General features: G+C 64.7%; 112 protein-coding genes, 1 tRNA gene and 1 pseudogene (2 of these 114 cut by a window edge). 53 read left to right on the plus strand and 61 right to left on the minus strand.

The window, feature by feature from the left end; genetic code table 11:
• The 7 genes in view from EGM87_RS12255 to EGM87_RS12285 are tightly spaced (at most 13 nt apart) and all read right to left on the minus strand, a layout consistent with a single transcriptional unit that may run on beyond the window.
• Positions 1–44: the 5' portion of a hypothetical protein gene (locus EGM87_RS12255; RefSeq protein ID WP_025548561.1), read on the minus strand. The gene continues 382 nt to the left of window position 1, outside the view; only the first 44 of its 426 coding nucleotides appear in the window; it begins with the start codon at positions 42–44; its stop codon lies off the left edge, out of view.
• The gene (locus tag EGM87_RS12260) at positions 41–1,369 is read right to left on the minus strand and encodes a FliI/YscN family ATPase (RefSeq protein WP_025548563.1); all 1,329 of its coding nucleotides are present in this window, start codon (positions 1,367–1,369) and stop codon (positions 41–43) included. The genes EGM87_RS12255 and EGM87_RS12260 overlap by 4 nt, the downstream gene beginning before the upstream one ends.
• The gene (locus tag EGM87_RS12265; protein WP_037482187.1) at positions 1,369–2,001 is read right to left on the minus strand and encodes a FliH/SctL family protein; all 633 of its coding nucleotides are present in this window, start codon (positions 1,999–2,001) and stop codon (positions 1,369–1,371) included. The genes EGM87_RS12260 and EGM87_RS12265 overlap by 1 nt, the downstream gene beginning before the upstream one ends.
• A complete protein-coding gene (fliG, locus tag EGM87_RS12270) occupies positions 1,988–3,001 on the minus strand; it encodes a flagellar motor switch protein FliG (RefSeq protein WP_025548566.1) in 1,014 nt (337 codons plus the stop codon). The genes EGM87_RS12265 and fliG overlap by 14 nt, the downstream gene beginning before the upstream one ends.
• The gene (gene fliF, locus EGM87_RS12275; protein WP_044660317.1) at positions 2,994–4,745 is read right to left on the minus strand and encodes a flagellar basal-body MS-ring/collar protein FliF; all 1,752 of its coding nucleotides are present in this window, start codon (positions 4,743–4,745) and stop codon (positions 2,994–2,996) included. Before fliF ends, fliG begins: the two co-directional genes overlap by 8 nt.
• Before the next feature lies 1 nt (position 4,746).
• Entirely contained in the window at positions 4,747–5,106 is a 360-nt protein-coding gene (fliE, locus tag EGM87_RS12280) for a flagellar hook-basal body complex protein FliE (RefSeq protein ID WP_025548568.1), read from the minus strand.
• Positions 5,107–5,119: 13 nt separating this feature from the next.
• Complete coding sequence (locus EGM87_RS12285; RefSeq protein ID WP_044660318.1) at positions 5,120–6,364, minus strand: sigma-54-dependent Fis family transcriptional regulator; 1,245 nt, start codon at positions 6,362–6,364, stop codon at positions 5,120–5,122.
• Between the two features lie 335 nt (positions 6,365–6,699).
• Here EGM87_RS12285 and EGM87_RS12290 point away from each other — a divergent pair, with 335 nt between their 5' ends.
• The 3 genes from EGM87_RS12290 to mdoH all read left to right on the plus strand — a co-directional run bounded on the left by EGM87_RS12290 (position 6,700) and on the right by mdoH (position 11,234).
• Entirely contained in the window at positions 6,700–7,518 is an 819-nt protein-coding gene (locus tag EGM87_RS12290; RefSeq protein WP_025548572.1) for a flagellin N-terminal helical domain-containing protein, read from the plus strand.
• A gap of 224 nt (positions 7,519–7,742) precedes the next feature.
• Entirely contained in the window at positions 7,743–9,254 is a 1,512-nt protein-coding gene (locus EGM87_RS12295) for an OpgD/OpgG family glucan biosynthesis protein (protein ID WP_137710249.1), read from the plus strand.
• A gap of 87 nt (positions 9,255–9,341) precedes the next feature.
• Positions 9,342–11,234 carry a glucans biosynthesis glucosyltransferase MdoH gene (mdoH, locus tag EGM87_RS12300; protein WP_137710248.1) on the plus strand — a complete coding sequence of 631 codons (1,893 nt, stop codon included), beginning with the start codon at positions 9,342–9,344 and terminating at the stop codon, positions 11,232–11,234.
• Between the two features lie 63 nt (positions 11,235–11,297).
• Here the strand turns inward: mdoH and EGM87_RS12305 are convergent, their stop codons facing one another.
• The 8 genes from EGM87_RS12305 to EGM87_RS12340 form a co-directional block, all read right to left on the minus strand.
• Complete coding sequence (locus tag EGM87_RS12305; RefSeq protein ID WP_025548576.1) at positions 11,298–12,035, minus strand: sigma-70 family RNA polymerase sigma factor; 738 nt, start codon at positions 12,033–12,035, stop codon at positions 11,298–11,300.
• 12 nt (positions 12,036–12,047) lie between these two features.
• A complete protein-coding gene (gene flhA / locus EGM87_RS12310) occupies positions 12,048–14,168 on the minus strand; it encodes a flagellar biosynthesis protein FlhA (protein WP_048576698.1) in 2,121 nt (706 codons plus the stop codon).
• Positions 14,169–14,177: 9 nt separating this feature from the next.
• Positions 14,178–15,011, minus strand: coding sequence for a lysozyme family protein (locus tag EGM87_RS12315; RefSeq protein ID WP_137710247.1), 834 nt, complete (start codon positions 15,009–15,011; stop codon positions 14,178–14,180).
• A 226-nt stretch (positions 15,012–15,237) separates the two neighbouring features.
• Entirely contained in the window at positions 15,238–15,546 is a 309-nt protein-coding gene (locus EGM87_RS12320) for a hypothetical protein (RefSeq protein WP_137710246.1), read from the minus strand.
• 4 nt (positions 15,547–15,550) lie between these two features.
• The gene (gene flgM / locus EGM87_RS12325) at positions 15,551–15,832 is read right to left on the minus strand and encodes a flagellar biosynthesis anti-sigma factor FlgM (protein WP_025548582.1); all 282 of its coding nucleotides are present in this window, start codon (positions 15,830–15,832) and stop codon (positions 15,551–15,553) included.
• A gap of 46 nt (positions 15,833–15,878) precedes the next feature.
• The gene (locus EGM87_RS12330; RefSeq protein ID WP_137710245.1) at positions 15,879–16,427 is read right to left on the minus strand and encodes a flagella basal body P-ring formation protein FlgA; all 549 of its coding nucleotides are present in this window, start codon (positions 16,425–16,427) and stop codon (positions 15,879–15,881) included.
• Between the two features lie 128 nt (positions 16,428–16,555).
• Positions 16,556–17,038, minus strand: coding sequence for a flagellar motor protein MotB (locus EGM87_RS12335; protein WP_048576702.1), 483 nt, complete (start codon positions 17,036–17,038; stop codon positions 16,556–16,558).
• The gene (locus EGM87_RS12340; RefSeq protein WP_137710470.1) at positions 17,035–17,703 is read right to left on the minus strand and encodes a MotA/TolQ/ExbB proton channel family protein; all 669 of its coding nucleotides are present in this window, start codon (positions 17,701–17,703) and stop codon (positions 17,035–17,037) included. Before EGM87_RS12340 ends, EGM87_RS12335 begins: the two co-directional genes overlap by 4 nt.
• 264 nt (positions 17,704–17,967) lie before the next feature.
• Here EGM87_RS12340 and flgB point away from each other — a divergent pair, with 264 nt between their 5' ends.
• The 16 genes from flgB (at position 17,968) to polA (ending at position 32,472) form a co-directional block, all read left to right on the plus strand.
• The gene (flgB, locus tag EGM87_RS12345; RefSeq protein WP_025548588.1) at positions 17,968–18,336 is read left to right on the plus strand and encodes a flagellar basal body rod protein FlgB; all 369 of its coding nucleotides are present in this window, start codon (positions 17,968–17,970) and stop codon (positions 18,334–18,336) included.
• A gap of 2 nt (positions 18,337–18,338) precedes the next feature.
• Positions 18,339–18,749: a flagellar basal body rod protein FlgC gene (flgC, locus tag EGM87_RS12350; RefSeq protein WP_025548590.1), complete on the plus strand. Its 411-nt coding sequence runs from the start codon at positions 18,339–18,341 to the stop codon at positions 18,747–18,749.
• Positions 18,746–19,402 (plus strand): flagellar hook assembly protein FlgD, encoded by a 657-nt coding sequence (locus EGM87_RS12355; protein ID WP_137710244.1) that lies wholly within the window; start codon positions 18,746–18,748, stop codon positions 19,400–19,402. The genes flgC and EGM87_RS12355 overlap by 4 nt, the downstream gene beginning before the upstream one ends.
• 51 nt (positions 19,403–19,453) lie before the next feature.
• Positions 19,454–20,296 carry a flagellar hook-basal body complex protein gene (locus tag EGM87_RS12360; protein WP_025548594.1) on the plus strand — a complete coding sequence of 281 codons (843 nt, stop codon included), beginning with the start codon at positions 19,454–19,456 and terminating at the stop codon, positions 20,294–20,296.
• A 131-nt stretch (positions 20,297–20,427) separates the two neighbouring features.
• A complete protein-coding gene (locus EGM87_RS12365; RefSeq protein WP_048576705.1) occupies positions 20,428–21,168 on the plus strand; it encodes a flagellar basal body rod protein FlgF in 741 nt (246 codons plus the stop codon).
• A 67-nt stretch (positions 21,169–21,235) separates the two neighbouring features.
• Positions 21,236–22,024 (plus strand): flagellar basal-body rod protein FlgG, encoded by a 789-nt coding sequence (gene flgG, locus EGM87_RS12370; RefSeq protein WP_025548597.1) that lies wholly within the window; start codon positions 21,236–21,238, stop codon positions 22,022–22,024.
• A 5-nt stretch (positions 22,025–22,029) separates the two neighbouring features.
• Positions 22,030–22,704, plus strand: a complete 675-nt coding sequence (locus EGM87_RS12375) for a flagellar basal body L-ring protein FlgH (RefSeq protein WP_371873048.1) — start codon at positions 22,030–22,032, stop codon at positions 22,702–22,704.
• Positions 22,705–22,718: 14 nt separating this feature from the next.
• Positions 22,719–23,948 carry a flagellar basal body P-ring protein FlgI gene (locus tag EGM87_RS12380; protein WP_253719075.1) on the plus strand — a complete coding sequence of 410 codons (1,230 nt, stop codon included), beginning with the start codon at positions 22,719–22,721 and terminating at the stop codon, positions 23,946–23,948.
• Positions 23,948–24,262 (plus strand): rod-binding protein, encoded by a 315-nt coding sequence (locus tag EGM87_RS12385; RefSeq protein WP_137710243.1) that lies wholly within the window; start codon positions 23,948–23,950, stop codon positions 24,260–24,262. Before EGM87_RS12380 ends, EGM87_RS12385 begins: the two co-directional genes overlap by 1 nt.
• The gene (gene flgK / locus EGM87_RS12390) at positions 24,259–25,599 is read left to right on the plus strand and encodes a flagellar hook-associated protein FlgK (protein ID WP_137710242.1); all 1,341 of its coding nucleotides are present in this window, start codon (positions 24,259–24,261) and stop codon (positions 25,597–25,599) included. The genes EGM87_RS12385 and flgK overlap by 4 nt, the downstream gene beginning before the upstream one ends.
• Positions 25,600–25,616: 17 nt before the next feature.
• Positions 25,617–26,462, plus strand: a complete 846-nt coding sequence (locus EGM87_RS12395; protein WP_025548605.1) for a flagellin — start codon at positions 25,617–25,619, stop codon at positions 26,460–26,462.
• A gap of 17 nt (positions 26,463–26,479) precedes the next feature.
• Positions 26,480–26,620 (plus strand): hypothetical protein, encoded by a 141-nt coding sequence (locus tag EGM87_RS12400; RefSeq protein WP_171010067.1) that lies wholly within the window; start codon positions 26,480–26,482, stop codon positions 26,618–26,620.
• A 71-nt stretch (positions 26,621–26,691) separates the two neighbouring features.
• Positions 26,692–27,555: a flagellar motor stator protein MotA gene (gene motA / locus EGM87_RS12405; protein ID WP_007682571.1), complete on the plus strand. Its 864-nt coding sequence runs from the start codon at positions 26,692–26,694 to the stop codon at positions 27,553–27,555.
• A gap of 3 nt (positions 27,556–27,558) precedes the next feature.
• Entirely contained in the window at positions 27,559–28,614 is a 1,056-nt protein-coding gene (locus EGM87_RS12410; RefSeq protein WP_044660330.1) for a flagellar motor protein MotB, read from the plus strand.
• A gap of 117 nt (positions 28,615–28,731) precedes the next feature.
• Positions 28,732–29,256: a hypothetical protein gene (locus EGM87_RS12415; protein WP_137710241.1), complete on the plus strand. Its 525-nt coding sequence runs from the start codon at positions 28,732–28,734 to the stop codon at positions 29,254–29,256.
• 429 nt (positions 29,257–29,685) lie between these two features.
• Positions 29,686–32,472 carry a DNA polymerase I gene (gene polA / locus EGM87_RS12420; protein WP_137710240.1) on the plus strand — a complete coding sequence of 929 codons (2,787 nt, stop codon included), beginning with the start codon at positions 29,686–29,688 and terminating at the stop codon, positions 32,470–32,472.
• Between the two features lie 182 nt (positions 32,473–32,654).
• On the opposite strand, the gene EGM87_RS12425 is transcribed toward polA, so the two are convergent.
• The 5 genes from EGM87_RS12425 to EGM87_RS12445 all read right to left on the minus strand — a co-directional run bounded on the left by EGM87_RS12425 (position 32,655) and on the right by EGM87_RS12445 (position 36,510).
• A protein-coding gene (locus EGM87_RS12425; RefSeq protein ID WP_171407196.1) for an IS5 family transposase occupies positions 32,655–33,415 on the minus strand; the annotation gives its coding sequence in 2 pieces (ribosomal slippage) (positions 32,655–33,091 and positions 33,091–33,415; 762 coding nt in all).
• 101 nt (positions 33,416–33,516) lie between these two features.
• A complete protein-coding gene (locus EGM87_RS12430; protein WP_137710239.1) occupies positions 33,517–34,977 on the minus strand; it encodes a mannose-1-phosphate guanylyltransferase/mannose-6-phosphate isomerase in 1,461 nt (486 codons plus the stop codon).
• Positions 34,978–35,099: 122 nt separating this feature from the next.
• Positions 35,100–35,372: a TFIIB-type zinc ribbon-containing protein gene (locus EGM87_RS12435; protein WP_025552169.1), complete on the minus strand. Its 273-nt coding sequence runs from the start codon at positions 35,370–35,372 to the stop codon at positions 35,100–35,102.
• A 5-nt stretch (positions 35,373–35,377) separates the two neighbouring features.
• Positions 35,378–36,070, minus strand: a complete 693-nt coding sequence (locus tag EGM87_RS12440; protein ID WP_044660334.1) for a Bax inhibitor-1/YccA family protein — start codon at positions 36,068–36,070, stop codon at positions 35,378–35,380.
• A 260-nt stretch (positions 36,071–36,330) separates the two neighbouring features.
• On the minus strand, positions 36,331–36,510 hold the full coding sequence (locus tag EGM87_RS12445; protein ID WP_044660335.1) for a hypothetical protein: 180 nt from the start codon (positions 36,508–36,510) through the stop codon (positions 36,331–36,333).
• Positions 36,511–36,633: 123 nt separating this feature from the next.
• Here EGM87_RS12445 and cysS point away from each other — a divergent pair, with 123 nt between their 5' ends.
• The 4 genes from cysS to EGM87_RS12465 all read left to right on the plus strand — a co-directional run bounded on the left by cysS (position 36,634) and on the right by EGM87_RS12465 (position 41,187).
• Positions 36,634–38,169 carry a cysteine--tRNA ligase gene (gene cysS / locus EGM87_RS12450; RefSeq protein WP_137710238.1) on the plus strand — a complete coding sequence of 512 codons (1,536 nt, stop codon included), beginning with the start codon at positions 36,634–36,636 and terminating at the stop codon, positions 38,167–38,169.
• A gap of 124 nt (positions 38,170–38,293) precedes the next feature.
• On the plus strand, positions 38,294–38,611 hold the full coding sequence (locus tag EGM87_RS12455; RefSeq protein ID WP_044662810.1) for a Rap1a/Tai family immunity protein: 318 nt from the start codon (positions 38,294–38,296) through the stop codon (positions 38,609–38,611).
• A gap of 90 nt (positions 38,612–38,701) precedes the next feature.
• Positions 38,702–40,072, plus strand: coding sequence for a class II 3-deoxy-7-phosphoheptulonate synthase (locus tag EGM87_RS12460; RefSeq protein ID WP_099185235.1), 1,371 nt, complete (start codon positions 38,702–38,704; stop codon positions 40,070–40,072).
• A 365-nt stretch (positions 40,073–40,437) separates the two neighbouring features.
• Positions 40,438–41,187: a ParA family protein gene (locus tag EGM87_RS12465; protein WP_044660338.1), complete on the plus strand. Its 750-nt coding sequence runs from the start codon at positions 40,438–40,440 to the stop codon at positions 41,185–41,187.
• A gap of 46 nt (positions 41,188–41,233) precedes the next feature.
• Here the strand turns inward: EGM87_RS12465 and EGM87_RS12470 are convergent, their stop codons facing one another.
• The 3 genes from EGM87_RS12470 to dnaN all read right to left on the minus strand — a co-directional run bounded on the left by EGM87_RS12470 (position 41,234) and on the right by dnaN (position 46,518).
• Positions 41,234–42,454 carry an MBL fold metallo-hydrolase gene (locus EGM87_RS12470; RefSeq protein ID WP_137710237.1) on the minus strand — a complete coding sequence of 407 codons (1,221 nt, stop codon included), beginning with the start codon at positions 42,452–42,454 and terminating at the stop codon, positions 41,234–41,236.
• A 208-nt stretch (positions 42,455–42,662) separates the two neighbouring features.
• Complete coding sequence (locus EGM87_RS12475) at positions 42,663–45,272, minus strand: EAL domain-containing protein (protein ID WP_137710236.1); 2,610 nt, start codon at positions 45,270–45,272, stop codon at positions 42,663–42,665.
• 133 nt (positions 45,273–45,405) lie between these two features.
• Positions 45,406–46,518, minus strand: coding sequence for a DNA polymerase III subunit beta (dnaN, locus tag EGM87_RS12480; RefSeq protein WP_025549668.1), 1,113 nt, complete (start codon positions 46,516–46,518; stop codon positions 45,406–45,408).
• Positions 46,519–46,669: 151 nt separating this feature from the next.
• Between dnaN and EGM87_RS12485 the strand changes: the two genes are divergently transcribed.
• The 3 genes from EGM87_RS12485 to EGM87_RS12495 all read left to right on the plus strand — a co-directional run bounded on the left by EGM87_RS12485 (position 46,670) and on the right by EGM87_RS12495 (position 49,034).
• Complete coding sequence (locus EGM87_RS12485) at positions 46,670–47,182, plus strand: hypothetical protein (protein WP_044660342.1); 513 nt, start codon at positions 46,670–46,672, stop codon at positions 47,180–47,182.
• Positions 47,183–47,241: 59 nt separating this feature from the next.
• Positions 47,242–48,501 carry a dual-specificity RNA methyltransferase RlmN gene (gene rlmN, locus EGM87_RS12490; RefSeq protein ID WP_025549670.1) on the plus strand — a complete coding sequence of 420 codons (1,260 nt, stop codon included), beginning with the start codon at positions 47,242–47,244 and terminating at the stop codon, positions 48,499–48,501.
• A 107-nt stretch (positions 48,502–48,608) separates the two neighbouring features.
• Positions 48,609–49,034: a hypothetical protein gene (locus EGM87_RS12495; RefSeq protein ID WP_025549671.1), complete on the plus strand. Its 426-nt coding sequence runs from the start codon at positions 48,609–48,611 to the stop codon at positions 49,032–49,034.
• A gap of 136 nt (positions 49,035–49,170) precedes the next feature.
• Here the strand turns inward: EGM87_RS12495 and EGM87_RS12500 are convergent, their stop codons facing one another.
• Complete coding sequence (locus EGM87_RS12500) at positions 49,171–49,686, minus strand: outer membrane protein (RefSeq protein ID WP_137710235.1); 516 nt, start codon at positions 49,684–49,686, stop codon at positions 49,171–49,173.
• A 308-nt stretch (positions 49,687–49,994) separates the two neighbouring features.
• Complete coding sequence (locus tag EGM87_RS12505; RefSeq protein WP_137710234.1) at positions 49,995–50,501, minus strand: porin family protein; 507 nt, start codon at positions 50,499–50,501, stop codon at positions 49,995–49,997.
• Positions 50,502–50,792: 291 nt separating this feature from the next.
• Between EGM87_RS12505 and EGM87_RS12510 the strand changes: the two genes are divergently transcribed.
• From EGM87_RS12510 to EGM87_RS12540, 7 genes are all read left to right on the plus strand, one after another.
• Complete coding sequence (locus EGM87_RS12510) at positions 50,793–51,524, plus strand: cytochrome b/b6 domain-containing protein (protein ID WP_137710233.1); 732 nt, start codon at positions 50,793–50,795, stop codon at positions 51,522–51,524.
• On the plus strand, positions 51,521–52,273 hold the full coding sequence (locus EGM87_RS12515) for a molybdopterin-dependent oxidoreductase (protein WP_137710232.1): 753 nt from the start codon (positions 51,521–51,523) through the stop codon (positions 52,271–52,273). Before EGM87_RS12510 ends, EGM87_RS12515 begins: the two co-directional genes overlap by 4 nt.
• Positions 52,274–52,304: 31 nt before the next feature.
• Positions 52,305–53,546: an SAM-dependent methyltransferase gene (locus EGM87_RS12520; RefSeq protein ID WP_137710231.1), complete on the plus strand. Its 1,242-nt coding sequence runs from the start codon at positions 52,305–52,307 to the stop codon at positions 53,544–53,546.
• 110 nt (positions 53,547–53,656) lie between these two features.
• Positions 53,657–53,968, plus strand: coding sequence for a hypothetical protein (locus tag EGM87_RS12525; RefSeq protein ID WP_048575847.1), 312 nt, complete (start codon positions 53,657–53,659; stop codon positions 53,966–53,968).
• Positions 53,969–54,171: 203 nt separating this feature from the next.
• A complete protein-coding gene (locus EGM87_RS12530; RefSeq protein ID WP_025549678.1) occupies positions 54,172–54,594 on the plus strand; it encodes a DUF350 domain-containing protein in 423 nt (140 codons plus the stop codon).
• 3 nt (positions 54,595–54,597) lie between these two features.
• On the plus strand, positions 54,598–55,455 hold the full coding sequence (locus tag EGM87_RS12535; RefSeq protein ID WP_025549679.1) for a S1 family peptidase: 858 nt from the start codon (positions 54,598–54,600) through the stop codon (positions 55,453–55,455).
• Between the two features lie 31 nt (positions 55,456–55,486).
• On the plus strand, positions 55,487–55,762 hold the full coding sequence (locus EGM87_RS12540; protein ID WP_025549680.1) for a DUF3297 family protein: 276 nt from the start codon (positions 55,487–55,489) through the stop codon (positions 55,760–55,762).
• Positions 55,763–55,929: 167 nt separating this feature from the next.
• On the opposite strand, the gene EGM87_RS12545 is transcribed toward EGM87_RS12540, so the two are convergent.
• From EGM87_RS12545 to EGM87_RS12560, 4 genes are all read right to left on the minus strand, one after another.
• Entirely contained in the window at positions 55,930–56,598 is a 669-nt protein-coding gene (locus EGM87_RS12545; RefSeq protein WP_137710468.1) for a CHAP domain-containing protein, read from the minus strand.
• An 86-nt stretch (positions 56,599–56,684) separates the two neighbouring features.
• A complete protein-coding gene (locus tag EGM87_RS12550) occupies positions 56,685–57,215 on the minus strand; it encodes a CHAP domain-containing protein (protein ID WP_137710230.1) in 531 nt (176 codons plus the stop codon).
• Between the two features lie 107 nt (positions 57,216–57,322).
• A complete protein-coding gene (gene recF / locus EGM87_RS12555; RefSeq protein ID WP_025549683.1) occupies positions 57,323–58,393 on the minus strand; it encodes a DNA replication/repair protein RecF in 1,071 nt (356 codons plus the stop codon).
• A gap of 127 nt (positions 58,394–58,520) precedes the next feature.
• Positions 58,521–59,063 (minus strand): hypothetical protein, encoded by a 543-nt coding sequence (locus EGM87_RS12560; RefSeq protein ID WP_025549684.1) that lies wholly within the window; start codon positions 59,061–59,063, stop codon positions 58,521–58,523.
• 194 nt (positions 59,064–59,257) lie between these two features.
• On the opposite strand from EGM87_RS12560, the gene EGM87_RS12565 reads away from it, so the two are divergent.
• Entirely contained in the window at positions 59,258–59,794 is a 537-nt protein-coding gene (locus EGM87_RS12565) for a peroxiredoxin (protein WP_410483097.1), read from the plus strand.
• 110 nt (positions 59,795–59,904) lie between these two features.
• On the opposite strand, the gene EGM87_RS12570 is transcribed toward EGM87_RS12565, so the two are convergent.
• Positions 59,905–60,804: a dienelactone hydrolase family protein gene (locus tag EGM87_RS12570; protein ID WP_137710229.1), complete on the minus strand. Its 900-nt coding sequence runs from the start codon at positions 60,802–60,804 to the stop codon at positions 59,905–59,907.
• A gap of 174 nt (positions 60,805–60,978) precedes the next feature.
• Positions 60,979–61,365: a gamma-glutamylcyclotransferase family protein gene (locus EGM87_RS12575; protein WP_103001242.1), complete on the minus strand. Its 387-nt coding sequence runs from the start codon at positions 61,363–61,365 to the stop codon at positions 60,979–60,981.
• 325 nt (positions 61,366–61,690) lie between these two features.
• Between EGM87_RS12575 and EGM87_RS12580 the strand changes: the two genes are divergently transcribed.
• Positions 61,691–61,876, plus strand: coding sequence for a PspC domain-containing protein (locus tag EGM87_RS12580; RefSeq protein ID WP_048575843.1), 186 nt, complete (start codon positions 61,691–61,693; stop codon positions 61,874–61,876).
• A 305-nt stretch (positions 61,877–62,181) separates the two neighbouring features.
• On the opposite strand, the gene EGM87_RS12585 is transcribed toward EGM87_RS12580, so the two are convergent.
• The gene (locus EGM87_RS12585; RefSeq protein ID WP_137710228.1) at positions 62,182–62,922 is read right to left on the minus strand and encodes a DUF72 domain-containing protein; all 741 of its coding nucleotides are present in this window, start codon (positions 62,920–62,922) and stop codon (positions 62,182–62,184) included.
• Between the two features lie 116 nt (positions 62,923–63,038).
• Between EGM87_RS12585 and EGM87_RS12590 the strand changes: the two genes are divergently transcribed.
• The gene (locus tag EGM87_RS12590; RefSeq protein ID WP_025549688.1) at positions 63,039–63,275 is read left to right on the plus strand and encodes a DUF2061 domain-containing protein; all 237 of its coding nucleotides are present in this window, start codon (positions 63,039–63,041) and stop codon (positions 63,273–63,275) included.
• Between the two features lie 61 nt (positions 63,276–63,336).
• On the opposite strand, the gene EGM87_RS12595 is transcribed toward EGM87_RS12590, so the two are convergent.
• The 7 genes from EGM87_RS12595 to EGM87_RS12625 form a co-directional block, all read right to left on the minus strand.
• The gene (locus EGM87_RS12595) at positions 63,337–63,708 is read right to left on the minus strand and encodes a nuclear transport factor 2 family protein (RefSeq protein WP_061937901.1); all 372 of its coding nucleotides are present in this window, start codon (positions 63,706–63,708) and stop codon (positions 63,337–63,339) included.
• 41 nt (positions 63,709–63,749) lie between these two features.
• Positions 63,750–64,235, minus strand: a complete 486-nt coding sequence (locus tag EGM87_RS12600) for a RidA family protein (protein WP_244309606.1) — start codon at positions 64,233–64,235, stop codon at positions 63,750–63,752.
• A 394-nt stretch (positions 64,236–64,629) separates the two neighbouring features.
• Complete coding sequence (locus tag EGM87_RS12605) at positions 64,630–65,442, minus strand: DODA-type extradiol aromatic ring-opening family dioxygenase (RefSeq protein ID WP_037482920.1); 813 nt, start codon at positions 65,440–65,442, stop codon at positions 64,630–64,632.
• A 27-nt stretch (positions 65,443–65,469) separates the two neighbouring features.
• Positions 65,470–66,354, minus strand: a complete 885-nt coding sequence (locus EGM87_RS12610) for a DODA-type extradiol aromatic ring-opening family dioxygenase (protein WP_037482922.1) — start codon at positions 66,352–66,354, stop codon at positions 65,470–65,472.
• Between the two features lie 131 nt (positions 66,355–66,485).
• Entirely contained in the window at positions 66,486–67,532 is a 1,047-nt protein-coding gene (locus EGM87_RS12615) for a peptidyl-alpha-hydroxyglycine alpha-amidating lyase family protein (protein ID WP_171010066.1), read from the minus strand.
• A 68-nt stretch (positions 67,533–67,600) separates the two neighbouring features.
• The gene (locus EGM87_RS12620; RefSeq protein ID WP_216614557.1) at positions 67,601–68,605 is read right to left on the minus strand and encodes an MBL fold metallo-hydrolase; all 1,005 of its coding nucleotides are present in this window, start codon (positions 68,603–68,605) and stop codon (positions 67,601–67,603) included.
• 296 nt (positions 68,606–68,901) lie between these two features.
• Entirely contained in the window at positions 68,902–70,059 is a 1,158-nt protein-coding gene (locus EGM87_RS12625; protein WP_137710225.1) for an IclR family transcriptional regulator domain-containing protein, read from the minus strand.
• Positions 70,060–70,403: 344 nt separating this feature from the next.
• On the opposite strand from EGM87_RS12625, the gene EGM87_RS12630 reads away from it, so the two are divergent.
• The 3 genes from EGM87_RS12630 to EGM87_RS12640 all read left to right on the plus strand — a co-directional run bounded on the left by EGM87_RS12630 (position 70,404) and on the right by EGM87_RS12640 (position 74,513).
• On the plus strand, positions 70,404–71,498 hold the full coding sequence (locus EGM87_RS12630; RefSeq protein WP_216614558.1) for an NHL repeat-containing protein: 1,095 nt from the start codon (positions 70,404–70,406) through the stop codon (positions 71,496–71,498).
• 307 nt (positions 71,499–71,805) lie between these two features.
• On the plus strand, positions 71,806–72,900 hold the full coding sequence (locus EGM87_RS12635) for a LacI family DNA-binding transcriptional regulator (protein ID WP_216614559.1): 1,095 nt from the start codon (positions 71,806–71,808) through the stop codon (positions 72,898–72,900).
• 380 nt (positions 72,901–73,280) lie between these two features.
• Positions 73,281–74,513, plus strand: coding sequence for a tyrosine-type recombinase/integrase (locus tag EGM87_RS12640; RefSeq protein ID WP_171010065.1), 1,233 nt, complete (start codon positions 73,281–73,283; stop codon positions 74,511–74,513).
• Here EGM87_RS12640 and EGM87_RS12645 read toward each other — a convergent pair.
• Together EGM87_RS12645 and EGM87_RS12650 are read right to left on the minus strand one after the other, a co-directional pair.
• Entirely contained in the window at positions 74,491–74,682 is a 192-nt protein-coding gene (locus tag EGM87_RS12645; protein ID WP_137710223.1) for a helix-turn-helix domain-containing protein, read from the minus strand. The two genes, EGM87_RS12640 and EGM87_RS12645, sit on opposite strands and share 23 nt — an antisense overlap.
• Positions 74,679–74,894: a helix-turn-helix transcriptional regulator gene (locus EGM87_RS12650; protein ID WP_137710222.1), complete on the minus strand. Its 216-nt coding sequence runs from the start codon at positions 74,892–74,894 to the stop codon at positions 74,679–74,681. Before EGM87_RS12650 ends, EGM87_RS12645 begins: the two co-directional genes overlap by 4 nt.
• A gap of 493 nt (positions 74,895–75,387) precedes the next feature.
• On the opposite strand from EGM87_RS12650, the gene EGM87_RS12655 reads away from it, so the two are divergent.
• The 4 genes from EGM87_RS12655 to istB all read left to right on the plus strand — a co-directional run bounded on the left by EGM87_RS12655 (position 75,388) and on the right by istB (position 78,900).
• Positions 75,388–75,768 carry a type II toxin-antitoxin system RelE/ParE family toxin gene (locus EGM87_RS12655; protein WP_262857415.1) on the plus strand — a complete coding sequence of 127 codons (381 nt, stop codon included), beginning with the start codon at positions 75,388–75,390 and terminating at the stop codon, positions 75,766–75,768.
• Positions 75,746–76,078 carry a helix-turn-helix domain-containing protein gene (locus EGM87_RS12660; protein WP_171010064.1) on the plus strand — a complete coding sequence of 111 codons (333 nt, stop codon included), beginning with the start codon at positions 75,746–75,748 and terminating at the stop codon, positions 76,076–76,078. Before EGM87_RS12655 ends, EGM87_RS12660 begins: the two co-directional genes overlap by 23 nt.
• Before the next feature lie 564 nt (positions 76,079–76,642).
• The gene (istA, locus tag EGM87_RS12665) at positions 76,643–78,136 is read left to right on the plus strand and encodes an IS21 family transposase (RefSeq protein ID WP_011950768.1); all 1,494 of its coding nucleotides are present in this window, start codon (positions 76,643–76,645) and stop codon (positions 78,134–78,136) included.
• Positions 78,133–78,900, plus strand: coding sequence for an IS21-like element ISSsp5 family helper ATPase IstB (istB, locus tag EGM87_RS12670; protein ID WP_063142326.1), 768 nt, complete (start codon positions 78,133–78,135; stop codon positions 78,898–78,900). The genes istA and istB overlap by 4 nt, the downstream gene beginning before the upstream one ends.
• A gap of 43 nt (positions 78,901–78,943) precedes the next feature.
• On the opposite strand, the gene EGM87_RS12675 is transcribed toward istB, so the two are convergent.
• The 5 genes and pseudogenes from EGM87_RS12675 to EGM87_RS12695 all read right to left on the minus strand — a co-directional run bounded on the left by EGM87_RS12675 (position 78,944) and on the right by EGM87_RS12695 (position 82,156).
• Positions 78,944–79,147, minus strand: a complete 204-nt coding sequence (locus EGM87_RS12675; RefSeq protein WP_137710220.1) for a hypothetical protein — start codon at positions 79,145–79,147, stop codon at positions 78,944–78,946.
• 83 nt (positions 79,148–79,230) lie between these two features.
• Positions 79,231–79,917: pseudogene (locus EGM87_RS12680) on the minus strand (nitroreductase).
• A 134-nt stretch (positions 79,918–80,051) separates the two neighbouring features.
• Positions 80,052–80,264, minus strand: coding sequence for a DUF1330 domain-containing protein (locus EGM87_RS12685; protein WP_216614560.1), 213 nt, complete (start codon positions 80,262–80,264; stop codon positions 80,052–80,054).
• Positions 80,249–80,419: a DUF1330 domain-containing protein gene (locus EGM87_RS12690; RefSeq protein WP_216614561.1), complete on the minus strand. Its 171-nt coding sequence runs from the start codon at positions 80,417–80,419 to the stop codon at positions 80,249–80,251. Before EGM87_RS12690 ends, EGM87_RS12685 begins: the two co-directional genes overlap by 16 nt.
• Positions 80,420–80,479: 60 nt before the next feature.
• Positions 80,480–82,156: an acyl-CoA synthetase gene (locus EGM87_RS12695; RefSeq protein ID WP_137710218.1), complete on the minus strand. Its 1,677-nt coding sequence runs from the start codon at positions 82,154–82,156 to the stop codon at positions 80,480–80,482.
• 69 nt (positions 82,157–82,225) lie between these two features.
• On the opposite strand from EGM87_RS12695, the gene EGM87_RS12700 reads away from it, so the two are divergent.
• Positions 82,226–82,549 carry a hypothetical protein gene (locus EGM87_RS12700; protein WP_137710217.1) on the plus strand — a complete coding sequence of 108 codons (324 nt, stop codon included), beginning with the start codon at positions 82,226–82,228 and terminating at the stop codon, positions 82,547–82,549.
• A gap of 463 nt (positions 82,550–83,012) precedes the next feature.
• On the opposite strand, the gene EGM87_RS12705 is transcribed toward EGM87_RS12700, so the two are convergent.
• Entirely contained in the window at positions 83,013–83,210 is a 198-nt protein-coding gene (locus tag EGM87_RS12705) for a hypothetical protein (RefSeq protein WP_037444843.1), read from the minus strand.
• Positions 83,211–83,340: 130 nt separating this feature from the next.
• On the opposite strand from EGM87_RS12705, the gene EGM87_RS12710 reads away from it, so the two are divergent.
• The 3 genes from EGM87_RS12710 to EGM87_RS12720 are packed head-to-tail and all read left to right on the plus strand — an operon-like array spanning position 83,341 to position 85,479.
• Positions 83,341–83,979, plus strand: a complete 639-nt coding sequence (locus EGM87_RS12710) for a hypothetical protein (RefSeq protein WP_137710216.1) — start codon at positions 83,341–83,343, stop codon at positions 83,977–83,979.
• Complete coding sequence (locus tag EGM87_RS12715) at positions 83,976–84,908, plus strand: HEPN domain-containing protein (protein ID WP_137710215.1); 933 nt, start codon at positions 83,976–83,978, stop codon at positions 84,906–84,908. The genes EGM87_RS12710 and EGM87_RS12715 overlap by 4 nt, the downstream gene beginning before the upstream one ends.
• A complete protein-coding gene (locus EGM87_RS12720; protein ID WP_137710214.1) occupies positions 84,892–85,479 on the plus strand; it encodes a sigma factor-like helix-turn-helix DNA-binding protein in 588 nt (195 codons plus the stop codon). Before EGM87_RS12715 ends, EGM87_RS12720 begins: the two co-directional genes overlap by 17 nt.
• Here the strand turns inward: EGM87_RS12720 and EGM87_RS12725 are convergent.
• Both EGM87_RS12725 and EGM87_RS12730 read right to left on the minus strand, forming a co-directional pair.
• Entirely contained in the window at positions 85,472–85,705 is a 234-nt protein-coding gene (locus EGM87_RS12725; protein WP_137710213.1) for a conjugal transfer protein TraD, read from the minus strand. The two genes, EGM87_RS12720 and EGM87_RS12725, sit on opposite strands and share 8 nt — an antisense overlap.
• Positions 85,706–85,727: 22 nt before the next feature.
• Entirely contained in the window at positions 85,728–86,033 is a 306-nt protein-coding gene (locus EGM87_RS12730) for a conjugal transfer protein TraD (RefSeq protein WP_137710212.1), read from the minus strand.
• 172 nt (positions 86,034–86,205) lie between these two features.
• Between EGM87_RS12730 and traA the strand changes: the two genes are divergently transcribed.
• Entirely contained in the window at positions 86,206–89,139 is a 2,934-nt protein-coding gene (gene traA / locus EGM87_RS12735; protein ID WP_137710211.1) for a Ti-type conjugative transfer relaxase TraA, read from the plus strand.
• A gap of 17 nt (positions 89,140–89,156) precedes the next feature.
• Positions 89,157–89,909: a DUF6118 family protein gene (locus tag EGM87_RS12740; RefSeq protein ID WP_137710210.1), complete on the plus strand. Its 753-nt coding sequence runs from the start codon at positions 89,157–89,159 to the stop codon at positions 89,907–89,909.
• A gap of 28 nt (positions 89,910–89,937) precedes the next feature.
• Here EGM87_RS12740 and EGM87_RS12745 read toward each other — a convergent pair whose 3' ends face one another.
• From EGM87_RS12745 to recJ, 3 genes are all read right to left on the minus strand, one after another.
• Complete coding sequence (locus EGM87_RS12745) at positions 89,938–91,149, minus strand: IS256 family transposase (protein ID WP_011950834.1); 1,212 nt, start codon at positions 91,147–91,149, stop codon at positions 89,938–89,940.
• Between the two features lie 806 nt (positions 91,150–91,955).
• Positions 91,956–92,031, minus strand: a tRNA-Glu gene (locus tag EGM87_RS12750).
• A 121-nt stretch (positions 92,032–92,152) separates the two neighbouring features.
• Complete coding sequence (gene recJ / locus EGM87_RS12755; RefSeq protein WP_137710209.1) at positions 92,153–93,919, minus strand: single-stranded-DNA-specific exonuclease RecJ; 1,767 nt, start codon at positions 93,917–93,919, stop codon at positions 92,153–92,155.
• 138 nt (positions 93,920–94,057) lie between these two features.
• On the opposite strand from recJ, the gene EGM87_RS12760 reads away from it, so the two are divergent.
• Positions 94,058–96,148 (plus strand): autotransporter assembly complex protein TamA, encoded by a 2,091-nt coding sequence (locus EGM87_RS12760; RefSeq protein WP_137710208.1) that lies wholly within the window; start codon positions 94,058–94,060, stop codon positions 96,146–96,148.
• Positions 96,148–100,335, plus strand: a complete 4,188-nt coding sequence (locus tag EGM87_RS12765; RefSeq protein WP_137710207.1) for a translocation/assembly module TamB domain-containing protein — start codon at positions 96,148–96,150, stop codon at positions 100,333–100,335. Before EGM87_RS12760 ends, EGM87_RS12765 begins: the two co-directional genes overlap by 1 nt.
• Before the next feature lie 433 nt (positions 100,336–100,768).
• Here EGM87_RS12765 and recA read toward each other — a convergent pair whose 3' ends face one another.
• The 6 genes from recA to dapA form a co-directional block, all read right to left on the minus strand.
• Entirely contained in the window at positions 100,769–101,842 is a 1,074-nt protein-coding gene (gene recA / locus EGM87_RS12770; protein WP_025547442.1) for a recombinase RecA, read from the minus strand.
• 99 nt (positions 101,843–101,941) lie between these two features.
• Positions 101,942–102,301, minus strand: a complete 360-nt coding sequence (locus EGM87_RS12775; RefSeq protein ID WP_025547444.1) for a response regulator — start codon at positions 102,299–102,301, stop codon at positions 101,942–101,944.
• Between the two features lie 90 nt (positions 102,302–102,391).
• Positions 102,392–104,743 (minus strand): hybrid sensor histidine kinase/response regulator, encoded by a 2,352-nt coding sequence (locus EGM87_RS12780; protein ID WP_137710206.1) that lies wholly within the window; start codon positions 104,741–104,743, stop codon positions 102,392–102,394.
• A 48-nt stretch (positions 104,744–104,791) separates the two neighbouring features.
• Positions 104,792–105,385 (minus strand): DUF2062 domain-containing protein, encoded by a 594-nt coding sequence (locus tag EGM87_RS12785; RefSeq protein WP_025547448.1) that lies wholly within the window; start codon positions 105,383–105,385, stop codon positions 104,792–104,794.
• Entirely contained in the window at positions 105,385–105,867 is a 483-nt protein-coding gene (smpB, locus tag EGM87_RS12790) for an SsrA-binding protein SmpB (RefSeq protein ID WP_007683053.1), read from the minus strand. Before smpB ends, EGM87_RS12785 begins: the two co-directional genes overlap by 1 nt.
• 44 nt (positions 105,868–105,911) lie before the next feature.
• Entirely contained in the window at positions 105,912–106,790 is an 879-nt protein-coding gene (gene dapA, locus EGM87_RS12795) for a 4-hydroxy-tetrahydrodipicolinate synthase (protein ID WP_061937872.1), read from the minus strand.
• A gap of 169 nt (positions 106,791–106,959) precedes the next feature.
• Here dapA and EGM87_RS12800 point away from each other — a divergent pair, with 169 nt between their 5' ends.
• Both EGM87_RS12800 and greB read left to right on the plus strand, forming a co-directional pair.
• Complete coding sequence (locus tag EGM87_RS12800) at positions 106,960–108,996, plus strand: lytic transglycosylase domain-containing protein (protein ID WP_137710205.1); 2,037 nt, start codon at positions 106,960–106,962, stop codon at positions 108,994–108,996.
• A 20-nt stretch (positions 108,997–109,016) separates the two neighbouring features.
• Positions 109,017–109,502: a transcription elongation factor GreB gene (gene greB, locus EGM87_RS12805; protein WP_025547457.1), complete on the plus strand. Its 486-nt coding sequence runs from the start codon at positions 109,017–109,019 to the stop codon at positions 109,500–109,502.
• A gap of 38 nt (positions 109,503–109,540) precedes the next feature.
• Here the strand turns inward: greB and EGM87_RS12810 are convergent, their stop codons facing one another.
• From EGM87_RS12810 to EGM87_RS12820, 3 genes are all read right to left on the minus strand, one after another.
• Positions 109,541–109,726, minus strand: coding sequence for a hypothetical protein (locus EGM87_RS12810; protein ID WP_025547459.1), 186 nt, complete (start codon positions 109,724–109,726; stop codon positions 109,541–109,543).
• Positions 109,727–109,793: 67 nt separating this feature from the next.
• Positions 109,794–111,092, minus strand: a complete 1,299-nt coding sequence (locus EGM87_RS12815; RefSeq protein WP_253719076.1) for a methyl-accepting chemotaxis protein — start codon at positions 111,090–111,092, stop codon at positions 109,794–109,796.
• 101 nt (positions 111,093–111,193) lie between these two features.
• Positions 111,194–111,906 carry the 3' portion of a polyphosphate kinase 2 family protein gene (locus EGM87_RS12820; RefSeq protein ID WP_025547463.1) on the minus strand. 70 nt of this gene lie beyond the right edge of the window, so 713 of the gene's 783 nt are visible here — the last part of the coding sequence; the start codon falls outside the window, past its right edge; its stop codon occupies positions 111,194–111,196.

Here is a 111,906-nt window from a genome sequence, read left to right on the forward strand (position 1 = left end):
CGGACGCGCAGCACGCGCTGGCGGCGGGCGACTTCGCCCTTCACGCGCCGAACTCGGCGATCAGGGCATGGGCGCTGGTGTCGAGGTCGATGAAGCTCTTCTGATCCTGACGAATGAAGTCGAGGACTTCCTGTCGCCGCTGCACGGCTTCATCGATCACCGGATCGTTGCCGGGGCGGTAGGCGCCCATCAGGATGAGGTCGCGATTTTCCTCATAGGCGGCCCAGAGGCGGCGATAGGCGGCGGCGGCAAGGCGATGCTCGTCCGGCACGACATCCGCCATGACGCGGGACAGCGACTTGCCGACATCGATCGCCGGGAAGATCGCCTGTTCCGACAGATGGCGCGACAGCACGAAATGCCCGTCGACAATGGCGCGGGCGGCGTCGACGATCGGATCGTCCGTATCGTCGCCATCGGCCAGCACGGTGTAGAGCGCGGTGATCGACCCGCCAGTCCGGGCGTCGACGCCGGCGCGCTCGACCAGACGCGGGATCAGCGCCAGCGCGGAGGGCGGATAGCCCTTCATCGCGGGCGGTTCGCCCAATGCCAGCCCGATCTCGCGCTGGGCATGGGCGCAGCGGGTCAGGCTGTCGATCAGCAGCAGCACCTTCTTGCCCCGCGCCCGGAAATATTCGGCAATGGCGGTGGCGCGGGCCGCGGCGCGCAGGCGCAGCACCGGCGGATGGTCGGCGGGCACGGCGACGACGATGCTCTTGTGCATCGCGCCCTTCAATTTGGTCTCCAGGAAATCGCTGACCTCGCGTCCGCGCTCCCCGATCAGGCCCGCGACGACGATGTCGGCTTCGGCGCCCTGGATCATCTGGCCCATCAGCACCGATTTGCCGACGCCGGACCCCGCGATGATCGCGATGCGCTGGCCGCGTCCGGCGGTCAGCAGCGCATTCACCGCACGCACGCCCAGGTCGAACGGCTCGGTGACGCGGCCCCGGTCGAGCACATTGCCCTTGACGCCGTTCAATGGCCACGACCCGCCCGCGATGATCGGCCCCTTGCGGTCCAGCGGCTGACCCATGGCGTCGATGACGCGGCCGATAAGGCCTTCGCCCACCTGCACCATGGTCGCCTGGGAATCCGGTTCGACCCGCGCCCCATTTTCCAGCGGCGCGTCGCTGTCGAGCGGCACCAGCAGCGTCCTGTCGCCGCGAAAGCCCACAACCTCGGCGCGGCAGACCGTCCCGTCCGAAGCGATCACCCGCGCGCCCGCACCGATGGGACGGCGAAAGCCGGTGACTTCCAGCATGCCCGCATCATGGCTGACCAGCCGGCCGACATGGCGCGGCTGCCGGTTCTGCACCTGCATATGGTCGAACAGCGTTTCCGCCTGGGCCAGCGAGGCGCGAATCATCAGGCCTTGCCCTCCATATCGTCCAGCAGGGCGCGCAGGCGCGACAGACGCACATCCGGGCCGTCCTCGACCCAGCCGTCGGCGGTTTCAAGGCGCACGCAGCCGCGCTGCATCGCGCCGTCGGGCACCAGCTTCACGCCGATGCTCTCGCCTTCCAACAGTTCGATGTCGTCGGGATGCAGGTGCAGCGCGCCCTTTTCGTCATTGTCCTCGATGAAGGCGGCCACGCTGTCGCAGCGCTGGAGCAGCCGTTCGATGTCGATCTCGACCTCGCCCACGATCTGCTCCACCAGCCGGACCACGGTCGCGGAAAGCATGGTGGACAGCATGCCGCTGGGCGCCGGCGCCAGCAGTTCCAGCGCTTGGGCAAGCTGCTGGCGGGCCTGCGTCTCGGCCGCATGGGCTTCCGCCGTCACGCGGCTGCCTTCGTCGAAGCCCATGGCGAAGGCTTCGATCCGCGCCTGTTCCAGCACATCCTCTTCGCTTTCCGGAATGCTGTCATGCACCGGCTGGCCGGGCGCGGCATGCGCAGGCGCGAACAGGCTGCGGAAGCCGCCGCTCGTCACCTGTCCCATGCCGCCCAGCGGTATGCTGGCGACTTCCGCATTGCTCCAGAGCTTAGACAAAATCATTCCCCTTGCCGCCCAGCATGATGGTGCCCGCATCGGCCATGCGGCGCGCGGTGGCGATGATCAGCTTCTGCGCGTCGATGACCTCGGCCAGGCGGATCGGCCCGCGTTCCTCGATCTCGTCGGCAATGGCCTGCGCGGCGCGGGCGGACATGGAACCGAATATCTTCGCCTTCAGCATGTCGTTCGCGCCCTTCAGCGCGACCACCAGGATCGAACTGTCGACGGTGCGCATCAGCGTGCCCATATTCTTGTCGTCCATGTCGATCAGGTTGTCGAAGACGAACATCTCCTCCTCGATCGTCTGGGCGACCATCTTGTCCCGCTTGGCCAGCGCCTTGATGATGCGCTGTTCATTCTCCTTGCGGACATTGTTCATGATCGCCGCCGCCTCGATGGTGCCGCCGCGCTGCGAGGCCCCGCCCTGCTTCTTGGCCATGTTGCCGCGCAGCAGGAGCTGCTCCAGATCGTCCAGCGCCTCGTTCGACACGGGGCCGAGCGTGGCGATGCGGTAGACCACTTCTTCCTGATATTCGGTCGGCAGCAATTGCAGCACGTCGGCGGCGATCGGCGCCTCCAGATGGGCGAGGACGATGGCCATGATCTGCGGATGCTCCGCCTCGATCAGCACGGCGATCTCCTTGGCGTCCATCCATTTCAGCATCTCAAGCTGGGTGGAGCGGGTCGGCGGGGTGATGCGGGCCAGCATATTCTCGGCCCGCTCCTCGCCCAGCGCCTTGGTCATCGCGCCGCGAATATGGCGGGTCGCGCCATAGCCGATAGTGGTGCGCTTCTTCGCCTTGGTGACGAAATGATCGAGCGCCTCATTGACTTCCTCGACCTGCACGTCGGCCACATCGTACATCGCATAGCCAAGCTGGCGCACTTCGTCCGGCTCCAGGCGCGAGAGGATCTGCGCGGCCTCATCCTCGTCGAACAGCATCAGCAGGACGGCGGCGGCGGCGCTGCCCTTCAGCGCCGTGGCGGTGGCGGCGTCAGGCATTTTCCTTCTTCCCTTCCTTCAGAAGGTCGCGGACGACCAGCGCCGCGCGATCGGGGTCCTGCTTCACGAAATTGCGGATCAGGTCGGCGCGCTGGGCATAGTCGTAAGTGGAGGAGATCATGTCGAGCGTGACCGGCGTCGACCCATCCGGGTTGACCGTCGCCTGACGGGTGATCTCGGTCGAGATTTCGCGGCCGATCTTCTGGCCCTCGGCGGCGACCTGTTCGGCGGCGGCGGCCTGAGCGGCGGCGCGGCGCTTCAGCAGCGGCCGGCCGATGCCGAAGATCACCAGCAGGGCGACCAGCAGCGCAGAGACGTTGCGCACCAGCGGCGACACCCATCCGGCTTCATACCAGGGCGCCTGAACCACTTCTTCCTTGGCGAAGCTGCGGGCGGAAAGGGCCACCACGTCGCCCCGCGCCTGGTCGAAACCGACCGCCCCCTTCACCAAAGCCTCCAGGGCCGCGATCTCCTGCGCCGAACGCGGCTTGCCGTCGGGCCCGTTGTCCAGCGCGACCGCGACCGACAGGCGCTTGACCGTGCCGATAGCGTCCCTGGTCACGGAAACCTCGCGGCCCAGTTCGAAGCTGCGGTTGAAGGTTTCCTCGGTCTTCATCAGCGGATTGGGCGGCGTGCCGGGCTGGGCTGCGGTCTGGGCGCTGGCGGCGCCCTGCGCGACGGCCTGGCCATTGGGATTGGTCTGCGTCACGGTCGGATTGACCGGCGCCTGATTGCTGAGCGCGCCGGGAATGCCGCTCGCTTCGCCGCCCGCGCCCTGACCGCGCGGGTCGGATGCCCAGGTGCCCTGTTCGCTGCGAAGACGCGCTTCATCCTGCGGATAGGTTTCGCGGGTCGCCTGCCGCTCCGCGAAGTTCAGTTCGGCATGCACTTCGGTCGAGAATTTGCCCGCGCCCAGAATCGGCGTCAGCAGCGCGATCACCGACTGGCGATAGCGATCCTCCATCTTGGTCTGGACGGCCAACTGGCGGTCGTCGGCGGCGTTGCTGTCATTATTGCTGAGCAGACGGCCATTCTGATCGACGACCGATATGTCCTCCGGATTGAGTTCCGGGATCGACGAAGCCACCAGATGCACGATGGCGCTGACCTGCTGGTCGGTCAGCGACCGGCCGGAGGCAAGACGCAGCATCACCGATGCGGAGGGTTTGGACCGTTCGCGCAGGAAGACGCTGGGCGGCTCGACCGCAAGGTGGACCTTGGCGCTCTCCACGCTGTCGATCGCTTCGATGGTGCGGGCCAGGTCCATTTCGCGGGCGGAGCGCAGCTTTTCGCCTTCCACCGCGCGCGATGCGCCCATGGGCAGGCTGTCGATCATGCTGTTGCCGTCGGGCGCGCTCTTGGGCAGGCCCTGGGCGGCGAGCATCATCTTCGCCTTGAAATAATCGTCCTCGCCAACGGTCATGCTGCCCGAATTGTCGAAGTCGTAGCGGATGCCATTCTGGTCCAGCACGCTCGCAACCGCCGACTTGTCGGCATCGGGCAGGGCACGGAACAGGTCGCGCTGCGGCGGTTCGCGCAGGGCGAGCCAGGCCGCGCCAGCGGTCGCGACGACGCCCAGCAGGCCCAGCAGCGGCAGGCTCTTCGCCACGGCGGGCTGCTTCATGAAGCCGGTGAAGCGCGCCTTCAGCGCATCGACGCCCTTCGCGCCGCCCGGAAAGGCGGGGCTGGTGGCCGGGAGAGCGGCGGCGCCGCCGACGGAGGGGGTGAGTGCGTTCTCGCTCATATTACACCGGCATGCTCATGATGTCCTTGTATGCGGACAGCAATTTGTTGCGGACCTGAAGGGTGGCTTCGAAGCTGACGGACGCCTGCTGCTTGGCCAGCATGACCCCGGCAATATCGGTGGTTTCCCCCCGTTCGAACGAGGCGGCTGCTTCGCCCGCCTGGTTCTGCAGGCCGTTCACCTGCTCCAGCGCCGATTTCAGCGCATCGGTAAAGCCGCCCGGCGCGGTTGCGCCATTGGTGCCGACCGCGGAGCCAGGGCCGACATTGCCGGTCTGGGCGACGTCGCGCAGCGCCGCGTTCTTCTGGAGGATGGCGTTGCGGATCGCCATCACGCTATCGGTCGGAGAAATTCCGGACATGCCCTATTCCTCCTCAGGCCGCCGCCCGCTCGCGCATCTCGGCAAGCCGATAGCGCAGCGTACGTTCGGAAATGCCCAGCTTGCGGGCGGCGGCGGCGCGATGGCCATCCGTTTCGCGAAGGGCGGCGCGGACCGCCTCCAGCTTGCTGTTATGCGCCACGTCGCGCAGCCGGATCGGATCGGCCGGCGCCAGGACCTGCTCCACGATGCGCAGTTGCGGCGCGCCGGTGATGTGCAGGTCGTCGGCATCGATACGGTCGCCGTCGCGAAGGACCACGGCGCGCTGAAGGACATTGCCCAGCTCGCGGGCATTGCCGGGCCAGACATGGCCGGTCAGCTTTTCCAGCGCCGCGGCGGTCGGCCAGACGAAGGCGTCCTGCTGGCGCAGCAGCATGGCGGCGGCGATGGCGGCGATGTCGCCCGGGCGCTCGGCCAGCGGACGCAGCTCCAGCGGCATGACATTGAGGCGCCAGTAGAGATCCTCGCGGAAGCGGCCGGCAGCGACTTCGGCGGCGAGGTTGCGGTTGCAGGCCGCGATGATGCGGACATTGACCGGCACCGGATGAGTCGCGCCGACGGGCAGCACTTCGCCTTCCTGCAGGGCGCGCAGCAGCTTCGCCTGAAGGCTGAGCGGCAGTTCGGCGATTTCGTCGAGGAACAGCGTGCCGCCGTCCGCCGCCAGGAACAGGCCCTCGGACGCATTGGCCGCGCCGGTGAAGCTCCCCTTCTTGTGACCGAAGAGCATGGCCTCCATCATGGTTTCGGGCAGCGCCGCGCAATTGACGGCGATGAAGTCGCGGGTCACGCGGCCCGACTGGGCATGAAGGAAGCGCGCCATGCCTTCCTTGCCGGTGCCCGTATCGCCCTGGATCAGCACGGTGGCGTCGCTGCGCGCCACGCGGCCGGCCAGCGTCATCAGCCGCGTGCTGCCGGCGTCGCCCACCGCGGGAACGGCAGCGGGACGGGCCAGCTCCGCGATCAGCGCGAAGGCGAAACCCATATCCTCAAGGCCGAAGGCGACGCGGGCAGGCAGGCCGTTGGCGGCGGGCACCAGCGAGGGCAGGCCGTCGATCAGGTTGATCAATATGTCGCGATGGGTCGCATGGCCGATTTCGGTGGCCAGCAACACGCGCCGGTCTTCCCGCTCGCGCGGGCTCTGGGCGTCCACGATCCGGACGGTAAAGAACGCATTTTCCAGCCAGTGCTGCAGGCCCGGAACGAGCGCGCAGACTCCTTGGCTCACGTCCAACGATGACATGAACTTGTCCCCATGTTTTGGCCGGCTTGTGCCCCCGCACGCCCCTGACCCCTTCGATGCGTTGAAACTGCCCGACTGTGGTTAGCATATGGTTAATGCGGCAAACCCCTTGCCGCATAACGGCAATTTTTTTCCGCCGAGGCGGAACTTTTCGCCGCTTCATGGATATATCGGCCCCCGCAAAGGGGCTCGAATGCCCTGTTTACGGGCCTTTTCAAGAAAATAGCAGAAAAAATCATCCCCGCCCTAAAAGCTTTTTTTCCGGTGCCGTTATCCCCTTTCGAGGCCGCAAGCAGCCTGATGGCAGCGACCTGAACGAACGAAAGGGTATCAAAATGACTGTTATCGGAACCAACTCCTCGGCGCTGCGTGCATCCAATGCTTCGGCCCAGGCCAGCAAGGCGCTCAGCACCGCGATGGAACGCCTGTCGACCGGCAAGCGCATCAACAGCGCGAAGGACGACGCGGCCGGCCTTGCCATCGCATCGACCATGACCTCGCAGATCCGCGGCATGACCCAGGGCATCCGCAACGCCAATGACGGCATCTCGCTCGCCCAGACGGCGGAAGGTGCGCTGGGCGAAGTCAGCAACATGCTGCAGCGCATGCGTGAATTGACCGTCCAGGCGCTGAACGGCACCAACGACACCAATTCGAAGGCGAACATCACCTCGGAACTCGACCAGCTGTCGACCCAGATCAACAGCGTGATGACCAACACCAAGTTCAACGGCATCTCGCTGTTCCCGACCACGGCGGCGACGATCACGATCCAGGCCGGTTCGACCGCGGCCGACTCGGTCTCGCTCTCCGTCGGCGGCATCGACCTCTCGGCCGTCGTCGGCGCCAGCGCCGCCACCGTGAGCGGCTCGGCTGCGACCACCGCCACCCTGGCGCTCTATGACACGGCGCTTCAGTCGGTCTCGACCGCCCGCGCCACGCTGGGTTCGACGCAGAGCCGCCTCGAATCGACGGTCAACACGCTGACGGCCAACGTCACCAACCTGACCGACGCCCGCAGCCGCATCGAGGACGCCGACTTCTCGGCCGAAACGACCGCGCTCGCCAAGCAGCAGATCCTGAGCCAGGCCTCGACCGCGATGCTGGCCCAGGCGAACCAGAGCCAGCAGGGCGTGCTGAAGCTGATCAGCTAAGCGGCGACACTCAGATTGACCGGCTGGGGTTTTGGTCACCCCGGCCGGTCATGCCGCCCCCGGCGCATTTACAGTCCCCACCGCGCCGGGGGTAAAAACTTCGATGAAACGACCAGCATAACGAAGCCTCCGTCCCCCCGGGCGGAGGCTTCATCGCATTTGTCGATCGGCCGGTTTCCAATCAATGCGGGATCGAAACACTTGCATTGGCGGTTGTCGCACCCATGATGACGGCCATGACCAACAATTCTTCGACAGGAATCGGACGCCGCGCAGTGATCGCGGCGTCCGGCGCTGCGCTGCTGCTGCCGCATTCCGTGCTGGCCCAGAACCGGGCCGAGGCCTTTTCCTGGACCATGCTGATCGCCCGGGCACAGCGCCTCGCCCGCGGCGCGTTCATGGTGACGCCCTTCTTCCCCGGCGCCGACAGGATCGGCTATGATGCGTTCAACGAGGCGCGCTTCCGTGACGAGCGGACCATCTGGAACGAAAGCGGCGACGATACCGGCATCCGCCTGTTCCCCCTGAGCGGCACGGTGCAGCAGCCGGTGGAGATCGCGCTGGTCGAAAAAGGCCGGGCGACGCCGCTGCGCTACGATCCCGCCATGTTCGACGCGCCGCCGGGCAATGCGGTGCGCGCACTGGGCCCCGATGCGGGCTTTGCCGGCTTCCGCATCATGAATCAGGCGCGGGACGGCGACTGGCTGTCCTTTCTGGGCGCGACCTATTTCCGCGCCCCCGCCGAAAGGCAGTTCGGGCTTTCGGCCCGCGCCGTCGCCATCAACACCAGCATCGCGGGGAAGGAGGAATTTCCCCGCTTCACCCATTTCTGGCTGGAGCGGACCGGGCGCAGCAGCGTCACCGTCTATGCGCTGATGGACAGCGCGTCGCTCACCGGCGCCTACCGCTTCGCCAATGAACTGACGCCGCAGGGCGTGCGGCAGGATGTCGACGCCGTGCTGTTCACGCGCAAGGCGATCGCGGAACTGGGGCTGATGCCGATGACCAGCATGTTCTGGTACGATCAGGCCGACCGGCGCACCCGCACCGACTGGCGGCCGGAAATCCACGATTCCGACCTGCTTTCCATCGCCGGCGCGGATGGGACCGTCCATTGCCGTCCGCTGGTCAATCCCTCCGCCCCCCGCGTCGATGTCTTTGCGGAGCGCAATCCCAAGGGCTTCGGGCTGCTCCAGCGCGACCGCAATTTCGACCATTATCAGGATGACGGCGTCTTCTACGAACGGCGGCCTTCCCTATGGGCGACCAGCCGCAAGCCGCTGGGCGCCGGACAGGTGCGGCTCTACGCCTTTCCGACCGACAGCGAATATACCGACAATGTCGCGGCCTATTGGACCCCCGCCGCGCCCGCCCGCGCGGGCAGCCGGATAGAGGCGAGCTATCGGCTGGACTGGTCCGCCGCCCGCGCCCCCGCTTCCGCCGGCCTTGCCACGGTGGAGAATATCTGGACCGGGCAGTCGGGCGAAGCCGGGGTCGACCGTTTCCTGGTCGACTTCGCCGGCGTGCCGACCGGAAGCAGGCCGGACATATGGGTCGACCTTGCCGGCGGAACGCTGGTCAAGAAGGCCGGCTATCCGGTCCTGCACCAGAAGGACATGTTCCGGATGGTCCTGGATATTCGTCGGGACCGGGGCAGGCCGACCGATATCCGCGCCCAGCTCAGGGCTGGCAATCGCCCGTTCAGCGAATATGTGCATTACCCGCTGGGCGCCTGAATTAAGGGCGACAAGGGAACCAGCCGGGTTCAAGGCGGTTCTGGTGACGGGTCTCGAGCCCGTGAAATCTGGCGAAACGAGTCGGGCATGAAAGCAACGGGTGGCGTGCACAGCAACAGGGCCGGCGGAATGGCGACCGTCAGGGCGTTCGAGCATCTTCCCCCGGAGAAGCCCCTGGCCATGCCCGCGCAGGATTTTTCCGCGACCCCGCGCGACCTGCCCCACCGTCCGTTCAACATCGACCTCTGGGCCCGGCGCACCCTGGTGGTGCTACTGGCGCTGCTGCCTGCCTCCATGGCGGCGCATGAGATGCGGCGTTCCATCGGCCTGGACGGCATTTCGGCATGGGAGGGCGTCTATCTCGCCCTCTTCATCCCGCTCTTCGCCTGGATCGCCTTCGGCTTCGCCACCAGCCTGATCGGTTTCCTGCTGCTGACCATGGGGCGCGGCCCGGGCGTCCGTCCCTATCGCGCGCGGTCGACGGCGCCGCTGCGCGGGCGCACCGCCGTGCTGCTGCCTGTCTGCAATGAGGATTTTCAGGGCGTGCTCGGCCGCCTGTCGATCATGGAGCGCTCGCTGGCGCAGGTCATGGGGGGCGAGCGGTTCGAATTCTTCATCCTCTCCGATTCCAACCCGGAAAATGGGGAGAAGGAGCGCGCCGCCTATCTGAAGATGCGCAAGGGCTTCTCCCGCCCCGTCCATTACCGCCGCCGCGCACTCAATGTCGGGCGCAAGCCGGGCAATATCGCGGAATGGGTCGAACGCTTCGGCGGCGCCTATGACTATATGATCGTGCTGGACGCGGACAGCGTGATGAGCGGCCAGACCATGGCGCGGCTGGCCTCGGATATGGAGCGGCATCCGCATGTCGGCCTGATCCAGACCGTGCCGTCGATCGTCGGCGCGTCGACGCTGTTCGCCCGCTGGCAGCAATTCGCCAGCCGCCTGTTCGGCCCCATTTCCGCCGCCGGCATGATCTGGTGGTCAGGGTCGGAAGGCATGTTCTGGGGCCATAATGCGATCCTGCGGACCAGGGCCTTCGCGCAGAGCTGCGGCCTGCCCGAACTGCCGGGACGCGCGCCCTTCGGCGGGCATATCATGAGCCATGACATGATAGAGGCGGCCCTGCTGCGCCGTCGCGGCTGGGACGTGCATATCGTCATGGCCGACGACAGTTTCGAGGAATTTCCCCCTTCCCTGCCCGATCTCGCCACCCGCGACCGCCGCTGGTGCCAGGGCAATATCCAGCACATCCCCCTCCTTTCTAAGATCAGGGGCATGCACCCGGTCAGCAAGTTCCAGCTCTTCGTCGGGGCGTCGGCCTATTGCACCTCGCCGCTGTGGCTGGCGCTGATGCTGGTGGTGCTGGGCGGCGCGGCGGCGGGCGTCTGGCCGCCGAGCGCCATATTGCCGTCGGGCGGCCTGCTGGCGCTGACGGCGGTGCTGCTGTTCGGGCCGAAGCTGCTGGCGCTGCTCTGGGCGCTGGCCGATCCTGCACGGCGCATCGGTTTCGGCGGCGGAGTGCGCATGATGCGCGGCGTGATCGCGGACATCGCGCTGTCGATCCTGATGGCGCCGATCAGCATGCTCACGCAGACCATCAACCTGTTCGGCATATTGATGGGCCGCAAGAGCAGCTGGAACGGCCAGACCCGCGACCGCGACGGCATGCGGATGCTGCCGGCGATCTGGCTGTTCAAATGGCATATCCTGCTGGGCGTGGGGCTGACGCTGCTAGCGGTCGAGTCCGATACATCGCTGGGCTGGATCGTGCCGGTGGCGGCGGGTCTGGTGCTGGCGCCCTTCTTCGCGGCCTTCACGGCGCGCAAGGATTGGGGCAGCCATGTCGCGAAAAGCGGGCTGTTCCAGGTGGCGGAACCCTGGTGGCGGATGCAGAATTACCAGAAGACGCGCTATCGGCAGTTGCAGTTGGACAATGCGCCGATCAAGGACTTCTCCAACGCCGCGAACGACAGTTAGTCGATCCTGAAACACCGTGTTCCTGCGCAGGAGCACGGCACGCCTGAAGGAAAGCGAAGGGACTCAGTCCCAATCCCGCAATTTCTCGCGCAGCCTGTCCAGCGCGGCCTTCTTGATCTGGCACACCCGCGCCGCGCCGATGTCCAGCGTCGCGCCGATCTCCTCCAGATTGAGTTCCTCGACGAAATAAAGCTGAAGCACCAGCGCCTCCCGCTGCGGCAGGTCGCCTATGCATTTGGCGAGCGCGGCTTTGAGCGATTCCCGCTCCATCACATCGTCGGCGCGATCCTCGACATCGGCAAACCACATGGACTGGTCGGAATAGACCTCGTCCATGCTGCTATGCTGCACCATCTCGCAGCCATCCGCCACTTCGCGATAGGCGGCGGGGTCCAGCCCCATTTCGGCGGACATCTCCGCCTCCAGCGGCGCACGGCCCAGCTTCTGCTCCAACCGGTTGCGGATGGCCCCTAACTGCTTGCGCTGCGACATGGCGGAACGCGTCATCGTCGCATGGCGGCGCAGATGGTCTATCATCGCCCCGCGCACGCGCATCTGCGCATAGGAGGCGAAGCCAAGGCCCCGATCCTCGAATCCATTGGCCGCCTCGACCAGCGCGACCATGCCGATCTGGAGCAGGTCCTCGATCTCGATGGCGCTCGATACCCGGCCATGGACATGCCAGGCGATCTTGCGCACCAGCGGCATATATTGGCGCGCCAGCCGTTCGGGCGAGTTGGCATGGGCGGACCGGCCATAGGTGTTGGCGTCGGAACCGGCGACGACCCTATTCATGAACATCGGTCAGGCTCCTCAGGCAACGCGTTCGCGTGTCGGCAGGGGGTCGTGGCGCGGCGCGGGCCGCTGCTCGCCGCCGACCACGGCGACGACTTCCACGCCCTTGCCATCGGGAATTTCCAGGAAGGACAGCACCGGCGTCTCCGGCAGATGCGGCTTGAACAGCCGGGCCAGCGCCCGCCGCGCGAGCGGCGAGGTGACGATGGCGAAGTTGCGCGCCTGCCCCAGCAGCGGACGGGCCGCCGTGACCACCGCCTCTATGATGCGGTTGGCGAGGGCGGGTTCGATCGGGTGCCGGGCATCGCCCGCGACCCGCATCGCCTGCGCCAGCAACGCTTCCAGATCGCCGTCCAGCGTGATCACCGGCAGCGGCATCTTCACCGGCACCAGCCCCTGGATGATCAGCGAACCGATGCGCTGACGCACCGCCTCGACCAGTTGGTCCAGCGTCATGTCGGGCCGCGCCGCGTCGACCATCGCCTCGCAGATGCGGCGGAAATCCTTGAGCGGAATGCCCTCCGCCAGCAGGGCGCGGCAAAGCGCAGAAATCTGGGTGAGGTTCAACAGCCCCGGCGTCAGCCCGTCGACAAGTTGCGGCGCGGCGTCCTTGAGGTTGTCGAGCAGCTTGCGCGCTTCGTCCAGACCGAACATCTCGCTGGCGTTCATCGCGATGAGCTGGTTGAGATGCGTCGCCACCACCGTCGGCGGATCGACCACCGTATAGCCCGCGACCACGGCTTCGCTGCGCTTGGCAGGCGAAATCCACACGGCATCCAGACCGAAGGTCGGGTCTTTCGCCTCGCGGCCGGACACCGTTCCCTCCAGCGCGCCGCTGTCCAGCGCCAGCAGGTCGTCGGGGAAAATCTCGTCCTCACCGACGACAACGCCGGCGATAGTGATGCGATATTGGTTCGGCTCCAGCGCCAGATTGTCCTTCACGCGCACCATCGGCACGACGAAGCCCAGTTCCTTCGAAAGCTGGCGGCGGATGCCGGTGATGCGGGCCATCAGCGGCGCGCCCTTGCGCTCGTCCACCAGGCTGATCAGGCCATAGCCGATCTCCAGCCCCAGCACCGCCCCGTCCGACACGTCGTTCCATTCGATCAGCGCCGGATTGGGCGGCGGCGCGGCGGGTTCAGGCTCGGCCGCCTTGCGCTGGCTCGATTTGCGGAGATGCCAGGCGATGCCGCCCGCCACCGCGGCGGCGGGCAGGATGATCATGTGCGGCATGCCGGGCAGGATACCCAGGAAGGTCAGGATCGCCGCGACCGGCATCCAGGCCTTGCCCGAACCGAACTGGCTGGTGATCTGGTTCGACAGATCGTCCTCGCTGCCGACCCGCGTCACGATGGCGGCGGCGGCGATGGAGAGCAGCAGCGCCGGAATCTGCGCGACCAGCGCGTCGCCGATGGCCAGGATGATATAGGTCTGGGCGGCTTCCCCGATGCTGAGCTTGTGGCTGACCACGCCCAATATGATGCCGCCGACGATGTTGATGGCCAGGATCAGGATGCCCGCGACCGCATCGCCCTTCACGAATTTGGAGGCGCCGTCCATCGATCCGTAGAAGTCCGCCTCGGTCGCCACTTCACGGCGGCGGACCTTGGCCTCTTCCGGGGTCAGCAGGCCGGCGTTCAGGTCGGCGTCGATCGCCATCTGCTTGCCCGGCAGGGCGTCCAGGGTGAAGCGCGCCGACACTTCCGACACGCGGCCCGCGCCCTTGGTGATCACAACCAGATTGATGATCATCAGGATCGCGAAGACGAAGATGCCGACGACATAATCGCCGCCGATCAGGAAGTGGCCGAACGCCTCGATCACATGGCCCGCCGAATCGGTGCCTTCATGCCCGTTCACCAGCACGACGCGGGTCGACGCGACGTTCAGCGCCAGCCGCAGCAGCGTCGCGAACAGCAGCACCGTCGGAAAGCTGGAGAAGTCGAGCGGCTTGGCGGCGTTCAGCGCCACCATCAGCACGGCCAGGCTGATCATGATGTTGGTGATGAAGCCGACGTCCAGCATGATCGCCGGCACCGGCACCATCATGAACAGCACGACCATCAGCGTCGCAATGGGCAGCACCGCCCCCTTGGCGGCGCTCATCCAGATCTTCGCTTTGACTTGGGCGGGAGTCATATCGGGCCGTTACCTTCCGAGGGTGGCGAGCATGAGATAGGCGAGGCGCGCCGTCTGCGGTTCCGGCCGGACGGTGACGTCGGCGGCGGTCGCAAGGCGCTGGGTTTCGATCCGCACATAGTCGGCGGGCTGCACGGTCTTCGCGCCGGAGGGCAAAGACGCATCGGCATATTGAATGTCGCCGCCGCCGACCGAATCGAAGCCCTTCTGGAGCTTGGCGGCGAAGCGGTCGCGGATTTCGGCGAAGCTGCGGGCGTTGCCCTGTCTATCGTAGAAGATCGACCGGTTGGCGCGGGCGGCGGCCGGGAACATCCCGGCGGCGGCGGCATTGGGCGCGCGGTCGTTCATCGACAGGAACCTGCTGGCCCCGCCGACGCCCAGGAAATGGGCCATGTAAAGGTCGACCGGTTCCGCCTCGCGGCCCAGCCGCTGCTCCAATGTGGCCTTGTTGTCGGCGGCATGTTGGGCGGCCATGACGGATGCGGTTTCGGGATGCTTGCGCAGGTCCAGTATCTGCTGGCGAAGGTCGGGATCGGCCACATAATAGCGGCCATTGCTGCCCCGGCTGATCGCGTCGGCGGCCCAGCCCAGCCCATATTCGCTGCCATGCTGGTCGATGACCGCCAGCCAGCTCTGGTCGACGAACTGGTAAAGCCCGGTCGCGGAGGAGGTGGTCGCGCGAGCGGTGGGATTGAGGCTGCTCTCGATCTTCGCCTGCCCCAGCAGATAGGCGAAGTCCACGCCCGTCCGCCGGCTGGCCATGGCGATCGCGTTGGTCACGCGATTGCCCGTCGAAGCGCCCGTCGCCGCCCCCGTTCCTGCGATGTCTGCGAAAGCCGACACTGGTTCGATCAATCCCCGTTGGTACCGGGGATCATTAGAGCAAGTGACGTGCCAAGATTTGGTTAACGCGCGCTCATAATTTGATTTTCGGGAATGGAGCCTGCTCCGGTCAAATCAAGCCGCGCCCACCTGCTCCTGCGCAGGCAGGAGCCCAGTCCCGCCGTCAGTGGAAAGCAAAAAGGGCGCCGTGACGGGCGCCCTTGCAACGTCTCGGAGGGTCGGATTTTCAGCGCCCGTAAACCAGAGGCGCCGTTTCCGCGCCGCGCGCCGCGAGTATCGCAAGCCGCTGATTCGCATGGTCCGCGAGCAGGTTGGTACGAATCCGCGCCGATTCCATCAGCGGCTGGAGCGCCCTCAATCGATCCTTCACCGCTTCGTCGGACCGCCATACGCCGATGGCGCGAACAGCGGACGCGGCTTTGGCGATCCGCTGCGTCGCCGCTTCGATCACCGCCGCATCCACGCCGTCCAGTGCCCCGCGCAGCTCTTCGAAAGCCGCGCCCAACTCGTCCAGCGCTGCAAGACCGAGCGGCATGGGGTCAACCGGCCGCCGGCAGGTCGAGCGCCAGCATGCGATCCGCGATCGCCGCCGGATCGACGGGGTAATTGCCCGAAGCGATGGCCGCCTTGATCGCGGCGACGCGGTCCATGTCGACCGGCGCGCCTTCGGCCGCCATGCGGGCGACGGGGCTTGCCGAACTGGCCGAAGAAGCGGAAGTCGCGGCCGAACCGGTCGAAGAAGCGCGCGTCGTCCTGCCGCCTTCCTTCAGGCGGGCTGCCTCTATGGCGGCGCTGATATTCTGGCCGACAGACTTGATCATCGTTTCAATCCTTCATTCGTCCCGCACAGTCTATATACGGCCGGGTTCAAAAATTGTTAAATCCCGGAACACGAACAATTCCCATTTCCACGACCTGCGCCAATATCGGCGCGGATTTCCTGTCTTCCCGCACGCGGATCGTCTCGCCCACGGCGCCGTCCTCGTCCGCGACCATCATGCGCGAGACGCTGAAGGCCGCATTGCCCGCCATCAATTGCACCGGGTCGCCCTTCTTGACGGCGGCCTCCCTGGGCGCCGCCCGCGCCGCAGGGGCGTAACGCGCCACCGGCCCGGAAGCGGCAGCGGCGCCGCCGGCCACCAACGGCACGCGGATTCGCCAGCCCAACGCGTCGCACTTGACGATGGCGGCCCCAAAGACCGGCCCGTCCACGCTGGGCGTCGCCGGACAGGCGGCCAGCCGCAAACGCCGGTCGACCGGCGCCATCGGCCCGCCCGGTTCGCCCAGATTGGCGCCGACGGTCATCGCGACCAGACTGTCGATCCGATCCAGATTCTCGAACTTCTGCTGCGCCAGCGCAGGATCGGACGCTGAAAAGGACAGCGCCAGAAGCAGGATCTTGGGCAAATTCGTCACGGTATCTCTCCGAAAGCGGACAGGATTAACCATGAACCACGCAAAATTCGTGCCATATAATGGACGCTGCTGCGGGGGGAGGTGAGCCGTGCCCAAAAAACAGCCGCACCTTTTGGGGCGGTCGACGCCTAACGCCCCGCGACAATCAGGATCACCTGCCCCTTGCCGCCCTCGCCATCCAACTGGTCCAGCCCGCGCAGCACCAGCCGGTCGCCGCCAATGCCTTCCGCCTTCAGCGCCCGCGCCACGGCGCCGAGGCGCGCCGCCGACAGGTCCCAGCCGTCGAAGCGCTGATGCCCCGCATCCGTGCCGCGGCTGCTGACCTCCAGCCGCTCGCGCCCCAGCGCAAAGCGATCCGCCACGATCTTCAGCCGCTTCCGGCCCTGCTGCGTCAGCAACGCCTCACCGGGCAGGAACAGTTCGGCGGCGTGGATTTCCATGGGACTGCTGGCATGGCCGCCAAATTGCTGCCGCACCTGCGCCAGCATGGCGTCACGCCGCTGGCCGCTGGCCTGAAGCATGACGAAAAAGCCGAGCAGCAGCAGCAGCAGGTCGGCGAAGCTGATCGCCCAGCGGCCGCGCCGCGCCCCGGCAAGGGCGGAGATATTCATGCCACCTCGCGGATCGAGGCGCGGCGCATCGGCACATTTTCCCGCCGCGCGATGGCGGCCATGCGATCAGTGACCTCCTTCTGCCAGGCGAGTTCCCGTTCCGACAGGTCGGCAAGCCGCGTCGCTACGGGCGCGGCGATGACATTGGCAATGACCACGCCATAGAAGGTGGTGAGGAGCGCCAGGGCCATGGAGGGGCCCAGCGCCGCCGGATCGTCCATCGCGGCGAACATGCCGACCAGGCCGATGATCGTGCCCGCCATGCCCAGGGCCGGGGCGGCATCCGCGATGGACAGCCAGACCTTGCAGGCAGCGCCATGGCGCTGCGCCCGGTCCGCCAGCGATTGCGCGGCCCACAGTTCGAACTGCTCCGTCTTCTCGCAATTGGCGAGCTTGCGCGCGGCTTCGGTCAGATAGGGATTGGCCGTCTTCACCCGGTCCGTGCAGGCAAGACCGCGCAGTTGCGCGACCTGATCGATCTTCAGCATGGCCGCCCGCGCAGCATCCCGGTCCTTCGCCGGATCGGCGCGCAACAGGGGAACAAGGGCGGCAAAGGCCCGCGCCAGCGCCCGCGCGCCATTCTGGAACAGCGCCACCAGCCCGATCCCCGCGACCATGGCCAGCAAGGTCAGGGGGTCGAACAAATGCGCCATGATCCCGATCATCTTCACGTCCCCGCTTACGCCCGGCCGGCCGGCGGCAAAGCGCTGCCACCCGCCGGCAAAATTTTGCCGCCCTTGCCGCCATCCTCACGCAATCCCCCGGATTTCCGCCATTTTCCGCCATGCCGATGCGTCACCCACGCAAATTGGCACGGCTCTTGCGAATATCAGGCTGGATCACCCGCAGTTCACGCCATCAGGCCTCAGAACGGCGGGGGAGGCGAAAGTTTTAGGCCCATCGGGGCGGAAAAAAGCGGAAAGACGACAATGTCGCTGGAAGACGGATTGTTCGGGATACACGGAAAGGCGCTGGCGCTTCGCTCGCAGCGCCTGTCCCTGCTCGCGTCCAATATCGCGAACGCTTCGACGCCGGGATACAAGGCGCGCGACATCGATTTCGAGTCCGCCCTCAAGGAAGCCACGACGCGGCAGGGCAAATCCGCCGCCGACGTGTCGCAGGCCGTCGACGATTCGATGGGCTATCGCGTGCCGCTGCAACCCAGCCTCGACGGCAACACGGTCGAACTCAGCACCGAACAGACTTTGTTCGCGGAAAACGCCGTCAAATATCGCACGACCCTCTCCTTCCTGGAGGGCCGCATCAACACCATCACCCGCGCGCTTAAGGGAGAATGAGCATGAGCGGCCATGGCCCCCTGAACGTCTTCGACATCGCCGGCCGCGCCATGAGCGCGCAGCTCGTGCGGCTCAACGCCACCGCCTCCAACATGGCGAACGCCGGCAACGTCACCGGCAGCGCGGCGGAGGCCTATCGCGCGATCAAGCCGGTGTTCCAGTCCGTCACCGACAGCCCCGGCGTCTCGACCGTCAAGGTCCAGAATGTCGTCACCACCAATGCGCAGCCCACCAAGCGCCACGACCCCAACCATCCGCTGGCCGACAAGAATGGCGATGTCTGGGAAGCCGCCGTGGATAGCAGCGCGGAGCTGGTCGACATGATCGAGACCGCCCGCATGTACCAGAATAATGTGCAGGTGCTGAACACCGCCAAGTCCCTGATGATGGAAACCATAAGGATCGGCAAATGACGACCACGACCGCCACCGACAGCGCGGGCCTGTCCGTCTATAACCCCTATGCCAATGTCGGCACGGGCAAGTCGGAAATGGGCCAGGCGGACTTCCTGCGCCTGCTGACCGCGCAGATGCAGACGCAGGACCCGTTCGAACCCGTCGATAACGCCCAGATGGTCGCGCAGATGGCGACCATCACCAACAGCAGCGGCATCGCGGAAATGAACCAGACGCTGAAGAATCTGGCGTCGCAACTGACCGGATCGCGCCTTGGCGACGCGGCAAGCTGGATCGGCAAGTCGATGCTGGTGCAGAGCAACATCGCCGCGCCCGATGCAGCCGGCCAATATATGGGCCAGGTCAGCTTTGCCGACGCCACCAGCGGCGCCAGCGTCGACCTGATCGACGGCAACGGCAATGTCGTCAAGACGATCGAACTGGGCGACCAGCCCAAGGGCGACATCAATTTCTATTGGGACGGCAAGGATGAAGCCGGCAACACCATCGCCACCGACGCGCTGAAGATCAAGGTCAACGGCGCCAACCCCAGCCGCGTCGCAAGCTGGGCCACCATTGCCGCCGTCCAGTCACCCGCCGACGGCAGTTCGTCCAAGCTGATCACCGCGCTCGGCACCTATTCGCCGTCCGACGCCATCTCGCTCGCCTAACCGACCAATCCTTTTCACACCGATTTTCCTTTTCACCCAAGGAGCAACGCCATGTCCTTCTACATCTCGCTTTCCGGCCTGAAGGCCGCCCAGACCGACCTGTCGACCACGGCGAACAATGTCGCCAACGTCAACTCGACCGCCTTCAAGAAGAGCAAGGCCGTGTTCGGTGACATCTTCGCCGCCGCGCCGATGCAGACCACGACGCAGGTCGCCGGCCAGGGCGTGCGCGCCCAGGGCATCAGCCAGCAGTTCACCCAGGGCACGATCGAGACCACCGACAAGACGCTGGACCTCGCCATCACCGGCGAAGGCTTCTTCACGGTGAAGCGCAGCGCCGACAATCAGGTGGGCTATACCCGCAACGGCGCCTTCTCGGTGGAGGAGGACCGCTATGTCGTCGACACCACCGGCGCCCGGCTTCAGGTGATCCCGCTCAATCCCACGACCGGCGCGCCGACGGTGACGGGCACCCTGACCCCGACATCGCTGACCGACCTCAAGATTCCGACCAACTGGCCCGACGGCGGCACCGGCAACCAGCTCACCAGCGTGGGCGTGTCGGAAGAAGGCAAGATCACCGGCGTTTATGCCGACGGTTCCACCGTCTATCTGGGCGCAACCGCCATCGCCGCGTTCAACAGCCAGGAAGGGCTGCGCCAGAGCGGCGACGCCCATTGGACCGCCACCAACGCGAGCGGCACGCCGATGCTGGGCACCGGCAATAGCGGCCTGTTCGGCTCGGTCCGCTCCGGCGCGCTGGAACGCTCCAATGTCGACATCACGGAAGAGCTGGTGAACCTCATCTCCGCCCAGCGCAACTTCCAGGCGAACTCGAAGGCGATCGAGGCGGCGAACACGCTGTCGACCACCATCGTCAACATGCGGACCTAAGCTCATCCGTCATTCCCGCGCAGGCGGGAATCCATCTCCCGGCGTAGCACCAGGCGTAACGCTCAAGAGATGGCCCTCCGCCTCCGCGGGGGTGACGGAAACAGAAACGCCCGCAACAACAGGACACCCCCATGGACCGGCTCGTCAACACGGCACTCACCGCGATGCGCGGCGCGATGGCGCGGCAGGCGGCGATCTCCAACAATCTGGCGAACGTCAACACCACCGGCTTCCGCGCGGAAATCGCCAATGCCGAGACGCGCTGGATCAAGGGCAGCACCTTCGACACGCGGGCGCAGGCGTCCGAACAGGTGATCGCCGCCGACATGGCGCAAGGCGCGGTCACGGAAACCGGCAATCCGCTGGACGTGGCCATGAACGGCGATGCGATGCTCGCCGTTCAGGCCGCGGACGGCAGCGAAGCCTATACGCGCCGCGGCGACCTGAAGGTCAATGACAGCGGCCTGCTGACCACCGGCGACGGCCTGCCCGTGCTGGGCGAAGGCGGCCCCATCACCCTGCCGCAGATGGACAGCATCTCCATCGCGAAAGACGGCAGCATCTGGGGCGTGCCGCAGGGCGGCGACCCCGCCAATCCGCAACAGGTGGACAAGCTCAAGCTGGTCAGCCCGGTCGGCTCCAGCATCGCCAAGGGCACGGACGGGCTGTTCCGCGAAGCCAATGGCGGCGCGCTGCCCGACGATCCGCTCGCCAGCGTGACCGGCGGATCGCTGGAAGGGTCGAACGTCAACGCCACGTCAGCGCTGGTGCAGATGATCGAGGCGAGCCGCGCCTGGGAAACCCAGGTCAAGATGATCGACACCGCCAAGCAGCTCGACGATGGCGGCGCATCGCTGATGCGCCTGGATTGATGGTTAATTTGGCACGGCTCTTGCTTTTCGACAGGCAAGCCTGACGGCCCTACGGAGATTTTGAGCCATGACCAACGCAGCCCTTCATGTCGCCCGCACCGGCCTTGACGCGCAGAACACGAAGATGCGCGTGATCGCCAACAACCTGGCGAACGTCAACACCACCGGCTTCAAGCGCGATCGCGCCGATTTCGAAACGCTGGCCTATCAGCAGATCGTGGCCGCGGGCGCGAACAGCGACAGCGAGAACAAGTTCGCCACCGGCCTCAACCTCGGCTCGGGCGTCGCGATGCAGGGCACGGCCAAGATCAACAGCCAGGGCACGCTCAACCAGACCGGCAACACGCTGGACATGGCGATAGAGGGTTCGGGCTATTTCCAGGTGCAGCAGCCGGACGGCTCCATCGCCTATACCCGCGCCGGCAATTTCACGACCACGGCGGAAGGTGTCGTCGTCACCAGCGAAGGGCTGCCGCTGATCCCGCAGATCACGGTTCCGGAAGGCGCCACCAGCGTCACCATCGGCAATGACGGCACCGTCTCCGCCACGCTTCAGGGGCAGGCCGAACCGACCCAGCTCGGCCAGATCGAACTGGCGAGCTTCATGAACCCGGGCGGCCTTCAGGCGGTCGGCGGCAATCTGCTGAAGGAAAGCGCCGCCAGCGGCACGCCGCAGGTCGGCGTCGCGGGGCTGGACGGGCGCGGCGTCGTCCGCTCCGGCTATCTCGAAACCTCGAACGTCAACGTGGTCGAGGAACTGGTCGACATGATCGAGACCCAGCGCGCCTATGAGGTCAATTCCAAGATGATCAAGGCGACCGACGAAATGCTCCAGTACGTCAACCAGCAGCTGTGAGCCGGATGATGCGCAGAACGGCCATTTTCTTCCTCTTCGGAACCGCCCTCGCCGCATCCCCGGCCATGGCCGGCAAGAAGCGCGATGCCGAACGGCAATTTTATGCCCCCACGGTCGTTGCCGCCCCTGCCGCCCCTGCCGCCAACGGTTCGATCTTCCAGGCGTCGATGGGCTATACCCCGCTCACCAGCGGGGCGCGGGCGACCAGCGTGGGCGACATCATCACCATCGTGCTGGTCGAACGGACCCAGGCGACCAAGAGCAACAGCGCCGACACCAGCCGCGACGGCAGCATTGCCCTGACCCCGCCCAGCACCGGCCCGCTTTCCAAGATCTTCTCCGCCAGCGACATCGGCTCCAGCGGCAGCAACAGCTTCACCGGCAAGGGCGCCGCCACCCAGTCCAATGCGCTCAACGGCGAAATCACCGTGACCATCGCGGCGACCTATCCCAACGGCACGATGCTGGTGAAGGGCGAAAAGGCGCTGACGCTCAATCGCGGCGACGAATATATCCAGATCAGCGGCCTCGTCCGCCAGGCCGACATCGGCCCGGACAACCGCATCGCCTCGACCCGCGTGGCCGACGCGAAGATCATCTACACCGGCAAGGGGGAAATCGCCCGCGCCAGCCGCCAGGGCTGGCTGCAGCGCTTCTTCTCCATGATCAGCCCCTTCTGATGGACATGCACGCCATGACCCGCTTCTTAAGCTTCGTCATTCCCGCGAAGGCGGGAATCCATCTCCGGACCTCGCGCCTGGTGCAACGTCGGGAGATGGATTCCCGCCTGCGCGGGAATGACGGCGTGTGGTTGGGCAAGCGTTTAGCGCGTCGCGTAATACTCGCCCTTCTCACCGCCCTCACCCTGATCGCAGCCCCGGCCCATGCGGAGCGGATCAAGGACCTCGGCAATTTCCAGGGCGTGCGCCCTAACCAGCTCACCGGCTACGGCATCGTCGTCGGCCTGGCGGGCACGGGCGACGACAGCCTGGACTATGCAACGCAGGGCATGAAGGGCGTCGTCTCGCGCTTCGGCCTGACGCTGCCGCAGGGCATCAACCCGGCGCTCAAGAACGCGGCGGCGGTGCTGGTGACGGCGGACCTGCCTGCCTTCGCCAAGCCCGGCCAGCGCCTCGACGTCACCGTCTCCGCACTGGGCAAGGCGAAGTCGCTGCGCGGCGGCACCCTCATCATGACCCCCCTGCGCGGCGCGGATAACGAAATTTACGGCATGGCGCAGGGCAATCTCGCCGTCGGCGGCCTGGGCGTGTCCGGCGCGGACGGCAGCCAGGTGTCGGTCAACATTCCTTCCGCCGGCCGCATCCCGGGCGGCGCGACGGTGGAGCGCGCCGTCGCCACCGGCTTCGACACCGCCCCCACCCTCACCTTCAACCTGTCCGAAGCGGACCTCACGACCGCCCTTCGCGTGGCGGACGGCATCAACCGCACCTATGGCGACCATCGCGCCAAGGCCGTGGACGCCGTGTCGATCACCATCGACGCCGCGCCGGGCGCCACCGACCGCATCATGATGATGGGCATGATCGAGAATATCGAGATTTCGCCCGCCGACGCCCCGGCCAAGGTGATCGTCAACGCCCGCACCGGCACCGTCGTCATCAACGGCGCGGTGAAGATCCATCCCGCCGCCATCGCGCACGGGAAAATCACCGTCAGCGTCAACGAATCCCCCCGCATCGTCCAGCCCGCCCCCTTCTCGCAAGGGCAGACGGCGGTGGAGCAATCCAGTTCGATTTCGATCGATCAGGAAAAGAAACCGATGATTAATTTTAAAGGTGGAGCCTCTCTGGCCGATATAGTCAAAGCGGTGAACGCCATCGGCGCCTCCCCCGCGGACATGGTCGCGATCCTCGAAGCGCTCAAGCAGGCAGGCGCGCTCAAGGCTGAACTGGTGGTGTTGTGATGCGGATTGGTGCGACTTCGGAAACGACGGCTCCGGCGGGCGGAACGCAGGACAGGGCCGCGCTGCAAAAGGCGGCGCAGCAGTTCGAGGCGATCTTCCTGCGCCAGATGATGGGCGCGATGCGCTCGGCCAGCCTGGCGGAGGGCATCAGCGATTCCAGCGCCACCGACCAGTTCCGCGACATGGCCGACGCCCGCACCGCCGACAGCATGGCGAGCCACGGCACGCTGGGCATAGCGGAGATGCTGATGCGCCAGTTCGGCTCCAAAGCCGTCGCGCCTGCCGGCCCAAATGCCGCGGATAAGGCCGAATGAGCGACCTCTTCATCATCGGCGCGTCGGGCACCAAGGCCTATCGGACCGCCATGGCCGCGATTTCCGAGAATATCGCCAATGCCAGCACGGAGGGCTATTCCCGCCGTTCGGTGACGACCATCGAATCCGGTTCGTCCACCGCCACCATGGCCGTCTACATCTCCCGCGCCAATTTCGGCGGGACGGAGGTCAAGAGCGTCAACCGCGCGACCGATCCCTATCTCGACGCGACGGTGCGCTACACCAACATGCAGCTTGGCAGCGCGGTCGCGCGGATGCGCTGGCTGACCGATTCGGAAACGGCGCTCAACGACACGGAAACCGGCATCGGCCAGCTCATGACCGGCATGTTCCAGAACATGGACAAGCTGGCCGCCAGCCCCACCGACAACTCCCTGCGGGTGACGACGCTGGACAGCATCGGCCGCGTCGCCCAGGCCTTCAACCAGACCTCGGCCGACCTGGTGCAGGTGTCCAGCGGCATCGCGACCGAGGCGCAGGCTTCGGTGACGACGATCAACCAGGCCCTCTCCGCCCTCGCGGACATCAACAACAGCCTGCTGCGCGCGCAGCCGGGCACATCGGCCTATGCGCAACTGCTCGACAGCCGCGACGCGGCATTGGGCACGCTGTCCACCAATCTCAACATCGACATCGGCTTCGGCACGCATGACCAGGCGCAGGTGACGCTGAACGGCCAGACGCTGGTGCAGGGGAGCAGCGCCACGCCGCTGGCCCTCACCGTCAACACCAACGGCACGCTGGCGCTTGCGACCGGCGGCGGCGCCGCCCTGGCCGCGCCGACGAGCGGCACGCTGGGCGGGCTGTTCTCCGCCGCCGGCACGGTGTCGCAGCGCCGCACCAGCCTCGACACGCTGGCGCAGCAGTTCGTCGCCAATATGAACAACTGGCATGCGCAGGGGCTGACCAACGGCAGTCCGGGCGCGGCGGGCGCGCCGCTGCTGTCCGGAACGACGGCCGCGACCGTCACCGCCCTCATCACCGACCCGGCGCAGCTTGCGACCAAGGCCGCCGATGGCACGCCCAACGGCAATCTGCTGACCGTATCGACCGTGCTGCGCGGCAATGGCAGCGTCGAACAGGGCTGGACCAACCTGATCGCCACCCACGCCAACCTGCTTTCCTCCACCAAGGCGGAGCAGACCACGGCGCAGAACCGCAGCGACCAGGCCGTGGCCGCCCGCGAAGCGGTAAGCGGCGTCGACCTCGACATGGAGGCGGCCGAACTGCTGCGCATCCAGCAGGCCTATTCGGGCAGCGCCAAGATCCTTCAGGTCGCGAAGGAAACCGTCGACGCCATTCTGCAGATCATCTGAACGGGAGCAACGGGACCATGGTCGGCATCACCAACAAGATCCTTCTGGCCGAGATTCGCCGTCAGCAGAAATTGTCGCAGGACATCGTCGATGGCCAGACCGCCATCTCGACCGGCCAGACGCTGAACAGGCCGTCGGACGACGCGCTCGCCTGGGTGCAGGTGTCGGACATCGGCCGGGCGCAGGCGCAACAGGCCGCCTGGCAGTCGAATATCAGCACCGGCACGGCCCGCGCCAACACGGCGGAGGCCAATCTGGGCGAGATGAACTCCCTGCTGACGCGCGCGCAGGAATTGATGACGCGCGCCCGCAATGGATCGCTCAGCACGACCGACAAGACGGCCATCGTCCAGGAAATGACGACGATCCGGTCGACCATCGATTCGCTGTTGAACCAGAAGGATTACAGCGGCGTACCCGCCTTCGACGATGGGCAGAGCGTGCTGGTGCCGGTCAGCCGCGGCCTCAACCTCGCGGTGGTCGGCACGCGGCAGGAAGTGTCCGAAGGGATCGACGTCAACGGCACGCCGATGACGCTCGACGCCATATTGGGCCAGAGCATCGCCGCGCTGCAAAGCGGGACCGACAGCGATGTCGCGGCCGGGCTCGACGCGATCAAGGCGGCCCAGAACCACATCGTCCTGGAACAGACCAAGCAGGGCGTGCGCAGCGACCGGCTGGACGTGATCGGCACGCGCCTCACCAATGTCGACCTCGACCTCAAGGAACGGCGCGCAGGCCTGGAATCGACCGACCTGCAGGATGTGATCTCCTCGGTATCGGCCAAGCTGCTCCAGCTTGAGGCGGCGCAGTCCGCCTTCGCCCGGATCAACCAGCAGACCCTGTTCGACCTGATCAAATAGGCGCCTGAAGCGATCCCATGGTCATCATGTTCCTGCCCGGGCAGGAACACGCCATGGCTTGGATGAACCTTCCGAAACAGAAGGATCTTTCGCCCGGAAACATCGCCATCGATTTTTCGGTCCGCGCCCTAAACCACGGCATCGCCAAGCCGTATTAACCAATCGAGAGCGTCTTTCATGCGATGCTTCGATCAAGACGGCGCCTTCGGGCAGAATTTCGGGGATAATCATGTTCGCAATCATCGGCCTGGTCGTGCTGCTCGCCATGGTGTTCGGCGGCTTCATCTTTACAGGCGGCGACATCGGCCCGGTTCTGCACGCGCTTCCACATGAAATGATCATCATCGGCGGCGCGGCCGTCGGCGCGCTGATCATCGGCAATTCGGGCTCGGACCTGAAGGCGCTGGGCGGCGGCCTGGGCAAGGTGTTCAAGGGCCCGAAATACAAGAAGCAGGACTTTCTCGACTGCATCTTCCTCGTCTCCAAGCTGATGAAGACGCTGCGCGTCGAAGGGCCGGTGGCGCTGGAACCGCATATCGAGGACCCGGCCAGCTCGACCATCTTTTCCGAATATCCGCGCCTGATGGGCGACAAGACGCTGATCCACCTGATCAGCGACACGCTGCGTCTGGTGGTCGTCTCCTCCGGCACGCTCGATCCCCATGCGGTCGAGGAAGTCATGGATAATGCGCTCAAGACCCATCATCATGAAGCGTTGCGTCCCGCGGACAACCTTCAGGGGCTGGCCGACGCATTGCCTGCCCTCGGCATCGTCGCGGCGGTGCTGGGCGTGGTGAAGACCATGGGCTCGATCGACCAGCCCCCGGCGATCCTGGGCGGCATGATCGGTTCGGCGCTGGTCGGCACCTTCCTGGGGGTTCTGCTCGCCTATGGCATGGTCAATCCCTTCGCCAATCGCTGCCGCGCCGTGATCGAGGCGGACGGGTCCATGTACCATGTCGTCAAGCAGATCATCGTCGCCTCCCTGCACGGCCATCCGCAGCCGCTGGTGATCGAGGCCGCGCGCTCCAGCCTGACCCATGCGAACCAGCCGGCCTTCGCCGAAGTGTTCGACGGCATGCGGGGCAAATAAGCCATGGCCGAGAAGAAGCGCGGCGCGAACGAGCCCGAACCCAGACCGATCATCGTCAAGAAGATCGTCGTCGACGGTCATGGCGGCCATCATGGCGGCGCGTGGAAGGTCGCCTATGCCGACTTCGTGACGGCGATGATGGCGTTCTTCCTGCTGATGTGGCTGCTGGGCGCGACCACGGAAAAGCAGCGCAAGGGGCTGGCCGACTATTTCACGCCGACCCTGGTGCAGCTCAAGGAAGGTTCGGCCGGGTCGAACGGCATGTTCGGCGGCGACAGCATGACGGCGAAGGAAAATTATCCGACCACGGGCGGTCAGGGCAATCTCGCCATCACCATCCCGCGCGACGCATCGGGCACGAAGGACCAGGGCGGCAAGGCCACCAAGGCCGCCGACCGGGTGAAGTTCGAATCGATCAGGAAGGAACTGGAGGCGCGCATGGCCCGCCGCCAGGGCATCCGCAAGCTGCTGAAGAACATCCGCTTCACCGAAACGCGCGAAGGGCTGCGCATCGACCTGATAGACGAAGCGGACTTCGCGATGTTCGCCATGGGCACCGACCGCCTGCTGCCGCAGGCGCGGGAACTGGTGAACGAGGTCGCGGCGACGATCCGGACCATGCCCAATCCGCTGATCGTGCGCGGACACACCGACGGCCTGCCATACAGCGCGGGCCAGACGATGAACAACTGGATGCTCTCCTCCGCCCGCGCCGAAGCGACGCGCAAGGCACTCGCCGCCAGCGGCATCGGCAACGACCGCTTCGCCCGGATCGAGGGCGTGGCCGATCGCGAACCCTTCGCGAAGGGCGACGTCTACGACCCGCGCAACCGGCGCATGTCGATCATCCTGGGGTGGAGCCGCGGCGCGAACGACGGCGATGCGGACGAACAACCCGACGCCGAAACCAGGGCCGCGATCAAGGAACGCGACAACCCGATGACCATGGCCCGGACCGAAGCGCGCAAGCTCGACATGGGCGGCACCAGCCTCCCCGCAGGCGCGCAGTTGATCAACCCGACCGCACCGGGCACGTCGAACAAGCCCGGCAAGCATTGAACCGACCCGGCTGCCTTGGGTGGGTAGAAGACGAGCAGCTATTAGCACCGCTCTGATCGTTACCGGACATTAGGAAATGGCAGATAGGTGCTGTGCGCATCCTTGTCGGAGAATGATATGCGCGCCGCCCTCCTTTTAGCTGTTTTTGCCATGAGTGTTCCTTGTAGCGCTTATGCGCGCGATGATGAAAGCGGTCGTTATGGCCCGATGGACGGGCGTGGGCACGGCTTCAAGGACAAGATTGCAAAGGACGGATTCTGGGAAATTACCGGCGGCGTCAGCGGACATAGCCAAGCGACCGCAGCAGATTTCGCGATTTACCGCGCTGCCGAAATGGCACGGGCAGATGGCCATCGCTATGTTGAAATTCATGATGCTGTAGGTCGGCAAAACCGTTCCTCCGGCGCAGAAAGCGTGACGTTGTTCGCGCGGCCCGTTGACGCCCCGGTTCACCCGTCAGCCTGTAGATCGGGTAAACCTAAGCGTTGCTATACGGCCGACGTGGCATTGGTGTTTGCTCGGTTGAGCGGCGCGGACGGAAATCACCCCGGAGTGGCTGCACCGAGCTACATCGACAAATTCGGGCGCACTGTCACTCAAAGCGGCTTTGGCACGGGCGCAGTAGGCGTTCCACCTCAATAATTCAGTATGGTTTAGCATGAAGGTGAAGCTGACGGCCGCTTTCGGGCATTCCGCTTCTGGAACAGAATGGCAATTTGTGGTCGTTTCCAGACCCCACCTCCGACGCCTGAGCGGCAGCCTTCGATCAGGCGTAACCCAAAAACCACAGAGGACTCCAAAAACATCCTATTTCCCTACCAGGGGCAGATCAGGCCTGTCCTATTCCGCGCCGACCCGCTTATCCCACCACCCTCTTTGAAACGTCCGGCCCATCCCCCCTCACGCCCACGCGCGCTCAGGCACGCGCGCGCATACACTGTGAACTTCGACCCGAAAATGACAGATTTCCGCCCTTTCCAACACATCACCCCCGCTCCGGTCCGGGAACCCGCCTCCTACACCGACAACCCCACTGGAGGCGCGCGCCCTAACCCGCTATCCCCTCCCCCCATGGCCCAGAATCATCTCTATCTCGTCGACGGCAGCGGCTATATCTTCCGCGCCTATCACCAGCTTCCGCCGCTCACCAACAGGCATGGCCAGCCCGTCGGCGCAGTCTATGGCTATACCACCATGCTCTGGAAGCTGGCCGACGAACTGGGCAAGGCGGAGGGCCCCACCCACCTCGCCGTGGTGCTGGACAAGGGCAGCCACACCTTCCGCAACGACATGTACGACGCCTATAAGGCGAACCGACCGCCGCCGCCGGAGGATCTGGTCCCGCAATTCCCGATGATCCGCGACGCCACCCGCGCTTTCTCCCTCCCCTGCATCGAGGAAGCGGGGTTCGAGGCGGACGACATCATCGCCAGCTACACCAGGGCCGCCGTCGCGGCGGGCTGGCACGTCACCATCGTCAGCTCCGACAAGGACCTGATGCAGCTGATCCAGCCCGGCGTCGACATGTACGACACGATGAAGAATGAGCGGCGCGGCGCCGACTATGTCATGGCGAAATTCGGCGTCCAGCCGGAACAGCTTGGCGATGTGCTCGCCCTGATGGGCGACAGCGTCGACAATGTCCCCGGCATCCCCGGCATCGGCCCCAAGACCGCCGCCAAGCTGATCACCGAATATGGCGGCCTGGAAGCCGCGCTTGAAGCCGCCCCTTCGATGAAGAAATCGAAGATGCAGGAAAATCTCATCGAACATGCCGACATGGCCCGCCTGTCGCGCCGGCTCGTCGCGCTGCATGACGCCATGGACCTGCCCGAACCGCTCGACGACCTGACGCTGAAGGGCATTCCGCTGGAGCCGCTGCAGGCCTTCCTCGAACATCACGGCTTCAAGTCGCTGCTCGCCCGCGCCGGCGCGCCCGCCGCGGCTGTGGCGGTCGCGACCGCCGCCGCCGCCGTCACCGAACTCGCCGCCCCCGCCGCCCCGGTGCTGGAGGAGGAACCGCCGATCGACCGAAGCCTCTACGAAACGGTGGTGACGGAAGAAGCGCTCGACCGCTGGATCGCCGCCGCCCATGCCGAGGGGCTGGTCGCCGTCGATACCGAAACCGACATGCTCGACTGCGTGTCCTGCGCGCTGGTGGGGGTCAGCCTCGCCGTCGGCCCCAACGCCGCCTGCTATATCCCAGTCGGTCATGGCGGCAAGGACATGTTCGCGGAGAAACCCGACCAGCTTCCCCTCGCCCTTGTCCTCGCGAAACTCAAGCCGCTGCTGGAGGATGACAGCGTCCTCAAGATCGGCCAGAACCTCAAATATGACATCACGGTCCTGCGCCGCCATGGCATAGAGATCGTCCCCTATGACGACACCATCGTCATGAGCTTCGACCTCGACGCAGGCCAGAGCCTCGCGGGCCACGGCATGGACGAGGCGGCGAGGGTGCACCTCAATCATACATGCATCAGCTTCAAGGATGTCTGCGGCACTGGCAAGAGCCAGATCAGCTTCGCGGAAGTCCCGCTCGACAAGGCGACCGAATATGCCGCCGAGGATGCCGACGTCACGCTGCGCCTGTGGAAGCTGTTCAAGAACCGCGTCGCGAATGAAGGCGCGACCCGCGTCTACGAGCTGGTCGACCGTCCGCTGGTCGGTGTGATCGCGAAGATGGAGCATGAAGGCATCAAGGTCGACCGCGAGGCGCTCTCCCGCCTCTCCGCCGAGTTCACCGCCGAGATCGCCAAGCTGGAGGGCGAAATCCATGGCCTCGCCGGCCAACCCTTCGCCATCGGCTCCACGCAACAGCTTGGCGCGATCCTGTTCGACAAAATGGGTTACAAGGGCGGAAAGAAGGGCAAGTCCGGCGCCTATTCGACCGACGTCACCATCCTGGAGCAGCTCAAGGCCCAGGGCGCGGAAATCGCGGGCAAGGTGCTCGACTGGCGGCAGCTTTCCAAGCTCAAGTCGACCTATACCGACGCGCTTCAGGCCCAGATCAACAGGGACACCAGCCGCGTCCATACCAGCTACAGCCTGTCCGGCGCGCAGACCGGCCGCCTGTCCTCGACCGACCCCAATCTCCAGAACATCCCGATCCGCACCGAAGTCGGCCGGCAAATCCGCCACGCCTTCGTCGCGGAACCGGGCAATGTCATCCTGGCGGCGGACTATAGCCAGATCGAACTGCGCCTCGCCGCGCACATGGCGGATGTGCCCGCGCTGAAGGAGGCGTTCGCGAACGGCGAGGACATCCACGCCGCCACCGCGCAGCAACTCTTCGGGGAGGTCAACCGCGACACGCGCGGCCGGGCCAAGACGATCAATTTCGCCATCCTCTACGGCATCAGCCGCTGGGGCCTCGCCGGGCGGCTGGAAATCAGCGCCGACGAAGCGCAGGACATGATCAGCCGCTATTATGAACGCTTCCCCGGCATCAGCCTCTACATCACCGACACGATCGAAAAGGCGCGTTCAAGGGGCTATACGGAAACCCTTTTCGGCCGGAAGACATGGTTCCCCCGCATCAAGGCGTCGATCCAGCATGAACGACAAGGCGCCGAACGGGCCGCGATCAACGCACCTATACAGGGCACCAGCGCCGACATCATCAAGCGCGCCATGGCCCGCATGGGCCCGGCGCTCGCGGCGGAAGGGCTGCATCAGGTCAAGATGCTGCTGCAAGTGCACGACGAACTTGTCTTCGAACTGCCGGAAGGCGATGTGGAACAGGCCAGCACCGTCATCCGACGCGTCATGGAAGGCGCCGCCGAACCGATCGTGAAGCTGAGCGTGCCGCTGGGCGTCGAAATCGGCCACGGCCCAAGCTGGGGCGCGGCGCACTAGAGCCAATCGACATTCAGCCCTGACGGCCTGCAAATGACGCTTTTCCGTGCTTCCGGTGCTTACCTACTTTGAGTAGGCTGCGCTCCGGGTCACGGAAAACCACCATTTTACCTTCGGTGGCCTTCGGCTCGGCTCGTCATCTTCTGAATGTCGATTGGCTCTAGGCAGTAGTGACGATTTAATCATTTGAGCCAGAGCATGATGCTGGCGAGTTTGACGAAGCCGAGGAAGTTTGCGGCGAGTTTGTCATAGCGTGTTGCGATACGGCGCCACTGCTTGAGCTTGGCGAAGAAGCCCTCGATGCCCCAACGCTGTTTGTAGGCGATGCGATCATAGTGGTGCTGATATTTGCGATGGCGGCGAGGTGGGATGACCGGCTCGCCGCCTTGCTCGTAGATGAGATCGTGCAAACTGTCGGCGTCATAGGCCCGATCAGCCAGAACCTTGCCAGCCGGGATGCCGCGGATCAGATCGCAGGCGGGCGCCATGTCGTTTTGCTGTCCGGGGCCGAGGATGAAGCGGATCGGCAAGCCCAAGGCATCGACTACGGCATGGATCTTGGTGCCGAACCCGCCTCGCGAGCGCCCGAGAGCCTGGGCTTGAGCGCCCCCCTTTTTACCCGTGCCCCAGCCGCCTGGGCCTGGGCGCGGATCACCGTCGCATCGATCGCCAGCCATTCGATGTCGGGATCATCCGACACAGCCTCGAAGATCCGGTCGATCACGCCTTGCTCGACCCAGCGATAATAACGCCGCTTGGCGGTCTGATAGGGACCGAACTTTTCCGGTAGATCGCGCCAGCGTCCCCCTGAACGCGCCAACCATAACAACGCATCCAGGAAGCGACGGCCATCACTGCGGGGACCGCGCTTGCCCTTGCGCCCGCCCGGAACGAACTCCCGCAGCCGTTCCCACTGATCATCCCGCAGCACTTCGCCTTCCACGCCAGCCTCCAAAAGCCAGCCTTGAAGCACAAATCCAAACCGTCGTGAATCCCTAAAATGTCACTACTGCCTAATCCTTGAAGGCGCGGCGCGCCGGGAATTCACCCCCGCGCGTACCGGTCCTCATACCGAACGATGTCGTCTTCCCCCAGATAGGTTCCCGTCTGCACTTCGATGAACACGACGGGAATCTTCCCCGGATTCTCGACCCGATGCTTCGCCCCCGCCGGGACATAAAGCGACTGGTTTTCCGTCAGCAGCGTCACCTCTTCATTCACCGTGACCTTGGCCGTCCCTTCGACGACGATCCAATGTTCCGACCGATGGAAATGGCTCTGCAGGCTCAATGACTGCCCCGGCTGCACGACGATCCGCTTCACCTGGAAGCGCTCGCCCGCCAGCAGGCCCTCGACCCAACCCCATGGCCGGTGATCCTTGGGGAAACTTTCCGCCTGCGCGGCGCCCTTCTTCTTGAGCGCCTCGACGGCCAGCTTCACATCCTGCGAGCGCGCCTTGTCCGCGATCAGCACCGCGTCGTTCATCGCCACCGCAATAATGTTGCTGAGCCCGATGCCGACCAGTTCCATGCCTTCACTGTCGGACCGCAGCAGCGTATCGCAGCAATCGATCGCCGTTGCCCCGCCGCTCACCGTCACTCCGGCCGTATCCGGACCGGCATGGCTCCACACCGCATCCCAGCCGCCCAGGTCGGACCAGCCAGAGCCATAGGGCACGACCGACAGATTGTCGGCCCGCTCCATGACGGCATAATCGATGGAAATGTCCGGCGCGCTGTCCCATGCTTGCGCCGCCAGCCGCAAAAAGCCCAGATCGCCTTCCGCCGCCTCGACCGCCGGCCGCACCGCCGCCAGCACGTCGGGCGCATGGGCCTCGAAGGCGGCGACCAGATCCTTCGCCGCAAACAGGAAAATCCCCGCATTCCAGAGATGATCGCCGCTCGCCAGCATCTCCGCCGCACGAACCGCATCGGGCTTTTCGACAAAGCGCGCCAGCTTGATCGGTTCGCCCGATCCATCCGGCCGGGCGACGACCTGCAAATAGCCATAGCCGGTTTCCGGCCGCGTCGGCTGAATGCCGAAGGTCACCAGATCGCCGGCATGCGCCGCCGCCAAGCCTTGGCTCACCGCCGCACGGAAGGCCTCTGCATCGGGCACCACATGGTCCGATGGCGCGACCAGCATCACCGCCCCTGGATCGTCCGCCATCAAATGCAGGGCCGCCGCCAATATGGCAGGCGCCGTGTTGCGCACCGAAGGCTCGATCATGATGGCCCGCGGATCGGCGCCCTCCTGCGCCAGTTGTTCGGCCACGATGAAGCGGAACGCCGCGTTGGTCAGGACCACAGGGCGGCCAAAGGCGAAACCCTCGCCCGCACCCGACAGCCGCCGCACCACGGAGCGGAACAGCGTCTCCTCGCCCAGCAGCGGCACGAACTGCTTGGGATAGGATTTGCGCGACAGGGGCCACAACCGCGTCCCCGATCCACCGGCCAATATGACTGGCGTAACCTGCTGAAATTCTTTTCCTTCGATACCCGGCATGCAACTCACTCGAACAAGGCGATCCCTCCCGATGGGACCATATCCGCCCCTCTTATCGCCATTCCGTGAAAGCACCTATGAAGAAGCCGAAAAAAAGCGGCCCACGCCGGGGCCGCTTATCGTCAGTCGAACAGCTCTTCGAGAAAGCTCTTCTTCCGCTTCTTTTGATAATATCGCCCGTCGTCGCGATGGTCGCGGTCTGGCCGGTAGCTGGGCTGTGGAGCCGGAACCCCGCCCGCCGACCGTTCGATGATCTTGTCCAGTTCACCCCGGTCGAGCCAGACGCCCCGGCATTGCGGGCAATAGTCGATCTCCACGCCCTGACGGTCCGTCATGGAGAGGCCCACATGACAGACCGGGCAGAGCATGGCCGACACCGCGGCCTGATCCCGCATCCGGGTTACTCCCGCTCGCCGGTCAGGCTGAGCAGCATCTGGAACAGGTTGACGAAGTTCAGGTAGAGCGACAGCGCGCCCATCACCTGCATCTTCTGCGCGACTTCATGGCCGGCATAGGCGAAATATTCCGACTTGATGCGCTGCACGTCCCAGGCGGTCAGGCCAGTGAAGACCACCACGCCGATGATCGAGATGACCATCGCCATAGCCGACGAGCCGATGAAGATATTGATGAGGCTCGCGACCAATATGCCGATCAGGCCCATGATCAGGAACGACCCGAATTTCGACAGGTCGCGCCCGGTCGTATAGCCCCACAGCGCCATCGCCAGGAACATCACGGCGGCGGAGAAGAAGGCCTGCGCGATCGACCCGCCGGTGAAGACCAGGAAGATGCTGGCCAGCGACACGCCCATCACCGCCGAAAAGGCGTAGAAGGCCATGCGCGCGCCCGCCGTCGTCATCTTTTCGATGCGGAAGCTGAAGAAGAACACAAAGGCCAGCGGCGCGAAGATCGCTACCCATTTGAGCGGCGTGCCGAAGATCGCGGCGGCCAGCGCCGGCGTATTGCCGATGAAGGCGGCGACCAGCCCGGTGATGACCAGGCCGATGCCCATGTTGCGGAAAACGCCCAGCATGTGCGCGCGCAGCCCGGCGTCGGTCTGCGCCGTCTGGCTCGCACCATAGCCCGGCATACGAACGGGATTGTTCACGGCGTTATCACTCCATCCAAAAACAGTCTTGACGGATCGAGTGGCCCGGCGCGGTCTTCGTGCTACGTCAGAGGGGGGCAAACGCACACGAACCTGCACCGAGCACACTCGATGCGGTCCGACATCGCGGCTGGATGTCACATCCAACCGCCAGAGGGGCCCGGCCCGCACAAGCAATATCGGTGGGCCAACGCGCCAATGCAAGGGATGGCGCAGAGCGTCGGTCCGCCAGCAACAATTTATTACAATCGTCCGCTGACGTCGGGGTCCGGATTTTGCGGCGACATGCTCCGCCGGATCTTCGCCGCGCCGATCACGACGCCGCACACCAGACCCAGCGCAACGCCCGCTGCGACATTGCCGGTCGCCGCGCCGATCCCTGCACCCAACGCCAAGCCAAGACCGACAAAACCCGCTTTCATATCCAGTCTTCCCTTTTTCGACGCCAGGCATGGCAAGGATGCCCCGGCGGATATTAAACCGGAACTCTCCCAAATAGCGAGGGCTGTTGACGCTTCGAGCGAACCGCCGCATGGCGTCATCCCATGAGCGACCAGTTCACACCCGCCCAGCAGCATGCCGATGCGCCGCTGCGCCTGTTCAACAGCCTGACGCGCACGGTGGAGGCCTTCGCCCCGATCGAGCCGAACCACGCCCGCGTCTATAGCTGCGGCCCGACGGTCTATAATTACGCCCATCTCGGCAACCTGCGCGCCTATGTCTTTACCGACACGCTGCGCCGCACCTTGCTCTGGAAGGGGCTCACCGTCACCCATATCATCAACATCACCGATGTCGGCCATCTGACGTCGGACGCGGATGCCGGCGACGACAAGATGGAAGCCGCCGCCCGCGCCCAAGCCAAGAGCATCTGGGACATAGCGGCGCATTATACCCAGGCCTTCAAGCAGAACATCGCCGACCTCAACATCATCCCGCCCAGCGAATGGACGGTCGCCACCGACTATGTCCCGCAGATGATCGCCTTTGCGGAGAAGATCGCGCCGGCCCATTGCTACGAACTGGAAACGGGTCTCTATTTCGACAGCAGCACCGTGCCTGATTATGGCGCGCTGGCCGGGGGGCGCGACGATGCCGCCCATGCCCGCATCGATCCCGTCGCCGGCAAGCGCAACCCCAGCGACTTTGCGATCTGGCGCAAATCCCCGCCCGGCGAACAGCGCCAGATGGAGTGGGACTCGCCCTGGGGCAAGGGTGCGCCGGGCTGGCATCTCGAATGTTCGGTGATGAGCGAGGCGCGGCTTGGCCATCCGTTCGACATCCACACCGGCGGCATCGACCATCGGGAAATCCACCATCCCAACGAGATCGCGCAGAATCAGGCATTCCATGGCTGCTGCGGCGAAGCGGACGCGGCGACCGCAGGCTTCACCGGCGCGAAATGGTGGATGCACAATAATTTCCTCGTCGACCGGCAGGGAAAGATGAGCAAGTCCAAGGGCGGCTTCACCACTCTCTTCTCGCTGATCGACGCGGGCGTGCATCCGCTCGCCTATCGCCTGCTGTGCCTGGGCGCGCATTATCGCAGCGAGTTGGAGTTCAGCGCGGACAGCGTCGGCGCAGCGCTCACCCGCCTGAAACGCCTCGTCATGGGTGTCGAAAACCTGAAGGCGCGGGCCGAGGGCGTGACATGGCAGTCGCTGCGGCTGGACTGGCTGCGCGCCAATCTCCACCCCAAGCTCGCGCCCTTGCTCGAACAGTTCGACGCGGCGATCAGCGACGACCTGATGACGCCCCGCGCGCTGCCGCTTCTGGAGGAGACCATCGCCATCAAGAAGGTGCCGGTGGACGAGAAGCTCTGCCTGCTCGCAGCCTTCGACCAGGCGCTGGGCCTCAACCTGCTGACCATCGGCCGCGCAGACCTGCGCATCCGGCCCGGGGACGCGGCGATCGCGCCCGAAGAGATCGAAGCCGAACTGGACCGTCGCCAGCAGGCGCGCACCGAAAAGGACTTCGCCCTGTCGGACGAGATACGCGACGCCTTGATCGACCGGGGGGTCGAGGTGATGGACGGCGATCCGCTTCGCTGGGATTGGCGCCTCACCCTCAACACGGCATAAGGTTCCGGCGGCTGAGCCGGACCGTGCGGCGGATCAGCCGGCCCGTTTGTACATATGTCAGGCGAGCGGGCATATTCCGCGCATGCTAAAAGCCGCAACCGCAGCGTTCATGGGAATTGGCGCCATGACGATACCGACCGTCGCTGCGCCTGCGCAAAGCTATATGTTCGAGACGGGAACGACCCTGCTCGCCAAATGCCGCAACAAGGCGCCGGAATATGCCCTGGCCTGCACCGCCTATATCGTCGGCGCGGTGGACGGCATCAAGAAGGATGTGTTCATCGGCCGGGCCAAGCCCAATTGCTGGCCCGCCCAGATGAATGCGGAGGAAGTGAAGCGCATCGTCCTCACCTATCTGACCCGCTATCCCGACCAGCGGCAGGCGCCTGCCTCCGTCCTGGTCAGCGTGGCGCTCAACGAACATTATCCTTGCCAGAAATAACGTGCCCCGCACGCCGCCGCTATAAACTTGCGTTAGCCACTGGTTGCGCGTAGGTGCGGCCCCTATTTTACGATCTTTGGGAGACTCGACGTGGCGGCGAAGTGGACGCCGGAAAGCTGGCGCAGCCAAAAGGGCATCCAGATGCCCGTCTATCGTGACGGCCAGGCGCTTGCCGCCGTGGAGGCTCAGCTCAGCCAGTTTCCCCCGCTTGTCTTTGCCGGCGAAGCGCGCAGCCTGAAGGCCGAACTCGCCAGGGTGACGAATGGCGAGGCGTTCCTGCTTCAGGGCGGCGATTGCGCGGAGAGCTTTGCGGAGTTCCATCCGAACAATATCCGCGACACCTTCCGCGTGCTGCTGCAGATGGCGGTGGTGCTGACCTTTGCGTCCAAGCTGCCGATCGTGAAGGTCGGCCGCATGGCTGGCCAGTTCGCCAAGCCGCGCTCCGCCGATACGGAGACGATCGGCGGCGTCGAACTGCCCAGCTATCGCGGCGACAATGTCAACGACATCGCCTTCACGGCGGAGGCGCGCGAACCCGACGCGGGGCGGATGATCCGCGCCTATAACCAGTCGGCGGCGACGCTTAACTTGCTGCGGGCCTTTTCGACCGGGGGCTATGCCAGCCTGGACCGGGTCCATGGCTGGATGCTGGATTTCATGGGCCGCAGCCCCTGGGCCGCGAAGTTCGAGGCGATGGCCGACCAGATCGGACAGGCGCTCGACTTCATGCGCGCCTGCGGCCTGTCGCCCGAAACCGTGCCGCAATTGGGGGGAACGAGCTTCTACACCAGCCATGAGGCGCTGCTGCTGCCCTATGAGCAGGCGCTGACCCGGCAGGATTCGCTGACCGGCGACTGGTACGACACCTCCGCGCATATGCTGTGGATCGGGGATCGCACCCGGTTCGAAGGGTCGGCGCATGTCGAATATCTGCGCGGCATCGGCAATCCGATCGGCATGAAATGCGGCCCCAGCCTGGAGCCGGATGCGCTGATCCGCCTGCTGGACGTGCTGAACCCCAGCCGGGAAGCGGGCCGGATCACGCTCATCACCCGCTACGGCCATGACAAGATCGAGGCGGGCCTGCCCAGGCTGGTCCGCGCGGTGCTGAAGGAAGGCCATCCGGTGGTCTGGTCCTGCGACCCGATGCACGGCAATGTCATCAAGGCGGCCAATGGCTACAAGACGCGGCCGTTCGACCGCATCCTGGCGGAGGTGCGCGGTTTCTTCGCCGTTCACCGGGCGGAGGGCAGCTTCGGCGGCGGCATCCATGCCGAAATGACCGGGCAGAATGTGACGGAGTGCACCGGCGGCGCCGTGGCGATCACGGACGAAGGCCTTGCGGATCGCTACCACACCCATTGCGACCCGCGCCTCAACGCGGCGCAGAGCCTGGAACTCGCCTTCCTGCTTGCCGAAATGCTGAATGAGGAACTGAAGGAACGCCGGGCAGCCGCCTGATCCTTCGGAACGGAAATGATCCCGCCGCGACCATGCCTCGCGGCGGGATTTTTCTTGGCGCAATCCCCGGTGCTCGTTTGAGCGCCCTATGTCGCGGGCGCCGGATTAGCACCTCTTTCGGGCTGAGCCTGTCGAAGCGCCACTCTTCCTTGGGGAAAGCGCAGGACGGCGACAGGCTCAGTCCGAACGGATGGGGGCGAACGAGGAATGATCGGCACTGGCCATCGAAACCCGCCAGCGGACCAACCCATCATCCTCTTCGACGGCGGGCTGGTAATCGAAGGTCCGGCAGGGCCCGTCACATGCACGTAACAATCCCATGATTCAGCCCTTGCTTTGGCGGTGCAGCAAGATAGCCTCCGCATATGGCAAAGGAACCGCAAGTGGCGACCATCGCCGTCTACAGCCTGAAGGGCGGGGTCGGGAAAACCACCTTCGCGATCAACCTCGCCTGGGCATCCGCAAGCATTTCGAAACGGCGGACATTGCTGTGGGATCTCGACCCACAGGCCGCGTCGAGCTGGCTGATCTCCACGGACAGCGAAAGCCGCGACGCCGCGCAGGCGATCTTCAGCAAGGATGTGGAGGTCCGCAAGCTGATCCAACCCTCGACGGTGCAGGGCCTCGACCTGATCGCCGCCGACACCTCGCTGCGCAGCCTCGACCATCTGTTCCGGGAGATGGACAAGAAGAAGCGTCTCGCCAAGCTGATCGAGAGCCTGGGCAAGGATTATGACCGGATCATCCTGGATTGTCCGCCCGGCCTCACCGAAACCAGCGAGCAGGTGCTGCGCGCGGCGGACATGATCGTCATTCCGGTCATCCCCTCCCCCCTCGCTCAACGCGCCATGGGGGAGGTCGCCCGCTATCTGGTGCAGCGCGGCGGCAGCCATCCGCCGATCATGCCGGTCTATTCCATGGTCGACCGCCGCCGTGGCCTGCATCGCGCGGCCCTGGAATCCCAGCCCGGCTGGCCGGCCATTCCCATGGCCAGCGCGGTCGAACAAATGGCTGTCCGCCGCAAACCGCTGGGCGCCTTCGCGGCCTCATCCCCATCCGCCCAGGCCTTTGCCGGACTTTGGACGACGATCGAGCGGCAGCTCCAGAAACATTAGGGCGGCGACAGGATTTGGCGGGTTACCGCCTCCCAACAGCCTCCGCCTACTCCAACCTAGCGATCGCACCCGGATCGCACCGCTTCTCCCCATGCGGCACGGGCGACCAGCCGGGCACCAGGATCGACTGCCCGACCCGAAGGGGCGCAAAACGCCGCCGTTCAATGCCTGCGCAACGCAGTTGGAGTTCCAGCATTTTGGGCGGGGTATCCCATTTCTCGTAGGAAAGGCGGAACGTCCCCCAATGGATGGGAATGGCGGTCGAGGCCTTGAGCTTTTCGAAAATCTGCACGGCCTGTTCCGGCCCGACATGGGAATCCGACTGCATTTGTCCGGGATGGAAGCGGAAGGCGCCGATCGGGATCATCGCCAGCCTGATCGGCCCCAGCCGCGCCGCGTCCGCGGGCCAGGCCATATCGCCAGCGCCCGTGTCGCCCGCGAAGAAGATATTGCCCGCGCGCGTGCTGACGAAGAAGCTCGACCAGAGCGCCCGGCTGCGGTCAGTGCCCCAGCGGCTGCTCCAATGATGGTTGCGCAGCACATGAACGCGATAATCCGGGCAATGCTCATAATTTTCGCACTGGATCACCGTGCCGTCGCCCAGGCCGTTCAACGCCGCGCCGCTTATCGATTGCCCCCAGTCGAGCGCCGTCGACGGAATTCCGTTGGCTTTCAGGATCGCGTCATTGCCCAGGCTGGTGACGATCTTCGGCCTGTCCCGTTTCCACAGCCTTTTCAGCGTGGGGATGTCCATATGGTCGTAATGATTGTGGCTGAGGAGGATGAGGTCGATCCTCGGCAGATCGTCGAAGCGCACGCCCGGCTGCGCCACCCGCCGGGGACCCAGGGGCGGAAAGGGGCTGGCATGGTCGGACCAGATCGGATCGGTGAGGATATTGAGGCCCGCCGCCTGCACGAGTACGGTGGCATGTCCCACCCAGGTGGCGATCATGCCACGCGGCGCGGCGAAGGCAGGCGGGCGCGAAGGCTTGACCGCCACCATGTCGGGCCATGAGGGCCGGTCGTCCTGACCCAGCAGCCACCGCGCGATGAAACCGCGCGGGTTGCCGCCCGCCGGTGCGGGAGAGCGGATTTCCCCATCGGGATTGAAGAAGCGTTCCCCGTCATAATGGCGGCTGACCGGCCCTTCATAATAGATGCGGTCGAGAAAGGGTGGAACGACGGTCACCGCCAGGCACAGGGCCACAACCAGAAACAGCAGCGCAGCGCCCAAGCCTTTGACGATTTTCCCGACGATGCGGCCCATGCCGTCTCCCGCTCCGATGACCGGACGGACATAGCGCGGTTCAAGGTATCGGCAAGCGTGGAGATGGAGCAAGGGGCAAGAGTGGAGAGCGGACGTTGATGTTGGTCTGGGTAAAGCATGCTCCTGCGCAGGAGCACCGCGCGCCTAATGGCGGAACCCGACTATCTCCGTCGCCCCACACCCAGCCATCCTGACCCGCCTCGCACCCTCAGGATGCCATGGAACGAGGCACGGCGCGCAATGTCGACGGGTTGATCGCCTGGACGAATTCCACCCCCAGCCGGTCGTCCTTGGACCATCGCGCGATGGCATTGACGGTCTGGTTGTCGCCCAGTTCGATGGCGAACAGCGTGCCCTCCGGCACGTTCCACAGGCCCTCCAACTGCGCACCCGTGGCGGAGATGTTGCGGATGCGCCCGGTATAGACATGACCGTCATGGTGCACGGCCACGGTACGCAACATGGTCTTGCGTTCCGTCCGGCTCGACTGGAAGCCCTGCGGCGCGACCACGCCGCCATGGCGATGTTGCTGTACCAGCACGTCCGCCGCCGGCAGCGGGCGGCCATAGACATAGCCCTGGATATGGCTGCACCCCAGGTTGCGGATCAGCGCGAGTTCATCCTGCGTCTCCGCCCCTTCGGCCGTGGTGTCCATGCCCAGCGCTTCGGCCAGGCTGACGATCGCCTTGATGATCGCGCTGTTGGGGCTGCCCTTGATCGCGGCGCCGCGCACGAAGCTCTGGTCGATCTTGATCTTGTCGAACGGCGCTTTCTTGAGATAGCCGAGCGAGGAATAGCCGGTCCCGAAATCGTCGAGCGCCAGTCGCACCCCGATGCCCTTCAGCCGGGAGAACATCGAGTCCGTGCCATCATCGTCGTTCAGGAACACGCTTTCGGTGATCTCCAGCTCCAGTCGCTGGGCCGCCAGCCCCGAGGCGGCGAGCGCATTCATGACGATCGAGGGCAGGCCGTGATTGGCGAACTGGATCGGTGAGACGTTGACGGCCACCCTAACCCCGTCGGCCCACTGCGCCGCATCGCGGCAGGCGGTGCGGAGCACCCATTCACCGATCGGGCCGATCAGGCCGCTTTCCTCCGCAATGGGGATAAACAGTGTGGGAGAGATCGCGCCGCGCACCGGATGCTGCCAGCGCAGCAGCGCTTCATAGCCGGTAATCTGCTCGGTCCGGGAGGAAACCACCGGCTGATAGACGAGGTGCAGGGCGTTTTCGACCAGCGCCTTGCGCAGATCCTCCTCCAACTGGCGGCGATCCTCGGCATCGGCATGCATCTCCGGGGAATAGAAGCGATAGATGCCGCGCCCGTCCCCCTTGGCGGCGTAGAGCGCAAGATCGGCATTGCGGATAAGTTCCTCGGCCGTCACCCCATCCTGCGGGCAGAAGGAAATGCCGATCGACACCCCGATGACGACCGCCGTTCCCTCCACCGTATAGGGCTGGGACACATCGGTGATGATCGCCCGCGCCAGATGGTCCAGGGTGATCTTGTCGGGTCGGCCGGGCAGCAGGATCTTGAATTCATCGCCGCCCTGACGTCCGACCAGCCCCTTGTTGCCGACAACCCGCCGGATACGCTCGCTGACCTGGCGCAGCAGCGCATCGCCAGCCGGATGGCCCAGCGTGTCGTTGACGATCTTGAACCGGTCGAGGTCCAGCATCATCAGCGTGCAGTCACGCGGCTGCCCGTTCTTGCCCGCGACCGCCTGCTCCAGCGAGCGCATCATCTGCACCCGGTTGGCAAGGCCGGTCAGCGAATCATATTGGGCGAGCCGCGTCACCTCCGCCTGGCTGCGGCGCATTTCGGTAAGGTCCGTGCCGCTGCCCCGGAAGCCGTGGAACTGGCCGAATTCGTTGAACACCGGCTGGCCGGAGATCGACCACCAGCGCTCGTCCTTCGCCATAGCGGCGCGGACGGGAATTTCGGCAAAGCCGGTGCGCGCCGACAGGTGGAAACCCAATGTGCGCTCGCCATCGCCATCCTGCCGGTCGCCGGGACGGATGATTTCCGTGATCGGACGGCCGATCAGCGCATCGTTGCCCAGCCCCAAGGTGCGGGCCAATGTGTCGGAAATATAGACGATGCAGCCGTGGCGGTCGGTTTCCCAGAACCAGCCGCGACCTGACTGTTCATAGTCATGGAGCAGCCGGTCGGAGCGCTGGGCCCTCAAATCCCGCTGATGGAAGGCGATGGCGCGGTTCATGTCGGCATGCGCCTGGCGCAGCGCGGCGACCAGCATCGCGGCTATGCAACTGATCAACAGGCCGACCTGCGCGAAATCGCCCCGATGCAGGATGGAGGCGATCAGCAGGCCGCAGAAATAGCTGACACCCAACAGGCGCCGGTCGCCGAAGATCGACACGGCCATCAACGCGACCGCCATTTCCGCGGCCAGATTGCGCGAAGGCTCGCCGGCGATCAGCGACGGCCCCAACATCAGGCTGAAGCTGAGGCCCGAGAGCAGCACCATCGGCAGCATCAGCCATTTCTGGTGATGTGGCCGCAAAAGCTGGAACCGGGCTCCGCGCGGCACGACGATGGCAACGCCGTCGACCAGCAGCATGGCCGCGAGGGCAACGGCATGGCCGACATTGCCCTCATCATAGAAAGGCACATGCAGCAGAGCGGTGATGCAGAGCTTCCCCAGCAGGACAAGCGGCCAGAGCCGGGCGATATGGACGAAGGTGCCGGAAATCCAGGAAGCGTCGACGGCAGCCCCGCTTTCGGCAAGGCCAAGCGCCGCGACCAGATCGGTCCGCCGCGTATGCAGTTCTGCCAGGTTCGCCCGCAAGGAAGTCATATTCCCTGCGTAACGACAAGAGATTGAAAGAAACTTACCCGACAGGCAAGGTCTGCGGCGGGTGGTTTCCCGCCACTAATCCCCGCCCCTGAAGGGGAGGGGAAGCGTCAATGTCCGCAACCGGGCAAAACCCTCAAACGCGCATGGGCATCAGCACATAGAGCGCGGGGCTGCGATCATCTTCGCGGATCAGCGTCGGCGCAGCGGCGTCGGCCAGGTGCAGTTCGACCAGATCACTGTCGATCTGGCCCAGGATGTCGAGCAGATAACGCGCATTGAAACCGATGTCGAAGCCCTCGCCCTGGAAGGTCCCGGGGACTTCCTCGGCCGCCGTGCCGTTTTCCGGGCTGGTGACGGAAAGGGTGATCTTGTCGCGGTCCAGCGTCATCTTGACGGCGCGGGTCTTTTCGGTGGCGATGGTCGCCACGCGGTCCACGCCTTCCTCGAAGCTGCGCGGATCGATCTTCAGCAGCTTGTCGTTGGCGGTCGGGATGACGCGGCTGTAATCAGGGAAGGTGCCATCGATCAGCTTGCTGGTCAGGATGGCGCTGCCAAGGCCGAAGCGGATCTTGCTCGCCGACAGCGAAATCTGCACAGAGCCTTCCACCTCGTCGAGCAGCTTGCGCAGTTCCCCGATGCACTTCCTCGGCACGATGATGCCCGGCATGCCGTCCGCGCCGTCGGGTCGCGGCACGGTGACGCGCGCCAAGCGATGGCCGTCGGTCGCCGCCGCCTTCAGCACAGGCTGTCCCTCGTCCGAAACGTGGAAATAGATGCCGTTCAGATAATAGCGCGTCTCTTCGGTCGAGATGGCGAAGCGCGTCTTGTCGATGATCTGCTTCAGCGTTTCGGCGGGCAGTTCGAAGCTGGTCGGCAGGTCGCCTTCCGCGATCACCGGGAAGTCGTCGCGCGGCAGGGTCGACAGGTTGAAGCGGGCGCGGCCTGCCTGGATCAGCATCTTGCCCTCGGCCGCCTGCAGCGAGACCTGGCTGCCTTCGGGCAGCTTGCGCGCGATGTCGAACAGGGTGTGCGCCGAAATGGTGGTCGCGCCGGGCTGTTCCACCTGGGCGGCGACGCTTTCGACGATCTGGAGGTCGAGGTCGGTCGCCATCAGCTTGATCGCGCCATCGGCCGATGCTTCGATCAGCACGTTGGACAGGATCGGAATCGTGTTGCGCCGCTCGACCACCGACTGGACGTGGCTGAGGCTCTTGAGCAGCGTTGCGCGTTCGATGGTGGCCTTCATGTCCCTGTTCTGTCCGTTTCTTTTCTGCGCAAAGCCCGAACTCGGTCGAATCCGGGCGACAATGATGGATGATCCTTCATAGCCGCTGTGACGGCCCCTGCAAGCGCTGGGTGATCGTTTCGTTTGCCAAAGGGTTGCAAAAGGGAACAGCATGCGCTTTGCCGGGGATGTGAAAGCTCCATGGCCCCTCGCCCTCCCCCTGATGATCATGGCCACGGCCGCGCAGGCGCGGGACTCTCTGGGCGTGTTCGAGGCGTGGGGGGCGTTTCGCGATCCGACCCCATCCCAATCCGGTGGCCCCCGTTGCTATGCGATCGCCATGCCCGTCGCAGCGGGATCGGAGGGCTTTGCGGCGGTCGGGAGCTGGCCGCGCCAATCGGTGCGGGGGCAGGTGCATTTCCGCTTGAGCAGGATGCGAATGGGGGACGCTGCGGTGATTCTGAATGTGGGGGATCGGCGCTTTACGCTGGTGGCGGGGCAGGTGGATGCCTGGGCGCCCGATGCGCGGGCGGATGCGGCAATCATCGCGGCGATGCGCTCCGCCACCAGCATGAGTGTGCAGACGCGGGATGCGCGTGGGCGGGGCTTTGCGGACACCTATGCGTTGCGCGGAGCGGCCACGGCGATCGATGCCGCGGCGCTGGGGTGCGCGCGATTGCGGTGAGGGGCGTGCGCCATTCACCGCCCTTCCAAAATCCCCCAAAATCCGCTATGGGCGCGGGCATGCAGACAGCCGCCAACCCCTTGATGCCGATTCCCGGCGCTATCGACCCTGTGCCCGTGCCCCGCGCGGTGACGCCTCGTGAGGATGGGCGCGTCGACCTGATGGGGCTGTCGCGGCCGCAGATCAAGGGCGTGCTGGAGGAATCGGGGCTCGATACCAGGCAGGCGAAACTGCGGTCCAAGCAATTGTTCCACTGGCTCTACCATCGCGGCGAGACCGATTTCGACGCCATGACCGACCTTGCCAAGCCGATGCGCGGCTGGATGGCGGAGCGCTTCGTCATTGGCCGTCCGCAGGTCGTGGAGGCGCAGGTCTCGAGCGACGGCACGCGCAAATGGCTGCTGCGCTCCGACGACGGGCAGGATTATGAGATGGTGTTCATCCCGGACGCGGACCGGGGGACGCTGTGCGTGTCGAGCCAGGTGGGCTGCACGCTCAACTGCCGTTTCTGCCATACGGGCACGATGCGGCTGGTGCGCAACCTGACGCCGGGCGAGATTGTGGGCCAGGTGATGCTGGCGCGCGATGCATTGGGCGAGTGGCCCAAGGGCAGCATGGCGTCGGCCAATGACGATGAAGCCGACGATGCGCCGCAATATACGACCGATGGCCGCATGCTGACCAACATCGTGATGATGGGCATGGGCGAGCCGCTCTATAATTTCGACCATGTGCGCGATGCGCTGAAGGTCGTGATGGACGGCGATGGACTTGCCCTGTCGAAGCGGCGCATCACCCTCTCCACCTCCGGCGTTGTGCCGATGATGGCGCGGGCGGGCGAGGAGATCGGCGTCAACCTCGCCGTGTCGCTGCACGCCGTGACGAAGGATGTGCGCGACGAGCTGGTGCCGCTCAACAGGAAGTTCGGCATCGATCAGCTTTTGCAGGCCTGCGCCGACTATCCGGGGGCGAACAATGCGCGGCGCATCACCTTCGAATATGTCATGATCAAGGACAAGAATGACAGCGACGAGGATGCGCGCGAGCTGGTCCGGCTGCTTCGCCAGTACAAGCTGCCGGCGAAGGTCAATCTGATCCCGTTCAACCCCTGGCCAGGCACGGATTATGAATGTTCGACGCCCGAGCGGATCAGGCGCTTTTCCGACATCGTGTTCGAAGGCGGGATCTCCGCGCCGGTGCGCACACCGCGCGGGCGAGACATCATGGCCGCCTGCGGCCAGCTCAAGTCCGCTTCCGAGAAGAAAAGCCGGGCGGAGCTGGACCGGCTGGAGGCGGAGAAGCAAGCAGCGCTCGGATAGAGCGGGGCCGATGACCTGCGCCTTTGCGGCGCGAGATGCAAACCCCGCCCGGACGGCGGGGTTTTTCTTGTCGGCTTCGTCCGGGCGGCATGAAAGGATGGATGACAATGACGGACGAAGAGATCGAGCGGATCGCCAGCGGCTTTTGCGCGCGGACGCTGCCCAAGGAGGAGTGGACGCATGGCGCGCATTTCGCGACGGCCCTGTGGCTCATGCTGCGGCGGACGGACATGCTGGCCGAGCGGGACATGCCCGGGATGATCGCGGCCTATAACGAGAGCATGGGCGGCGTGAACAGCGACAGCGCCGGCTATCATGAGACGATTACCATGGCATCGCTGAAGGCGGCGCGGGCCGTGCTGGCGGGCTTGCCAGGCGAACCGTCGCCGGCAGAGGCCTTTGCGGCGCTGATGCGTTCCCCCATGGCCGACAAGGACTGGCTGTTCGCCTATTGGTCGCGCGAGCGGCTGATGTCGACGGAAGCGCGGCGGCGCTGGGTGGAACCGGACCTGACGCCTCTCCCCTGGGCTTAGGGTTTGTGCTGTTTCTGTTGGGCCGTGTTCCTGTGAAGGCAGGAAAAATGGGGCGTATCATTGGAACGGTGTGAGCAAGCATAGGAAAAGGGCGGCCCCAGCCGGGACCGCCCTTTCCTGTTCTATCCGAGAGGAATTAGAAGCGGAAGCCGATGCCGACGACACCGGCATCGCGGCCGCCAAAGTCAGCTTCATATTCGGTGCGCTGATATTCAGCAGAGATGTAGGTGTTGCCGGTCACAGCGAATTCCACGCCGCCTCCGTAACGAACGCCTTCCAGGTTGCCGAAGTCGCCCTCAACCGTGTCTTCGAAGCGGGTGGTGGCATAGCCGACCTTGCCGAAGGCCAGAACGCGCGGAGTAACGACATAACCGAGGCGAATCGAAGCAGCCAGATCGCGGCTCACGTCGATGCCGAAATTGTCATCGGCAGTGGAATCGCTGAACGACACTTCCGGGCCAAAAGTAATGCGCGGTGCGACAGCCAGATCGTAACCGGTGCTGACGCCATAGCTGAAGCCTTCTTCGCCGCCAACTTTGTCGTAGCCCAGCGTCACGCCGGCGCGCGGGCCGGTGAAGGGCGCGGCGTCCTGAGCGAAAGCGGGAGCGGAAACGGCGGCAGCAGCAAGGGCTGCGAAAATCACAGTCTTCATAAAATCCTCATGTCATCAGAAACGAACAGTCCGGTGATGTGGACTGCCGCTTGTTCTTTTTACGGGGATGATGTTGCGTGTCGTTATTTCATCGTCATTTGGAATACCGAGATAATTCGGTTCATCCCCCCGTCCTGCACGCAGCGACATGCATCGCTGACGGCGCGCATATGTAACGCGATTGTGATTGTTGCAATATGGATATGAACTTTACAAATGTATGATGCTTTTCCGCAACAGTATGAGTTTGCATGAAAATGGGGCGGCCCCAGCGGGACCGCCCCTTGTCATACCCAACGGCACCCAACTCAGAAGCGGAAGCCGATCCCCACCACGCCCGCATCGCGGCCGCCGAAATTGTCCTCATATTCGGTCCGCTGATATTCGGCCGAAATATAGGTGCGCGGAGTCACCGAATATTCGAGGCCACCGCCATAGCGCACGCCTTCCAGCGTCTGGTGGTCGCCAGGGACTTCGAAGCGGCTGTTGGCGTATCCTACCTTGCCGAACGCCAGCACCTGCGGCGTCACGACATAGCCAAGGCGCACCGATGCGACGAGATCGCGGCTTGCATCCACGCCACTGAACTTCGCCGTGGACTCGCTGAGCGAGACTTCCGGACCGAAGGTCACATGCGGGGTGACGGCCAGATCATAGCCGGTCGACACGCCATAGCTGAAGCCGTCGTCGCCCTGAACCTTGTCATAGCCCATGGTAATGCCGGCGCGCGGACCAGTAAAAGGCGCGGCATCCTGAGCAAAGGCAGGAACAGAAACGGTGGCAGCAGCAATCGCTGCGATAATCGCAGTTTTCATGGTATTCCTCATGACTTGTTCGATACCCTGAACCGGGTGAGATCGATTTATGTTCTCAATCGGTTTTTAAAAGAGACGGATTTGATAAATATTTTCATATCATCCCTATTGAACTTACAGGGCATCTATCCATAGGAGCTTCAAAAATCCGGAAACTTTACTCGATCCCGGCAGCGGCGCTTATGGACCCGCAATCTGGCTCCCACATGAACGGGATCATGAAAAATGATTCATGCGCGTAACGGCATCGTCCTTTTTGACGCTGTTGGTGCAAAAGGGTAACAGCAGCCTATGGAGAGCGCCTCATCCGAGCCGATAGCCGCCGAACCGAAGCTGGTGCTGCGCCACAAAGGACCGACGCGCCTGTGGCATTGGCTGAATGCGCTGCTGCTCTACGTGCTGTTCGCCAGCGGGCTTGGCATCTTCAATGCGCATCCCCGGCTTTATTGGGGGCATTATGGCGCGAATCTCGACCGCCCGTGGCTGGTGCTGGAGCGGTTCGGAAGCTGGATCACGCTGCCCGCCCACTATGATCTGGCGATGTCGCGGCACTGGCATCTGAGCGCCGCGCCGATCTTTGCCTTCGCGCTGCTCTTCTACATGGTCTGGAGCCTGTTCGGCGGGCATCTGGCGCGCGACCTGGCCTTCCGGCGCGACGAACTGGCGCCGCGCCATGTCTGGCAGGACATAAAGGACCATGCCCGGCTGCGTTTCCCAACCGGCGAAGCGGCGCTGCGCTACAATATGTTGCAAAAGGCCAGCTATATCGGCGTGATCTTCGTCGCGCTGCCGATCCTGATCCTCACGGGCCTCACCATGTCGCCAGGCATGAACGCGGCATGGCCCTGGCTGGTCGACCTGTTCGGCGGGCGCCAGTCGGCACGCTCGATCCATTTCATCACGGCCTTCATGCTCGTCGCCTTCTTCCTGGTGCATATGCTGATGGTGGTGCTGGCCGGGCCCCTGAACGAAATCCGCTCGATGATCAGCGGACGCTATCGCGTGCCGGAGGCGCGGCGATGAGCCTGATCCTCGACCGTCGGACCCTGGTACTGGGCGGCGCCGCGACGCTGGCGGGATGCGACCGGCTGGCGAAGAACGAGACGGTGCGCGAGGCGCTGTTTTCCGCCGGGAATTTCCACAAATGGGCGCAGCGCAGCCTGATGGCCCGCGACGCGCTGGCGCGGGAATTCCGGCCGGACCAGATTTCTCCCTTCTTCCGCCCCAACGGTACCGCCAATCCGAACACAGCCGAATATAAGGCGCTGTGGCGCAACGGCTTTGCCGACTGGCGGCTGCATGTGTCCGGACTGGTGGGACGGCCGCTTTCCCTCTCCTTGACGCAGCTCCACGCCCTCCCCCATCGGGAACAGATCACGCGCCACGACTGCGTCGAGGGGTGGAGCGCCATTGGCAAATGGCGCGGCGTGCCGTTGAAGCCGATCCTCGACGCGGCGCGGCTGCGGGACGGGGCGCGGTACATCGTCTTCCACTGCGCCGACGATATGGGCGGCGGGCGCGGCTATTATGAAAGCATCGATCTGGTGGACGCCTTCCACCCGCAGACGATCCTCGCCTTCGCGCTCAACGACGAACCCCTGCGCGTGGCCAATGGCGCGCCGCTCCGGCTGCGGGTGGAGCGGCAACTGGGCTACAAGCAGGCGAAATATCTGATGAAGATTGAAGCGGTTGCGAGTCTGGACGGCATAGGCGGCGGCAAGGGCGGCTATTGGGAGGACCGCGCCGGCTATGACTGGTATGCGGGCATTTGACGGCAGCGGAATGACCTGACAGGGTGGCCCCATGAAATTGTTCGATCGCGTCATCAAGCGGCTGGTCACGCGGGGCCAGCTCAGCATCTATTATCATGACGGCAGGAAGATCACGGTCGGAACCCCCGAACCGGGCTTTCCGTCGCTGGCGCTGAAATTCCACGATGCGCGTGTGCCGTTCGACATCGTCAAGGACCCGCGCCTCGGTATGGCGGAGGCCTTCATCGATGGGCGCGTCGCGATAGAGGGCGGCGGCATCATGGAGCTGATCTCGCTCATCCGCATGAACAATGCCTGGGAAACGGGCAAGTCGATCAGCGATCTCGGCTCCGTCAAGCGCGGCTTCAAGGCGATCCGGCGCAAGCTCTGGGCCGCCAATCACAGGGCGCGGGCGAAGGCCAATGTCGCGCATCATTACGACCTGTCGGGCGCGCTCTACGCCCTCTTCCTCGATCGGGACCGGCAATATAGCTGCGCCTATTTCCCCGATGCCGACAATGAGGCGGGGATCAGCCTGGAACAGGCGCAGGAGGACAAAAAGGCGCATATCGCGGCCAAGCTGCACCTGAAGCCGGGCATGAAGGTGCTCGACATAGGCTGCGGCTGGGGTGGCATGGCGCTGTACCTGCATCGCACCTGCGGCGTCGACGTGACTGGCATCACCCTGTCTGAAGAGCAGCTCAAGGTCGCGCGCCAGCGGGCGCAGGATGCCGGCGTGGCCGACCATGTGCGCTTCGAACTGATCGATTATCGCGACATGGACGGGCCGTTCGACCGCATCGTGTCGGTCGGCATGTTCGAGCATGTCGGGACCAAGGATTACCGCACCTTCTACACCAAGTGCCGCGACCTGCTGACCCCGGACGGGGTGATGCTGGTCCACACCATCGGCCGGGTCGACGGGCCGGGCATCACCGACGCCTTCACCCAGAAATATATCTTCCCCGGCGGCTACATCCCCGCCCTGTCGGAGATGATCCAGGGCAGCGAGGGCACCCGCCTGATGGTCACGGATGTCGAGGTGCTGCGCATCCATTACGGCCTTACCATCCGCGAATGGTACAAGCGGACGCTGGCGCACAAGGCGGACATCGTCGCCCTGTACGACGAGCGGTTCTTCCGCCTCTGGACCTTCTATCTGGCCGGTGCGGCCACGGTGTTCGAACATGGCGGCATGGTGAATTACCAGGTCCAATATGTCCGCGACCGCCGCAGCCTGCCGATCACGCGCGACTATATGCTGGAGGCGGAAAGCGCCCTGCGGGGCCGCTAATCCATCCATGAATATTGGCTGACGACACCGTTCCCGGACGGTTCAGTAAGGCCGGTGCATCTTCCCTTCATGACCCCGGCGACGGGCGTGCATGCTGAGGAGAGAAAGACATGAACATCTTGTGGAAGGGCGCTGCCGCCCTGGGCCTGGCGATCACCGCCATGGGGGCGAGCGTGGCCCCTGCACAGGCGCAATATTATGGCGGCTATGGCTATCGCGACGGGTATCGCGGCAACCATTGGGACGATAGGCGTTGGGACGATAGGCGCTGGGACGGCAGGCGCGACTGGCGCCATGATGACCGCCGCTATTGGCGCGGCGACCGGCGCTCCTGGCGCGGGCATTACCGCCAGCGTTGCTGGACCGAATGGCGCTACAATCATTACCGCGACCGGCGCGTGAAGGTTCGGGTCTGCAATTGATCTGACCACATCGGCTGGTTGATGCCATGCAATCCTCCCTGCGCGCAGCCTGGGGAGGGTGCAGGAGAGGCGGGTGCCTCTGTTCGACACCCGCGAAGTGAATGGGGGAGGGGAAGCTGCGCGGGGTGCGCCATTTTCCTCTTCACCCGTTTCGCCATCGACTGGCAATTGCGCCCGGCATCCGCTTGCGGCATTTTGACGCGATGACCGATCCCATGCCCGTCATTCAGAGCCTGCTGTCGGGCCTGCCCATCTTCCTGCTGCACCTGGGTTCCGCAACCCTGGCCTGGCTGGCGGCGCTGGCGCTTTATATGTGGATCACGCCGCATGACGAATTCGCACTGATCCGGGCAGGCAATGCTGCCGCGGCGATCTCGCTGGGCGGGGCGGCGATCGGGTTGGCCGTGCCGTTGGGCTTTTGCCTCGCGGGCTCGGTGAATGTCTGGGACATCATGATCTGGGGCAGCGTGACGCTGATCCTGCAACTCATCGCCTTTCGCGTGGTCGATTTCCTGCTGGGCTCGCTGCCGACCCGCATCGAGGCGGACGAACGGTCCGCCGCCATCTTCCTCGCCATGATGAAGGTCGCCATCGCCTGCCTGACCGCCGGCGCGGTCGCGGGTTGAGCCGTGGCGGGCCGGCGCTTCGGCTGTCTGCCCGGCCTGCTCGGCATCATCCTCGCCCTGCTGTGGATCAGCGAGGTCATCAGGCCAACGCCGCTGCATGTCGAGGCTTTCGACCCGCGCTCGCCGCGCCGTCCGATGCCGCAATGGAGCGATGAGAGCTTCGTCATCGAGGAACGGACGGAGGCGCCCGCCGACAGCATGGGCACGACCTTCGCCATCGACCGGGACGGCGCATGGCTGACCGCCGAGCATGTCACCCATGGCTGCACCCGGGTCGGCATAGAGCAGGGCGGCTTCGCCCGCCCCGTGTCGCGCCTGGTGGAAAGCCGGGAAGCGGATGCGGCGCTGGTGCGCGGGGGCGTGGCGAGCGACCACGCCCTGCCGCTGTCGGACCGCATGCCGCCGCCCGGATCGGTCGGCTATCATATGGGCTTTCCGGGCGGACAGCCGACGCTCGTCATATCCGAGCTGATCGGCGCCGCCCGCGCCCGGCGCGGCGCAGGCGAGGAGACGCAGCCCGTGCTCGCCTGGGCGGAGCATGCGCGCATTCCGATGGGTGACGGCACGCTGTCGGGCATCAGCGGCGGTCCGGTCTTTGCCGAGGACGGCCATGTCGTCGGCGTCAACAGCGCCGCCACCGACCGGCGCGGACGCATATTGACCACGGCGCCCGATGCCATGATGCGGCTGGTCATCGCCAGCCGGGCAGTGGGGGAACGGCCGGTCGCCTATCCCTTCCTGGATCTGGCCGATGCGCATGCCCGCTTCGAATCCTGGCTGGCGCAGGGGGTGATCCGGCGCATCTTCTGCGATGTCGACGATGGACCGCAGCAGTTGACGGCGGGCAGGCCTAAGGGCTAGGTCGCGCCAGATTGACAGGATTTGGACCATCATGAGCGATACGCCCCCCGACCGCCTTTCCACCAACCCGAAGAGCCCCTTTTTCGACATGGACGTGCTCCAGCGGGGCATCGGCATCCGCTTCAAGGACCGCGTCCGCAACGATGTCGAGGAATATTGCATTTCCGAAGGGTGGATTCGCGTGGCGGCGGGCAAGACCCGCGACCGCCACGGCCAGCCGCTGACGATCAAGCTCTCCGGGCCGGTCGAGGCGTGGTTCGAGAATGCGGACGAGGGCGCTGGGGAAGCAGCGGACAAGGCGGAATAGGGTTTCGTCTGCGCTGAAGAAAAAAGGGCGCCGCCTCGCCAGAGGGGCGCGCCCTTTTATTCAGCCGCGTTCCGATGAGACGAGAGGCTCATGAGAGCCCGCTCGGACGCCGTGTTTTCAGGATAGCCGGGACCGGGTTCCTGCCCGCGCGGGAGCATCGGGCCGCTTCAACGCAGCGCCGCGTCTCGCTTCACGTCCGCGATGATGTCGCGCAGCGAACGGGCGGAAGGCGCCGCATCGGCATAGCGGATGGCACGCAGGTCGACCGCCAGCCGCGGCTGGGCGGCGGACCTGCGCAACGGAGCGCTATCCTCCTCCGGATCCTCCTTGGTCACCGTCATGCTGGCGAAGCGCGTGCTGACGCCCAGCGCCGGATCGGTCCGGAACTCGCGCAATTGCGGTTTGTCGGGATAGATGAAGCCGAAGGTCGGGTTGCTGCGCGCGCCCATCCGGTTGGTCGGACTGTGCCAGACGCGCACCTCGCTCCAGTCGCCTTCTTCGGATACGTCGACTGCGAGAACATCCTCCTCGATCGCGCCCGGCGCCGACCAGTTGGCATGCCGGATCAGCACGCGCCGGTCGTCCAGCACCCTGCTGACCACCGCGACATGGCCCAGCACCATCGGGCCGACGGGACGGAAGGCCAGTACCGCTCCCCTGCGGGGCGCATGCCCGCGCTTGTAGTGATTTTCCGCCTGGTCCCACCAGGTCAGCGCGTCGCCATAAATCTGGACGCCCGACACGGTACGCGCATAGGGCACGCATTGCAGCACGGTCGCGCCCAGCACAGGCGTCGTTGTCAGGCCGGCCAGCAGCAAGGCCGCCCAGCGCATCATTCCCACTTTCATGCGACCCCAAAAGTCTCAGAATCGCCCCACCGCCGACGAAATTAGGCGGCGGCCATTAGGAAATGGTTAAAATGTCAGAAAGCACCCCGCGCGGCGTCGGAGCCTGCCGTCGCGCGATCCGCCATGGCGATCTGCACCGGAGCGTCGCTCGCCTTGTGCGCGTAGATGAAGCCTTTGGCGGGGTTCGGCCGCAGACCCAGATCCCCGATCGGGCCATACCAGACGCGCACATCGGTCCAGTCATTGTTCGGGGACACGTCGATGGCGCGGACATTGCGCTCTACGCCGCCGCGATAGGACCAGTTGGCATGGGTCAACAGCACTTCGCGTTCGCTGACCACCTTGCTGACCATGGCGACATGGCCGACCGGCATCGAACGGCTGGCCGAGAAGGCAAGGACGGCGCCGACACGGGGTTCATGGCCGCGTTCATAGCGGCCATCGGCCTGACCCCACCAGGTGTTGGCATTGCCATATAACTCGATACCGGAAACCTGCCGGGCGAAGGGCGCGCACTGAAGGACGCCGGCAGCGGCCGAGGTCGCGATCAGGGCGCCGAGTGCAAGCGTTGCCGCTGCGACAATAGCGCGAAAACCACCGATCATAGGAATGCGACCCCCGACTATTTGAACGACTTAACCCCGTGCCATGCTTTAGGGCAGACGCCGGACGCGTTGAAAAGCAGCCAGCGACGAGTCGTTGTTGCGGCGCGTCAATCTGCGGAACGAAAGACGTGCCCCGCCGTTACACAAAACCGGCTCGCCACAGGCAAGCCGTTGAAAAGTGCGGATTCCGTCCCCGTCATCCAGACCTGGCCGCCGGTTTCCCGCAGCCGGTCGAACAGCGCGGCCCGCCGCGACGGGTCGAGATGCGCCGCCACTTCGTCGAGCAGCAGCACCGGCGGCTGGCCGCGATGAGCCGCCACCAGAGCCGCATGGGCGAGCAGGATGGAGAGCAGCAGCGCCTTCTGCTCGCCGGTCGAACAGAGCGCGGCAGCCTGCGCCTTGGCGGCGTGAACGACGGCGAGGTCCTGCCGGTGCGGGCCGGACAAGGTGCGACCGGCAGCGGCATCGCGGCGGCGTTCGCGGGCCAGGCGAAGCCCCAGGGGCTCGTCGCCCTCCCCTTCCCCCTCGATCGCCAGCAGCGGACGGGCAAAGGGATGGTCGGGCTGGTCCTCCAGCGCGGCCTGCAAGCGGCCGACCAGATCGGCGCGGGCGGCGGCAAGCGCCGCGCCATGCTCGTCCATCTGCGTTTCAAGCGCGCTCAGCCAGGAAGGATCGGCGGCGGACAGATCGTTCAGCAGCCGGTTGCGCGCCCGCATCGCCGCCTCGTAGCGGGCGCTGTGCGCGGCATGGGCGGGGTGAAGCGCCAGCGTCAGCCGGTCCAGGAAACGCCGCCGCCCGCCGGGACTGTCCATGAACAGCCGGTCCATCGCGGGCGTCAACCACACGATGGACAGATGATCCGCCAGCGCATTGGCGGAGGATGCGACGCCGCCGATCCGCACCTGACGCCGGTCGGGGGCCGAAGCGAGAACCCCCGTACCCAGCATCACGCCGTCCACTTCCGCCGCTATGCCGAAACCGCCCGCCCCATCCTGCCGCACCATGTCGCGCAGGGCCGCGCCGCGCAGGCCGCGTCCCGGCGCCAACATCGACACGGCTTCCAATATGTTGGTCTTGCCCGCGCCATTGTCCCCGGTCAGCACGATGAAGCTGTGATCGGGCATGATCAGCGCATCCGCATGATTGCGGAAATCGCTCAAGGTAAGACGGCCGATCATGAGGCGGCTCTAACCAGTGCGGCGGCTTTGGGAAAGCTTGGAGTAAGCATTCCGCGCTCCTGCGCAGGCAGGAACCCAATTCTGCCGCCCGATCCCGTTTCCCGCCTTTGCAGGAACAGGCCGAAGATCAACTACACCGCTTCCGCGTCACCGCCCGGCCGTCGTCGATCACCGTCAACTCCCGCCCGCTGGCCGAGGGCCGCAATTCCAGCTTCCTGTTCCAGCTCTGCCCTTCGCCGGTGAAGGCCGCGTCGATGCGGATGCGGCCGTCGGGGCCGTGGGACACGCCGGTCGCCTTCCCCTCGCTCTCCAGAAAGACCAGGCTGGTCGGCGTGATCGTCAGCTCCAGCTCGGTCGCGCGGTCGGCACAGCTTTCGTCCAGGCCCGTCCATCGCCCCTGCACGCTGGCGGGGATGGTCGACCCCACCGGCACGGGTTTGGATGGAATCTCCGGCGCGGGTTCGGCGGTCTGGATGCCGTTCGCGCCTTCCGGCACCTGCTGCACTTCGTTCATCGCTTCGTCGACGATATTGGTGGCTATCCCGGGCTGATCGCCCGGCTTGTCGCCGCACGCCGCAAGGACGAGCAGCGGCAGGAGAATCATCGCGCGCATGGGAGGAAAACCGGCATTCCGCCAATGGGTTCCGGCCAGCGCGCGTTCCTGCTTCATCCCTGCCACACTCCTTCTCGGCAACTTCTCAGCCACGGCTTATGCCATGGCGCGCCGGAAGGGGCTGACTTTTCTTCCCCCGCGATCCGGCTGGGCCACTGGCGGACTTGCGCGCGGCGAACGTTGCAGTCATCACCATGGCCGAAGGGATGGACTATCGGAAGCCCCCCACCGCCTGAATGAAGAGGAAGCCGATGATGAGAAGCCTGAAGATCGCTCTCGCCCTTGCCGCTGCCGCCGTCGGTTCGCAGGGCGCCATGGCGGCGCTGGCCGTCGGGGCCAAGGCGCCCGACTTCACCACCCGCGGCGCGCTGGCGGGCAAGACCTTCACCCTGACGCTATCACACCAATTGAAGCGCGGGCCGGTGGTGCTCTATTTCTTCCCCAAGGCTTTCACGCCGGGCTGCTCCGCCGAAGCGCGGGAGTTCGCGGAGCATATCGAGGATTTTAAGAAGGCGGGCGCGACGGTGATCGGCATGTCGGCCGATCCGGTGGACGATCTGGTCGCCTTCTCCACCAAGGAATGCGCGGGCAAGTTCGCCGTGGCGTCGGCTGGTCCCAACATCGTGTCGGGCTATGACGTGGCGCTGAAGATGCGGCCGGGCATGACCGACCGCACTTCCTATGTCATCGCGCCCAGCGGCCGCATCGCCTTCGTCCATAGCGAGATGAACTATGCCGGCCATGTGAAGAGCACGCTCGCCGCCGTCGAGGCGATGAAGCAGAAATAAGGGCAGCCGCCGCCCTGCAAAGCCGTCATGCCGAACTTGCTTCAGCATGGCGGTAGAGAATGAACATATGGCAAGGGCGCTGCTTTCAGCTCAGTCCAAGCCGAACGATCCTATCCCTTCACATATTTGCCGAACCAGCCGAGCGTCGCGTCCCACGCGGCCTTGGCGGCGGCTTCGTTGTAGCTGGGGCGATAGTCGGCCATGAAGCCATGGTCGGCGCCAGGGTAGACGGTGATCGCGTCCGGCGGCGACTTGCCCGCGATCTTCAGCGCGGCCTGCATCTTCTCGACGTCAGCCACCGGAATGCCCTTGTCCAGCGCGCCATATTGGCCAAGCACCGGGGCCTTGAGCCGGTTCACCTGCTCGATGACGCTCAGCGGCTGCAATTCGGTCTTGTCGCTGACCAGCCGGCCGTAAAATGCGACGCCCGCGTCCAGTTCCCTGCTGTGGGCGGCGTAGAGCCACACGACCCGCCCGCCCCAGCAAAAGCCGGTGATGCCGCGCCGCCTGCCGTCCCCGCCATGGCTGCCCGCCCAGGCATAGGTGGCGTCGATGTCCTTCAACACCTGCTCGTCGGAGGCCTTGGACACGATGGTGCCGACCAGTTGCTTGAAATCAGCCACCTTGGTCGCATCGCCATGGCGTGCGAACAGGTCGGGGGCGATGGCGTAATAACCCGCCTTCGCAAAGCGGCGACAGATATCGCGGATCCATTCATGCACGCCGAAAATCTCATGCACCACGACGATGACGGGCGCAGCCTTGCCGGCGGCGGGACGAGCGACGAAAGCAGGCATGGCAAAGCCGTCGCTCGCCCCGATCGAGACGCTTTCTTCCTTCAACCCTTCACCGGAGGTCTGGACCGCGCTGCTGGACACAGGCCGGCAGGCAGCGGCGAAGCCCGCAGCGAACGCCCCGCCCACCAGCAGCTTGCGCCGGTCGAGGCCGGTCGAACCGATCCAGTTGCTGTCTTCGGGCAAACGTTCCGGCTGATCCCGTTCATCGGTCATGCGCGTCTCTCCTCAAGCCATGGCGGGAGAGCCTAGAGCATCATGCAGAAAAGTGGGAACCGGTTTTCTGCATGATGCTCCAGGCTTTTGTTTTGCCGCGTTTTCCGAGCCAGCAGATCATTCTATCCGCCCGGAAAACGCTCCAGCCGCGCCCGGGCCTCGCGCAAGCCATTCTCAACTCAGGAAATCACCGCTCTCGATCCGTTCCAGCCCGACGACGTCGCGATTGTAGATATAGGTCCATGCCTCCACCGGCCCATGTTCGCCCAGGACGATCAGCCGTTCGCGACGATATTCATGCGGCTGGGGGAAGTGGGCAGCGCATTCCTCATAGTCGTCGAGCGCGGCAAGCACCGCCTCCGGATCGGGGAGCGCGAACAGGTCGCCCGTCACGTCACCGGTCCCGCCAGGCACGAAGCCCGGATAGGCCGCCACGCGATAAAGCGCGCCTTGCGCGACGGCTGGGCCGACAGGACGGGCCGCATCGCCCAACCAGCGGGCCATCGGTTCGTCGCAGCCGGGCCGGAGCGTGCCGTAGACGAAGAGGAGCGGTTCTTTCAGACGATCACTCTGCAAATATTCCCGACTTGCAGGAAATTTGCCCAATTAGCGGAAAATTTCCCGCCCAAAAATGATGGATGGGCCGCGAAAATGCCTGAAAATCGGGTCGAAATCGAAATTGGCACGGCTCCTGCAATCTTCCTTGCATCACGGCCGGACAGTCCGGCCAAGCACAAACCAGGGAGTATATCATGTTCGCCAAGCTTCAAAACGCCGCCTTTGCCCTTACCGGCGCCCTGCTGGTTTCCGCGCTCTTCATCGGCGCCGCCGTTCCGATCGCGCCGATCGCCTGATCCCGCCATATCTCTTCAAGAAGGCCAGATTCATGAACAACAGCTTCACCCTCGACCGCCGCAATGGAAAGATCATGGGCGTGTGCGCCGGGCTTTCCAACCGCACCGGCCTGGATGTCACGCTGATCCGGATTGCGCTCGTGCTGCTGACGCTGTGCGCCCTGGGTCCGGTCGGCGTCGTCGCTTATCTGCTGGCGGGCTGGCTGGCGGAAGGTTGATCAAGTCCCGAGATAATGAAAGAGCCGCCCATGGCAATATCCAGGGCGGCTCTTCCGATGTCCATCAAGGACTCTTTGGATCGGGTCATGTTGCGCTCAGGCAAACAGCACCGAATAGAAAGTCAGCATCTGCGCGCCGACCGCAACCATAAGGGCAACGCCCTGAACCGTATGTCGCATATCATTCGTCCTGCAAGTCATTGTTATTTATCGCCACCAGGGGCGAGCGGGCCTATGCGCCCGACATGATGTTGTAACAATCGCAAAGGACGATTTCGCAGTTGCAGCAAATGCAACAGTCGATGTTACTGCAAAGCCACAATCATGGCCTGCGCTGCGGCGGGTGCGCGGACCTTCGCCCCGCTGATGAAGAAGGCGTAGACGTCGCCTCTGGCGGCCCGTTCGCGCGCCACCTCCGCCCAGCCCTTGATCTCCTCCGCCGAATAGCCGGTCGGCTCCTCCTCCCGCGTGCGCATCAGACGGGCATAGGAAAAGCCGACCTCCCGGCCTTGCAGCGCCGGATATTCCGGATGGTCGGCATAGACCACGGCCGCGCCGGCCCGCCGCGCGAGGTCGAAAAAGACGGGATCATCGAAACTCTCATGCCGCACCTCCAGCGCGTGGCGCAAAGGCACGCCGTCGATGCTGGCCGGCAGCAGCTTCAGGAAAGCGCCGAAATCCTCCGCATCGAATTTCTTGGTCGGCATGAATTGCCAGAGGATCGGCCCCAACCGGTCGCCCAGCTCGACCAAACCCTGGTTGACGAACTTGGCAATGGATTCGCTCCCCTCCGCCAGCACGCGCCGATTGGTGCAGTAGCGTGACGCCTTGACCGCGAACTGGAAACCATCCGGCACGGCCTTGGCCCAGCCGGCGAAGGTCGCCGGCTTTTGCGTGCTGTAATAGGTGGCATTGATCTCCGTCGCGGTCAGATGCTGGCCCACATAGGCCAGTTCGTCCTTCTGCCGCAGCCCTTCGGGATAGAAGGTGCCGCGCCATGGTTCGAAGATCCAACCGCCGATGCCGACCCTGATCTTTCCGCTCATCCTGGACTCTCCTTTCCCGCCATCCTGATCGGCAAAGGCGATCAGAGCCAGAGGGAAAAGCTGTTGGCACCTATTGCGAACGAATCTTAATTGAGCGGCAACAGGAGCACAGAGCCATGTCCACAGACCTGATCAAGACCGCCACCTATCTCAGCATCCACCTGACCGTGGGCTTCTCGGTCGCTTATCTGATGACCGGCTCCGTCGCCATGGCGGGCGGGATCGCGCTGATCGAACCGATGATCAACGCCGTCGCCTTCTTCTTCCATGAGCAGGCGTGGAAGAAGATCACCGCTCGTCCGCCACGCGGCGCGGGGCGGGAATGGATGCGGGATCAGGCCGCCTTCGCCTGAAAGCCGCAACCTTCGACGGAATAGTGAGGGCGGCCTGCCCGTCCGGCCATGGCGCTGCCCATCATGCGCCGCTGCCGGGCAAGGGCGCAAAAACGATCCGCAAACGCCCGATCCGATCACTTTGCGGATCGAATTCGAAAAGGTCGATCAGGTCGGTATCGACATCGGGCTGGCCATGCCGGCTCCAGCGATAGGCGAAATGGGCAATCAGCCGCTCGGGCTGCGTCGGACTGACGTACAGGCTGTGCAGATCGACGCTGGCGCTGATCGTGTCCGCGAACAGCTTTTCGTAGAATGGGCGGACGGGCTCTTCCCCATAGACGGGCGAAATCACCGTGCCATCGGCTGCGAAGCATTGGAGCACGCCGTTCAGGTCGCCCTTTTCCATGGCGGACAAATAGGCGCGCACGATCCGTTCGCGACGGTCGGACATGATTTCCTCCTTCTATCGGGCTTGGTCTGTTCGCGGGCGGATCAGCCGATCTGCGGGTCCGGGGCGTAGGCGATGGCGCGCATCTCGACCAGCAGCAGCGGATGGGGAAGCTGATGGACGGCGACCGTCGTCCGGGTGGGGCCGGTCTCGTCGAAATATTCCGCCCACACTTCGTTGAAGCCACCGAAATCGTTCATGCTGACGAGAAAGCAACTTACCTCGACAAGATCCGACAGGTCGAGGCCGGCGGCCGCCAATATATCCCTGATATTCTCGATGACGGCGCGGGTCTGCGCCTTGATGTCCAATTGGGTGACGCCCATTTCATCGACATCGGAACCCTCGATGCTGTTGTCCGGCTTTCGCGCGCTGGTGCCCGATATGAAGATGAAGTCCCCGGCCCGCCGATAATGGGGAAATTGCCCGCGCGGCTTCGCCTTGCCCTCCACTATGCCGGCCGGCGCCGCCGCAAGACGGCCATTGGATGCCGGCTGCAGGCCGATCTTCAATTCATCTGTCATCTTCATTGCACCGTAAACTCTATCGAACCGATCTTTCGAACGCGAAGCCCATGATGAACGCCTGGCCGCCCCGCTTGTGCCGGACGGGCCATTTGCTGCCAGAACCCGCCCCCGGGGCCTAGAGCCAATCGACATTCAGCCCTGACGGCCTGCAAATGACGCTTTTCCGTGCTTCCGGTGCTCACATACTTTGAGTAGGCTGCGCGCCGGGTCACGGAAAACCACCATTTTCGGCTCGTCATCTTCTGAATGTCGATCGGCTCTAGCGCCTCTCCCGCCGCCGCCACAAGCGAAGGGGGACAAGCGCAGCCTTCAAGCGCGAAGTCCGAACCGCCCGGCGCGTCCGGCGACATGGAGTCAAGGGAATGGCGATGCCGGCTGACGGCCATGGTCCGCCGGATCAGGCCAGCTTGAACTCGACCACGGCCGCACCCGCGCCATAGGTCGGCCCGTAGCCATGGACATGGGCATTTTTGAAATCGCCCACGCCCCCCAACAGCCAGGCCAGATGCTTCATCCCCATGTCGGTCTTCGCCGCCGCGGCGAAGTCATCCAGTCCGGCGCGCAAGCGGTCCGCCCCGCCCTGCTCCATCGCGGCAAGCAGCGCGCGATTGGCGGCGTCGCTCTGCTCATCCACGATACGATCCTCGGCTATGTCGATATCCTTGTCGAAATAGCCGGCGGAAAGGCCGCCGACCGCGATCACCGCCGCGCGCTTGCCCTGAAGATCGGCCTGCTCCGCCGCTACCCGGCCCAGCGCCTCCGTCGTGGCGAAATCATGATAGAGGTTGTTGGCGGCGACCACCGTCGGAATCGTTCCGCCGGGGTTTAGGAAGGCGTTGGCGACGATCGTTCCGCTGTCGATCGGAAAGCCTTCATAATCGACCGCCTTGGATCGATGGCCCGCCGCATTGGCCCCCGCGACGCACGCCTGGGCCAGCGAAACATCCGCACGCAAGTCCATCTGGAGGTCGCCATAATCATACCAGTTCTCATCGACATGGACGCCCGTGCTGTGCGGACGCGCCTGCCACAGTTCGTCCAGCACGGCGAACCATTGGGTCGAATAGATCAGCAGCACGTCAGGCCGGCTGGCGCGCAGCGCCTCGCCCGCCGCTTTCGCCGCCGTGGCGAGCGGAGCCCAGGGCGGATTGTCCTGGCGCAGGAAGGGCAGCGGATTGCCCGGCATCAGAAATGCGGAAACGACCGGCATGATATGTCCTCGTATCTCGATTGGGGCTCAGGCCGCCAGGCGCCATTCCATGACGGCGTTGCCGGTTCCGATGACCGTGCCGTAGCCGTGAAGCTCCGCAGGCGTGGTGGGATATTCCATGGCGGAGATCATCCAGGGGAAGGCCCCGGACTTCACTTCGGCAAAGGCTTCCTCCACCCATTCGGGGAACAGGCGCATCACCTCCCGGATCTCGCCCCTGCGCATGAGTTCGATCATGCGCATGTCCCATTTGTAGCCCTTGTAGCTTTGCGGATGCTCCCGGCTCATATCCTCGGGAATCTCCGGCTCCTCATGGAAATGATAGTGCGAGAAGGTGTTGGACGCGAGCAGCACGGCCCGCTTGCCGCTTTTCTCGATCGCCCGCCGCGTCGCTTCGCCCAGCCGCTCCATCTCCTCCACGCCCTCGTCGAGGGTGAGGTAATAAGGCGAATTATTGGCCGAAATGCCGACGACCGGGATGTCCCATTGCGGACGGACCATGTGCAGCGTGGTGATCGTGCCATAATCCACGCGGAAATTGGGATTGCGCATCATCTTGGCGGTCAGGCCAAGCGCCTGCGCCTCGCCGCAACAGGCTTCGGCAAGGTCGACGTCGACGTTCAGGTCGAAGGCAAAGCGGAAGAGATTGGGGAAGATCGGATCGACCGACTTGCCCGACAGACGCTCCACGCCCAGGAAATGGTGGCCGACTGTCGTAATCCAGTGCGGCGAATGGACGAGCAGCACGTCGGGCTTCAGTTCCTCGATGCTCTTGCGCGCCTTTTCATAGGCCCAGCGCAACGGCTCCCACCCGCCCTCCGAGCGCGGCTCGTTCTGCGGGGGATTTTCGGCATAGACGAGATGGGGAGGATGCGGCGCTACGAAGCCCGCGAGAATCTTACCTTGGGACATGAGCTCTCTCCGATTCTCATTAAGTAAGAAAAATAATTCGTCTTGTAAGATTGGTATCAAGCCCGCAGGAAGCCGTCAACGAAAGTCTGCGGGCCTTGCAACGGACCAATCATTCGGAACCGGGCAGCCCTTCATGGCTTCGGCCGCTTCACATGCCGTTCCAGCATGCGGCGGCCAACGACTGCCCCATAGACATTGCCCTGATCGTCGACACCCACGCCTTCGGCCCCGGAATGCCTGGGTTCCGCCGCTTCGGCATCCTCGATGAAGGCGTCGACCCTTCCGGTCCGAGCACTGCCGATACGGATACCGCGACGGATGCGGGCATCCTGATTACGGCCCTCGACCGGACTGGATTCGGAATCCGCGACATAGAGCCTGTCCTTCCCGTCGATATAGATGCCGCTGGGGCGACCGAACTGATGCCATTGGGCCAGGAACTTGCCGTCCTGGCTGAAGATCTGGATGCGGTTATTCTCCCGATCGGCCACGAACAGCCGCCCACGGGAATCGAGCGCCAGGCTGTGAGGCTCGCTGAACTCGCCAGGGCCGCTTCCCTTGCGCCCCCATTGCCCGATGAACTTGCCGTCCTTCGAGAATTTCAGCACCCGGTTGTTCTTGCCGCCGGGCGAATGACTTTCGGACACGAAGAAGTCGCCCTTGCGCGTGACCACGACGTCATTGGGCTGATCCAGAAAGTCTGTGGCGGAACCCAGCGCATCGTGACCAAGCGTCATCAGCACCTTGCCGTCCGGATCGAATTTCACGATCTTGCCGCCATTGTCGCCCGATCCACGCTCGGCCAGGAAAACGGAACCCAGATCGGTGACCCACAAATTACCCTGCGGATCGACGGTCGCCCCATGGGGGAAGCGAAACAGCCCCTGGCCGAATGCCTTCAGAAGTCGGCCCTGCGCATCGAATTTCAGGATCGGCGGTTCGGGCCGGTCGATGCAGGAATTCTCATAGCAGCGATGGATGACGTAGATGACGCCGCCCGGCGCCGATTCCACCGCCGTCACCGCCGCCCATTTCATGCCCGCGGGCAAAGTGCCCCAATCCCGGGTCGTTTCATAAGGCTGAGGCAGGTCGTTGCGCGGAGCCGCGTCGCGCGCGACCGCAACGGCGGGCAGCAGCATCGTCGCCGCGAAGGCCAATAATCCGGAACCCAGTCGCAATGTCGCCTCCTCCCATCGATGCATTATCCGACGCCATCACGCATCGGGCCGTCCAGCCGCCCCCTCCGTCAGCGGGGCGGGATTTCGTAGGTGACGGGCACCCAGGCATAGCCGCGTTCGGCCTTGCGGATATGCCCCAGTCCGGGAAAGGGCAGGTGCGCGGCGGCGACCAGATAGCGCCCGTCCGCTGCATCCTTCAGCGCCGCCAACCGGCTCGCCGTCGCCTTTGCAGGATCGATGTCGGAATACATGGCCACTTCCGGCAGCTCGAGCTGGACCTGCCCGAAATGCATGATGTCGCCCCAGAAGAGCAGGCGCTCGCCCTTCGATTCCACCTCGAAAAAGGCGTGGCCGGGCGAATGCCCGCGAGAGGCGATGGCGCGTATGCCGGGAAGCACTTCCCCCGTGCCGTCGAAATATCGAAGCCTGCCACGACGGCTATAGGCGTCCATCGACTCCTTGACCGCCCGGAAGCGATATTTGCCGAGCTTGCCCTGATCCTCCGGCGCCTTCGCCGCTTCGGCCGGGTCCAGCCACAGCGCCGCATCGGTCTTGTCGGCATAGACGGTCGCATTGGGGAATTCCGGCTGCCCATCCTTCACCAGGCCGCCGATATGGTCGGGATGCATGTGCGTGATCAGCACGGCATCGACCTGATCCGGCCGGTACCCCGCCGCCCGCAGGCTTTCGGCAAGCCCGCCCAGACGCGGCCCCAGAACCTTTCCGGCGCCCGTGTCCACCAGCACCAGACGGTCGCCCGTGTTGATCAGGAAGGCATTGACGGACGTGGGCACGGCATCCGGCTCGAACCGCTTGCGCAGCATCGCGGCCACCTCGCCCGCCGTCGTGTTCGTCAAGAGCTTTGCCGGCGGGAAGTCGACGACGCCGTCATTGAGCGCCGTGATCTCATAGTCGCCCAGCATCATGCGATAGAAGCCCGGCGCCTGGCTTTTCACCATCGGCACATTCGCCGCCGGAGCCTGCGCGGCGCCACCGCCCGCCGCCGCCAACAGGGCGAGGGCGGCTGCCCGCCAGAACCGGCGACGCGCCTGCCCTCCAGGCATAGCGGACATTGCGGACCTTCGGCTCAAACGAACATCGGGCATCCACGTCTCTCCCTTCCCGGAACCCTGCATGAAATATATTATCTCGATATGCAAGATATAAAAGTCGTTAGGTGAGAATTTATATCGCACGGCCACGGCTGGCGCTCGCGCGACGTCGCACGATTGGAACGGACAAGGATCAAACAGCAGGCGCGCGATCCCGGCATCGGGCCGGAATCGCCCTGATTTCCCTCTTAACGCGATTTCTTAATCAGCGATCGATCGCGTCGCCTGGAAATCGCTCCGGTCGAGGGCAATAGCCGTCATTCGTCCGGGGCGATATGGGAACCCGGCTTGAACGCGATGGCGGTGATCATGATCCCCTGATGGGGATGGGGCAGTTCCTTGACCGCGACGGTGTTGCGCGCAGGGCCTTCGAAACCGAAATAATCGGCATAGACGCGGTTGAAGGTCTCATAATCTGCCATGTCGAGCAGGTGGACCTGAATATCGACGATGTCCGCCAGCGACGCGCCCGCCGTTGCCAGCATGTCCCGGATCGCGTCGAAGATGAAGCGCGCCTGCCGCTCTATGTCGATCACGACCTTGCCGTCTTCCCCGACGGTCGCGCCCTCGAAACTGTCATCCGGCCGCCGCGCGCTGGTGCCCGAAATGAACAGGAAATCCGCCACGCGCTTCAGGTGCGGGAAATTGCCGCGCGGCTTGGCGCGCGACGGGAAAACCCGGCTTTCGATCGACAGCGACCGTTCGATCTGGGTCACGCTGCCGGCGATCGCGGACCGCGCCTTCGCCAACTGCTCGTCGCCCAGCCGCGAACTGGGCGCCGACAGCGCGATCGCCGCCACCACCTGGCCCCGCATGTTATGCAGCGGCAGCGCGATCGAACGAAGCCCCTCCTCCCATTCCTCATTGTCCACCGCATAGCCCTGCTTCGCGATGCGGCCGAGTTCGGCCATGAGCTGCCCCGGATCGACGATGGTGCCGGGCGTGTAGCGCCTGAGCTCTGCATTGGCGAGGAAGCTGGCGCGGTGACTCTCGCTCATCGAGGCGATGAACAGCTTGCCCGCGGAGGTGCAATGAAGCGGAAACGGCTCGCCCACCGGATGGCTGATGACCAGCGAACGGTCGGGCCGCGCCACGGCCGCATTGATCGCCTGGTTCCCGCTGCGCGCGACGCAGTGGACGGCTTCGCGGAATTCATCGGCCAGAGCCTCCAGATGCGGATGCGCCGCATTCACCAGCAGCACGTCGCCTTCCACCCGGGCACCAAGGTCGGCCAGAGCCGGCCCCAGATGGAAACCGCCCTTGCGCCCGCGCGCGACCGCGCCCTCGCCTTCCAGCGTCAGCAGGAAGCGATGCACCGTCGCCATATTGCTGCCCACCGCGCGGGCAACCTCTGTCGCGCTCAGATCACGACCCGCGCCCGCTATGGCCCGCAGGATCGCAAACGCCCGCGTCACCGAATTATTCTTCGGCGTTAGAACCGGTCCGCGAATGAATACTTCTCCCAATTCAAACCCAAGGCGCCACCGCGGGCGCGAAACTCCAGCTAGCAGCTTCCTTCCACAGGGGAAACCTTCCTGAACAGATGCCGCGCACCCTGATTGCGCCTTGACATACGCTGCAAATCACCATCATATCGCGATATAGGCAATTGAAATCTTATTAATTAAGATAAATAATGGCTATCATCAGGGCGCGCAACCGCCTGCTGCCACGGCGCTTTCGGAATAACAATATGTTAGGACGCGGGCCCTTTGCTTGAGAGCCTTATTCGGTCGACAATGGGCCCGGAGGGATGACTATGCGGCGCTGTTTCCTTGCCATGGCGATGCTGATCGGCTGCATCGGCTCAGCGCCCGTTCCCGCCCAGAAACCCGCCGCCGACGCCCCCCGGTTCGAACCCGACGCGCAATGGCCAAGGCCCCTGCCCGGCAACTGGATATTGGGCCAGGTCTCGGGCGTCGCCGTCGACAAGGACGATAATGTCTGGATCATCCAGCGGCCGGGTTCGCTGCTCGACGACGAGAAGGGCGCGCAGAAATCTCCGCCTGAGTCGCTTTGCTGCTCGGCTGCTCCGCCGGTCATGAAATTCGACCAGCAGGGCAATCTTCTCGCCGCCTGGGGCGGAGCCAGGCAGGGCCATCCATGGGTGCAGATGGAACATGGCATCCATGTCGACGATGCGGGCCATGTCTTCATCGCCGGCAATCTGGACGGCGACCAGGTGCTGGAGTTCACCGGCGACGGCAAGTTCATCCGCCAGTTCGGGGCCGACGACGGCACCAAGGGGTCGAATTCCACGACGCGGCTGGGACGCCCGGCGCATATGATGACGGACAGCGCGGCGAACGAACTCTATGTCGCGGACGGATATGGCAATCGCCGGGTGATCGTCTTCGACCTGTCGACCGGTGCATATAAGCGGCATTGGGGCGGCAGCGGTTCGGTGCCTAATGACGACAAGCTGCCGCCCTATTCGCCCGCTTCGGTATCGCAGGGATTCAACAACCCGGTTCATTGCGTGCGCATCGCCCGCGACGGTCTGGTCTATGTCTGCGACCGGGCCAACGACCGGATACAGGTGTTCCGCAAGGACGGCAGCTATGTGCGCGAGTTCAAGGTGGAGCCCCAGACGCTGGGCAGCGGATCGGTGTGGGACCTCGTCCTGTCCGAAGACGCCGCGCAACGCTATATCTTCGTTGCCGACGGCGGCAACGGACAGGTCGTGACACTGCTCCGCCAGACCGGCGCGTTCGTCACGAAATGGGGCCGCGCGGGCCGCCAGCCCGGCCAGTTCAAGTCGATCCACAACATCGCGATCGATTCGAAAGGCAATCTCTACACGGCGGAAGTCGGTTATGGCCGCCGGGTGCAGCGCTTCAAACGCCGGCATTAAGCCCGGCGGGAAATATCGGCCCCGGCAGGGGGAGGGGGGCGCTCCTTGCCGCATCGCTCCTTTTAAGCACGACAAGCCAGAGACAATCCCCGGACCGGACTTCCGACGGCCCGGATAGCGGCGCGATGACCTGACGGTCCGTCGAAGCGGCCGTTCGCGGGCGGCATCGCATCGCCCCGCCGCCATGAACCGACGCCCCTCCATCCTGCCGCAGCCGCCTGCAAAAGGCCCGCGACCGGCCGGAATGCGAAATCATGTTGCCAAGATTTGCGCGCGGGAAGAGAAAGGCCTGTCAAAGGAGACTATTTTGCCGCGCAGTAGCACCAAATCCCGGACCGTGACGATCAAGCAGGTCGCGGAGGCCGCTGCAGTTCACCCGTCGACCGTCTCCCGCGCGCTCAACCCAGCGACCCGCTATCTGGTCGCGGAGGAAGTGGCTGAACGCGTGCTCGCGGCGGCGCAGCGCCTTGGCTACCGGCGCAACCTGCTCGCCGCGGGCCTGCGCACCGGCCGCTCGCATCTTGTAGGCATGCTCGTGCCCGACATCGCGAATACCGTCTTTTCCCCGATCCTCAGCGGCGCGGCGGAAAGGCTTGCGGCGGAAGGCTTCTCGACCGTGGTTGCCGATGTGGGGCGGGATTCCAGCCGGCAGCTGGAGATCGTGCGCGAGTTGGCGACGCGGCAGATCGAGGGATTGATCCTGGCGACCGTCCAGCGCGACGACCCGGTGGTCGATTTCTGTCTCGAACAGGGGCTTCCGGCGGTTCTCGTCAACCGGGCGGAGGAAAAGCGCCGATTGTCGGCCGTCGTCTCCGACGACGCGCTGGGAATGCAACTCGCCGTCGACCATGTCGTGGAACTGGGACATCGCAGGATCGCACATCTCGCAGGACCGGAGACGGTGTCCACCGGCCATCTGCGGCGGCGCGCCTTTTATGGCGCGATGGAGCAGCACGACCTTCGTTCGACCGAGCCGCTGCACGAAGCAGCCGAAGGCTATTCGCGGGAAGAGGGCGCGATTGCGACCCGCCGCCTGCTGGACCGTGACCCCGACATCACCGCGATCGTCGCCGCAAACGACCTTCTCGCACTGGGCGCCTATGATGCGCTGAAGGAACGCGGCCTTCGGTGCCCGGAGGACATATCGATCGTCGGGCATAACGACATGCCCATGATGGATCTGGTGACGCCGCCGCTGACGACGATACGCATCGGCCATAATGCCCTGGGGCGGGAGGCGGCCGACCTTCTGCTGCAACGCATTCGCGGGGATGATCCGGAGATCCGCAACATCGTGCTCGCGCCTTCGCTCGTCGTCCGGGAATCGACTGCCCGGCCCCGGCAAGGGCAGGCAAAGAGGACGCGATCGGCGAAGGCGACGCGATCGGCCGTGGCGGGATAACCGGAAGGTCCAGCCGAGCCGAGGCTGGACGTCAGGCATGGAGCGAAACGCAGACGGGTGAATGCCCAAGCCTTCAGGCGGGGCGACAATAGTTCCAGGAGAATAGCCGAAAGCCGACTGGCTCAATCCGCTGGCCGCGCGCGCCCAGATCGGCGCCAACCACTATCCAACCGCCTCGCAAGGCATTGATAAATGGTGACCCCTACGAGTGTAGAACTTTTGTCTCGGGCGATGCCGGGACGTTCCTAACTACACTGTAAAATCAAGCATTTGTCTTGTATGGTGTTCACAGCCGGTCTTTCCGGTTTGCCTGAATTTGGCTCAAAATGTGGGAACGATTGTGGGACCAATTCCTGCCCGGAAGTGTGGGAACGCCTGCAATGCCCAAAGCGGGAACCGAACCGATGGCACTGACGGCATTGAAGGTAAAGAACGCGAAGCCTGGTCGGCATGTCGATGGCCGGGGACTGTGCCTGCTGGTGAAGGATAGCGGTGCGCGGACATGGGTGCTGCGGATGCAGAAGGATGGACGCCGACGCGACTATGGGTTGGGATCGGCGCTGGACGTGTCACTGGCCGAGGCGCGGGAAGCGGCAGCAGCATTGCGGCGGAAGGTCCGTGAGGCAGCCGATCCGGTCGCCGAGCGACGCAGGGCGCGCAAGGTGGTGCCGAGCTTCGAGACGGCGGCCCGCGATTGTTACGAGGCGTTGAAGGAAGGCTGGAAGAACAAGCGGCACGCCAACTGGATTTCGAGCTTCGAGAACCATGTCTTTCCGGTGATCGGCGCCAAGCCGGTGAACGAGGTGGACAGTGCGTGCGTAGTCGATGTGCTGTCACCGATCTGGCTCACCATCCCTGATAGCGCGCGCCGCATCCTGCAACGCATAGGCGCGGTGCTGGACTTCGCCCATATCAAGGGATGGCTTCCGGGTGAGGTATCGTTGCGCTCGGTGCGCAAGGGGCTTCCCCGTCAGGTGGACAAGGGCGGGCATCTGGAAGCCATGCCCTATGTGGATGTGCCCGCGCTCATGCGGAAGTTGGCGGCGGCTTCGCCCACGACCGGACGCGACGCGCTGCGCTTCACCATTTATAACGCCGTGCGGTCGAACGAGACGCGCTTTGCCGTGTGGTCGGAGTTCGATCTCGACAAGGCCATCTGGACCATTCCGGGTGAGCGGATGAAAGCGGGCGAAACCCATGTTGTGCCGCTGTCCGCGCCCGCCGTGGCGCTGTTGCGCAAGCGGTGGAAGGAGCGCACCAGCGACACCGGCCTTGTGTTCAGCAATGACGGGGAAAAGCCGATCAGCGACATGACCATGACCAAGCTGCTGCGTGATGACGGCATCAAGGGCGTGACCGTCCATGGGTTTCGCTCTGCCTTCACAGACTGGTCGTCGGAGCGGACGCGCTTTCCAAAGGAGGTCGCCGACAAGGCGCTGGCGCACAAGTTGCCCAACAAGGTGGAAGCGGCCTATCGGCGCACCGACTTCTTCGACAAGCGGCGCAATCTCATGGCGCGCTGGGCGGAGTTTCTGGACAAGAGGCCGGCGAAGGGCAGTTCGGACGCCAACCCCACGGCGTCCGAGCCCGTCAGGCTTCGCGCTGCCGCCTAATGAGGTCGTGCAGACTGGCGGTGGTGATGCGGGTGGCCTTGCCGAGCTTCACCGTCTCGACCTCGCCCGCCGCAATCAGCGCGTAGAGCTTGGTACGGCCGACCCCGATCATGTGCGCTGCGTCATTGACGCGGACACAGATCGGGTCCGTCGGTGGAGGCGCGGTCATTGCACCTGGCTCCCAGCCTGATCGTCGCGGTAGCCGACAGGATCGGCCACCCAGCGATTCACGGCGGATTCGCGCCAGCCCGCGCCATGAATGCTGATCTTCACTTGGCGGGGAAAGGTGCCTTCGCCCATCTTGCGATAGAGCGTCGTGCGGGAAAGCCCGGTGCGGGCCAGAACGGTCTTGAGGCGGATGATACGATCGGGGATGTTCATGGGGCAATCTCTTCAAATCATGGTGTTACACGCGCCCCTGTGGACCAGCATCGGGCAGCTTGGCGCGCTGGGCAAGAGCCGTTACGGGGCCAAATGAGGCCATTCCGGCTTGGGCGGGTGGGCGCTGGCGGTGAATGGCGTTCAAGGGCGTCCAAGGGCGGTCCACGACGTAGCTCTGCCGCAGCGCGTGACCACCGCAGAATTTTTCCCACTATGTCCCAAACAGCATGCCGGTCAGTGCTTTATGCCGATGGGTACGGCATTGCGCATTGGTCAGGTCGAATCATTCATGGCAATTCTCCAAATCATCGGAGGTCTGCCCGCCAGTGATGAGGCTGCGCCGGATTGTCCCGCGCCGCAAGGGGTGGGGCACTGTAGTGCCGATCGGGGCATTTCAGTGCCGGTTGCGCCAATATCGGCCCTGCAAGTGCGTTGAACCATAACGCTATGTGTTATATATGCGGACGAGAACAGGAGAGCCGCCATCCAACGTATATTCAAGAATGGCTGGTTCGAGCGTTTCGCGCGGAAAGAACGGATAAGTGATTCGGCGCTTCGGGACGCGGTGCAGCGCGCCGAAAGCGGGTTGGTGGATGCCGACCTTGGCGGCGGCGTCATCAAGCAGCGCGTGGCGCGTACCGGTAAGGGCAGGTCGGGCGGTTATCGCACGCTGATCCTGTTCCAGCAGGGTGATCGGGCGATATTCGCTTTCGGCTTCGCCAAGAGTGCGCAGGCGAACATATCGAGGGCGGAACTCACCCTGCTGCGCAATGCGGCGACCGAGGCGCTGGAATGGAACGACGATGAACTGGACCGGCTGGTGGCATCTGGAACGCTGGTGGAGATAGACGATGGGAACGACGGTGAAGGATAAGGGCTATCGCAGCGAGATTGCGGGCGCGGTCCACGAGATGATGAGCGACGCGCACGACGCGGGCGTGGTGTCGCGCGCGACACTTCGCACTTTTGATGAGGCGTGTCTTGCCCCGGCCCCTTCGCTGGCAGGCGATGAAATCCGCGCCATCCGTGAGCGCGAGCATGTCTCGCAGCCGGTGTTCGCCGCCTATCTCAACGTCTCGCGCAATCTCGTGTCGGATTGGGAACGCGGCGTGAAGCGCCCCGGCGGTCCCGCCTTGCGGCTCTTGTCCATCATCCAGCGCAAGGGGTTGCAGGCGGTGGCCTAACTACCCCTGCCGTGTTTCACCTGTTTTCGCACACTGCCGGGATGACCGCCTTTGGCCGGTAGGAGACCGTCCGGTTTGAAGCCGAGATACGGGGATAGCCGACGCTCGCGCGGGGCGGCTGCCGACCAAAGCCAGACGTTTCTATCAGGGCCGGTCAACATCCGATTCTGCTATAAAGCCGACATCGAGTGATTGTCTGGCCGCGAACAAGTACCCGAGGGAAACTGGTTGGCCGTCGCCTCCTTAGACCTGTTAGGAGATCGAAGACGACGGCGGTTGGGCGCTCAAGCTGATCGACGAAAGCACGTATGTCACTCGCGAAGTCAACCGAGCGTAGGCCTGATCGGGTGTGCACCATCATCCAGACCCTGTCGTGCAACAAGCCACAGCTGCGAAGCGCACCTCCTCTACCATCGGTCGATCCTTCGGACACTCAATAGCATGTGAGAACGGCGGAGCAATATTCGACCACGGTAGCGGCGGGATAGTCCTGCTGCGGGCGGCGTAAAAGTCGTCCACCTTGAAGCCTTTCTGCCGAGTCAGGGAGGTGTGGGGATCTACAGCGTGGAACTTTATCTTCAGGTCCGTCTGGCTTGCGCGGATGGCATGAGCCAACGGGCGGCGGCGAAGCGTTTCAATGTGTCGCGCGAAACGGTACGCAAGATGCTGTCGTTTTCATCGCCGCCGGGTTACCGGCGCCAGTCCGTACCGCAGCGCCCGAAGCTGGACGGGTTTGTGGCGATCATTGATGGATGGCTTGAGGGTGACCGCAGTGTCCCGCGCAAGCAACGCCATACGGCGAAGCGGGTATTCGACCGTTTGCGCACCGAGCATGGTTTCACCGGCGGCTATACGATCATCAAGGATTACATCCGGGAGCGCGAACAGCGCAGCCGGGAGATGTTCGTGCCGCTGGCGCACCCTGCGGGAGATGCGCAGGCCGATTTCGGGGAAGCGCTGGTGGAGATCGGCGGGGTGGAGCAGAAGGCCTACTTCTTCGCGCTCGATCTGCCGCACAGTGATGCCTGCTATGTGCGGGCCTATCCGGCGGCGGTGGCGGAGGCCTGGGTGGACGGACACGTGCATGCCTTCGCGTTTTTCGGCGCGGTACCGCGCTCGATCGTCTATGACAACGATCGCTGCCTTGTGACGAAGATCCTGCCCGACGGCACGCGGCAGCGTGCCACGCTGTTCAGCGCTTTCCTGTCACATTACGTGATCCGCGACCGCTATGCTCGCCCGGGCAAGGGGAACGAGAAAGGCAATGTGGAGGGGCTGGTAGGCTATTGCCGGCGCAACTTCATGGTGCCGATCCCGAAGTTCCCGACCTGGGAGGCGTTCAACCTGTGGCTGGAGGAGCAATGCCGCAAGCGCCAGCAGGACAAGGTGCGCGGGCAGAGCGAGACGATCGGTGAGCGGCTGCAGCGCGATCTCGCGGCCATGCAGCCTCTGCCCGCTACACCCTTCGAGGCCTGCGATCAGAAAGGCGGGAGGGTCTCCTCGCAATCCCTGGTGCGCTACAGGACCAACGATTATTCGGTTCCGGTGGCCTGGGGCCATCAGGAGGTCTGGATCAGGGCCTATGTCGATGAGGTGGTGATCGGCTGCCGCAGCGAAGTCATCGCCCGTCATCCTCGTTGCTATGCCCGCGAGGAGGTTGTCTTCGACCCGCTCCATTATCTCCCGCTGATCGAGCAGAAGATCAACGCATTCGACCAGGCTGCGCCTTTGCAGGGCTGGGACCTGCCCGAAGCGTTCACGACACTGCAGCGGTTGATGGAAGGGCGCATGCACAAACATGGCAGGCGCGAATATGTGCAGGTACTGCGCCTGCTGGAAACGTTCACCCTCGCCGATCTCCAGGCGGCGGTCGAACAGGCCATCGATCTTGGCGCCATCGGCTTCGATGCCGTCAAGCACCTCGTCCTGTGCCGGATCGAACGCGTACCGCCCAGGCTGGACCTGGACGTCTATCCCTTCCTGCCACGCACCACGGTCGAGAAGACCTTTGCCAGAGCCTATCTGAGCCTGCTCTCCGACCGGCAGGAGGCCGCATGAGCGATCAGGCCCCGGAGATCCTTCTCGCTCACCATCTCAAGGCGCTCAAGCTGCCTACGTGCCTGCGTGAGCATCACAATCTCTCGCGGCAATGTGCCGCTGAAGGCGTCGATCATATCCGCTTCCTCGCCCGCCTCGTCGAGATGGAAATGATCGACAGGGAGCGTCGCATGGTCGAGCGGCGCATCAAGGCCGCGCGCTTCCCCGCCGTCAAAAGCCTCGACAGCTTCGACTTCGCCGCCATCCCCAGGCTCAACAAGATGCAGGTGCTCGAGATGGCGCGCTGCGAGTGGATCGAGCGGCGTGAGAACGCCATCGCTCTGGGGCCATCAGGCACCGGAAAGACGCACGTAGCGTTGGGGCTCGGACTGGCAGCATGCCAGAAAGGACTGTCGGTGGGCTTCACCACCGCGGCAGCGCTGGTCAGCGAAATGATGGAGGCCCGCGACGAGCGCCGTCTTCTGCGCTTCCAGAAGCAGATGGCCGGATACAAGCTGCTCATCATCGACGAACTGGGCTTTGTGCCGCTCTCCAAGACCGGCGCCGAACTGTTGTTCGAGCTGATCTCCCAGCGTTACGAACGCGGCTCCACCTTCATCACCAGCAACCTGCCCTTCGACGAATGGACCGAAACCTTCGGATCTGAGCGTCTCACAGGCGCGCTCCTCGATCGCCTGACCCATCACGTCAGCATCCTCGAGATGAACGGCGAAAGCTATCGCCTCGCGCACAGCCGGGCCCGCAAGGCCAAAACCAGACCCTGAAAATTACACCAATGCCGGGGGGAGTGGCCCTCGGGCTACGCCCTCACGCCACTCCCCCCGGCATGTAACACGATGGCCTGGTTTTACGCCGCCGAATGGCCGACTTTTGCTCCGCCGTTGACAGGCCGCACACCTCGAAGATTGCATGGCGGCGATAGTTGATGAGGATCCTGCGGTGCACCGGATTGGTGACGGTGCCGAGCAGGTCGTCGGCGGCCTTGGTCAGCAGGCGGATGTCGTACTTCATCACTCTCTCCCGGTTTCGCCTTCCCGGCGAATGTCTTCGCATAATGTTGCAGGCGTCTTGCAGGGCGCATGCCCGCCCGCGCCTCAGTCGTGAAAGGTCACGCTTTCCTCGATCGGTGCCCGCCCGATGCGGTAGCGGCTGCCGCTGGCGTCCAGGTCGGGATAGCCGAAGGAAATGCCGAACAGCATCTTCATCGCCGGGTCGATCCCCAGCACGTCACGCACGGTGCCAGCGAAAAAGCCGAGCAGGGTCTGCGGGCAGCCCTGAAGACCGTGCGCGGCGAGCGACAGCAGGAAGGTCTGCCCATACATGCCGACATCGCTGGCGATGCGCACGCCATCGTAAAATTGCGGCATGAACAGCAGGCAGGCGTGCGGCGCGCCGAAAAATTCCAGGTTGCGCAGGAATTCGACACGTCGCAGGTCCTTCGCGTCGCGCGCCACGCCGATCGACTGATAATATTCCGATGCCTGGCGGACCTGCCGCTCGCTGAAGGCGCCGTAGAGTTCGTCATAGCCAAACGGATAGTCCGGCGTCAGGCGCCCCACCGCCTCGTCCGCCAGCATGGCGGCACTCAGCCGGTCACGGACATCGCCCGAGACGATATGCACCTGCCAGGGCTAAATATTGGCGTTGGACGGCGCGGTCTGCGCGTCGTGCAGCACCGCCCTTATCACATCCTGCGGTACGGGATCGGGACGATAGGTGCGAGCCGAATAGCGCTCGCGAACGACGTCCCGGAAAAGCTTGGCCTCGGGCACTTTGTACATCTCCGCTGTCTGCCGCCTGGACGCTGCCGGCGGCTTATCCTGATTGCGCTTGCCCTAATGCAGCGGGAAACGCCGTGCAAGCAAAATATGAAACGTTTCACTCAAATCATGCAGGCCGCGCCGAGCAGTTCGGATCACGCGTCCGGCGGCAGCTGGCTCTTGTGGACCGCCCCGGCGAGATCGCCATCGGCGCCGACGACATAATCGGCGCCGATCGCGTCGATGAACATCACCTGTGACTGCGTCGTCTCCATGCGCAACGCCTTGAGCGGCGCATATTCCTGACTGTCGTAGAAGGCCTGCGCCGCATCGCGCGACGGAAATTCCAGGATCACCGCGCGCCGCACGCCCAGGTCGCCCTCCAGCGGGTGGACCGCCCCGCCCCGCCCCGCACGACATAGCGGCCGCCATAATGCGCGATCACCGCCGGAACGTGCCGCAGATAGGCACCAAACCTCTCGCCATCGGCGACCACCACGTTGGCGAACAGATAGCATTTCATCGATGCCCTACCCTTTCCCTGCCCCTTTACCGAACCGGCCCCTCTTACCGACACGGCCAGTCAACCGGCCTGCGAAACCGGCGCCAGATCGGCCCTGGCCCGCTCGCGCAGCAGGAATTTCTGCACCTTGCCGGTCGACGTCCGGGGGATCGCACCGAAGATGAAATATTTGGGCGTCTTGTACCCCGCCAGATGCGACCGGCAAAAGGCCGTCAGCGCCGCGCCGTCTGTTTCCACGCCGTCCTGTATCTCGATGAAGGCGCAGGGCACCTCGCCCCACCGCTCATCCGGCCGGGCGACCACGGCGGCCAGGCGGACGGCGGGGTGGCGATGCAGCACATCCTCCACCTCGATCGAGGAGATATTCTCGCCCCCCGAAATGATGACGTCCTTCGACCGGTCGGTGATGCGGACATAGCCGTCCGGTTCCACCACCGCCAGGTCACCGGTGTGGAACCAGCCGCCCTCGAACGCGGCGGCCGTCGCCTGCGGGTTCTTCAAATAGCCGCTCATCGCGATATTGCCGCGAAACATGATCTCACCCACCGTTTCCCCGTCGGGCGGCACGGGGGCCATCGTCAGCGGGTCGAGCACCCTCATCGCCTCCTGCAACATGCTGGCGACACCCTGGCGAGCGTTCAGCCGCGCCCGTTCCTCCAGCGGCAGATCGTCCCATTCGGGCTGCTTGGCGCAGATCGAGGCCGGGCCATAGACTTCGGTCAACCCATAGACATGGGTGATCTCCAGCCCCGTCAGTTCCGCGCCCTCGATCATGGCGGAGGGCGGCGCGGCGCCCGCGACCAGCCCCTTGACGCCCGTGCCGATATTGCGCCCCTGCTTCCGGGCCTCGGCAATCAGCATCGCATAGACGATGGGCGCGCCGCATAGATGGGTGACACCATGCCGGTCCAGCAGGTCGAGCACCAGCGGCGGATCGACTTTCCGCAGGCAGATATTGACGCCCGCGGCAGCCGCCATCGCCCAGGGGAAGCACCAGCCGTTGCAATGGAACATCGGCAGCGTCCACAGATAGACCGGATGCGCCGGCATGCTCCAGGTCACGATCTGCGACAGCGCGTTCAGATAGGCGCCGCGATGGCTGGTCACCACGCCCTTGGGATCGCCGGTCGTGCCGGACGTGTAGCTGAGCGATATCGGATCCCATTCGTCGAGCGGCAGCGCCCAGGCCGCGTCCGGATCGCCCGTCGCCAGAAAATCTTCATACTCGATTCCACCGATACGCTCGCCCGGCCCGTCATAGAGCGGATCATCAATGTCGATGACCAGGGGCCGCTCACGGACCAGTTCCAGCGCGCGGGCGATTATCGGGCTGGATTCACGATCCACGAGCAGGACGCGCGCACCGCCATGGTCGAGTTGGAATGCGATGGCTTCCGGGTCGAGGCGGGTATTGAGGGTGTTGAGCACAGCCCCCGCCATCGGCACGGCGAAATGCGCTTCATACATGGCGGGAATATTGGGCGCGATGATCGCAACCGTATCCCCGCGTTCGATATTCCATTGCCTCAGCGCGGAAGCGAAACGCCGACAACGCTCATATGTCTCCTTCCAGCTCCGATGCATCGCACCGTGGATGACGGCCGTCCGATGCGGATGAACCGACGCGGCTTTTGGCAGGAAACTCAAGGGCGACAGCGATACGAAATTGGCTTCACCCTTTGCTAGGCCAGAATGATAGGGAGACGTTGCACGAAAGGAAATGAGTGAACCGGTCATCAGTGCGCCCCTGGGTTGAAAGCTCGATGTCTGCAGGAGAGGAGAGCATTCAAGATTGCCTAGTCATGCATGCAACCGCGTACGCCGCTTTTTATCAAGACCGTCCTCTCAGTCGTGAATCTGCCATATGAAACGTTTCATATCAAGTTGTATCTCGACTTGCCAGTTTTTCCCAACGGTGTCGCAATGAACATGTCCAACTCAACCTGCTGGCATCATTCCCCCTGCCCGTGCCTAGAGTTTCGCGGGACGACGATATCCAAGGGCAGCAGGCCGGTCGCAGGGCGCTATCGGGTACTCAGTAGTCATGCAAAGGGTGTGTCGTTTGCAGCTGGGATCACCGCCTTCGCCGCGCGCGAGCTGAAGCTGCCCTACAGCATCGCGGTGCCCTGACATGGCCGAAGGCTGGTGCTGTCGCTGCGCTTCATATCTATAAGCGCGGTTGGCATGGATTTGATCAGAAGCAGAAAGGCGCCACCAGCGACCTGTAATTTGAAGAAATGATCTAGTGGATGCAGTCTCGCGGCATGATGGCGCGAGCCAAGCACTGACCGAACCCGGCACGGCCTTGGGTCGGGGTCTACCGATGACGGGTTTCGGCGAAACCTGTCATTCACGGCCGTGCTCGGAGACGACCGCTAAGTCCCAACGCTCGTCCTTCCTGCTGGTCGATCTCGTCCCTCAGCGAGTGACCGCTTCTGGGGGCCGCGTGCAAGCAGTTAAGTGACCGGGATTGGCGCAAGTCGGCTGTTGGAAAACACACCACTTTTGCACATTGGTCATGCATTTCTGCGGAAATATCTCCCAGCATAGTGGTTGGAGGGGTTTTCCGTCAGGCCAGAAATGACCCGTTTTCCTATCCTGCCTTGCCCTGCTCGCCCTCCAAACGCTCTACTTCGCGTTCAAGCACAGTACGAATGAACGCGGCCCTGCGTTGCCGCCCGACCAGCTTGTCAATTCGCTCGCCGAGACCTTCCGGCAAACGGATGTTGGTCGATTTCACGTTGAGTGGTGGCCTTCCCATAATCGTGTCGTAACCGCGCACGACACCCATTCAACCGGAAGCATATTAAGCGGTGCCGGTTATTGCATATTTCCTCCATTTCGAGTTATAAGCGGTGCCGCTTAATGCCTCTGGATCGCCATTCGGCGTTTCAGGATGGCGAAATGAGGAAGGCAGGCCGATGACCTCACCCAATTTTCCTTCTGATGATTCGGTAGGCGGCCCATCGCGCCGCGCGCTGCTACGGGCACTGACGACCGCACCAATTGCGGTTACGTTGATCGCCTCGCCCTGGGGTGAGGCTCTGGCCGATCTTCACGACCATTATGGCGATTCACCCGCAACCCTCGTTCGGACCAAGGCGGGGCGAGGCCTGAGCCGCTTCCGCTATCACAATGCGGAGTCCTTTTATCAGGGACTGGAGCATGGCCTCTACGACAATGACTGCGGTGAGATGCTGTACCGGTCCGGCATTGTCGCGCAGCTCGCGCTGTCCTCACACTTGCTCGACGTTGGCTTTACCGACGAGTGGAACGCCCGTCATATCCGGCTGGACGTTGCCAAGTCGCTCGCCCATGCCAATACGACCGGCTTTGGGCATGATTGCCCCGACATGGCGCGGCTCGCGGCAATTCTTTCCCCCTATTGGAAATGGGGCCATGCCCATCGGATCGATGTACCGCGCCCGAACAATGGCGGGTTCACGGTGGGCGAGGTTCGCCGACTGCTGCGCGCCTTGCTCGACCGCGTCCATGACGTTACCGGCCATCGCCGCCCGAACGGTTGGCGTCGCGGACAACAGGAAGAAGCCCGGTCATGACGCCGTCCACCGACAGGGAGCAGCTTCCATGGCCGGTTCGGCAGGAACTGTGCCGCGTCACGGCGATGCTGTTCGAAGCCTTCGCCGAAAGCCTCAAGGGCAGATTGTCCGAACAATATCGTTCAGGCCGCATCCTTTCGCTGATCCTGCATGGCTCCCATGCGCGGTCCGATACGTGGAATATCGCGCCGGAGGATGCCTTCCATCTGCTGGCGATCGTCAATCATCCGAGGCTCGCAGGCAGGAAAGAGGATTGGCGGCTGGTGCGCGACCGCCTGCGCCGCGCATGGGAGTTTGGCGAGATTGCCCGCCCGGTGCGGCTGACCGTCCATAGCCTCGAACAGGTCAACAGTGCATTGGCCGAGGGTATTCCCCATTTCGTGGCCATCGCGGATGAGGGCATCCCGCTCTACGAGATGGAGGGTTTCCGGTTCGCATCACCGCGCCTGCTGACGATGCCGGAACGGCATGCGCGCGGACAAGCCGAGTTTGCCCGCTGGCATGATCGGGCGAGCGATTTCCTGCTGGGCGCGGCCTTCTACCGAAGCGAGGGCAATGCGCCCATGGCGGCGCTGTTGCTGCATCAGGCGTGCGAACATCTTTACCAGTGTGTCCTCTGGACGATCACCCTGCATGGTCCGCGCACCCATGCGCTGGATGAATTGCGCGAAAGGGCCGAGGCGCTCGAGCCGAGTCTGTCCATCGCATGGCCGCGCGCAACCTCGTTCGAACGCCGGGTCTTCGGCTGCATCCGCCGTGCTTATGTCGAGGTTCGCTATGGCCGCTTCTATCGCATCGGTTCCGACGAACTGGCATGGGCAATGGAACGCGTGGTGCTGCTGCACGACCTGACCGAACGGCTCTGCCGCGCGCGGCTGGACGATATGATCTCGGTTCATGGAGAGGCCTGTCATGACCGACGCGCCTGACCCCGAGGTCGAGCGGCTCGCCGCCTACAGGAAAGCCGTCGACCGCCTGCCGGTCCTGACGCGCGTCATATTCCTGCTCGTTCGTCTGGATGCCCTGTCCTATGATGAAATCGCCCGTCGATTGTCCATCGACGCGCAGGCAGTGGAATCGTGTCTCGTCGAGGCGCTCGGCATGATCCGCATCATGCTTGATGGGGCAGAACCCCGACGCCGGAACCATCCGCGCATCGCCCTTGCCGAGGCTGACCTGCATCGGCGCCATCGCGCCTATTGCGAGGAAGCTTTGTGGACATTGGGCATCGCCAGCCCAATCCCGTGGACCGATCATGGCGACGATGACCAAACCTTCATGCGGGTGATTGTCGCCGCCATGCCTCCCCGCGTCCATGACACCTTCATTCTCAATCGCGTCGAGCAACTGAGCTACGCGCAGATTGCGGAACGCATGGGAACGTTCCAATGGATCGTGCGGTATCGCATGCTCCGCGCCATTCGCCATATCATGCGAGGTCCGGATCGGTTCGAACAGTGGTTGCGCGATGTGGCCTCCGCACCTGCGACGATCAATTAGCCGATGGCTTCTCCGCCTCGAACGCGCGTTTGCCTTTGCGTTGCCACAGCGCCAGCGCGTTGCTCCGCTCTGGCCCCCGCAGCCTGTCGGCGACCGTCAGGAACGCGCCGTAGAGCGTCGCGCGATCATCGTCGGTCAGATCGACCAATCCGGCCTTGGTGACGAGGCCGCCCAGCTCGATCAGGTGCCGCGTGCGTTCGCGGCGCCTGATGGCGCATTCGCGCATGTCGGTTCGCGCCTTTCGTGCTTCAAGCCGATGTCCCGCCGCCTTCAAGCGGGAGAGTGCCGCTCGGGCCGCGATCAGGTCCGCTCGCAGGCTGGCGTTTCTCACCGAGAAAGAAGGCCGCGCCCGCCTTACGCCAGCCCTCCTTCGTGGCGGCGTCCTTCACAGTCGCTGCATAGAGCAGCGCTCCGGCCAACACATCGGCGTCGAGGACGTCGGCTCCGCAAGCCGTCACCAGTTCGCCAAGCTGGCGCACGCGGCGCTCCTTGAGCTGGCGTGCCTTGTCGGCCAGCGCCTTGATCTCCGAATCAAAATCACGGGGTTTGCGCATCGCAAAGTCTCCATTGAGTGATGATGGAGCGATGATAAGATAAACAGTACCGCCGCGCAGTAGAGTCGCCGGGACAGCCTGGCACTGCTCAGTCCGTTCCGAGAAAAATTCGAGAAGGGCGCGCTTATACGTCGTTCCGACGTGCGCTTCGCAGTAGTAAATGGATGTCGCTATGGCGATCTTCCATTTCTCCGTTCAGGTCATCGGGCACGCCAGCGGGCGCTCCGCCGTATCGGCGGCGGCCTATCGCGCGGGCGAACGCTTGCACGACGAGCGCCTTGATCGCGACCATGATTTCCGCGCCCGTGCTGGCGTCGAGCATAGCGAGATCATGTTGCCGGAAGGTGCGCCCGAACGTTTCTCGGACCGCGCTACCCTCTGGAACGAGGTCGAGGCCGTCGAGAAGCGCAAGGACGCGCAGCTGGCCCGCGAAATCGAGTTCGCCATCCCGCGCGAGATGACCAAGCCGCAGGGCATCGAACTGGCGCGGGATTTCGTGCAGGCCGAGTTTGTCGATCGCGGCATGATCGCCGATCTCAATGTGCATTGGGATATCGGCGCGGACGGACAACCCAAGCCCCATGCCCATGTCATGCTGACAATGCGGGCAGTCGGACCGGATGGCTTCGGGCAGAAGGTCCGCGAATGGAATGCCCAGGAGAATGTCGAGCAATGGCGCGAACGCTGGGCCGATCATGTCAACGCCCGCCTTGCCGAACTGGATATTGACATCAGGATCGATCACCGCAGCCTCGCCGATCAGGGCATCGACCTTGAACCGCAAACCAAGATCGGCGGTCCCGCGCATCGCATGGACGCGCACGGCCTTGAAGCCGACCGCGCCGAGATGCACCGCGAGATCGCGCGCGGCAATGGCGAACGCATCATCGCCAATCCCGCCATCGCGCTCGACGCCATCACGCACCAGCAAGCAACGTTCACCAACCGCGATATGGCGATGTTCATCCACAGGAATTCGGACGGGCAGGACCAGTTCAACGCCGCCATGCGCGCTGTGCGCGGTTCGCCAGACCTGATCGCGCTGGGCAAGGACGGGCGCGGCGAGGATCGGTTCACGTCGCGCGCAATGATCGAGGCCGAACAGCGGATGAGCCGAGTCGCAGAGTTGATGGCGCAGCGCGAGCGCCATCGCATCAGCGAGCGTGATCGGGAAGCGGCGTTGGAACATGCTGCCAAACACGGATTGGATCTTGGCGGCGAACAACGCGCGGCCTTCGACCATGTGACCGGCCGGCAAGGCTTGAGCGTGGTCGTCGGCTATGCCGGAACAGGCAAGAGCGCGATGCTGGGCGTGGCGCGCGAGGCATGGGAAGGTGCCGGGTTCAACGTGCGCGGCGCGGCGCTGGCGGGCATCGCTGCCGAGGGTCTGGAAAACGGTTCGGGCATTGCTTCCCGCACCATCGCCAGCATGGAACATGGCTGGAGTCAGGGGCGCGATCTTCTGACCGCCCGCGACGTGCTGGTGATCGATGAGGCCGGCATGGTCGGCACGCGCCAGATGGAGCGCGTGCTGTCCCATGCCGCCGAGGCCGGGGCCAGGGTCGTGCTTGTCGGCGACCCGGAGCAATTGCAATCGATCGAGGCGGGCGCGCCGTTCCGCGCGCTCCATGAACATCATGGCGGTGTCGAGATCACGCAGGTCCGTCGCCAGCATGAGGACTGGCAGAGGCAAGCCACCCGGCTCCTCGCCACCGGCAGGACCGGCGAGGCGATTGCCGCCTATGCCGACAAGGACATGGTGCATCAGGGCGAGACCCGCGAGCAGGCCCGCTACGAGCTGGTCGAGCGCTGGGACCGCGAACGGCTGGCCGATCCAAACGCCAGCCGCATCATCCTCACCCACACCAATGCCGAGGTGCGCGAACTCAACGACGCAGCGCGTGATCGGATGCGCATGGGCAACGAACTGGGTGACGATGTGTCGGTCAAGACCGAGCGTGGCGACCGACAATTCGCATCCGGGGACCGCATCATGTTCCTGCGCAACGAGCGCAGCCTGGAGGTCAAGAACGGGACGCTGGGCACGATCGAGAAGGTAAGCGACGGCCATATGGCGGTGCGCACGGATGACGGGCGCTCCGTCGCGTTCGACACCAAGGACTATCGCGACGTCGATCATGGCTATGCCGCCACGATCCACAAGGCGCAGGGCATGACGGTAGACCGCGCCCATGTTCTCGCCACGGCGGGGATGGATCGGCATGGTGCATATGTCAGTATGTCGCGGCACCGTGACGGCGTGGACCTCCATTATGGGCGGGACGACTTCAAGGACCAGTTCCGACTTGTCCGCACGCTTTCGCGCGAGCGCGGCAAGGACATGGCGACCGATTATGCGAAGGCGGACCCGGCCCGCGAGTTCGCGGAGCGGCGCGGCATCACGTTTCGCGAGCGCCTCGCGGAAATCGTCCGCGCGGGGGCAGAGAAAGCGCGCGGCATCTTCGACAATTTCCGGCCCAAAGCCGAGCGCCCAGAACAGGAGCGCCTCATTCAGCGCCAGCCCGAACAGGAATCGCAACCGGCACGCGCTGGCGGCGTGCGCAAGGCGGTGGAACGCTACGCCAAGGCGCTCGACGCGATCCATCAGACCCGCACGCAGGGGCTGGACGCCATGCCGCACCAGCGCGAGGCGCTGGAAAGGGCACGCGAGACGCTGAACGCGATCCGCCCGCAAGGCGCGTCCGACCTTGACAGCGCATTCAAGGGCAGCCCGGAGCTTTTACGCGAGGCCGCCGAGGGGCGCGGCCAGGCCGCCATGCGCGCCATGCAGTTGGAAACGGAAATCCGCATCGATCCATTTCAGCGCGCCGACCGGTTCGTGGAGAGCTGGCAGCAGTTGCAGCGGCAGCATGATGAGCTTGTCCGGGACGGCAATTTCCGGGGCGCGAAGAGTGCCGCGCAACAAATGGCCGGAATGGCGAAGAGCCTTGAGCGCGACGCCCAGCTTGAATCGGTGCTGGGCCTGCGTAGCCGCGAACTTGGGTTGGAGATCGGCCAGCAGATGGGCCGCAGCCTGTCCCGCGACCTCGCCGCCTCCATCCCCTTCGATCACGGACGCGAAATCAGCCGTGGCATGAGCCGCTAACCCAAGGAGACAACGACATGGACGACGAAGAACAATCGCTACTCGCCGGCCCCGACGCCGCTCCGCCTGACGCGGCGGCCGAGGCGTTCACGCGGCTGTCGGAGCGCGTGGCCGCGATGGAGGAACGGCTGGGCGGGCGCATAGCGATGATGACGCGTGCCCTTGAACATATCGCCATAGAGAAGCATAGCATCGAGATACCCGATTACAGCCCGACCCTCGCCAGGATGGGCGGACATCTGGCCAGCATCGCCGCACAGACGAAGGCGATGCAGGACGCGCCCGCCATGCGGTTGACCCCCGAGAGTATGGCCGCGCGGATCACCGAAATAGCGCAAGGCGCGCGGGAGGCGGACAGGGCAACCATCAGCAAATCGCTCGACCTCCACCGCCGCGCCCATGCGGATCTTGGCGAGGCCATCGGCAAGCTTCGCACAGGGGCGCAGCAGCGCTGGCACATGCTCTATACCGGCATCGGCACCGCGCTCGCCATATCACTCCTCTGGCTGGCCTATCCGGGTTGGGCAGCCAATATCGGCCCACAGGGCTGGCTCTGGCCCGAACGGGTCGCGCGCCGGACGATGGGCGAGGCATCTTTATGGGACGCGGGTATCCGCCTCATGCGTGCCGAGAACCCAGAAGGCTGGCAGGCAATCATCAATGCCGCCGATATGCGGCGGGAGAACCGTGCAACCATCGACGCATGCGAACGGACTGCTGCCAAGATAAAGAAGCCGGTGAAATGGGTCGCGTCCGTCAATGTGGTGTAGAATTGGGTGTGGCCAGCGGGCTGCATTTTCAGGCGGCCTTGGGTGTAATCTGTAGCGGCTGTGCCTCCTCGATCATTGGTGTAGCAAGGGCGGCCATGCCCTCGATCTGCATGTAGCGGTGCTGGAGCTGGTATTCGTCATTCTGCTCCAGCAGGACGGCGCCGACGAGGCGGATGATGCTATCCTCGTTCGGGAAGATGCCGACGACATCGGCGCGGCGCTTCACTTCCTTGTTCAGGCGTTCCAGTGGATTGGTGGAATGTAATTTGACGCGGTGCTGCTCGGGGAAGGTCATGTAGGCCAGCACGTCGTGCTCGGCATCGTCCATGCAGGCGCCGAGCTTTGGCCAGCGGGTACGCAACTGGTCGGCGACCTGGCGCCAGACCTGTGTCGCGGCGGCATGGTCGGGCTGGAGGAAGACCTGGCGGATGGCAGCGGCGACGACGGTGTTCTGGCCCTTGGGCACGTAGGCCAGGGCATTGCGCATGAAGTGGACGCGGCACCGCTGCCAGGTGGCGCTGAGCACGCGAGTGATCGCTGCCTTGAGGCCCTCGTGGGCATCGGAGATGACCAGCTTCACGCCGGTCAGTCCGCGGCGTGCGAGGTCCTTGAGGAAGCTCGACCAGAATGGCTCGGCTTCGGAGGGTCCAATGTGAAGGCCAACGATTTCGCGCTTGCCCTCGGTGTTGACGGCAACGGCTATTATCGCGGCGACACTGACGATCCGCCCGCCCTCGCGCACCTTGAGGTAGGTAGCATCGAGCCAGAGGTAGGGCCAGTCGCCGGTGAGCGGCCGCTTAAGGAAGGCATGGACACGTTCGTCGATATCCTTGCACAGCTTGGACACCGAGGATTTGGAGATGCCGGTCATGCCCATGGCCTGCACCAGCTCGTCGACACGCCGGGTGCTGACGCCGGCGATCCACGCCTCCTGGATCACCGCGACCAGCGCCTTCTCGACGGTCTTCCTGGGTTCCAGGAAGCCAGGGAAGTAGGCGCCGGTCCGTAGCTTGGGAATCCTCAGGTTGAGCGTGCCGAGCCGGGTATCGAGGCTGCGGTCGCGGTAGCCGTTCCGCCAGGTCGTCCGGTCGCCGGAGCGCTCGTGTCGGCTAGCGCCGACCAGGCCATCGACGTCGGCCTCCATGATGATCTGTAATACGCTCTCGGCGATCGTGCGCAGGAAATCTCCATCTCCAGTCTTCGCCATCAGCTCGGCAAGCGGTAGTCTGTCGTCGGTCATCGGGATCAACTCCTCGGTGGGCGTGTGAAGTGTGGTAACTCCACCTTACCGATGAGCCCGGTGGCCACCGAGATCGAAATCGCATGGGGTGGGGCATGCCCCACCCCATGCGATCATCTCAATCTACACCAGAAATTACACCACGAGCGCGGACGCTAACGTGAAATGCATAATCAGCGTCGGGAAAACTTAACCGGGTTGGGACCGCTCACCGTCCTATTTATTCTTTGTTTTCTGTATTCTGCGAGCTATCAGCTGTTCCAGCCGACCTCTGAATGCCCTATGCAGGCGGTAGCAAGGGGGCACGGTTCGGTCATTGATAACCTGCTGGTTCGGTTCGGATTGGGAAGCGGCATATCGGCCGCCGACCACTACCCGACATGTACCGACATCGAGAGAATGGTCGTAAGCCGAATTATTCCGCAACGATCACCAACAAAAATAGGCCCGCCAACTAACTCGCTGACGGGCCTAGAGGAAGTCTCTGTTGCCAGAGCCTTCGGGTCGCACTTGTCACGCTACGCCTGCTACAGTTGAGTCGGATTGGATAAAATCGCCATTAACCCTCATTGTCAGGCGGCGTTCCTTGCGTCGCCCGGCAAAATGTGGCTGGTCCAGTTACTGGCGGGTAACCATCAAAATGCGGGGCCGTCTGAATGGAAATTTTTTGGAGCAGGACTGAATCCGTCCCGTTATGTTCCGAAGCAAACCATCAGACCCCCGCGAAAAATGTGGGAACGCCTGTGGTATAGGATTTCATGATTTCTAAAATTATCACGCAAAATCAACGCGATAAATCGCTTGACTGGTGACCCCTACGGGAATCGAACCCGTGTTTCAGCCGTGAAAGGGCCGCGTCCTAGACCGCTAGACGAAGGGGCCACATGCAGGTCCGCTTGGGCGTCGCTGCGAAGCGAGGCGGGCATTAGGCGGTGGCTCCGGAACGGTCAACCCCCTTTTCGTCATGAAAAGAGCGCGGGGCGAAAATTTGCCGATCCGCTTCTCAATCGGCCCAGGCGGCGTCCTCCAGATGCAGTTCGGCGGCAGGACGGGGGCCCCAATCGTCGATCTTCGCGCGGCCCGCTATCCACAGGCGCCGGTCGCGCGGCGCGCCGAGAATGGCCTGGCCCAGATCGGATTCCGCCTGGCGGAAGGCGATGGTCTTGATCGACCGGCCATCGTCGCCCGCCATGATCGCGCGCAAATGGCCGTTGCCGACGACATCGGCCTTGACCACCCGCATCGGGCCGGAGGCGATGAGCGGCGCAGGCCACCCCGCCCCATAGGGACCGCCGGCGTCGATGGCGGCGACGAAATCCGGATTGACCCCCGCAGGCGCCAGCACGGCGTCGATCAGCAGCGCCCGGTCGTCCCGCGCCCTGGCGACCGCGTTGGCGAGCCGTTCGTCGAGGAAGTCGGCCAGCGCATCCACCTTGTCCGCCGCGACCGTCAGGCCCGCCGCCATGGCATGACCACCACCCGCGACCAGCAGGCCGCTGTCCTTCGCCGCCAGGATCGCCGCGCCCAGATCGACGCCGGAGATGGAGCGGCCCGACCCCTTGCCGACGCCTTCCTCATCCAGGGCGACGACGATGGCGGGGCGCCCCGCCTTCTCCTTGATGCGCCCGGCGACGATGCCGATCACGCCGGGATGCCAACCCGCGCCCGAAACCAGCGCCACCGCCCGATTGCCCTGCGCCGCGAGCAGTTCCTCCGCCTCCGCCTGCACCGCCGCCTCTATGGCGCGGCGTTCCTCATTGAGCCGGTCCAGCTCCTGCGCGATCTTCGCCGCTTCCGCCGGATCTTCGGTGATCAGCAGCCGCACCCCCAGATCCGCCTTGCCCACGCGCCCGCCCGCATTGATGCGCGGGCCAAGCGCGAAGCCCAGATCGTGGCACAGCGGCGCGCGCGTCAGGCGGCTGGCGTCGATCAGGGCGGAAAGGCCGATATTGCGCCGCTTCGCCATGATCTTCAGCCCCTGCGCGACGAAGGCGCGGTTGAGGCCCTTCAGTTGCGCCACATCCGCCACCGTGCCCAGCGCGACGATGTCGAGCAGTTCCATCAAGGGCGGCTCGGCACGCCGGTCGAACCAGCCGCGTCTGCGCAGCGCGCGGATCAATGCCGCACCGAGCAGGAAGGCCACGCCCACGGCCGCCAGATGACCGTGCGCCGCCGCTTCCTCCGCTTCGTCCAGGCGGTTGGGGTTCACCAGCGCCAGCGCTTCGGGCAGGGCGGCGGCGCATTTATGATGGTCGACCACCACGACATCGACTCCTGCCGCCTTCGCCATGGCGAGCGCCTCGAACGCCTGCGCGCCGCAATCCACCGTGACGATGAGCGTCGCCCCCTCGCCCGCCAGCCGCACCAGCGCCTCGCCGGAGGGGCCGTATCCCTCCATCAGCCGATCGGGAATATAGGGCCGCGCCGCCAGCCCCAGATCGCGCAGCAGGCGTATCAGCAGCGCCGCGCTGGTCGCGCCGTCGACATCATAATCGCCGAAGATGCGCACATCCTCCCCGCGCACCACCGCATCGGCCAGCCGTTCGGCGGCGGCGTCCATGTCTCGGAACAGGCTGGGGTCGGGCATGAAATGGCGGATGGTGGGGTTGCGGTGCGCCTCCACCGCCTCACGCGGGCAACCGCGCGCCAGCAGCAATTGCGTGACCAGATCGTCGGGCCGATAACCGGGATCGCGCCCGTCGCCATTGCCCCCGCGCCACCGCCAGGGTTGGCCAAGGATAGAGCGGGTGATGTTGAGCGCGATGGTCATGCCGCCGGTCTAGACCGGTTGGGATTCGGAGGGAAGCACCTGCCTTCATGACGCAGGCGGAACCGAAGCAACCGCTTGCGCGTATTGGCTGTTCGCGCCCTGCACGGGCGAAGGACAAAAGGGGCAAAGCGGGTTTCCATGGGTTCAAGGCAGAAGCGGGTCCGGCGAGCCTTGGGTCTGATGATGATGGCGGCCTCCCCCCTCCCCCTGATGGCGCAGACGCCTTCGCCGCAACAGCAGGAAGAACCGATCCTGCCCGACAGCGAGTTCGAGGCGCGCCTGCCCAAGACGGGGGAAACGCCAACGGGCACCGGCGCGCCGCTGCCCTCCATAGACCAGTGGATCGACCAGCAGATGCCGGAAGCCGGCGCGGCGCAGCAACTGCCCCCGGCGGTCGAGCCGCGGGAGGAGCGTGAACTGGCCCAGCCGCTGCCGCCGCTCGACAGCGTGCAGGTGCCGACGCAGGTCGCGACTGACGGCAACCCCGATGAAAAGACCCAGGCGGTGCGCTATTCGGTGGCGTTGGAGGGCTTCGGCAAGACCGGGCTGGAGCCGGCGTTCCGCGATTCCTCCGCCCTGATCGACGGCGGCGGCAAGGCCGACACGGCGGCGATGGTGCAGGCCCGCGCCCATGAGGATGAGGCGCTCGCCATAAGGCTGCTCTATGCTGAGGGCTATTATGACGCGACCGCGCTCGCATCGCTCGACCAGACGGGCGACGGGGCATTGAAGGCCGTCCTCTCGGTCACGCCGGGCAAGCGCTACAGGATCGGGGACATCGTCATCAACGCCGGGCCGACCGTGCCGCCCGGCCTGATCCGCGACAGCCTGCCGCTCAAGACCGGCGACTATATCGTCGCGGCGGCGGTCGAGGGGGCGGAGGCCAATGTCGGCGTCAAGCTGCCGGAAAATGGCTATCCCTTCGCGAAGGTCGGGCAGCGGGACATATTGCTCGACCCCGCGACGGTGACGGGAGACTATACCCTGCCAGTGGAGACGGGCCCGCGCGGATCGTTCCGGGGGATCACCACCACGGGCGAGAAGCAGGCCTTCGGCGCCGATCATATGAAGGTCATCAGCCGATTCAGGCCGGGCGAGCCTTACGACAGCCGCAAGGTCGACGACCTTCGCCGGGCGCTGGTGGCGACGGGGCTGTTCTCCAGCATCTCGGTCGATCCGGTCAGGACCAGCGAGCCGGGACCGGACGGCACCGAATATGTCGACCTGGAAGTCGCGCAGGAGGCCGGCAAGCCGCGCACGCTGGCGGGCGAGCTGGGCTATGGCACCGGCCAGGGCTTCCGCGCGGAGGGAACATGGACCCACCGCAACCTCTTCCCGCCCGAAGGCGCGCTGATCGCCAGCGTGATCGCCGGAACGCAGGAACAGGGCGCGTCGGGCACCTTCCGCCGATCCAATGCGGGCAAGCGCGACAAGACCTTCCAGACCGGCATCACGCTCAATCACCAGAATTACGATGCCTATGAAGCCTATACGGCGGGTCTCAACATCGGCTGGTCGCGGCAGTCGACGCCGATCTTCCAGAAGCGCTGGACCTACAGCTATGGCGCGGAAGTGCTGCTGACCAACGAACAGGTGGTGGTCGATCCGGCGACGGCGGACAAGACGCGGCGGACCTATTTCATCGGCGGCCTGCCGGTGCAACTCGGCTATGACCGGTCCAACGACCTGCTGAACCCGACCAGGGGTTTTCGCGCCAATCTGCGCGCGGAACCGGAAGGATCGTTGCAGGGCAGCTTCTCCCCCTATCTGCGCGCGACATTCGACCTCACCGGCTATTATTCCTTGTCGGACAGCCTGGTGATCGCCGCTCGCACGCGGGTCGGCACGATCAGCGGGGTGAAGCGCGACGATGTGGCGCCCTCACGGCGGATCTATGCCGGCGGGGGCGGGTCGGTACGCGGCTATGGCTATCAGGAACTGGGGCCGAAGGACGCGAACAACGATCCCATCGGCGGCCGGTCCGTCAATGAATTCGCGGTCGAGGGCCGCTACCGCTTCGGGGACTATGGCGTGGTCGCCTTCGTCGATGCGGGCCAGGTCTATGAAAGTTCCATGCCGCAATTTTCCGACATCCGGTACGGCGTGGGCGTCGGCGGCCGCTTCTACACCAATTTCGGTCCCTTCCGCGCCGACATAGCCATGCCGATCAACCGGCAGCCGGGCGAATCCAAATTCGCGCTTTATATCGGCATCGGACAGGCATTCTGATGGCTGAGGAAACCGCCACTGTCGTCGTCAGGCGTCCCCTCTGGCAGAGGATCGTCCTGTGGGTCGTCGGACTGGTCGTCGCCCTGATCGTGCTGGTCGCCGGGCTGCTGCTGTTCCTGAACACCCAGCCGGGCAAGAAATTCCTGATCCGACAGATCGCCGCGCTGAAGCTGGAATCCGGCATGGGCATATCGGTCGGCCGTATCGAAGGGTCGATCTACAGCGACATGGTGATCCACGACCTGGTGCTGCGCGATCCCAAGGGGCCGTTCGCCGCCTCCCCGCGCGTCCATGTGGTTTGGAGCCCGTTCCGCTACATCGACAACCATATTTCGGTGCGGCTGCTGGAAAGCCCGCTGGTGGTGCTGGCGCGCAGCCCGCAGTTCAACGTGACGAAAAGCGATCCCAATGCGCCGATCCTGCCCGACCTCGACATCGACGTCGATCGGCTGAAGATCGCGAGGTTCCTCGTCGCCAGGCCGGTGATCGGCCAAAAGCGGGAGATCGCCATCGACGGCGTGACCCATATCGCGGACGGCCGCGCCATATTGTCGGCCAATGCGGTGGTGGACAGCGGCGACCGCCTGCAGGCCAATCTGGACGCCGTGCCCGCGCAGAACCGCCTGTCCATGAAGGGCACGCTGACCGCGCCGAAGGGCGGCGTCATCGCGGCGATGAGCGGCCTCACCGACGGCTTCACCGCGACGCTGGACGGCCGGGGCACGTGGCAGGCGTGGAACGGGCGGCTGGTCGCGACGTCCGGCAAGGGCGAGTTGGCGAATATCGCGCTCGCCGCTCGCGACGGCAATTTCACCGCCAGGGGCCCGCTGCGGCCCGGGCTGGTCTTTGCCGGGACCGTCGACCGGCTGACGACGCCGTCGCTTGACGTCGACCTGTTCGCGGGCCTGAACGAGCGGCGGGTGAACCTCAAAGGTTCGCTGAAATCCCCTGCCCTGTCCGCCACCGCGCAGGGTCTGATCGACCTTGGCCAAAGCCGGTTCAGCGCGCTCAGGATCGACGCCGCCCTGCTCACCCCCGGTGCGATCATGGAGAAGGTGAAGGGCCGCGATGTGCGCGCTTCGGTTATCCTCGACGGGCCGATGGCGACGCCCTTCATCGACTATGACATCACGGCGAAGCATATCGCCTTCGACGCCACGGGGATCGAAAATCTGAAGGCCAGCGGGCGCGCCGTGATCGACGCCGACCGCATCCGCATTCCGGTAAGCGCCACCGCCAGCCGCGTCACCGGCCTCAATGCCGCGGCGGGCGGCCTGCTCAACAATCTGCGGGTGAAGGGCGACTTCGCCTATGCCGCGGGCAAGCTCATCAGCGACAATCTGAAGATCGACAGCGACCGGGTGGACGCCACCGCCATCGTGCTGGCCGACATGGAAAACGCCATCTATCGCGGCGCGCTCAAGGGCCGGGTCAACGACTACAGGATCGACGGCGTCGGCATCGTCAATCTCAACACCGATGTGAAGCTGGTGCCGGGGCCCCGGGGCGGCTTCGGCCTGTCCGGCCGTTTCGGCGTCCGCACGGCCCGTTGGGAGAACGCCTCCGTCCGCGATTTCCTGGGCGGCAATGCCGTCGCCTCCGGCAGCATCGGCATGACGCCGGAGGGGAAGTTCACCCTCACCGGCCTGAAAGGCGCGGCGCCCAATTTCCGGATCCACAGCGGTTCGGGCAGCTATGATACCGACGGCCGGATCGCCTTCGACGCCAAGGCGACGTCCAACCAATATGGCCCGCTGGCGCTGACCGTGCGCGGCACGATGGAGCGGCCCAATGCCGTGCTCCGCGCCGCCCGGCCCAATGTCGGCGTGCAGCTTTACGACGTGGTGGCGAAGCTGAATGGCGAAGGGGCGGGCTATCGGCTCGAAGCCACGGGCGGGTCCGCCTATGGCCCCTTCTTCGCCAATGTGCTGATCCGCACTGCCAGGGGGCCGCTCACCATCGACATAGCAAGGGCGCGTTTCGCCGGCATCGACATGAACGGCCGCGTGCAGCAGAGTGCCGCCGGTCCCTTCACCGGGCAACTTGCCATGAACGGTTCCGGCATCACCGGCGCGGTCCGGCTGATGGCGGTGGGCAAGGCGCAGGGCGCGCAGTTGAGCGCCACCGCCAGCAATGCGAAACTGCCGGGCGAAGCGGATGTGGTGATCGGCCGGGCGCTGATCACGGCGAACATGGTGCTGACCGAACAGCCGCAGATCAACGCCGACGTGCAGATGGCGAACGCCGCCTATGGCGACTATATCGTGCGCAAGGCGCGCGGCCGGATCGACTATCGCGGCGGACGCGGTCGGGCTCAGTTGGTGGCTGACGGATCGACCGGCGTGCCCTTCTCCATCGCCATGAACGCCGCGTTGCGCCCGACGCTCTACGCCGTCGCGCTGGAGGGACGGGCGAGCAACATCCCCTTCCGCTTCGCCCGGCCTGCCATCATCCGGATCGAGAAGGAAGGCTATCGCCTCGAACCCTCAACGCTGGTGCTGCCGCAGGGCCGGGTCGACCTGGCGGGGCGCTTCGGCCGGCAGACGGCGATGCAGGCGCGGTTCAAGGATTTCGACCTCGCCATCGTCAACATGGCCTCACCGGGATTGGGAATTGGCGGGAAAGCGACCGGCACGCTGGATTTCGCGCAGAATGGCTCCGCCTTCCCCACTGCGACCACGCGCCTCGCGATCAACGACTTCCGCCGCTCCAGCCTGACCGCCGTGTCCGATCCGGTGTCGATGGCGATCGAGGGCAAGCTGTCGAGCGCAGGCGGCGACATGCGCGGCCTTATCCGGCGCGGCAATGCGACGCTGGGCCGTTTCGTCGCGACGCTGGCGCCGCCGGGACCCGGGGCGAGTTGGGCGCAGCAATTGCAATCCGCGCCCTTGGGCGGCGGCATCCGCTATGCCGGGCCGGCCGATGTGCTGTTTTCCTTCGCCGGGCTGGCCGACCAGCAATTGACGGGGCCGATCGCCGTCGCGGCGGATTTCGGGGGGCGGCTGACTGCCCCGCGTCTCAACGGGCTGGTTCGCGCCAATGCCCTGACCTATGAGAATGAGACCTTCGGCACGCGCGTCACGCAGATGCGGCTGGACGGGCGCTTCACCAATGACCGGCTCGACCTGCGCGACTTTTCCGGGCGGGCAGGCGAAGGCACGGTGCAGGCCAGCGGCACGGTGGGGCTGGCGGCGGAGAGCGGCTATCCGATGAACATAGCCGTGAAGCTGAACCGCGCCCGCCTCGCCCGCAGCGAAGCGATCACCAGCGTGGTCAGCGGCACGCTGGCCATCACCAACAGCCCGGCCAATGGCGGCCTGATCAAGGGCGACCTTTCGCTTCCGGAAACGCGCTACCGCGTCGCCTGGCAGGGGGGCAGCGACATCCGCCAGTTAACGGGCGTGCGCCGCAAGGGCGAAGGGACCGACCTGCTCGACCAGCGCCTTGCGGCGCGGCAGGCGGCCGCCAGGCCCACCCCATGGAAGCTGGACGTGCGCGTTCGCGCCGATAATGAAATCTATGTGACCGGCATGGGCCTCGATTCCGAATGGAAGACGAACATGCGCGTCACCGGCACCGCGAACGATCCGCGCGTGGTTGGCAAGATCGAGGTGATACGCGGCCGCTACAGCTTCTCGGGCCATCAGTTCGATCTGGAGCAGGGCATCATCACCTTCAACGGACCGATGATGAATCCCACGCTGGCGATCCGCGCCGAAACCCGGATCGACGATGTGACGGCTGGCATAGCGGTGGGCGGCACGGCGCAACGGCCCGACATCGCCTTCGTTTCCACGCCGACGCTGCCGCAGGACGAGATATTGGCGCGCATCCTGTTCGGGGACAATGTGGCGAACCTGTCGGCCACCCAAGCGATCCAGTTGGCGGCGGCGCTCAACGGTCTGCGTGGGGGCGGAGGCGGGCTCAATCCCATGGGCAAGCTGCAAAATGCGTCGGGCGTCGACCGGATCGGCATCGTCGGCGGCGACGAGGCGACGGGGCGCGGCACCTCCCTCGCCGTCGGGCAGCATATCTCCAACAACATCTATGTGGAGGTGATCACCGATCCCAAGGGTTTCACCGCCACCCAGCTCGAAATCTCCCTGTCCAAGACGCTCAGCCTTTTGTCGAAGACCGGCACCAATGCGGGTTCTTCAGCCAATCTGCGCTATTCGAAGGATTATTGACGCCATCGGCAGTCGGATGGAAATGTCCGGGGGCGAGTTCAAGGGGCGACTTTGCTGGATGCTTGCGGGCGGGAAACCGGGTCTGAATGCAGGGCGAGATTCCTGCGATTCACCACGCTCCTGAAGGCATGAGTCCAGGTCTCTCTCATCTATCACGGCAGCGTCTGGCTTGGGTTCTTATGAGGCACTTGTCTGTTTCGAGGAACCTTTGCAGGGGCGCGGAGTGTTGGACGGCAGCATGACCAATCATCATCCAACGCCTCTGCCCGCAAAGAGAATTCCATGGATAGGGCATCCCATCCGGACACCCGGGCCAAAGGTAAAAGGCCCGCTGCGCCAGTCGCGCAGCGGGCCTTTTCAGTGCGTGAAGCGGCAGGCGGGCAGAGCCGCGCTGGAGCCTTCCGGTTGATCCGGCCGGAAAGCCCGTCAGCGCTTATTCGCCATCATCCTCCGCTTCGGGTCCGGCCATCATCCCTTCGGCGACCTCCTCGGTCTTTCCGCGGATCGCCTTTTCCAGCTTGTCCGCCATTTCGGGATGTTCTTTCAGAAAGGTTTTCGCATTCTCGCGACCTTGCCCGATGCGAACCGAGTCATAGGAGAACCAGGCGCCCGACTTCTCGACCAGCCCAGCCTTCACGCCGATGTCGAGCAGTTCGCCGATCTTGGACACGCCCTCGCCATACATGATGTCGAATTCGACCTGCTTGAAGGGCGGCGCGACCTTGTTCTTGACCACTTTCACGCGGGTCGCGTTGCCGACAATGTCCTCACGATCCTTGATCTGACCGGTGCGACGGATGTCGAGGCGGACCGAGGCGTAGAATTTGAGCGCGTTGCCGCCCGTCGTCGTTTCGGGATTGCCGTACATGACGCCGATCTTCATGCGGACCTGGTTGATGAAGATCACCAGACAGCGCGAGCGGGAGATGGAGCCGGTCAGCTTGCGCAGCGCCTGGCTCATCAGGCGGGCCTGCAGGCCGACATGGCTGTCGCCCATCTCGCCCTCGATTTCGGCACGCGGAACCAGCGCGGCGACCGAGTCCACCACCAGCACGTCGATGGCATTGGAGCGCACCAGCGTGTCGACGATCTCCAGCGCCTGCTCACCGGTATCCGGCTGCGATACGATCAGTTCGTCGATGTCGACGCCTAGCTTCTTCGCATAGCCCGGATCGAGTGCATGTTCCGCATCGACAAAGGCTGCGATGCCGCCGGTCTTCTGCGCTTCTGCAATGGCGTGCAGCGCCAGCGTGGTCTTGCCCGAGCTTTCCGGGCCATAAATCTCCACAATACGTCCGCGCGGCAGGCCACCAATGCCAAGCGCGATGTCCAGCCCCAGCGATCCGGTCGAGATCGCCTCGATCTCGATCTTCTCGCGGCTGCCCAGCTTCATGGCCGACCCCTTGCCGAAGGCACGGTCGATCTGGGAAAGGGCCGCTTCCAATGCTTTCTGTCTGTCCATTGTCCCTGTCTTCTTGGAATCGATGAGTGAGAGCATTGCGGTCATCGGCCTATCCCCTGTCAAGCGGAACGCGCCGGTCCGGATGGCGCGTGGCCACCATGTATCCTGTTTGTTCTAATGGAACAAGAGGGGAACGAAATTTTCTTATGCGGCGCTCAGCGCCTTGTTCAGCGCGCGCTCGACCGCGCCGATCGTGAAGGGCTTGGCCAGGGTCGGCCGGTCGGCATGGCTGGTCGGCAGATCGTCCGCCATGCCGCCCGTCGCAAAGACGAAGGGTATGCCGCTCTGCGCCAATATGTCCGCAACGGGCCAGCTTTTCTCGCCATGCAGGTTGCAATCGAGCAGCGCCGCGTCGAAGCCGCCCTCGCGCGCCTTGGCGCAGGCATCATCGACCGATTCGGCAATGGCGTGCAGCCGGTATCCGAGCGTGTCGAGATAATCCTCCAGCATCATGCCGATCATTGCCTCATCCTCGACGATCAGGATGGTCTTGCCGTCAGACATGCTTGCGGTCCCCAATCTTACCCATCGCAACCCCAAAGGCCTTTCCCACCGGCATAATCGACAAGCCGCGCGGAAGTTCATTCTTCAAATTCATTCCGCCGCAGGACGCATCGCCAGAGCATCCCGCGCCGCTTCCGCCAACTGGCTGACGGAAAAGGGTTTCGGAAGGAAAGCCACATTGGCGATGTCGATCGATTTGCGCAACTGTTCCTCGGCATAGCCCGACATGAACAAGACCGGCAGGTCCGGATGGCTCGCCCGCGCCCGCGCCACCATCGATGGGCCGTCCATGTTCGGCATCACCACATCGGAAATCAACAGGTCGATCTTCTCGTCTCCGGCCAGCACTTCCAGCCCCTGTTCGCCGTCATTGGCTGTCAGCACCTTATAGCCCTGGCGCGACAAAGCCCGTTCCGCGACGGCGCGCACCATATCCTCATCCTCCACCAGCAGCACGGTGCCGGTGCCCCAGGTTTCGCTGCGGCGCACGGGCGCCTTGGGCTGGGCGGCCTGATCGACATCGGCGCCCTGATAGACGGGCAGGTAGATGACGAAGCTCGCCCCGCGGCCAAGCTCCGATTCCGCGAAGATGAACCCGCCCGACTGCTTGACGATGCCGTAGACGGTGGAGAGGCCAAGGCCCGTCCCCTTGCCCAGTTCCTTCGTGGTGAAGAAGGGTTCGAAGATCTTCGAAAGAATGTCGGGCGGGATGCCCAGCCCCGTGTCGGACACCCGCACCGCCGTATAGTCGGCTGGCGGCAATATGTCCGACCGCATCTCCCGCACCTTGGCGGCGGGCACGCCGTAGGTCTGGATATTGAGCGTGCCGCCGTCCGGCATGGCGTCGCGGGCGTTGACCGCCAGGTTGACGATCACCTGCTCCAGCTGGCCGGGATCGGCCCGCACCGCGCCCAGATTGCGGCCATGGCTGACTTCCAGCTTGACGCTCTCGCCCAGCAGGCGCTTCAGCAGGTTGGAGACGTCCGCGACGATGTCGGGCAACTGCAATATCTGCGGCCGCAACGTCTGCTGGCGCGAGAAGGCGAGCAACTGCCGCGTCAGCCCCGCCGCGCGGTTGCTGTTCGACTTGATCTGCTGGATGTCGTCATAATCGCTGTCGCCCGGCGTATGGCGCATCAGCATCAGGTCGCAATGGCCGATGATCGCGGTCAGGATATTGTTGAAGTCATGCGCGACGCCGCCCGCGAGCTGGCCGATCGCCTGCATCTTGGTCGCCTGCGCGACCTGGCGCTTGAGCTTGCTCTCCTCGCTATTGTCCTTGAGGGAGAGCAGCACCGCCGCCTCGCCCAGCCCGCGCACGCCGGCCAGGCTGAGCGCGATCGGCTCGTCCGGTTGGTTGCGCATGCGCACGGCGACATCGCCCGACATTTGCGGCCCGACCGCAAAGCGCCGCACGGCGTCGGCCACCGCCGCCTGATCTTCCCGCACCACCAGGTCGCCGGGATAGCTCGGCTTCTCCTCGGGCTTAACGCCCGCCGCTCGCGAAAAGGCCTTGTTCATGAACAGGACGCGACCGTCGCGATCCGCCATGGCGAGGCCGAAGGGCAGCAGCGACAACAGCGTCTCGATATAGGAAAGCGCCGACGTGCCGCCCGCATTGCCCGCCGGCTCGTCGATCAGCAGCAGCCGCAGCGGAATGCCGCCCGATTCCTCCCGCGCCAGGAACAGCCGCGCCTTGTCGTCCACCCGCATGTGGGCGGCGAAATCGCGCCCGGTGATATTGGCGTCGATCCGTCCGGCGGCGCGCAGCAGGAAGGCGCCGTTGGCGGCCCGGATGCGCCCCTCCCCGCCGATCATCACCGCCATGATGCCCGCTTCGCCCAATTGCCGCCCGGCTTCCCCGGTCAGCAGGCGGTGCACATCGTCCAGCGCGCTCGGCTGGCGCACCGGGGAAAAGCGCCACAGCAGATAATCCTCCGACCGGCCGGTGCGGCAGAGGAAGGCATCCAGTCGCAGCGCACCCTGCACGATCCCTTCCACCCGCGCCTCGCCGTCGCGCCAGGCGGCGCGGGCGGCGTTGCCCAGACTGTCGGACAGGCTGCTGTCGCCGGTGACATGGGGCGGCGTGGGGAAACCGGGAAACCATTCCCCGAACAGGTCGCTGGCGCAGACCAGCCGCCCGGCGCGATCGGTGACGGCGATCGCCATGTTGGAGGCATCCGCCGCCGCGCGCGCCACCGTCCAGTCGGGCACGGCCTCACCCACGGCCACTTCCTGCGGATAGAGCCGGCGATACCACCCCAGCAGCGCCGCCCCGGCCAGCAGCGCGGCGCCGAACCCGGCGCCCAGCGCCCAGTTGCCGGCGGCATAGACCACCAGCCCGGCGGACATCAGCGCCAGCAGGATGAGCAGCGGCAGGGCCAGGGGCGACGACCTGTCGGCCGCCCAGGCGTCTCCATCCCTGATCACACGCGCGGACACGGCCCGGCTATCCCCCTGCATTCACAATGGACTGCCCGCTCCCGCCGATCAGGCCGAAGCGACCTCCTCCAATGCGCTGCTTTCGCGTGCCTTGCCAATCCTCAATTTGCGGGCATGCCATTTCCGGCCCATGCGATGACGCCAGATCCAGTCGGCCAGGAAGTAGCCGACCACCGCAAAGGCCAGGGAAATCAGCGCCAGCCCCAGCAGCATGGCGGGCGCCGCCTCCGAAAAGAGCCAGGCGCACCATTCGCGGATCGAGGCATGCCGGTCGATCAGCGCCATGAAGCCCGATGCATCCGCCGACCGTCCGAGCAGCCAGTTGCCCATATAGACCGACGCCATCAGGAACAGCGGCGTGGTCGCGGGATTGGAGAGGAAGGTCATCGCCGCCGCCAGCGGGATGTTCGCCCGGAACGGCAGCGCCAGCAGCGCCGCGCCCGCGATCTGCACGCCGGGGATCAGCAGGAAGATGCCGACCAGCAGCCCCAATGCCACGCCGCGCGGCACCGAACGCCGGGTGAAGCGCCACAGCGAGGGTTCCAGCACCCGGTGCGCCACCGGGGCCAAAAAGCGGTTGTTTTCCAGCGATTCGCGGGTAGGCGCATTGGCGTGCCACCAGCGGGAGAGCCTGTTGTCCATCAGCGATGCGCCTTCATGATGCGCTGCTGATCGCGCTTCCAGTCGCGTTCCTTGATCGTGTCGCGCTTGTCATGGGTCTTCTTGCCCTTGGCCAGCGCCAGCTCGACCTTCGCCTTGCCCCGGCTGTTGAAATAGATCGACAGCGGCACCAGCGTCATTCCCTTGCGCTCGACAGCGCCGTGCATGCGGGCGATCTCCCGCTGGTGCAGCAGCAGCTTGCGGGGGCGCTTGGGCTCATGGTTGAAGCGATTGCCATGGCTGAATTCGGGGATGTTGCTGTTGACCAGCCACACCTGCTCGCCCTTCACCTCGGCATAGCTTTCCGCGATATTGCCCTCGCCGAAGCGCAGCGACTTCACCTCGGTCCCTTGCAGGGCGATTCCAGCCTCGAACACATCCTCCAGGAAATATTCGAAACGGGCGCGCCGGTTCTCGGCGACGATCTTCTTCTTGTCGAAGGCTTCGGGACGGGGACGGGCCATTATTCTCTAACTAACTCGCTTCACCATATAGGCCCGCGGGACGATCAAACCAGTCCCGCGATCTCCAGAGCCCGGTCGACGGCGGCACGGCTCGATTCCGACGGCCAGGTGATCGGCAGGCGGACCTCGCCGGACATGTCGGGCCGAACGCGCGTAAGGGCATATTTGACCGGGCCGGGTGAAGAATCGCTGAACAGGGCATCATGCAGGGGGTAGAGACGATCCTGAAGCGCAAGGGCGCCATGCCAGTCGCCGCTTGCCATCGCCCGCTGGAATTCGGCGCAGAGGCGCGGCGCGACATTGGCCGTGACCGAAATGCAGCCCCTGCCGCCCATTGCATTGAAACCCAGCGCCGTTTCGTCATTGCCGGAAAGCTGACAGAAATCGGCCCGGCAGGCGAGGCGCTGTGCGCTGACCCGCCCCAGATTCCCGGTGGCGTCCTTGATGCCGACGATGGTCTGGAATTCCTCCGACAGGCGGTGGATGACCGGCACGCCGATGTCGGTGATCGTGCGGCTGGGCACGTTGTAGAGGATGATCGGCAGCGAACAGCGCTCCGCCAGATGCGCGAAATGCCGGTACACCCCCTCCTGATTGGGCTTGTTGTAATAGGGCGCGACCACCAGCGCCGCATCGGCCCCCGCCGCCTGCGCCGCGAACATATGCTCCAGCGCGATGCGGGTGTCGTTGGAACCGCAACCCGCGATCACCGGCACGCGGCCCGCCGCCTGGTCGACGCAGATGGCGATGACGCGATTATGTTCCTCGACCGTCATGGTCGCGCTTTCGCCCGTCGTGCCGCAAGGGACGAGCGCGCTGCTGCCTTCCCCGATCTGCCAGTCGACGAAGGCGCGAAAAGCCGCCTCGTCCACCGCCCCGTTGCGGAAGGGCGTGATCAGTGCCGGAATCGACCCGGAAAACATGCAACAAACTCCTTCAATTCACCGGGATTCCGGGGCATGATAGCGTGAAACACGCGAACGGCGCGCTATAGCGCGTCATTCAGGGCCTGATAAGGATGCAATTGCGATAATGTCCAGTAGGGTATCGCTCTCCTGTCTTGAAACTGCCCCGGAAGCCCTCACGGTTCGTATGCCACTGATTGCTCTTTTGCTTTTCACAGCCGGCGCCAGCGCCCAGACCGAAACCACCGGCCCCGCGCCAGCCGCGGCCTATCCGCCCGGCGCCGTGGTGCAGCCTGTTCCCAACTCCAGCGAGCCCAGCCCGTGGCAGCGCGCGCAAAGCCGAATCGGCGTGGCGAGCGATCCGTCGATCTCCGGCACGATCAGCCAGTGGCGCGCGCTCCAGCAGAGCGATGGCCTGGGCTCCTCCACCTATATGAGCTTCATCATGGCCAATCCCGGCTGGCCGGGCGAGGACCGGATGCGGCGGCTGGCGGAAACCGGCATCAATCCCAACAGCTACGATCCCGGGCAAGTCATCGCCTTCTTCACCCGCTTCCCGCCGCGCACCGCAACCGGCAATGCCCGCTATGCGCTGGCGCTGATGCAGCAGGGCCGCATGAGCGAGGCGCGGGTCGCCGCGCGCAACGCATGGGTCGGCGGCACGCTTTCCCCCGATGACGAGGCGCGGCTGCTTTCGCTCTTCGGCGCGGGATGGACATCGGTGGAGCATGACCTGCGCGCCGACGCGCTGCTGTGGAAGGGCGACGTCATGGGCGCGCAGCGGAGGCTTGCCTATGTCTCGCCGGCCCGCCGCCCGGTCTATGAGGCGCGCATCGCCTTCCGCCAGAAGGCGCCCGACGCGGCGATGAAGATGCAGTTGGCGGAGGCCGTGGGCGCGACCGACGCCGGATTCGTCGCGGACAAGGCGACATGGCTGCTCAACACGGGCAACTGGATCGCCGGCCGCCAATATCTCGCCAACCGTCCGGCGTTGACCTTCCGTCCCGGCGACGCGGAAAAATGGTATGAAACGCTGCTGACGCAGGCGCGCGCCGCCGCCAATGACAGCCAGTGGAGCTTCGCCTACGGCATCGCCAGCAAGCTGGACGACGCCTATCTGCCCGGCACCGACGTCAACAGCCGGCCCATTGGCGAGCGCGACGATTATACCAGCCTTGCCTGGCTGGCGGGATCGACGGCCTTCTACAACCTTGGCAAGCCGCTGGACGCGATGGAGATGTTCCGCCGCTACGCCACAGCCGCCAAGTCGCCGCAGACCCAGTCCAAGGGCTTCTACTGGGCGGGTCGCGCCGCGCTCCAGGCCGGCGACGCTGCGACCGCGAACAGCTATTTCGCCCGCGCGGGGGCCTTTCCGGACCAGTTTTACGGCCAGCTTGCGCTCGAACGGCTGGGCCGGCCGATCCCTGCCCCAGCGGCCGTGGAACGTCCGGTCGAAATCTCCGCCGCAGAGCGCACGGCCTTCGCCAGCCGCTCGGTCGTCCGGGCGGTGAAGGCGCTGGGCCAGATGGGCTATTGGGAAGATCAGAGCAAATTCGCCCGCGCCATCGCCAATAATGCCGACAGCGATGCCGACCATTATCTCGCCGTCGAACTCGCGCAGAGCATCGGACGGCCCGACATGGGCGTGATGGTCGGCCGCCGCGCCGTGTCGAGCGGCCTCACCGGCTATGGCGAAAGCGCCTTTCCCCGCGTGCCCGTGCCGTCGGAGGCGCAATATAACTGGACGATGGTCCACGCCATTGCCCGGCAGGAAAGCCAGTTCGACCGGCAGATCGTCAGCCATGCGGGCGCACGCGGGCTGATGCAACTGATGCCCGGCACCGCCCGCGAACAGGCGGGGAAGCTGGGAATGAGCTATGACGCCAGTTCGCTCAACGACCCCAGCTACAACATCATGCTCGGCTCCTCCTATTTCCAGCGGATGCTCGATTATTATGGCGGCAGCTACCCGCTGGCGGTGGCGGCCTATAATGCCGGGCCGGGCAATGTGAACCGCTGGATCGCGGCCAATGGCGACCCGCGCCTGCCCGGCGCCGACATGCTGCGCTGGATCGAGCAGATTCCGCTTTTCGAAACGCGCAACTATGTCCAGCGCGTGCTGGAAAACGCCGTGGTCTATGAGGCGATGAACCCGCAGCGCGCCCGCTTCCGGGGCACGACGACGCCGCTGTCCAAATATCTCGGCAAGCAGACGCCGGGCTGAACTTGCGCTATGGGCGGGGCATGAGCACTCCCCATCCCAACTATATCACTCCGGAAGGTTTCGCGAAGCTGCGCGCCGAATATGACCAGCTCCTGGGAGTCGAGCGCCCGAAGATCGTGGAAGTGGTAAGCTGGGCGGCCGGCAATGGCGACCGCAGCGAAAATGGCGACTATCTCTACGGTCGCAAGCGGATGCGCGAGATCGACGGCCAGTTGAAGCGCCTCTCGCGCAAGATGAAGGACGCCAGGGTCGTCGACCCGCGCCAGCAGCCCGACAAGAGCAAGGTCTATTTCGGCGCCACCGTCACCATCGCGGACGAGGACGACAACCACCGCACCGTCACGCTGGTCGGCAATGACGAGACGGACGCCGCCGCCGGCCGCATCGGCTGGAGCACGCCCATCGCCCGCGCCCTGCGCGGCGCTGCCGTGGGCGACCTGCGCCGCGTGGTGCTGCCCGCGGGCGAGCGGGAATATGAGGTGATGGCGATCAGCTATCCGGCGTGATGATCGGCCATGCCAAGACAAACCGCCGGAACAGCCCGCTAATCGTCCCGCCGCAATATCACGTTGAGCCGCTCCATCACCTCGGCGATCGGCTCGATCACGGTGACGCTGCGTCCCTCTCCGAAGCGGATGCGGGTGCCGTCCGTCACCGATGACACGAAGGTGACCTGCGCGGCATTGACGGCGGTTTCGGTCCGGTCGGCGCCCACGAACATGACGAGCATGCATCCTCTCCTTCTTTCTGGAAGGAGAGCCTAACCCGAATTCCGCCCGAAGCCAGCCCTTTTCCCTTCAGGCGGCCTGAATTGCGCGGATGAAGGCGCTGGCGCGGTCATCCAGCCGATGCGCCTCTTCCGACAGGCGGCTCGCCGCGTCGCGCATCGCCTGCGCATCCGCCACCGCCGCCCCCGCATTGACGCTGATCTGACTGGCGCTGGCGCGGACATGCCCGCTCGCCTCGCCCGCCTCCGCCACGCTGTCCGCAATCGCCCGGCTGAATGCGCCATGCCGCGCCACCGCCGTAAAGACGGAGGCCGAAAGCCGATCCGCCGTCGCGATCGCCGCATCCATATGCGCATGGCCCTGCGCGACATGGCCGACGGTCGCGCGGATATGGTCGATCCGCCGCGCAATCTCCGCCGCCGCATCGCGTGTCTGGCCCGCCAGCGTCTTGACCTCCCGCGCGACCACGGCAAAGCCCCGCCCGGCGTCCCCGGCCCGTGCCGCCTCTATCCCGGCATTGAGCGCCAGCGTCGTCGTCGCCCGCGCAATCGCGTCGATCAGCGCGGTCACTTCCCCGATCCCGTCGGCCTGCGCGCTCAGCATCCTTGTCTGCGCCGCACCCGATTGCGTCTGGTCGACGGCGGCGCGAATGGCGGCCCCCGCCTCGCGCACTTCGTCCTCCATCGCCTGGAACAGCAGCCCCAGCTCCCGCCCGGACCCGGCGATGCCGGCCAGATTGTCGGCGGTCTGCGCCGCCGCCACCGCCATGCCGGCCGACGCATGCCCGTTATGCGCGGACCGTTCCGCCGCATCTTCGGCCAGACGCGACAGCATGTCCGCCATCGCCACCATGTCCCCTGTCAACGCCTGGACATCGGCCCGGAACGTCGCGCTCTCCCGCGTCACCCGTTCCAGCCGCTCGACCCTCGCCAGCGCCACCCGCGCGTCCCGCTCCGCCGCCAGCCGGAGCAGAAGCTGCCCACCCGCGACCCCGGCATAGCGATCCCCGTCCACCACGATCAGGCCTTCGCAGCCCCGCCCCTGCGCGGCATAGAGGTCGATCAGCGCCTCGATGCTGGCGCGCCGCTCGACCGTCGCGCAGTGACGGACATGATCGTCCAGCCGCCCACCGAAGCTGGGATTGCGCAACAGGGCATGGCCGAAGGGATTGAACAGGATGCGCCGCATGTCGCATTCGTAGATCGCTCCCACGGGCCTGTCGGCGGCATCGAGTACCGGCAGCAGCCGCAGCGCCGGGTCATGCTGGAAATGATCGACCGCCTCGCTAAGCGGCCGCCCCAGCCGGATCGCCGGGCTGGGCGTCATGAGGAGCGGACCGGCCAAATGGTCCAGGGATCGGTCGAGCATCGGGGGTGCGTACATAGGGGCCGGTTAAGCCCATAATGGTAAATGAGCCGTTAGATTTTGATGACAATTTTGTTACAAGATGTTGATTTTCAGTGATTTTCTTACGGAACCCTATAGCCGTAGGCCTTGGCGGCCAGCTTCACCACCTCCGGATCGGCTTCCGGAAAATCCATCGGCACCAGCTTTTCCAATCGCTTGGCGACATAGGAGAGTGCCGCGATCCGACCCGCCCGACGGTGATTATTGTCGATGGCATGCCAGGGCGCCACCTTGGTGTCGGTCTTGCGGAACATGTCGTGCATGGCGTCCAGATAATCGGCCCGCCTTGCGCGGTTGCGATAATCGTCCGCGCCGGTCTTCCACCGCTTCCACGGCGTGTCGAGCCGCTGGGCGAGCTGTTCGTCCTGCGTCTCTTGCGTGATGTGGACGAACAGCTTGACGATGTTGGTCCCGGCGTCGACCTGCTGCCTTTCGAAGGCGTTGATCTCTTCATAGGCGCGCTTCCATTCGCCCTTGGAACAGAAGCCCTCGACCCGCTCGACCAGCACCCGGCCATACCAGCTCCGGTCGAAGATCGCGATGTTGCGCCCAGCCGGCAGCCGCGTCCAGAAACGCCAGAGGAAGTGCCGGTCGCGCTCCTCCTCCGTCGGGGCGGAAATGGGGTGGACCTTGTAATAGCGCGGGTCCCAGTCGGCGGTCATGCGCTTGATGATGCCGCCCTTGCCCGCCGCATCCCACCCCTCCAGCAGGATGACGCTGCGCCGGTCGTGGATGATGTGCGCGACCTGGATCTTGGCGAGCCGCTCCTGCAATT

This window comes from Sphingobium sp. RSMS, from assembly GCF_005406185.4.
Lineage (GTDB): Bacteria > Pseudomonadota > Alphaproteobacteria > Sphingomonadales > Sphingomonadaceae > Sphingobium > Sphingobium fuliginis.

What these genes read in the sequence shown, in the direction of transcription:
- EGM87_RS12585 (WP_137710228.1), bottom strand. Translation starts at nt 62,922, where the DNA reads ATGAGCGGAAAGATCAGGGTCGGCATCGGCGGTTGGATCTTCGAACCA.
- motA (WP_007682571.1), top strand. Translation starts at nt 26,692, where the DNA reads ATGTTCGCAATCATCGGCCTGGTCGTGCTGCTCGCCATGGTGTTCGGC.
- EGM87_RS12700 (WP_137710217.1), top strand. Translation starts at nt 82,226, where the DNA reads ATGCAACCGCGTACGCCGCTTTTTATCAAGACCGTCCTCTCAGTCGTG.
- EGM87_RS12675 (WP_137710220.1), bottom strand. Translation starts at nt 79,147, where the DNA reads ATGAAGTACGACATCCGCCTGCTGACCAAGGCCGCCGACGACCTGCTC.
- EGM87_RS12710 (WP_137710216.1), top strand. Translation starts at nt 83,341, where the DNA reads ATGACCTCACCCAATTTTCCTTCTGATGATTCGGTAGGCGGCCCATCG.
- EGM87_RS12600 (WP_244309606.1), bottom strand. Translation starts at nt 64,235, where the DNA reads ATGAAGATGACAGATGAATTGAAGATCGGCCTGCAGCCGGCATCCAAT.
- EGM87_RS12455 (WP_044662810.1), top strand. Translation starts at nt 38,294, where the DNA reads ATGACGATACCGACCGTCGCTGCGCCTGCGCAAAGCTATATGTTCGAG.
- EGM87_RS12570 (WP_137710229.1), bottom strand. Translation starts at nt 60,804, where the DNA reads ATGACCGATGAACGGGATCAGCCGGAACGTTTGCCCGAAGACAGCAAC.
- EGM87_RS12400 (WP_171010067.1), top strand. Translation starts at nt 26,480, where the DNA reads ATGGTCATCATGTTCCTGCCCGGGCAGGAACACGCCATGGCTTGGATG.
- recA (WP_025547442.1), bottom strand. Translation starts at nt 101,842, where the DNA reads ATGACCGCAATGCTCTCACTCATCGATTCCAAGAAGACAGGGACAATG.
- EGM87_RS12445 (WP_044660335.1), bottom strand. Translation starts at nt 36,510, where the DNA reads ATGAAAGCGGGTTTTGTCGGTCTTGGCTTGGCGTTGGGTGCAGGGATC.
- EGM87_RS12765 (WP_137710207.1), top strand. Translation starts at nt 96,148, where the DNA reads ATGGCTGAGGAAACCGCCACTGTCGTCGTCAGGCGTCCCCTCTGGCAG.
- flgC (WP_025548590.1), top strand. Translation starts at nt 18,339, where the DNA reads ATGAGCGGCCATGGCCCCCTGAACGTCTTCGACATCGCCGGCCGCGCC.
- EGM87_RS12775 (WP_025547444.1), bottom strand. Translation starts at nt 102,301, where the DNA reads ATGTCTGACGGCAAGACCATCCTGATCGTCGAGGATGAGGCAATGATC.
- EGM87_RS12360 (WP_025548594.1), top strand. Translation starts at nt 19,454, where the DNA reads ATGTCCTTCTACATCTCGCTTTCCGGCCTGAAGGCCGCCCAGACCGAC.
- EGM87_RS12265 (WP_037482187.1), bottom strand. Translation starts at nt 2,001, where the DNA reads ATGATTTTGTCTAAGCTCTGGAGCAATGCGGAAGTCGCCAGCATACCG.
- EGM87_RS12475 (WP_137710236.1), bottom strand. Translation starts at nt 45,272, where the DNA reads ATGACTTCCTTGCGGGCGAACCTGGCAGAACTGCATACGCGGCGGACC.
- EGM87_RS12410 (WP_044660330.1), top strand. Translation starts at nt 27,559, where the DNA reads ATGGCCGAGAAGAAGCGCGGCGCGAACGAGCCCGAACCCAGACCGATC.
- EGM87_RS12395 (WP_025548605.1), top strand. Translation starts at nt 25,617, where the DNA reads ATGGTCGGCATCACCAACAAGATCCTTCTGGCCGAGATTCGCCGTCAG.
- EGM87_RS12385 (WP_137710243.1), top strand. Translation starts at nt 23,948, where the DNA reads ATGCGGATTGGTGCGACTTCGGAAACGACGGCTCCGGCGGGCGGAACG.
- fliG (WP_025548566.1), bottom strand. Translation starts at nt 3,001, where the DNA reads ATGCCTGACGCCGCCACCGCCACGGCGCTGAAGGGCAGCGCCGCCGCC.
- mdoH (WP_137710248.1), top strand. Translation starts at nt 9,342, where the DNA reads ATGAAAGCAACGGGTGGCGTGCACAGCAACAGGGCCGGCGGAATGGCG.
- EGM87_RS12645 (WP_137710223.1), bottom strand. Translation starts at nt 74,682, where the DNA reads ATGACCGCGCCTCCACCGACGGACCCGATCTGTGTCCGCGTCAATGAC.
- EGM87_RS12335 (WP_048576702.1), bottom strand. Translation starts at nt 17,038, where the DNA reads ATGAATATCTCCGCCCTTGCCGGGGCGCGGCGCGGCCGCTGGGCGATC.
- EGM87_RS12510 (WP_137710233.1), top strand. Translation starts at nt 50,793, where the DNA reads ATGGAGAGCGCCTCATCCGAGCCGATAGCCGCCGAACCGAAGCTGGTG.
- recF (WP_025549683.1), bottom strand. Translation starts at nt 58,393, where the DNA reads ATGATCGGCCGTCTTACCTTGAGCGATTTCCGCAATCATGCGGATGCG.
- EGM87_RS12800 (WP_137710205.1), top strand. Translation starts at nt 106,960, where the DNA reads ATGCCACTGATTGCTCTTTTGCTTTTCACAGCCGGCGCCAGCGCCCAG.
- EGM87_RS12760 (WP_137710208.1), top strand. Translation starts at nt 94,058, where the DNA reads ATGGGTTCAAGGCAGAAGCGGGTCCGGCGAGCCTTGGGTCTGATGATG.
- EGM87_RS12495 (WP_025549671.1), top strand. Translation starts at nt 48,609, where the DNA reads ATGACGGACGAAGAGATCGAGCGGATCGCCAGCGGCTTTTGCGCGCGG.
- istB (WP_063142326.1), top strand. Translation starts at nt 78,133, where the DNA reads ATGAGCGATCAGGCCCCGGAGATCCTTCTCGCTCACCATCTCAAGGCG.
- recJ (WP_137710209.1), bottom strand. Translation starts at nt 93,919, where the DNA reads ATGACCATCGCGCTCAACATCACCCGCTCTATCCTTGGCCAACCCTGG.
- EGM87_RS12320 (WP_137710246.1), bottom strand. Translation starts at nt 15,546, where the DNA reads ATGCCGCTCGGTCTTGCAGCGCTGGACGAGTTGGGCGCGGCTTTCGAA.
- EGM87_RS12605 (WP_037482920.1), bottom strand. Translation starts at nt 65,442, where the DNA reads ATGCCGGTCGTTTCCGCATTTCTGATGCCGGGCAATCCGCTGCCCTTC.
- EGM87_RS12595 (WP_061937901.1), bottom strand. Translation starts at nt 63,708, where the DNA reads ATGTCCGACCGTCGCGAACGGATCGTGCGCGCCTATTTGTCCGCCATG.
- EGM87_RS12560 (WP_025549684.1), bottom strand. Translation starts at nt 59,063, where the DNA reads ATGAAGCAGGAACGCGCGCTGGCCGGAACCCATTGGCGGAATGCCGGT.
- EGM87_RS12745 (WP_011950834.1), bottom strand. Translation starts at nt 91,149, where the DNA reads ATGACCGACGACAGACTACCGCTTGCCGAGCTGATGGCGAAGACTGGA.
- EGM87_RS12525 (WP_048575847.1), top strand. Translation starts at nt 53,657, where the DNA reads ATGAACATCTTGTGGAAGGGCGCTGCCGCCCTGGGCCTGGCGATCACC.
- EGM87_RS12715 (WP_137710215.1), top strand. Translation starts at nt 83,976, where the DNA reads ATGACGCCGTCCACCGACAGGGAGCAGCTTCCATGGCCGGTTCGGCAG.
- EGM87_RS12285 (WP_044660318.1), bottom strand. Translation starts at nt 6,364, where the DNA reads ATGTCATCGTTGGACGTGAGCCAAGGAGTCTGCGCGCTCGTTCCGGGC.
- EGM87_RS12810 (WP_025547459.1), bottom strand. Translation starts at nt 109,726, where the DNA reads ATGCTCGTCATGTTCGTGGGCGCCGACCGGACCGAAACCGCCGTCAAT.
- EGM87_RS12355 (WP_137710244.1), top strand. Translation starts at nt 18,746, where the DNA reads ATGACGACCACGACCGCCACCGACAGCGCGGGCCTGTCCGTCTATAAC.
- EGM87_RS12545 (WP_137710468.1), bottom strand. Translation starts at nt 56,598, where the DNA reads ATGATGCGCTGGGCGGCCTTGCTGCTGGCCGGCCTGACAACGACGCCT.
- greB (WP_025547457.1), top strand. Translation starts at nt 109,017, where the DNA reads ATGAGCACTCCCCATCCCAACTATATCACTCCGGAAGGTTTCGCGAAG.
- EGM87_RS12515 (WP_137710232.1), top strand. Translation starts at nt 51,521, where the DNA reads ATGAGCCTGATCCTCGACCGTCGGACCCTGGTACTGGGCGGCGCCGCG.
- EGM87_RS12465 (WP_044660338.1), top strand. Translation starts at nt 40,438, where the DNA reads ATGGCAAAGGAACCGCAAGTGGCGACCATCGCCGTCTACAGCCTGAAG.
- EGM87_RS12380 (WP_253719075.1), top strand. Translation starts at nt 22,719, where the DNA reads ATGACCCGCTTCTTAAGCTTCGTCATTCCCGCGAAGGCGGGAATCCAT.
- EGM87_RS12660 (WP_171010064.1), top strand. Translation starts at nt 75,746, where the DNA reads ATGGGAACGACGGTGAAGGATAAGGGCTATCGCAGCGAGATTGCGGGC.
- flgG (WP_025548597.1), top strand. Translation starts at nt 21,236, where the DNA reads ATGACCAACGCAGCCCTTCATGTCGCCCGCACCGGCCTTGACGCGCAG.
- EGM87_RS12590 (WP_025549688.1), top strand. Translation starts at nt 63,039, where the DNA reads ATGTCCACAGACCTGATCAAGACCGCCACCTATCTCAGCATCCACCTG.
- EGM87_RS12365 (WP_048576705.1), top strand. Translation starts at nt 20,428, where the DNA reads ATGGACCGGCTCGTCAACACGGCACTCACCGCGATGCGCGGCGCGATG.
- EGM87_RS12725 (WP_137710213.1), bottom strand. Translation starts at nt 85,705, where the DNA reads ATGCGCGAATGCGCCATCAGGCGCCGCGAACGCACGCGGCACCTGATC.
- cysS (WP_137710238.1), top strand. Translation starts at nt 36,634, where the DNA reads ATGAGCGACCAGTTCACACCCGCCCAGCAGCATGCCGATGCGCCGCTG.
- polA (WP_137710240.1), top strand. Translation starts at nt 29,686, where the DNA reads ATGGCCCAGAATCATCTCTATCTCGTCGACGGCAGCGGCTATATCTTC.
- fliF (WP_044660317.1), bottom strand. Translation starts at nt 4,745, where the DNA reads ATGAGCGAGAACGCACTCACCCCCTCCGTCGGCGGCGCCGCCGCTCTC.
- EGM87_RS12485 (WP_044660342.1), top strand. Translation starts at nt 46,670, where the DNA reads ATGCGCTTTGCCGGGGATGTGAAAGCTCCATGGCCCCTCGCCCTCCCC.
- EGM87_RS12440 (WP_044660334.1), bottom strand. Translation starts at nt 36,070, where the DNA reads ATGCCGGGCTATGGTGCGAGCCAGACGGCGCAGACCGACGCCGGGCTG.
- smpB (WP_007683053.1), bottom strand. Translation starts at nt 105,867, where the DNA reads ATGGCCCGTCCCCGTCCCGAAGCCTTCGACAAGAAGAAGATCGTCGCC.
- EGM87_RS12610 (WP_037482922.1), bottom strand. Translation starts at nt 66,354, where the DNA reads ATGTCCCAAGGTAAGATTCTCGCGGGCTTCGTAGCGCCGCATCCTCCC.
- EGM87_RS12630 (WP_216614558.1), top strand. Translation starts at nt 70,404, where the DNA reads ATGCGGCGCTGTTTCCTTGCCATGGCGATGCTGATCGGCTGCATCGGC.
- EGM87_RS12340 (WP_137710470.1), bottom strand. Translation starts at nt 17,703, where the DNA reads ATGATCGGGATCATGGCGCATTTGTTCGACCCCCTGACCTTGCTGGCC.
- EGM87_RS12705 (WP_037444843.1), bottom strand. Translation starts at nt 83,210, where the DNA reads ATGGGTGTCGTGCGCGGTTACGACACGATTATGGGAAGGCCACCACTC.
- EGM87_RS12690 (WP_216614561.1), bottom strand. Translation starts at nt 80,419, where the DNA reads ATGAAATGCTATCTGTTCGCCAACGTGGTGGTCGCCGATGGCGAGAGG.
- fliE (WP_025548568.1), bottom strand. Translation starts at nt 5,106, where the DNA reads ATGTCCGGAATTTCTCCGACCGATAGCGTGATGGCGATCCGCAACGCC.
- EGM87_RS12260 (WP_025548563.1), bottom strand. Translation starts at nt 1,369, where the DNA reads ATGATTCGCGCCTCGCTGGCCCAGGCGGAAACGCTGTTCGACCATATG.
- flgM (WP_025548582.1), bottom strand. Translation starts at nt 15,832, where the DNA reads ATGATCAAGTCTGTCGGCCAGAATATCAGCGCCGCCATAGAGGCAGCC.
- dapA (WP_061937872.1), bottom strand. Translation starts at nt 106,790, where the DNA reads ATGTTTTCCGGGTCGATTCCGGCACTGATCACGCCCTTCCGCAACGGG.
- EGM87_RS12505 (WP_137710234.1), bottom strand. Translation starts at nt 50,501, where the DNA reads ATGAAAACTGCGATTATCGCAGCGATTGCTGCTGCCACCGTTTCTGTT.
- EGM87_RS12650 (WP_137710222.1), bottom strand. Translation starts at nt 74,894, where the DNA reads ATGAACATCCCCGATCGTATCATCCGCCTCAAGACCGTTCTGGCCCGC.
- flgB (WP_025548588.1), top strand. Translation starts at nt 17,968, where the DNA reads ATGTCGCTGGAAGACGGATTGTTCGGGATACACGGAAAGGCGCTGGCG.
- EGM87_RS12305 (WP_025548576.1), bottom strand. Translation starts at nt 12,035, where the DNA reads ATGTTCATGAATAGGGTCGTCGCCGGTTCCGACGCCAACACCTATGGC.
- EGM87_RS12720 (WP_137710214.1), top strand. Translation starts at nt 84,892, where the DNA reads ATGACCGACGCGCCTGACCCCGAGGTCGAGCGGCTCGCCGCCTACAGG.
- EGM87_RS12530 (WP_025549678.1), top strand. Translation starts at nt 54,172, where the DNA reads ATGACCGATCCCATGCCCGTCATTCAGAGCCTGCTGTCGGGCCTGCCC.
- EGM87_RS12290 (WP_025548572.1), top strand. Translation starts at nt 6,700, where the DNA reads ATGACTGTTATCGGAACCAACTCCTCGGCGCTGCGTGCATCCAATGCT.
- EGM87_RS12730 (WP_137710212.1), bottom strand. Translation starts at nt 86,033, where the DNA reads ATGCGCAAACCCCGTGATTTTGATTCGGAGATCAAGGCGCTGGCCGAC.
- EGM87_RS12520 (WP_137710231.1), top strand. Translation starts at nt 52,305, where the DNA reads ATGAAATTGTTCGATCGCGTCATCAAGCGGCTGGTCACGCGGGGCCAG.
- EGM87_RS12695 (WP_137710218.1), bottom strand. Translation starts at nt 82,156, where the DNA reads ATGACCGGTTCACTCATTTCCTTTCGTGCAACGTCTCCCTATCATTCT.
- EGM87_RS12415 (WP_137710241.1), top strand. Translation starts at nt 28,732, where the DNA reads ATGCGCGCCGCCCTCCTTTTAGCTGTTTTTGCCATGAGTGTTCCTTGT.
- EGM87_RS12470 (WP_137710237.1), bottom strand. Translation starts at nt 42,454, where the DNA reads ATGGGCCGCATCGTCGGGAAAATCGTCAAAGGCTTGGGCGCTGCGCTG.
- flhA (WP_048576698.1), bottom strand. Translation starts at nt 14,168, where the DNA reads ATGACTCCCGCCCAAGTCAAAGCGAAGATCTGGATGAGCGCCGCCAAG.
- EGM87_RS12565 (WP_410483097.1), top strand. Translation starts at nt 59,258, where the DNA reads ATGATGAGAAGCCTGAAGATCGCTCTCGCCCTTGCCGCTGCCGCCGTC.
- dnaN (WP_025549668.1), bottom strand. Translation starts at nt 46,518, where the DNA reads ATGAAGGCCACCATCGAACGCGCAACGCTGCTCAAGAGCCTCAGCCAC.
- EGM87_RS12740 (WP_137710210.1), top strand. Translation starts at nt 89,157, where the DNA reads ATGGACGACGAAGAACAATCGCTACTCGCCGGCCCCGACGCCGCTCCG.
- flgK (WP_137710242.1), top strand. Translation starts at nt 24,259, where the DNA reads ATGAGCGACCTCTTCATCATCGGCGCGTCGGGCACCAAGGCCTATCGG.
- EGM87_RS12430 (WP_137710239.1), bottom strand. Translation starts at nt 34,977, where the DNA reads ATGCCGGGTATCGAAGGAAAAGAATTTCAGCAGGTTACGCCAGTCATA.
- EGM87_RS12785 (WP_025547448.1), bottom strand. Translation starts at nt 105,385, where the DNA reads ATGGACAACAGGCTCTCCCGCTGGTGGCACGCCAATGCGCCTACCCGC.
- EGM87_RS12435 (WP_025552169.1), bottom strand. Translation starts at nt 35,372, where the DNA reads ATGCGGGATCAGGCCGCGGTGTCGGCCATGCTCTGCCCGGTCTGTCAT.
- EGM87_RS12580 (WP_048575843.1), top strand. Translation starts at nt 61,691, where the DNA reads ATGAACAACAGCTTCACCCTCGACCGCCGCAATGGAAAGATCATGGGC.
- EGM87_RS12815 (WP_253719076.1), bottom strand. Translation starts at nt 111,092, where the DNA reads ATGCTCGACCGATCCCTGGACCATTTGGCCGGTCCGCTCCTCATGACG.
- EGM87_RS12375 (WP_371873048.1), top strand. Translation starts at nt 22,030, where the DNA reads ATGATGCGCAGAACGGCCATTTTCTTCCTCTTCGGAACCGCCCTCGCC.
- EGM87_RS12620 (WP_216614557.1), bottom strand. Translation starts at nt 68,605, where the DNA reads ATGTCCGCTATGCCTGGAGGGCAGGCGCGTCGCCGGTTCTGGCGGGCA.
- EGM87_RS12550 (WP_137710230.1), bottom strand. Translation starts at nt 57,215, where the DNA reads ATGATCGGTGGTTTTCGCGCTATTGTCGCAGCGGCAACGCTTGCACTC.
- rlmN (WP_025549670.1), top strand. Translation starts at nt 47,242, where the DNA reads ATGCAGACAGCCGCCAACCCCTTGATGCCGATTCCCGGCGCTATCGAC.
- EGM87_RS12540 (WP_025549680.1), top strand. Translation starts at nt 55,487, where the DNA reads ATGAGCGATACGCCCCCCGACCGCCTTTCCACCAACCCGAAGAGCCCC.
- EGM87_RS12295 (WP_137710249.1), top strand. Translation starts at nt 7,743, where the DNA reads ATGATGACGGCCATGACCAACAATTCTTCGACAGGAATCGGACGCCGC.
- EGM87_RS12500 (WP_137710235.1), bottom strand. Translation starts at nt 49,686, where the DNA reads ATGAAGACTGTGATTTTCGCAGCCCTTGCTGCTGCCGCCGTTTCCGCT.
- EGM87_RS12640 (WP_171010065.1), top strand. Translation starts at nt 73,281, where the DNA reads ATGCCCAAAGCGGGAACCGAACCGATGGCACTGACGGCATTGAAGGTA.
- traA (WP_137710211.1), top strand. Translation starts at nt 86,206, where the DNA reads ATGGCGATCTTCCATTTCTCCGTTCAGGTCATCGGGCACGCCAGCGGG.